Origin of the sequence: Novosphingobium sp. AAP83, from assembly GCF_001295795.1 — a bacterium.
Lineage (GTDB): Bacteria > Pseudomonadota > Alphaproteobacteria > Sphingomonadales > Sphingomonadaceae > Novosphingobium.
In genome coordinates this window covers 55,982-169,883 of record NZ_LJHY01000010.1, presented here as the reverse complement: position 1 = coordinate 169,883, position 113,902 = coordinate 55,982, and the positions used below count along the sequence as shown (strand labels likewise).

Sequence of the window (113,902 nt, the reverse complement as noted above, 5' to 3'; positions counted from 1 at the left end):
CGAGCGAAGTCGAGACACTCACGAGCTGTGTCTCGACTTCGCTCGACACGAACGGGAGCAGGTAATAGTCAGATATCATGAGGTGAACACAGCCTCTGCTGGGTGCCCTTATAGTTTGAAGCAATGCTCGCGATGCCACGCTAAGAATGCGGGATGCGGTCGTTCCAACGGACGTTGCGGCGGGATTGCGAAGCCCGTCTTGTTAATCATCGCGCGGATGCTGTCGGAGTCATTGGCTTGCCGGCTGATCAGGATCTCCAGATTGTCGCTCAGGCCTATCAGGCCTCTGTCGAACATCCAATGAACAGTTCCAGATAGGGCGATCCCGTTGGTGACGATATCAGGTCCTCCACGGTCTACTGATCGGATGTGTGCGGCCTCGACTTCGGCGCGACCTCCTCCGTTGATGAGCTTCAGCCCAGTTACTGCACATCGAGCTCCATAGGCAGCAACGACACGGCGGCGGAATAATCGGTCGCGGACAAGCCGTGAACCCAAGTTGGCAACGCGGTCCCGTTCGATTTCAAACTGAAACTGCGAACGCTCCTCACGTAGAACGTCGTCAGACACTTCATCGATTCTCGGCAGGAAGCTGCCATCTTCCGCAAGGCCAAGGTCGATGATCCGATTGAAGTCTTCAATCGATAGAGGTCGGACAGCGGATTGAGCGCGACCAGAAATCTTACCGTGGTCGTTAAGAACGCCACGCTCAACCAGTCCCAGCGCACCGTTAAACGGTACCGGATTGGGGAAATCTAAGTACGTACCGGGCTCAATGAGTGCGAAATACATACCTTTTGCTGTAGGGTCAGGTACCACATGCGCTACTTTAGCGACCGCAAAGTATCCACGCGTGTCGCGTATTTTGCTTGGCTCGTAGTAAATGATCCAATCGCCAATACAGGCGCTCACCCGACTGAGATATTGCCTCGGGAACTGGTATTGCTCCGCCGGACTATCGTCATAGATAGAGTCAGTCCGATGAACGAATATGCCTTTAGCCATGCCGCATGTCTATGAGGCGGCACCATTCGGGTCAATTGACTAAGCAGGGTTGGAGCCTACCCCGCAGCCTCAGATCACGCCCTGTTCTGCCATCGCTGCCAGTTCCGCCTCGCCTAACCCCAGCAATTCGCCGTAAATCTCGGCGTTGTGTTGGCCGACGATGGAGGGGGCGGGGCGGCGGACGGAGCCGGGGGTGGCGGACATGCGCGGGAAGCTGGATTGCATCTTGAGCGGGCCGAAGCGTTCGGTTTCCACCTCTATGATCGCTTCGCGCGCTTGGAAGTGCGGGTCTTCGAGCATGTCGGGCGCGCGGTAGACGCGGCCTGCGGGGATCGAGTGTTCGATCATCAGCGCGTCGACCTGATCCATCGTCAGGGTGCGGGTCCAGGCGTTGATCAGATTGTCGAGCTCGTCCTGATTTTCACCGCGCGCAATATGCGTGGCATAGCGCGGATCATCGCCCAGTTCAGCGCGGTCCATCGCGGTGGCAAGGCGCTTCCACAGCGAATCCTTGTTTGCGCCGATCATGAATTCACCGTCTTTGCACGAATAGACGTTCGACGGCGCGATGCCTTTGAGCACCGAACCCGAGCGTTCGCGGATCAAGCCCATCCGGTCATATTCGGGCACGAGGCCTTCCATCACTTGCAGCACCGATTCATAGAGCGCGGCGTCGATCACCTGGCCCCGGCCCGAACGGTCGCGTTCGTGCAGCGCGGCTAATACGCCCATGCAGCCGTAAGTGGCCGTCAGCGTATCACCGATGGAAATGCCCATACGGCTGGGCGCGCGGTCGGGTTCGCCGACGATATAGCGCCAGCCGCCCATCGCCTCGCCAATCCCGCCAAAGCCTGCGCGGTCGGAATAGGGGCCGGTCTGGCCATAGCCCGACATGCGCGCAATGATCAGGCCGGGGTGTTCGGCGAGCAATAGGTCAGGCCCAAGGCCCCACTTTTCCATCGTGCCGGGTTTGAAGTTTTCAATCACCACATCGGCATGCGCGATCAACTTGCGCACCAGGGCTTGACCTTCAGGCACGCGCAAGTTGGCGCTGACCGAGCGTTTGTTGCGCGCGATCACTTCCCATTGCACTTTTTCGAAGCCTTGGCCCCATTCGCGCATGGGATCACCCGTCACGGGTGGTTCCACCTTGATCACGTCGGCACCCATATCGCCCAGCAACTGGCCGCAGAACGGGCCTGCGAGAAGCTGGCCGAGTTCGACGACGCGGATGTCGCGCAGGGCTCCGGGATTGTGGGCAGTCATGACAATTACTCCGCCGCTTCCAGAAGCGGCCATTCGGGCTGGATCGGCGCGGGAAGGCCGGTTTCTGCCTGACAATTGGCCCGCAGCGCGTCGATCCCCGGCCCGTAGTTGAACAGCGGCAGTTCGCCGCGATTGTTGCGCAGTTCGGTACGCAAGGCCTCGGTGGCCTCTGCATTGACCGTACCGTGATCATCGGCGACCACGCCATAGGCCTTTGCGCCTTCAGCAGTGATCAAGCCTTGGCGGATTTCCAAGCCTACAAGCGCGGGATCGCGGGCCAGAGCATCGCCCCAGCCGCCGCCGCCCCATGTGATGAAGTGCAACTGGTCGCCCGCTTCCACGTCGACGTCTTCCACCTTGTTGGCGATGATGATCTGCGTGCCATCGGCCTTTTCAAGGATCTTGCGCGCGCGCGCTCCCGGCTCACCGCCGTTGACGCCCCATGGGGGCACGAACCAGCGGTCATCGTGGATCGCAATCGTGCCCTTGGAGAGGAAGCGATAAGTCATGCGGATGCCATTGCCGCCGCGATGCAGGCCTGCGCCGCCCGAATCGGGTTCGCATTCGTAGCGTTCGATCACCATCGGGAAATAGCGTTCGAGGAATTCGTTGGGCACGTTGGTAAAGCCAGGCCAGAGCGAGTGGCCGTCCGGGCCATCGCCCATGGGCCTTCCGGGCACGCCGCCAAAGCCGATCTGGAACAGCTGGAACCATTCGGCCTTCTTGCCGGGGCGTTCATCGTTGCCCGAATAGAACAAGTGCGGGCTTGACGAGAATCCGGCCGCGTTGAGGAATTCCGGGGTCTTTTGCCCCAGCAATCCGCCCAGGATATCGAAAATGCGGCCCAGCGCATGGGTTCTGCCCGAGAGTGCTGCAGGGAATTTGGGCTTGAGCAGTGATCCTTCGGGGATGCGCACATCGATCAGATCATAGAACCCGTCGTTGAACAGGATCTGCGGATCGAACACCATGATCATGTAAATGCCGAAGAACATCTTGAACATGTTCTCGTTCAGCAGGAAGTTGATCGAGGCGACCGATTGCGGATCAGTGCCCGCAAAATCGAGCACGACGCGGCCATCTTCGCGCCACATCGTACATTTGATCTTGTAGGGGCCAAAGCCCATGCCATCGTCGCAGATATAGTCTTCGAAGCTGACCGGCTCTTCGGCAATCGCCATGCCGATCAGGGATTTCATCGCGCGGTGATTGCGCGCGAGCAGTTCCTGCGTTGCCGAAACATAGACATCATCGCCGAACCGCTCTGCCATTTCGATCACGCGGCGCGCGGCCACGCGGCACGCTGCGATCAGCGCGTTAAGGTCTGCTGCGCACCAATCGGGCTTGCGCGTCTGGTGCATGACAAGGCGGACGAGGTCTTCGTTGTATTCGCCCTTTTTCCAGATTTTGACCGGCGGGATGCGTACGCCTTCTTCAAAGATCGAATGGGCGTTGATCGGCATCGAGCCGACGACTTTACCGCCGATGTCGGACTGGTGGCCGAACATCGAGGTGTAGGCGATCAGGCGTCCGTCCTTGAACACCGGCAGCAGGACAAGCCAATCGTTAGAGTGGCTAACCGCGCCGCCGACCGAATAGGGATCGGACAGGAAGATCATGTCGCCGTCTTCCAGCGTTCCGGCATAGTTATCGAGGAAGCCGCCGATGAAGCTGCCGAACTGGCCGACGATCATCTTGCCGGTGTGATCGGCGATCAGCGGGAAGGCATCTCCCTGTTCACGGATGCCCGGAGACATCGCGGTGCGCACCAAGGTTGCGTCCATTTCGATCCGCGCATTACGCAGCGCGTTCTCCATGATGTCGAGCGTGACCGGATCGATGGGCACACGGTTGAACGGGGTCTCGTTGGTCTGGATGATGGTTGCAGGCATGATTCGTCCTCCCCCGGTTTTAAGCTTCTTGGCCCAGATGGATCAGGATGTTGCCGACGGTGTCGACAGTGCCGGTGCAGCCGGGTTCGATCAGCGTGGTCGAATCCATTTCACATACGATGGCCGGGCCGGGGATAATGTCTCCGGCGCGCAATTTGGCGCGGTCATAGATCACGGCGGGCTGTTCGCGCCCGTCCATCCATAGGGTGTGATCGCGCATCTTGGCGGCAATCGGGTTGCCATCGCCCTGTTCCAGCGGCGCGGCTGGCAGATCGAGCGCGCGGCCCATGGCCACAGCGCGCAAGTTCACGATCTCGTGCGGGGTGTCCATGTTGAAGGTGAACAAGCGTTTGTGTTCGGCATCAAAGCGCGCAAGGATGCCGGCGATGCCATCGCTGGTGAGCACATCGGCGGTGATCGTCAGCGGCACTTCGAAGGCTTGTCCGGCATAGCGCACGTCGACTTCGAAAGCGGTCGAGATTTCGTCCTCGGGTACGCCATCGGAGAGCAGTTCAGCGCGGGTTTGCGCGGCCATTTCATCAAGGATGGTGATGAGGTCTGCCGCTTGCGTTTGCGTGGCAAGGCGGCTGAACGAGCGCGCGGTTTCGGTGCGCATGCGCGTGGTGGCATCGCCGAGGGCACAGAGCACACCGGGGCTAACGGGCGAGATCGCGGGCCACGATCCCATCAGGCGGGCGACGGCATTGACGTGGAGCGGACCTGCTCCGCCAAAGCCCATCAGCGCGAAGTCACGCGGGTCATAGCCTTGCTGGACAGAGATCATGCGCAGCGCGCCGAACATGTTTTCATTGACGATATCGATGATCCCGCGCGCAGCGGCCATCAGATCGATGCCAAGCGCATCGGCAATGGTCTGCACCGCCTTTTTCGCGCCTTCACGATCCAGATTGAATGTGCCGCCGAGAAGATTCTCGGGCAGATAACCCAATACCACATTGGCATCGGTAACCGTGGGCAGCGTGCCGCCTTTCCCATAGGCGACCGGCCCTGGCACTGCTCCTGCGCTCTGCGGGCCTACACGCAAAGCCTTTGTCAGCTCGGGAACATAAGCAATCGATCCGCCGCCCGCGCCAACAGTCTTCACATCCAGCGCCGAGGCGCGGACGGAAAGATGGCCGACTTCGGTGGTGCGCTGGCGGCGCGCTTCGAGATTTTCGATCAGGGCAACGTCGGTGGAGGTGCCGCCGACATCGAGCGTGAGGATGTTCTTGATACCCGCATTGCGGCCCACCCAGATCGCGCCGGTAACACCGCCCGCAGGCCCCGACATCAGGATGTTGACCGGATGCTCCTCGGCCTTGTGCGCGCTCATCAAGCCGCCATCAGAGCGCAGCAGCGAGAGCTTGCCGTTCATCCCCGCATCGGCAAGGCGCGAGCGCAGGTTCGACACGTACTTGCCGACAATCGGGCGCACCGCAGCATTGGCAACCGTGGTCAGCGTGCGCTCGTATTCCTGCATTTCTGGCAGGACTTCGTGGGACAGCGATACCGGAACACCCGGCATGATCTCGCCCGCCAACTGGCCGACGCGCTTTTCGTGCGCGCCGTTGGTATAGGCATTGATCAGGCTGACAGTGATGGCCTCAACGCCATTGGCCTTGAGCGTGGACAATTGCGTGGCGATATCCGCATCATCAATCGGGCGCAGTTCGTTGCCTTCGGCATCCATACGGCCTTTGATCGTGACGGTATCTTCCAGCGCGGCCAATGGTTGCGGCTTGGGCCAGATGATCCATCCTGCAAGCCCGCCCGGCACAAAACTGCGCGCGATCTGCATGATATGGCGATAGCCCTCGGTCGCTACGAGGCCGACCTTTGCGCCCTTGCCTTCCAGCACCGCATTGGTGGCCACGGTGGTGCCATGCAGGAAGTAATCGATATCCCCCGCACCGATCCCGGCCTTGGCGCAGATCGCCGTCACCCCGTTAAGGATGCCCTCAGAACTGTCATGCGGGGTCGATGGCGTCTTGTGACGCCACACCGCGCTGCTCAACGTATCGAACAGCAGCAGATCGGTGAAAGTGCCGCCGACATCGACGCCAAGGCGATAGCCCATCGGGTGTTACTCCTGCTCTGATTTCGGGAAAGCCAGTTTCGGAAAGGGCGGCGCATGGGCCACCATTCCGGGAAGTTTGCGGCCCATCACGCCGGTAAGCCAGCGGTTGGTCTCGATCATTTTGCCAAGGTTCATGCCGGTGTGAACGCCCGCGCGGTCCAGCATGTAAACCACGTCCTCGCTCGACACATTGCCCGCAGCGCCGGGCGCAAACGGACAACCGCCAAGGCCGCCCAAAGCGGCATCAATCACGCTTGCACCCGCCTCGATCGCCGCCCAGACATTGGCGATGCCGGTCCCGCGCGTGTTGTGGAAATGGACGCGCACCGGGATCGGCGCGATGGCTTCGACCACGCGGCGGACAAGGCGCGAAACGTGCGCCGGATCTGCCACGCCAATGGTATCGGCAAGGGTAATTTCGATGGGATTGGCTTTCGCCAACGATAGCGCCATGGCCACAACGCGGTCTTCGCTCACCTCGCCCTCAAACGGGCAACCAAAAGCAGCCGCGATGGTCACCTGGCCTTTTAAACCGGCCTGCTGTGCCATGCCGATGATGGTCTTTGCGGCATCTACCGAGTCATCGCTGGTCTGGCCCTGGTTGGCGATCGCAAATGTATCGGTTGAAACACACACCGCGCCCAGTTCGTGCAGTGCGCCTGTGGCGATGGCGCGTTCAGCACCGCGCGCATTCAGGACAAGGCCGATGTAGCTGACGCCATCGACCTTGGGCAGGCCAGCGCAGACCGCTTCGGCATCGGCCATTTGCGGAACGCGCTTGGGATTGACGAAGCTTGTCACCTCGATCCGGCGCGCGCCTGAATCGATGCTGCGGCGGACCAGTTCCAGCTTGTCAGCGGTGGCGACAAGCGCTTTTTCGTTCTGCAAGCCGTCACGCGGCCCCACCTCTAAAAAAGTGATTGCGCGGTTCATCGCCGGTGCCCTGCCGAACCGGATGATGCCAAATAGGGGGACTGTCGCAAGATCATCGCTCTCACCAAATCGTATGCAATTTCGTTGTGCCGCCATTTCGGATGTGCCCGAAACCTGCACGTTGGTGCATGTTTTCTAGGAGCTTGACCGCTAGGCTTTGTATACAATAAGATATGCATCTCGCAAGGGTGCGTGTTGTGGGGAGGGTGCCCACGCGCACTTTTAAAAAATTTCAACGTAATCGAACCAACAGGGAGGTTTGAGAATGCGTGCTAGCCGTCTTCTACTTAATGCATCGGCGCTTGGGCTTTTGCTCGCCGCCAGCCCGGCCTTTGCGCAAGAAGCGCCGCAGGACACTGCCGCTGCCGAAGAGGGCGCAGACACGATCATCGTCACCGCCCGCCGCCAGAATGAGCGCTTGCAGGACGTTCCGGCATCGGTCGCGGTTCTGACTGCTGCGGCGCTGCAAAACACCGGCGCGAACAAGGCGGATGATTTCGCACAGCTTACGCCGGGCGTCACCATCGTGACAGGCACCGCAGAAGCGGGCGATACGCAGATCAATATTCGCGGCATCAACGGTGCGCGCGATGCGGAAAGCTCGGTCGCGCTGGTGGTCGATGGCATTTTGAAGACCAACACCGCGCAGTTGAACCAGCCGCAAGGCACGCTGACGCAAGTCGAAATCCTCAAAGGCCCGCAAGGCGCGCTTTATGGCCGCAACGCTGCGGCTGGCGCGATTGTGCTGCAAACGCAGAAGCCGACCGACACGCTGACCGGTGGCCTGCGTGCATCTTATGCCAACGAAGCCACGGTTGAAGCCACCGCGCACATCGCCGGACCACTGGGCGAAAACGTCGGCTTCGTGCTGTCGGGCTATTATTTCACCACCGATGGCTGGTGGCGCAATTCGTTCCTTGGCAATTCCAAGACCGTGGACGACAAGGAAAGCTGGGCGGTTGATGGCCGCGTGATGCTGGGCCAAGGTACGCCTACGCAGCTTGACGTAAAGGCGCGCTATTCGAAGTTCAGCGGTGCATCACTGCCGTTCAACGCCGCGTTCCACCTGCCGCTGTTTGGCGCGGTGAACCCTGCGTTTTACGAGGATATCAACAAGCACCCGTTCGCGTTTTCGAACAACATTCGCGCCACGAATGACCAGAAAAGCTTTGACGTTTCAGCCAAGCTTGATCACGAATTCGGCAACGGCATGAAGCTGGTCGCTTGGGGCCTCTATTCGGACGTCAAGCAAGACCTCGTTGCTGATGGCACCTCGGCAGACTTTGCGCGCTATATCAGCAATGCCAATCCGGCGGTGAACAGCTCGGTTGCTAGCTGCTTTGCCAGCACCGCAGCGCTCACCGGTTTCCCGGTCAACCAGCCCGGCGCAATTGGCGCAATCCCCGTGCCGTTCATCTTCGCACCGGCCAACGGTTCCACGTTCGGGCCCTACAGCCCGACAACTTGCGACGGCACGCAGTACCAGTTGCGTGAACAGACCGATTATAGCGCCGAAGTGCGTTTGCTGTCGAACGATGATGGTCCGCTGACATGGCAGCTGGGTGCCTATTATCTGCACATCGATCGCAAGACCGGCGTCAGCCTTGGCGCAGACACGGGCCGTGGCGTGATCAAGCAGCTGTATAATGCGCCAAACAGCGCCAACCCGACCTCGCTGCTGCTGGCTGATGAATTCAGCACGAATGTCTATGCTGCATTCGGTGCGACCGAATGGAAGCCTTCGGATGTGTTCACCGCAGGCCTCGCGCTGCGTTATGACATTGAAGACCGCGCTGCCAATTCACTGGTGCCCAACGTGCTTGATCCGTTCACCGGTGGGCCGATCAATCCGGGCTTGGCATTTGGTGCATTCACGCCGCAAAACGCCACGTTCAAGCAGCTTCAGCCCAAGATCACGGCAAGTTTCCACCCGACGCCTGCACTGAACATCTATGCCAACTGGGGCATTGGCTTCAAATCGGGCGGTTTCAACAACCAGGGTTCAGCAGCCGTGGTCAACGCCAACTTCAACCAGTTCATCAATGCTGGCGTCACGATCAACGACCTGTACCGCAAGGAAAAGTCCAGCGCGTTTGAAGCGGGCATCAAGGGCGAAGTGTTCGATGGCCGGATCACCTATGATCTTGCCGGGTACTACACGCAGGTCAACGACATGCAGTTCTTCGAATTCTTCGTCGGCAGCTTCGGCCTGCTGCGCGTGGTTTCGAACATTGATCGTGTCGATGTGAAGGGTGCGGAACTGAACCTCAACGCCAAGGTCGTCGATGGCTGGAAGGTGTTCGGTTCGTTCAACGTGACTGATAGCGAGATCAAGCGCAACGCTTCGCGTCCCTACACGGTGGGCAACAAGTCGCCTTACACCGCCGATTGGACGATCAACCTTGGTAGCGAAATCACCGCGCCGCTGACAGACAGCGCCAAGCTGCTGTTCCGCGCCGATTACCGCATCACCGGGCCAACGTGGTTCCATTCGGTACAGGATCAGGAACGGCCAACGCTGTTCTCGGGCCTGTTGCCGATCTCGGCACTGGCCTTGCCCGGCGTAGTCGGCAATGCGCGCTATGACGTGGCCAAGCGTGATGCGTTCGGCGTGATGAACGTGCGCGCTGGCATCACCACCGACCGTTACCGGATTGCGGTATTTGCCGAAAACCTGTTTGATCGCAAGTTCGTTGCCGAAGCGATCCCGGCGATTGAATTTGGCGGATCGTTCATCACTCCGGGCGCGCGTCGCCTGATCGGGGTGGAAGTAGGCGCCTCGTTCTGACATAAAGGTGATGGGAAGAGTGGCGTTTGGGCCGCTCTTCCCAAGGCTTCAGGAGGTTACGTGTCAAAAGCCTCGCAGGAAGCGTATCGCAAGATCAGGGCCGGGGTTCTGTCCGGCCATTTCCCGCCCGGGCAATTCGTGCCGGAAGATGAATTTGCCCAGTTCTGCGGGCTTTCGCGCACACCCGTGCGTGAGGCAATTGCCGAATTGGTAGCAGAAATGCTGCTTCAGCGATCCGATACCAACCGCGTCTTCGTTCCCGTCTGGTCTGACGAGGATGAGGAGGAAATGTTCACTCTGCGTGCGATGCTGGAAAGCCGCTGCGCGCGGCGCGCGGCGCGGCTGATTACGGATGAACAGATCGCCGCGCTCAAATCCCATTGCGACCTTATCGACGCGGCGATCCAGCGGGTAGACCAAGGGGCGGGCCAAGGAGCAGGAGAGCCTGACGTATCGGGCTTTGTCGAAGGCAATCGCCGGTTCCACGCGGTGATTCTGGCTGCGGCGCAGTCGGAACGGTTGGGGCAATTGCTGCGCTTTGTCGTGAGCCAGGTCGTGGTTCACCGCACGGCCGAGCAATATACCCGTGCCGACATGGAGCAAAGCCAGCGCGACCACCGCGATTTGGTCAGCGCTTTCATGGTGCGGGACGAGGAGTGGGCGAGTGCCATAACCAACACCCATATCCGCCGCGCCGCCCATGCCTATAAGGCCAGCCGCGGCACCTGATTCTAGAGCGCGTCCATGTGCAAAGGCGCGTTGAGGCGGAATTCCTCGACAGGCACGCCGCCGATCAGATGTTCCTGTATGATCCGTTCCAGCACCGTCGGCGTGCAGGAATGATACCAGACATTATCCGGATGGACGACTGCGACCGGCCCGACAAGACACACGCGCAAGCAGCCCACCTTGTTGCGTAAAATCCCCTTGTCACCGCCAAGACCCAATTGGGACAGGCGCTTTTTCAGGTAATTCCACGACTCTTCGGTTTCCGTCGCAGGCGCGCATTTGTGTTTGTCGGCCCCTGCACAAATCAGGATATGGCGCTTTAGCCCGAAGCCGCCCAGCTTTTCGAGGACATCTTCGGCCAAAGCCAATTTCTGGGCCTGATCTTGTGGCGCGGTATTCATGGAATGGGGTGCAAAATCAGCCGCGTTTGCCAGCAATGCGGGAAATTTCGGCGGACACCATCTTTTCGACCATTGCGGGAAGGTTCACTTCAAGCCAGTTGGCCAGCATCGGGCGCAGCATTTCGCGCACCATCCCTTCAAGCGAGGTTTCACCCGACCGTACGATCTGCGGGGCGACCCCGGGCTGCGAGAGCATCGACAGGGCGGCAAGTGATTCGCGCATCGAAGCGGTGGCCGCGCCTGCAATCAGGCCTTCGGTGTCAGCAAAATCATCCGGTTCGTCAGCAGCCTCGGTCAGTTCAAGCACTTCGGCCAGACGCGGTGGGACGCGTTGCGCGCTATCGGCGCGGGCGCGGGTCTGCCCAGCGTCAGCACGGGATATGGCTGCGTCAGCACGATGTTGCGCTTCGGCACGGTTATCCCGCGCGATTACTTTTTTGATCGATGCGAGGATTTCCTCGACGGATGGCTCGCCCACTTGGCCCATTGAAGATTATTCCCTGGAAGTCCCTGTTCCCGATTCTTTTTACGGAATCGGCGTGGGGGCAATTGTCGCATTCTGGGCGGGTGTGTCAACGGTACGTGTCGATACGGCCACAGGATCGGGATCACGGTCCCAATCGAACACGCGCCGCCGGACCCGGTCATAATTGGTTTGCGGATCATAGAGCGCGCCGCCATCAAGACCGAGGTCTTGCGCCTGCGCGCGGCCCATGGCAGCCAGCAGGTTGAAGCCCGCCACATAAGCATTGCGGCGTGCGGTTACGAGTTGCACTTGCGCGCGCAGCAGTTCCTGTTCTGCATCCAGAATGTTGAGGATCGTGCGGTTCCCGACGGTGTTTTCCGCGCGCACGCCTTCAAGGCTGAGCGCGGCGGCATCAACCGCAGTCTGGTTCATCGCGATGATTTCGTTGGCTGCGCTCCACGAGGCGAAGGATGAGCGGACAGATGCGATAACTTCGCGCTCCACCCCGATTTCCTGTTCCAGCGTGGCGCTTTCACGCGCTTGCGCCTGACGGGTTTGCGCTGCCGGAGCGCCGCCTTGGAACAGCGGGATCGATACGCTGACGCCGGCTTGTGCGGTGGTCACGCGCTGGGCAAAGCTTTGCCCGCCAGCAACAGCCAATATGCCAGTGGTGTCCTGATAACTGCCCTGCGTGCTTAGCGACACGGTTGGCAGTTTCGCTGCATTGGCGATTTTTACGTCATAGCCCGCGGCTTTGCTGCGCTCACGCGCGGCAAGCAGATCGGGGTTGTTTTCCAACGCAAAGTTTACGGCATCATCCGCAGTGGCGGGAAGGCCGGGCAAGGGCGGTGGTGGCGCAAGATCAACCGGCGCTTTGCCAACGATCTGGATATAGCGTTCGCGGCTGTTGATAAGGTTGACCTCGGCATTGCGAAGATCACCTCGCGCCAAAGCCAGACGCGAATCCGACTGGGCGACGTCGGTGCGGGTCACATCGCCAATCTCGAAACGGTCACCGGTGGCCTTGAAATTGACTTCCAGAACGTCGACGTTGTTTCGGCTGAGGCCTACAACCGCGCTATCACGGATCACGTCCATATAGGCCGCAACAACCTGGCTGAACACGCCTGTTTCGGTGGCGCGCAAGTCTTCCTGCCCGGCTTCGACGCGGGTCTTGGCAGCGCGAATCGCATTCTTGACCGAACCGCCGGAATAAACAGGCACGCCAACGTTGAGATCGGCGCTCATGGCGCGATCAAGGATGACGAACGACAAGGGGTTTTGTCTCAAGAACTTGGTAAGGTTCACTTGTCCCGACAAGCTGGGCAACGCCCGTGCCCGCGCCAGTGGCACCCCTTCATCGGTGGCGCGTTGCGTTGCCCGCGCGCCCTGCAAGGTCGGGTTGGTATTATATGCGTTTACCAGCGCCTCCCGCAGATCATCAGCCAAGGCGGGCGTTGATAGAGCAAGGGCGGCGCTGGTTGTCAGCAAAAGGCGCAGGGCCTTTATGGGAGGCATAAGCCTTAGAAACTCCAGCTTTTGGTCGCTGCAAATTCGGGCAGAACGGCAAAATCGGCTTCGCCAAGCGCCGTAGGGACGACATGCCCCAAGGCTTTGCGCGCCAAAGCCAGCCGCGTGACGTTGCGATCTACCAGACCCGTCACCACGCGGCCATCATCGGCCAGCAGGCCAGCCAGCGAATCGGGCAGGACTTCGGCAGCGCCATCGATGAGGATTGCCGAAAACGGCCCGCCTTGTGCAGCAGCCAGCGATTCTGCGCGGGCAACGGTGCCTGCCAGTTCTGCGGCAAGGGCCGCAAGATAGCCATTGGCCGAAATCACCAGCACACTGTCAGCCTGGGCGAGTTCGGCGGCTTCCAGCATCTGGCCATAAGTCAGCGCAGGCGACAGCACGGTGCCATCGCCCAGCGGCACAGCGCGATCGGCATAGGCCACCACGCGGCGTTCTGCGGGCACAAAGTCTTCGCGCGCTACTTTTGCAAAAGCGGCAAGAATCGCGGGCGAGTTCACCCCTGTAACGCGCAGTTGGCTATCGATCATTGCGCGGCGGGCAGTCAGCATCTCAGCCGATGCCGGGCGGTCTTCAACCACGGTCATTTAAACCTCATATTTCGCTAAACTGGCACGGCTTGTAGGCGCGGCCATCAACATCGCCAACGCCTTAGAATATCGACTTGTGCTTTCCAAGGGATTTGCATGTTGATTGTCGAAGCGTAAGGGGCGTTGGCAGTTTCTCAAGCACTTGGAGCGAAGACCGATGGCGGAAATGGTGACGATCAGGCAAGAAGATCTGATTGAAAGCGTGGCAGATGCTCTTCAGTACATCAGCTATTTCCATCCGATGGATTATATCCGCGCGCTGGGCGATGCCTATGAGGCCGAACAAGGCCCCGCCGCCAAGGACGCGATTGCGCAAATCCTGACCAACAGCCGGATGTGCGCCGAAGGCCACCGGCCGATCTGTCAGGACACCGGCATCGTCAATGTGTTCATCGAATGGGGCCAGAATTGCCGCCTCGAATCAGACCTTTCCTTGCAGGACGTGGTCGATGAAGGCGTGCGCCGGGCCTATCTGAATGCGGACAACAAGCTGCGCGCCTCGGTTCTGGCCGATCCCGCCTTCACCCGCCGCAACACCCGCGACAACACGCCCTGCGTGCTTCACGTGGATATGGTCAAAGGCAGCAAGGTTTCGGTCGATGTCGCGGCCAAAGGCGGCGGGTCGGAAAACAAGTCCAAGTTCAAGATGATGAATCCCAGCGATTCGATTGTTGATTGGGTGGTAGAAATGCTCCCGCAAATGGGCGCTGGCTGGTGCCCGCCGGGTATGCTCGGCATCGGCATTGGCGGGACGGCGGAACATTGCGTGCTGCTGGCCAAAAAGGCCCTGATGGAGCCGATCGACATGGCGCAGTTGAAGCTGCGCGGGCCCCAGACCGATATTGAGCGCATGCGCATCGAAATCTTCGACAAAGTCAACGCGCTCGGCATCGGCGCGCAAGGGTTGGGCGGGCTTTCGACCATCCTCGATGTCAAGATCATGGATGCGCCATGCCACGCTGCGGGCAAGCCTGTGGCAATGATCCCGAACTGCGCCGCCACGCGCCACGCGCACTTCACGCTTGATGGTTCCGGCCCCGCCTATCTCGAACGGCCCAAGCTGGATGAATGGCCGCAAGTGCACTGGGCACCCGATTCGGCAGCCAAGCGCGTAAACCTTGATACGCTGACAGCGGAAGAGGTGCAGGGCTGGAAGCAGGGTGACCGCTTGCTGCTTAACGGCAAGATGCTGACGGGCCGCGATGCCGCGCACAAGCGCATCAAGGATATGCTCGCCAAGGGCGAGGAACTGCCCGTCGATTTCAAGGGCCGCGTGATTTATTACGTCGGCCCGGTCGATCCGGTGCGCGAAGAAGTGGTTGGCCCTGCCGGCCCCACCACCGCCACGCGCATGGACAGCTTCTCGGACCTCATGCTCGATCTCGGCCTGCTGGCCAGCGTTGGCAAGGCAGAGCGCGGTCCTGCCGCCACGCAGTCCATCGCCAAGCACAAGTCGGCCTACCTCATGGCGGTTGGCGGCGCGGCCTATCTGGTGGCGCGCGCGATCAAGCAATCCAAGGTCGTCGGCTTTGAAGACCTTGGCATGGAAGCGATCTACGAATTCACGGTCGAGGACATGCCGGTGACGGTTGCTGTCGATAGCGAAGGCAACAACGTCCACCAGCTTGCGCCATTGGTGTGGAAGAAGAAGATCGCCGACGGGGGTCTGCTGCCGGTTTAAGCGCCATCAGGGGAGTTCGACCAACGACAGACATAGATCGACTGCCCGACTGGCATAATGGCGGATGTCCGGGGTAGATCACAGTCAATGGCTACTTCCCCCCAAGACTTGACCAAGCCGCAGCCGCGCTTGCATGTGCCAGCGCGGCAAGTGCTGCTTTCAGCCGCCGCGCTGTGGCTGACATACTTTGTGCTGATCACGCTACGCGGCTTGGTGGTTGATTTCGGGGAGTTTTATGAACTTCTGTGGCGGCGCGCGCTGGTCACCCTTGCCGGGATCTTGATCACATTACTCGTTTGGCCAGTGCTGCGCCGGTTCGACGGGCGCAGCGGCGCCGTCCGAATAGCTGCGGCGTTGGTCATCATGTTGCCGGCTGCCATGACGCTTGCTGTGATTAACCAGCGGTGCTTTGCGCCCTTGCAGACAAAGCAAATCGAACAGCAGGTGCGGAAGGTTCAGCAAGCAGCAGAGGCCGCGGCCACGGCACGAGAAACGGCAGCAAGAGCCGGGCAAGTAGATACCAAGGCCGGCCAGCTAGAAGAAGATGCCGAGTCCAATGCTACCAAGCTGTCCGATAAACGGGCTGGCATCCGCATTCGTCATGATATCTCGGGCAATGTCTTGGTTGAAGTATCGGATCTGCAAGCTCCGGTTGCGCCCCCGGAGCCGCCACGTCGGCCCGAAACCGCAGCTTCAATGAACTCGGTTGGCACACCGGGCCTTACCAACAAGCAAATGTCCAACGCACAGATTCTGGGCTGGACGGTCGACGAGGGACTCTGGTTACAGTTAACAGATATCGCGCTGGGCCGCTATTTTCTGCTGATTGCCTGGGCTGCGCTTTATGTCGCGCTGGGGAATGCCGAAGTGGCGCGCGCGTCCGAGCGGCGCGAGGGTGAATACAAGCGCGCGGCCAAGGCGGCGGAGTTGCGCAGCTTGCGCTATCAGGTAAACCCGCATTTCCTGTTCAACACCCTGAATTCGCTGTCCGCGCTGGTCATGGTCGGGCGGGCCGAGCAGGCCGAGCGCATGATCCAGTCAATCTCGCGGTTCTATCGCCACAGTCTGGCCGGTGACCCCACGCAGGACATGCCGCTGGCCGATGAGATCGCGTTGCAGCGCCATTACCTCGATATCGAAGCGGTGCGCTTTCCAGAACGGTTGAAGTGCGAATTTGATGTGCCTGATGATCTGATGAGTGCGTGTGTGCCGGGGATGATCCTGCAACCGCTGGTCGAAAACTCGATCAAATATGCGGTTTCCGCCACGATCCGCCCGGTCACCGTGCGCATTTCGGCGCGCGAGGCAGGCGGGTTCCTGATCCTGACCGTGGCCGATGATGGGCCGGGCGAAGGCTTTGTAGGCGGCGGCACCGGCATCGGGCTTGGCAATGTGCGCAGCCGTCTGGCCGCGCGCTTTGGCGAAAGCGAGGCCAAAGTCGAAAGCGGTTCCTTACCAGCAGGTGGCTACGCCACGGTGCTGACTATGCCTCTGGTTCGGAAAGAGTGTTGAGGGAAAGGCCATGCGCACGCTGATCGTTGATGATGAACCTTTGGCGGTAGAGCGCATGCAGATCCTGTGTTCGCGCATTCCCGCGCTGCAAGTGGTCGGCACGGCCAGCGATGGCGCGGCGGCGTTGCGGTTGATCGAGGCGCTATCGCCCGATCTGGTATTGCTCGATATGACGATGCCCGAAGTCGATGGCCTTGGCGTGGCGCGCGCAATGGCTGGACAGGCGAGCCGCCCGGCGGTGGTGTTTGTCACCGCACACGATGATTTTGCGGTCGAGGCGTTTGATTGCGATGCGGTCGACTATGTCCTGAAGCCCGTCGCGCAAGAGCGACTGGAGCGCGCGGTCGAGCGGGCGCAGGCGCGGAGAAATGCGCCGGTAGAAACGCCTCTCGTGCCGGAAAAGTCCGCGACCGACTGGATCGACGAATTCTGGGTGCCGCACCGTTCGGAACTGATCCGCGTTGCCGCCGCAGACCTTGAGCGGATTGATGCCGAACGCGATTACGTCCGGCTCCACACCGGCCAGCGCAGCTATATGATGCTGCACACCATCGCAGGGCTTGAGGCGCGGCTTGATCCTGACCACTTCATCCGCCTGCACCGCTCCACCATCGTCCGCAAAGACCGCATTGCGGGCCTCAAGCATGACGGGCTGGGCGTGTGGTCGGTGGAACTGGTCGATGGTTCGGTGCAGCGTATCGGCCGCACCTATCTGGCGCGCGTTAAGGCGATGGCGGGACGATAGTAACCCCGCTCGCCCTATGGCGGGCCAAGCGGGGTGTATCTCAGTATATCAGCCGACGATCCCTGCTGCTGCCAGCACGGCCAGCGTCAGGATATCGGGCGCGATCGATGTCATCGCGGCGATCTGGACGGGCTTTTCCATGCCGATCAGCATCGGGCCGATCACCGCATTGCCCGCCAGTTCGCGCAACAGCTTGGCCGAAATATTGGCCGATTGCAGACCCGGCATGATCAGCACATTGGCAGGCCCGGACAAGCGGCTGAACGGATAGTTGGCCATGACTTTGGGATTCAGCGCAGCATCGGGCGCCATTTCGCCTTCGTACTCGAAGCCGGGGTTTTCCTCGTCCAGAATAGCAACCGCGCCGCGAATGCTATCAAGCCAGCGCCCATAAGGATTGCCGAAGGTCGAGTATGACAGGAACGCAACGCGCGGCTCATGACCCATGCGGCGGGCAACGGCTGCGGTTTCCTTGGCAATATGCGCCAGCTCTTCGGCAGATGGACGCTCGTTCACGGTCGTATCAGCCATGAACACGGTGTAGTTCTTGGCGACCATCAGATGGATGCCGAAGGGCAAGTGTCCGGGCTTTGGCCCGAGCACGCGGCGCACATCCTTCATCGATTGCGCAAAGGTGCGGGTCATGCCGGTGATCAGTGCATCGCCATGGCCCAGCGCCACCAGCAGTGAAGCAAAGACGTTGCGATCATGATTGACCATGCGTTTCACGTCACGCTCCATATAGCCGCGACGCTTGAGCTGCTCGTAAAGGTAAGTGACCATTTCGGGCACAAGCGGCGAAACCGAGGAATTGTGGATCTCGTAGGACTCTGTATTGCTCACGCCCAGTTCGGTCAGCAGATCGAGCACGGCTTGCGTGCGCCCCACCAGCACCGGCGTGCCATAGCCGAAATCCTTGAACTGGATCGCGGCGCGCAGCACCACTTCGTTTTCGGCCTCGGCAAAGACAACGCGCTTGGGGTTGTTCTTGGCCGTGGCAAAGACGTTGGTCAGCACTGAGGTGGTGGGGTTGAGCCTGGCCTTTAGGCTGTTGCGATAGGCGTCAAAGTCTTCGATCGGCTTTTGCGCCACGCCTGAATCCATCGCCGCTTTGGCCACGGCAGACGACACGACTTCCATCAAGCGCGGATCGAATGGCGCAGGGATGATGTAATCAAGCCCGAAGGTGTGGTTGATGCCATAAGCGGCGGCAACTTCTTCGGGCACCGGTTCGCGCGCCAGTTCCGCGATGGCGCGGGCGGCAGCGATCTTCATTTCCTCGTTGATCGCGGTGGCGCGCACATCAAGCGCCCCCCGGAAAATGAACGGGAAGCCCAGCACGTTGTTGACCTGGTTGGGATAATCCGACCGGCCTGTGGCGACGATACAATCGGGACGCACAGCCTTGGCTTCGGGCGGGGTGATTTCCGGATCGGGATTGGCCATCGCAAAGATGATCGGCTGCGGGGCCATCTTGGTTACCCATTCGGGCTTCAGCGCCCCTGCCGCAGATAGGCCGAGGAAGATATCCGCACCATCAAGCGCATCTTCAAGGCTGCGCGCGCTGGTATCAATCGCATGCGCGCTTTTCCATTGGTCCATGCCCCCTTCGCGGCCGCGATAGATCACGCCCGAACGGTCACACATCGTCACATTATCATGGCGCACACCCATCGCTTTCATCAGCGCGGTGCAGGCAATCGCCGCAGCGCCCGCGCCATTGACCACGATCTTGACCTCGCTCAGCTTGCGGCCGGTCAGGAAACAGGCGTTGAGCAATCCGGCAGCAGAGATGATCGCGGTGCCATGCTGGTCATCGTGCATGATCGGAATTTTGAGGCGTTCTTTGAGCGCCTGTTCGATGATGAAGCATTCGGGCGCCTTGATGTCTTCAAGGTTGATCCCGCCAAAGCTGGGTTCCATCAGCGCAACCGCTTCGATGAACTTGTCCGCGTCTTCGGTGTCCAGTTCGATGTCGATCGAATCGACATCGGCAAAGCGCTTGAACAGCACCGCCTTGCCTTCCATCACCGGCTTGGATGCCAGCGCCCCAAGATTGCCAAGGCCGAGGATCGCAGTACCGTTGGAAATGACCGCCACCAGGTTGCCCTTGGCGGTATACTCATAGGCATCGGACGGATTTTCCGCGATGGCGCGGACGGGGACCGCAACGCCCGGCGAATAGGCAAGCGAAAGGTCGCGCTGGGTCGCCATCGGTTTGGAGGCGATGATCTCGATCTTACCGGGGCGAATTGTGTTGTGATAGAAAAGCGCCTCGCGCTCGGTGAAGCGGACGTTGCTTTCCTCGGACATCATATTCCCCGTCTATCTTGAAATCGGAAGTATGCCACTGTCGAACCTTGGACGCTACGTCAAGGCTCGCAACACCCCTCGGTCAAACTCGAATCCGCAAGGCTGGCAATAGCTGCGGATTGCCGGTCTTGTTACAAATCTTTGGGCGGCCGTGCGGGCATGGCAAGGCGACGCACTTTGAACAGCAGGCTGCGGTTTTCCTGCCACACCAATTGCAGGCGCGGATCGCCTTTGCGCGGCAGGCCGGTATCGATTAACCAGACATAATCGACGCGTTCAATCGGTGCGAACTTCAGCGCGCTATCGACCGTGCGCCGCCAGCCACCTGCGCAGCGGCGCGACCACACGAATTCCGATGGATCGGCGGTGAAATTGCGCCCCGGACGGAAGCGCGGCACCACCATGTGCAGGCCGGGCACGGCCCAGTTATCATTCACCCACGCCTGCCGGTACAGGCTGGCAAGGCTGGCAAGGTGATCGCGGCGGGTATTGCGCCATGATTCGTTAAGGCAGGTGTGTTCGACAAAGGCCAGAACGCGGCTGCCGGGTTCCACATGGGTCAGCGCCGAGAGCTGCTTCTTGTAATCATCGGCATATCCGGCAAAGCTCCACGCGGTGACTGACAGGCGCACCGCCAGCAGTGCCATGCCGCTATAGGCTACCCACTTGGCCCAATCGGGCTTGCGCGCGCGGCTCCAGTCCTGAAGACCAAGGCCCAGCATTGCGGCAACCGGCAGCAGGCGGATATCGACGAACGATGATCCGTTGATGTCGCTGGGGATCGCAAGGAACAGCAAAAACACCGTCAGCGCGGGCAGGCCCTGCCGCCAGCGCCAACGCGCGCCAAGGAACGGCCCGACCAGCACCAGCAGGCCTGCGATGATCGAGGTGCCGAAATCGAGCAGCTTGGATTGATCGCGCAATGTCAGCACGAAGGACCAAGCCTTCTGGTCCCAACGCCAGATGTTGACCGATTTGGCTTCGGGGGAAAAGATTTTCCACAGTGCAATGGTGATGACCGTGGCGAGCAGCGGCCAGCAGGCCCCCCACAGCCGCAGCCCGATGGCTTTCCAATCGAGCTTCTTCAGCCATTCACGGTTTGTAACATCGCGCCAGCGCCAGCCTTCAGGCAATTCGTCCATCGCACGGCCAAAGGCATATGCGCCAACCAGCAAGGCCAGCAGCAAGCCGCCTATGGCGTGGCACAGCATAGCCACCGGTTGCGCCACGATCAACATGATGGCGCGCGCGCGCGGATTGCGCTTTTCGAGCCAGAGCGAAGCGCCGAACGCGGTCAGGGCAAAGCCGGTGGCAAGGATATAGTTGAGGAAGCCCGTCAGCAGCGGGAAGCTGAACACAAACATCAACGACCACGCCGCCGCATGTCCGCCCTTGGGGTTCAGCATGCGGATGGTCCACAAGCAACCGCCCGCGAACAGGCCCGTAGCAAGCACTGTGCTCCACCAGCCCGCAGCCAGAATGCCGAACTGTGCGCCCAGCACTTTCATCAGCACGCCGCCGCCAATGTTCAGCGTGAACACCCACTTCCACGTGAAATACTTTTCCAACGGATTGCCGGGGCCAGCCGCTTCGATGGCGGCGGCTCCCATGTGGCCGGGAATATCGATCAGGGGCGGCACTTCCACCAGCGCGAAAGGCAGGCAAATGAGCAGCACGCCGATGGCAATACCGGGGCCTGAAAGCCACGGCAGCGCTCCGGCGCGTGCCAGCAAGTGTTTGATACTTGCCAACCAATCTTTTTCGCGGACTTGCGTCAAACCCTGATTACTCCAGACCCATAACCCGCAAGACCGGAACCGGCTCTTGCCTGTTTGGCGCAGAGTTGCGGATATCCGGCGTTGATGGTTTGAGAAACACGCGCGGCTGGTCTAGCCACCACCGCGTGACCCCTAATGCCCCAACTCCGATGATGGCGCAATATCTTGCTCTTAAAGAGCAGGCGAGCGACTGCCTGTTGTTCTACCGGATGGGCGACTTTTTCGAGCTGTTCTTCGATGATGCCAGAACAGCGGCCCAAGTGCTCGACATCGCGCTGACCAGCCGGGGTGAACACGGCGGCGCACCAATCCCGATGTGCGGCGTACCGGTCCATGCCGCAGAAGGCTACCTTGCCCGCCTGATCCGCGCAGGGTGTCGCGTGGCGATTGCCGAACAAGTCGAAACGCCCGAAGAAGCCAAGAAACGCGGAGGTTCCAAGGCATTGGTCGCACGCGATATCGTGCGCTTTGTCACCGCCGGAACGCTGACCGAGGAAGCCTTGCTCGAACCGCGCCGCGCCAATATGCTGGCGGCGGTGTGCGATCTGCGCGGGGTGATCGGCATTGCGGCTTGCGATATTTCGACCGGCCGGATGGAGCTGGAAGAATGCAGCGCCGACCAGATGGGCGCAGCCCTGGCGCGGCTCGGAGCGACCGAAATCGTCGCGCCCGAAGGCTGGGCTGAAGCGCCATCCGGATGCGTATCCCGCCCGAATCGGTCTTTCGGTAGCGATGAAGGCGAGGCACAGCTCAAGGCGGTGCATGGGGTGACCACACTCGACGGCTTTGGCCAGTTCAGCCGCGCGATGCTGGCGGCGGCAGGCGGGTTGATCGGTTATCTTGACCATGTCGGGCGCGGCACATTGCCGCTACTCTTGCCGCCGGTGGCGCGCGAGGCGGGCACACACATGGCGATGGATGAAGCCACGCGGGCCAGCCTCGAAATTTTGAGCAGCACCGGCGGCGGGCGCAAGGGCAGTCTGGTAGAAGCGATTGACCGTTGCGTGACGGGCGCGGGCGCGCGTTTGCTGGCTGAGGACTTGTCGGCGCCGCTGACCAATTCGCGCGCCATTTACCGGCGGCTGGAATTGGTAAGCTGGCTGCACGATGATCCGCTGCTGCGCGTCGATCTTCGTTCGGTTTTGCGCGCCTTGCCCGATGTGGGCCGCGCGCTGGGGCGGGTTGTGGCGGGGCGCGGCTCTCCGCGTGATCTGGGCCAATTGCGCGATGGCTTGGCCGAGGCGCGGCGGCTGCACGATATGCTGCGCGCAAGGGCAGACCGGCCAGCGCCATTGGACGATCTTTTGCCATCGCTGGCAGGGCATGGCGCGCTGGTTGATCTCTATGCCCGCGCGTTGGTGTCTGCACCCCCGACCGAACGATCACAGGGCGGTTTCATTGCCGAGGGTTATGATGCCGCGCTCGACGAATTGCGCCGCGTTTCGGGCAATTCGCGCCGCGCGATTGCCGCGCTTGAGGCCAAGTACCGCGATGATACCGGCGTTGCCGCGCTGAAAATCCGCCACAACGGGGTGCTGGGCTATTTCATCGAAGTGCCCGCGCGCCATGCTGACAGGCTGATGGCGCCCGAATCCGGCTTCACCCATCGCCAGACGATGGCCGGCGCGGTGCGCTTCAATGCGCTGGCGCTGCACGAAGAGGCCAGCCGCATTGCCGAAAGCGGGGGCCATTCGCTGGCCGCCGAAGAAGCGCATTTCGAGGAACTGGTGGCACAAGCCGTCAGCGCCAAGGCCGCCATTGCGAACACTGCCGCCGCACTGGCGCGGATCGATGTTGCCGCAGGACAGGCCGAACGCGCAGCAGAGGGCGGCTGGTCCTTGCCCCGCGTGGTAGACGAACCATGCCTTGAAATCGTGGGCGGACGGCATCCGGTGGTGGAAGCGGCGCTGGCGGTCAAGGGTGAGCGGTTTGTCGCCAATGATTGCCGCTTGGCCCCAAAAGACCGTCTCTGGCTGATCGGTGGCCCGAATATGGGCGGTAAATCCACCTTCCTGCGTCAGAACGCACTGATCGTGCTGCTGGCGCAAGCGGGCGGGTTCGTGCCCGCACAGGCCGCGACCATCGGCATGGTGGACCGCCTGTTCAGCCGCGTGGGCGCATCGGACAATCTGGCGCGCGGGCGATCCACTTTCATGGTCGAAATGGTTGAAACCGCCGCAATCCTGTCGCAGGCGACCGAACGCAGCTTTGTCATCCTCGACGAAGTCGGGCGCGGCACATCGACTTATGACGGTCTTGCATTGGCGTGGGCGGTGGTCGAAGCGGTGCATTCGATCAACCGCAGCCGCTGCCTGTTTGCCACGCATTACCACGAACTCGCGCGGCTTGCCGAAAGTTGCGATTCGCTCTCGCTTCACCACGTTCGCGCGCGCGAATGGAAGGGCGATCTCGTGCTGCTGCACGAACTGGCCGAAGGTCCGGCGGACAAGTCCTATGGCCTTGCCGTGGCGCGCCTGGCAGGCGTGCCTGCACCTGTGGTCAAACGCGCCAAATCAGTGCTGGAAAAGCTGGAAAAAGGCCGCGCGGCTACCGGGGGTCTTGCCGCAGGGCTCGATGATCTGCCGCTTTTTGCGGCCGCGATTGAAGCCGCCGAGGAAAAAGTCGATGCCCTGCGCGAACGGCTGAACAGCCTCGATATCGATGCGCTTTCGCCACGCGAGGCGCTCGATCTGCTCTATCAGTTAAAGGCCCAAGCCAACGGGTAGGGCTCCTATCGGTTGCAACCATCATTCGTCATTGCGAGCCCCGCTCGCAATGATGAAGATGAGGGGGAGAGGCTCCCGCAGGCGGTAGTGGATTAGGGCGGCCCTTCTTCCCCCCTCCCGTTTACGGGAGGGGCCGGGGGTGGGCCTGCTCACTCACGCCTTATAAAGCGCGTCCACCCTTGCCCCGTAGCGTTCTTTGATCTTGTGCCGCCGTATTTTCAGGCTCGGCGTCATTTCCTCGTTGTCGATGGAAAACGCCTCGTCGGCGAAAGTGAACTGGCGGACCTTTTCGGTCACCGACACGTCCTTGTTCACGCGGTCCACCGCATTGCGGATGGCGGTGCGGAACGCGGGCAGGTTTTGCAGTTCCTTGAAATCGAAGTGTTCGCCTTGGGCGCGCGCCCATTCCATCACCCATTCGGGATCGGGCACGATCAGCCCGACGATATAGGGCCGCCTGTCACCGCTCACCATGGCCTGGGCGATTTCGGGCTGGAGCGTCAGCATACCCTCGATCTTCTGGGGGGATACATTGTCGCCCTTGTCGTTGACGATCATGTCTTTCTTGCGATCGGTAATGACGATCCGGCCCTTGGTGTCGATGTGGCCGATGTCGCCGGTGTGCAGCCAGCCCGCGTTGGGGCCGGTTTGCGGGATCGCGCGCGCGGTTTCAGCATCGTTTTGCCAATAGCCGTGCATCACCAGTTCGCCACGCACAAGGATTTCGCCGTCCTGTGCGATCTTTACCTCAACGCCCTTCATCGGCGGGCCAACCGTGTTCATGCCGATGCCCGCACGCGGGCGGTTGCACGAGATCACCGGCCCGGATTCGGTCTGGCCATAGCCTTGCAGCATGGTGAGGCCCATCGCTTCAAAAAACACGCCGACATCCGGGTTCAGCGGTGCACCGCCCGAAACCATCGCCTTTAGTCGCCCGCCAAACTTTGCGCGGATTTTGGGGCGCAGCGTGCGTTCCAGAACGGCGCTCATCGGCAGGTCGAGCAATCGGCGTTTGCCTGCCGCCTTGCGCATGCCGATGTTCAGCGCGCGGTCCATCAGATAATTGGCGACTTTGCCCTGCTTTTCCACCTGCTTCATGATGCGCGCGCGCAGCACTTCGAACAGGCGCGGCACCACCACCATCATCGTCGGGCGCACTTCTTCGATATTGGACGCGAGCTTTTCGAGGCCCTCGGAATAGTAAATCTGCGCGCCCATACCGATGGGCAGATACTGGCCGCCGGTATGTTCATAAGCGTGGGACAGCGGCAGGAACGAAAGGAACACTTCGTCACCCCAGCCGAAATCCTGCGCCAGAATATGCGCCGCGCCATCCACATTGCACAGAATCGAGCCGTGATGCAGCCGCACCCCGCGCGGGGAACCGCCGGTACCGCTGGTATAGATCAGGCAGGCCAGATCGTTGCGGCCCACCGCGATAAGGCGCGCATCCACTGCCCGCCGTGCCGCTGCTGCATCGCCTGATGTCATCGCCGCCCAGTCATGGAATGCCAGCTTCCCCGCCTGCATCTGGCGCAGCGGCTCCATGCCGATCACATGTTCGACGCAAGGGGCGGCAAGGGCGGCGGGTAGCACTGCGTTCGAAAGCTTGGACGTGGAGACGATCACCGCCCTTGCGCCCGAATTCTCCAGAATATGCAGGTGATCGCGTTCGGTATTGGTGATGTAGGTCGGCACGGTCACCAGCCCCGCCGCCATGATCGCCAGATCGGCAATCGCCCATTCCGGCCGGTTTTCCGATACCAGCGCTACCCTGTCACCCGCATCAAGGCCCAGCGCCCGCAGGCTTTCGGCCAGCAGGCACACTTGGCGCGCAGCATCTGCCCAGCTTTGCGAATGCCATTGCCCACCGTGCTTGGCCCACAGGAACGGGCTTTCGCCACGCGCCTGCGCCCGATCCAGAAACATCGCAACAAGATTGGGATAGCTTGCAAAATCGGTAAGCTGCACGTCAACATTCCTCGCCCCGGAGCCGGTTAGACCTCCGGCTTCCTGTTTGTCGGATGTTAACCTAGTGCCGCAGTTTCATTACGGCAACTGTTCAAGGAGCCACAGCAGCGCCTTCGCTGCGTGGATCGGCGGCCCCGCGCCACACGCCGTCCAGATGTTCGATGGCATTGGCTTTGAAAGAGGGGCTGCGGGCCGTGATCTTGGCATGACCCAAGGCCTGAAGCGCCGGGATCATCGCCTCCAGTGCCGTGCCCTTTTCCACAAACACCGTTTCACCGCCCGGTGCAAAGACCGTGGGCAGGGCAATGGCATCACGCGCCGAAAGGTTCCAGTCGAGCACGCCGATAATCGCTTTGGCCACTTGCGCCGGAATAGTCGTGCCGCCCGCTGCACCCACCGCCAGCCGCAGCTTTCCATCGGGGCCATAGACCAGCGTCGGGGCCATCGAACTGCGCGGGCGTTTGCCCCCTTCCACGCGGTTGGCGGTGGGTTTGCCATTCTTGTCGGGTATGATGTTGAAATCGGTCAGCTCATTGTTGAGGTAATAGCCGCCCACCATCAGGCCCGATCCGAAGGGGCCTTCGACGGTCGAGGTATAGCTGGTCGAATTGCCCCAGCGGTCCACTGTGACAAAGTGCGTGGTGCCATGCTCTTCCTGACGGGTGGGCTGCGCAAAGGCCAGCGTCGCTCCGGGCGGAGTGCCGGGCAGTGCTGTGGGCATCGTCGCGCTTGGCGAGATTAGCGCCGAACGTGCTGCAAGGTAGGCCGGATCAACCAATCCTTTGACCGGAACCGCCACGAAATCGGAGTCGGCAGCATATTGTTCACGGTCGGCATAGGCGAGGCGCTGGGATTCGGCGATCAGATGCCAGGCTTCGGGGCTCGCCGGACCGAGCGCCTTCATGTCAAAGCGTTCAAGCTGCTTGAGAATGGCGTAAACCGTGGTCGCCCCCGATGATGGCGGACCCATGCCGCAGATGCGGTACTGGCGGTATTGCCCGCATACAGCCGGACGCTCTACCGCCTTATAAGCGGCAAGGTCTGCCGTGGTCATCGGCGCAGGATTGCGGGCTGCGGTACCCACTTTGGCGGCGATCAGGGTGGCGTTGTCGCCTTTGTAGAAACTGTCCGCCCCGCGCGCGGCAATCGTTTCAAACGTGGCGGCCAAGGCGGGATTGCGCACCAGTGTGCCCACCGGCAGCGGTTGGCCATCCGCGCCATAGAACAGCGCGCGGGCATCAGGATCCAGCGCGCCTGTGCGGATCGCATTGGTCAGCGAGGCATGCATGCGCGGGGTGATCTGATAGCCCTCCCGCGCCAGCCTGATCGCTGGTTGGAACAGGGTGCGCCATGCCAGCTTGCCATGCTTGTTGTGCGCCAGTGCCGCCAGCCGCACATTGCCCGGCACGCCCACACTGCGCCCGCCGGGAATAGCCTCGCCATAAGACAGCGGCTTGCCATCGACAAAGAACCATTGCGGCGTGGCGGCTTTTGGTGCGGTTTCCCGCCCGTCGATTGTCTCGACCTTGCCGCTGGCATCGCCCAGCACCAGAAAGCCGCCCCCGCCAATGCCAGAGCTTTGTGGTTCGACCACGGTCAGCGCCAGCATCGTGGCGATAGAGGCGTCCACCGCGCTGCCGCCAAGCCGGAGCATTTGCGCCCCCGCTTCTGCTGCACGCGGATCGGCGGCGGAAACGAGACCCGCGCTATCGTCGCGTACGCCATCCCGGGCAGCGGCAAGCGGCGTACGGGCCGGGACAGCAGCGCTTGGCGGCGGCACACAAGCGCCCGCCGAAAGAGCTGCAACGAGTGGGAGAAAGCGAAGCGCGCGAATGATTATCATGCAGTCCAAGCTATTCGCTGCCGACCGCCTCTGCAATGGACGATAGGCCCGCCTCGCGCACCTTTGTTTCAAGCCCTTTGACAAGGCGGCTGGCAAGGCCCGGCCCTTCATAGACCAGCGCGCTATAAAGCTGGATAAGGCTCGCACCGGCGCGGATGCGGTCCCACGCATCGTCCACCGTCGAAATGCCGCCCACGCCCACCAGCGGGATCGCCCCGCCGCTGGCCTTGCGGAAATCGCGCAAGCGTTGCAGCGCCAGTTCGCGCAAAGGTTCACCCGAAAGCCCGCCTGCCTCGCCCGCATGGGCCGAACGCAGCGCCGGACGCGTGACCGTGGTGTTCGAAATAATCAGCGCCGCCAGCTTCTTTTCCAATGCGATGCGGCAAATGCTGTCAATATCGGCAGGTTCAAGATCGGGCGCGAGCTTGAGAAACACCGGCACATGCGTGTGGCCGCGTGCTTCCAATACGCCATCGAGCAAGGCCGATAGCGCGCCTTCATCCTGCAAAGCGCGCAGCCCCGGCGTGTTGGGCGACGAGATATTGACTGTAAGATAAGATGCCAGCGGGGCCATGATCCGGGTCATCTGCGCATAATCGGCAATGCGATCGGGCGATTCCTTGTTGGCCCCGATATTGACGCCAACAACGCCGGGAAGCCCGTGCGCGCCCGTTTCACGCCGCCGCATCAACCGGTTTGTAACCGCCTGTGCGCCTTCGTTGTTGAACCCCATGCGGTTGATCACCGCGCGGTCTTCTACCAGCCGGAACAGGCGTGGCTGGGGATTGCCTTCCTGCGGCAGCGGGGTGACCGTGCCCACCTCGACCGAGCCGAAACCCAAACCCAGCATCGCATCGGGCACTTGTGCATTCTTGTCAAAGCCGGGCGCCATGCCGACCGGGTTTGGAAAAACAATGCCGCCGATCCGTTGCGCCAGCGTCGCTGTTGGCGCTGCGTGGGTTCCGCTTTGCATCAAACGTAACGCTTCGATGGTGAGCCGATGGGCAGGTTCTGCCGGGATGCGGAAAAGCAATGGGCGCAAAAAGGAATAAGGCGTCACAGGGATCGGTCCAGATAAGCATCAGTCAACAAACGACGGAAACGAGTTGGCCCCCGGCGCAAAGTTCTGTGGCTCATTGCGCCCGCTTATAACAATGGCCAAGTCCCAACTTCGCGAAAATGACAGCAATCGTCATCGAATTATTGTTTTATGTTGCCGTGATGCAACCGATTTTGTCGAATTCATACAATTCATCATCGACCGGACTGCGTAGCTAGGGGACGCGACCCGAAGGGCTCGGTGCACTTATGTGCTGAGTTCTCGACTTTAGGGCGGCCGAGCACCTTTAAAGATCTCGGCCGCCTTTTTTTGCGCAATTCAGGTGCGTTGCAAACCCCGTGTTTTCGGGCCGTCTGCCTCCTGCCGAAACTTAAACATCTTTCACGTTATCTTCATGCGTCCAGGCTGCGTACCTGTCCATTGGGCCGTTCTCGATCCTGTCGGCATTTCGGGCAAATGCACGGCACCTTGTATCTTGCGAATCACGCGCCTAGATAACCGGAGTGATTCGGTCTGATTTACTTTCAGGCCGCCCGGGACCAGCCAGACGATGCGCCTTTCCAGTATGGCCGATTATGCCGTCGTAACGATGAGCGCCGCTGCACGCCATTGCGGGCATGCGCGTGTTTCGGCCCAGCAACTGGCCGATGAAACCGGCTTGCCCGCGCCCACGGTGCAAAAACTGGTCAGCAAACTATCAGCGGCAGGCCTGCTCAAATCGGTGCGCGGCGCAGGTGGCGGGCTAAAATTGGCACGCCCTGCCGCCGCGATCACGCTTGCCGATATTGTCGAGGCGGTCGAAGGCCCTATTGCGCTGACGCCGTGCAGCGAACATGGCCGCCATGATTGCACGCTGGAAGCCGCCTGCTCAATCCGTCCGCACTGGCCCGCCGTTGATGCAGCATTGCGCGGCGCGCTGGCCGGAATTTCGCTCACCCAATTGTCCCGTCCTGCCGCGTTTGCGGCCCCGGTGGCGGAGGTTATGGCATGACAGACGACGTATACATCAAAGATCAGGCAGCCCACGATGCCGCCGCCAAAGTGGCCGATTACGAACACGGCTGGTCGTCTGATATCGAACAGGAATACGGCCCCAAAGGCCTGTCCGAAGATACCGTCCGCTATATCTCGGCCAAAAAGGACGAGCCGGAGTGGATGCTCGAATGGCGGCTTAAGGCCTATCGCCATTGGTTGACGATGCCCACGCCCGATTGGGCCAAGCTGAACGTGCCGCCGATTGATTATCAGGACGCCTATTATTGGGCCGCGCCCAAAACCAAGCCTAAGCTTGGCAGCCTTGATGAGGTCGATCCCGAAATCCTGCGCATTTACGAAAAGCTGGGCATTCCGCTGGCCGAGCAGGAAGTGCTTGCGGGCGTTGAAGGCGCACGCCGCGTTGCGGTGGATGCGGTGTTTGATTCTGTTTCGGTCGCGACCACCTTCCGCAAGGAGCTGGAATCGGCTGGCGTCATCTTCCGCTCGATCTCCGAAGCGATCCGCGAATATCCTGAGCATGTGAAGAAGTGGCTCGGCAAAGTCGTGCCGATGCATGACAATTACTTTGCGGCCTTGAACTGCGCGGTCTTTTCCGATGGCACCTTCGTTTACATTCCCGAAGGTGTGCGCTGCCCGATGGAGCTTTCCACCTATTTCCGCATCAATGCCGAAAACACCGGACAGTTCGAACGCACGCTGATCGTGGCCGACAAGGGCTCTTACGTCTCGTACCTCGAAGGCTGCACCGCGCCGATGCGCGATGAAAACCAGCTTCACGCCGCCGTGGTCGAATTGGTCGCGATGGACGATGCTGAGATCAAGTATTCCACCGTGCAGAACTGGTATCCCGGCAATGCCGAGGGTCTTGGCGGCATCTACAACTTCGTCACCAAGCGCGCGCTGTGCCAGGGCAAGCGCTCAAAGGTTTCGTGGACGCAGGTCGAAACCGGAAGCGCCATCACGTGGAAGTATCCATCGTGCGTGCTGAACGGTGATGATTCGGTGGGCGAGTTCTACTCGGTCGCCGTCACTAACAATTACCAGCAGGCCGATACCGGTACCAAGATGATCCACAACGGCAAGCGCACCCGCTCAACCATCGTGTCCAAGGGCATCAGCGCGGGCAAGTCGAATAACACCTATCGCGGCCTCGTCCGCGTGGCGCCGGGTGCCGATGGCGTGCGCAACTTCACCCAGTGCGACAGCCTGCTGCTGGGCGCTGATTGCGGCGCGCACACCGTGCCCTACATCGAAGTGCGCAACCCCACCGCCACGATCGAACACGAAGCCACAACGTCGAAGATCAGCGACGATCAACTCTACTACGCCATGCAGCGCGGCCTCGATCAGGAAAGCGCCGTCGCGCTGATCGTCAACGGCTTCGCGCGCGAAGTGCTCAAGCAATTGCCGATGGAATTCGCGGTCGAGGCACAAAAGCTGCTCGGCATAAGCCTTGAAGGATCAGTCGGTTGAAAAAAACCCTTACCCTGCGCCCCGCCAGTGAACGCGAAGATGCGCCCAAGCTTCAGCGCAAGGGGCGCGGCTGGAACATTGCGGAATCGCGGCTTGATGCGATCCACGAACTGGCGCGCGAACGCAAACGCAACCCGAGCGCTGCCCAAGTGGCGCTGGCTGATGAACTGGCGAAGGAAGACCTGGGCCAGTACAAGCCCAAAAGCTTCACCGTCATCGGCTCGGCCATCGCCAACTTCGCCTGCCTGCCGCTGAAGCTGGTCGTTCTGATCGATGAAGGCGATGTGCCCGCCGAAATCGAACACCGCCGCGACAAGAGCCTGACCGAAGTCGGCATCAAAGTGGTGCGCTACACCGCCGAGGAAGTGCTGGCCGATCCCGAAGGCATCTCGCGCGACACGGTTGCCGCGATGAAAGCCCGCTACGAAGAACTCCGCGCCAATTCGCGCCCTGCCAACCGCTCCTACGGTGCGCCCCGGCGCTAAGCGAGAAAACCCATGCTCAAAATCGAAAACCTTTCCGCCATTGTTGCTGACAAGCCGATCCTCAAGGGCCTGTCGCTCACCATCAATCCTGGCGAAATCCATGCGATCATGGGGCCGAACGGTGCGGGCAAATCGACGCTGGGCTATACGCTGGGCGGACGGCCCGGCTATGACGTGACCGGCGGCAGCGTCAGCTTTGCAGGCGAAGACCTGTTCGCGCTGGAACCGCATGAGCGTGCGGCGGCGGGCCTGTTCCTTGGCTTCCAGTATCCGGTCGAGATTCCCGGCGTTTCCTTTGTGCAGTTCCTGCGTGAAGCTGCCAATGCCCAGCGCAAGGTGCGCGGGGAAGCACCACTTTCGGGTGGCGAATTCCTCAAGCTGGCCAAGGAAAAGGCAGGCCTCTTGCGCATGGAGATGGACATGCTCAAGCGTCCGGTAAACGTCGGCTTTTCGGGCGGCGAAAAGAAGCGCGCCGAGATGGTGCAAATGGGCATCCTCGATCCCAAGCTGGCGATCCTCGATGAAACCGATTCGGGCCTCGATATCGATGCGCTGCGCATCTGCGGTGAAGGCATCAATGCGATCATGCGCAAGCCCGATAAAGCCGTGCTGCTGATCACGCACTACCAGCGCCTGCTCGATTACGTGAAGCCCGATTTCGTCCACGTGCTGGCCGGTGGCCGCATCGTGCGCACCGGCGGCCCCGAACTGGCGCTCGAACTCGAAGAGCAAGGCTACGAGGCGGTGGCAGCGTGAGCGATACGCTGACCCTTCCTACCCGCCGCGACGAGGCCTTCCGCTATGCGGATCTCGCTGCGCTGGAACCGCTGTGGCCGCTGGCGACACAGGAAATCCGTGTGGCCGCTGGCGAAGCAGGCGCACTCGCGCTGGTCCTTGATGGCACCAATGCCGATGCGCGTGATCTTTCGATCGTGCTGGAAGACGGCGCTTCATTCGATCTGCGCTTGCTTAATGCAGGCTCTGCCTATGGCCGGATCGCGGTGTCTGTGACGCTGGGTAAAGCCGCCAAGTTCCACCTTGGCGCGGCGCAAATCGCGGGCGGCGATCAGACCGCCGAGATCGTGACGCAAGTCACCCATGCCGAGCCTGATGCGCTATCCACGCAGATCGTGCGTTCGGTGCTGGCGGGCCACGCCACCGGCACCTACCTTGGCAAAGTGGCTGTCGCGCGCGGCGCGATTGGCACCGATGGCTCGCAATCGATCCGCGCCATGCTGCTTGATCGCACTGCCACCGCCAATGCGCGGCCCGAACTTGAAATCTATGCCGATGATGTGAAGTGCGCACATGGCTGCGCCGTGGGTGAACTTGATCCGCAAAGCCTGTTCTACCTTGCCCAGCGCGGCCTTCCGCCAGCGCAGGCCAAGAAGCTGATGTTGCAGGCATTTATCGCCGAAGCCTTTGTCGGCGCTGCCGATGAAGAGACGCTGACGCAAGCCGCGCTCGATGCGCTGGAGGCGATCTTGTGACCACCGCAACGCTCACCCGCGATGCAATCTGGCCCGGCCTCGTCAACCCGGACGGCAGCCGCTGGCACTATCTCGATACCGCCGCCACCGCGCAAAAGCCGCAAGTGGTGATTGATGCGATGGTGCGTGCACTGGGCAGCGATTACGCCACGGTCCATCGCGGCGTCTATGCGCGTTCGGCTGATATGACGCTGGCCTTTGAAGCTGCACGCCGCAAGGTTGCCGCGCTGATCGGTGCCAATGAAGGCGAACTGGTGTTCACGCGCGGCGCAACCGAGGCGATCAACCTCGTCGCGCAGACATGGGGCGTGGCCAATCTCAAGGCCGGTGACCGCATCCTGCTCTCGCAGCTTGAGCATCATTCCAACATCGTGCCCTGGCAATTGCTGCGCGACCGGACCGGCGTGGAAATCGACGTCTGCCCGATCACCGAAGACGGCCAGATCGACCTTGCCGCCGCCGAACGGATGCTAACGACTGCGCACAAGCTGGTTTCGTTCGCGCATGTTTCCAACGTGCTCGGCTCAGTGCTTCACGTGGAACATGCGGTGAAGCTGGCGCGCAATGTCGGCGCGAAGATCCTGCTCGATGGCTGCCAATCGGTCGCACGCATTGCGGTGGATGTTCACGCGATTGATGCCGATTTCTATGTGTTCTCGGGCCACAAACTCTATGGTCCCACCGGCATCGGCGCGCTTTGGGCCAAGCCCGAAATCCTCGATGCCATGCCGCCATGGCAGGGCGGAGGCGCGATGATTGATCGCGTGACGTTTGAAAAGACGACATATGCGCCCGCGCCCCAGCGGTTTGAAGCGGGAACGCCCGCAATTGTCGAGGCTATCGGTTTTGGCACGGCGGCGGATTACGTCACTGGTGTCGGGCTCGATGTGATCCATGCCCATGAAACCGCGATGGTCGCCAAGGCGCGCGAAGCCCTGCAAGCGATGAACTCGATCCGCCTGTTCGGGCCTGAGGAAAGCGCCGGGATCGTCAGCTTTGCGATGGAGGGCGTACACCCCCATGATCTGGGCACGATCCTTGATGAAGCAGGCGTGGCCATCCGCGCAGGCCATCATTGCGCGCAGCCACTGATGGATCACCTTGGCGTTCCCGCCACGGCCCGCGCCAGTTTTGGCATTTACAGCGATGAAAGTGATATCGCCGCACTGGTGCGCGGTATCGAAAGGACCAAGAGGATTTTCGGATGAGCGTTGAGGATCCCAAATTCGCCGTCGAGGAAGTTGAAGCGGTAAGCATGCCGCGCCGCGCACGCGTTGATGACATTCCCGAACCGGCAGAAACGCCCGCTGAAAAGCTGGAGCGCAAACGCGATTACCTCGAAGGCTTCCTTGCGGCCACGCCTGAAGGCGTCAGCCCGAGCGAACCCGGCGGTGACATCTACGAAGGCGTGATCAGCGCGCTGAAAGAGATTTTCGATCCCGAAATCCCGGTCAACATCTACGATCTCGGCCTGATCTATGGCGTGGAAGTCGATGACGAAGCGCATGTGATCGTCAACATGACGCTGACCACGCCGCATTGCCCGGTGGCCGAATCGATGCCCGCTGAAGTGGAACTGCGCGTCTGCGCGGTCCCCGGCGTGCGTGATGCAGAAGTCAATCTGGTGTGGGACCCCGCGTGGGACCCGCAAAAGATGAGTGATGATGCCAAGCTTGAGCTTGGGATGTTATGAGTTTCCCCCCTCCCGGCCTGAATCGGATTTTGGCGGGAGGGATTGGGGGTGGGCAGAGGCCACGCGCATCCCTATGTTAAGAAGGCCCACCCCCGTCCCCTCCCGCCAAAATTCGTTTTTGCTTGGGAGGGGGGAGATAGTGCGATGACCGAAGTGACGACCAAAGTCCGCCAGCGCCCCGCCGCTGTGATCCTGACGCCATCTGCGCAAGCGCGGATTGCGCATCTGATGGAAACCGCGCCCGAAGGCGCAATTGGCGTAAAGCTGTCCACCCCGCGCCGGGGCTGTTCGGGCCTTGCTTACTCGGTGGACTATGTCACCGAAGCAAACCCGATGGATGAGCGGATCGAGACGCCCGGCGGGCTGTTTTTCATCGACGGCGGATCTGTGCTCTACCTGATCGGCAGCACGATGGAGTGGCAGGAGGACGATTTCACCGCTGGATTCGTGTTCCAGAACCCCAACGCCAAGGGCAGTTGCGGCTGCGGTGAAAGCTTTACCGTCTAGTCTTCGTCAAGAAACCGCAGCAGCGCTTCTTCCAGCGCATCAACCTGATTGTCGGCATCGATCCGCGCGCTCAGCCACAAGCTTTCGACATCCGTAACCGCGTGTTCACGCGCAGCCTCTGCGGCAAAATCCCGTTCGGGCTGGCGGCGGCCAAAACCTATTGCGCGAACGGCTTGAGTAAATCCGCTGGCATTGGTCGTGGCCATCCGCCCGAAGAACCGGCCAAGGTTGCTCGTGCGATCATTCATGAACGCTTCCAGCTCGCCCGCGCGCTCGCGCGTCAGACCCTTGGCCCCTTGCCAGCCTTGCAGATAATTGCCCACGCCCTGGACGAACAGACGCTCCCATTCGGGCGCATTGGCCGCGCCCAGTGTCGCGTCTTTCAGGCGAAACAGCAATTCGGCCTCGCGCTGGCTGACAGCGGCGGGGCGGTCACTGCCCGAAGCAAAGATCGCGCGACGTATCAGCGCGCATTCCATCGCATTGATACAGCCCGGATCAAGGTGGCCGCCCGCGCGCGTTGGCCCTGCGCCGGTCAAAACGGCCTGTTCCAGCATTTCCAGCGCGAAAACGCGCAGACTTTCAGGCGTTGACTGCGCTTTGCCCAGCACGCTGACCACCAGTTCCAGTTCGGTCAGGCTGCACACTTTTGAATCGTGCTCGATCCGCTCGATCAACCAGCGCGCGTTCTCTTCCGAAACATAGCCCCTGGGCTCTGTCGTATTGACGATGAATTCCACCAGCGCTTCAACGAAGAAGTCGCTCCATTCCAGCGTCGGCGCGGTAATCTGGTCGTTGAGGATGAAGATCGCCTCGGCTTCTTCGGGATCAATCTTGCCATCGGGCCACGCCGCACGGCGCAGGGCCAGAATTTCATCGGCGGAAATGGCACTGTCTTCAGCGGCTTGCGCAGCGATAGCGCGGAAATGCAGGGTCATCGGTTCGGGTCCCTCGGGCGTGCTTGTCAGAGCGACATAGGGGAAACCGCTTAATTAGCCGTTATCGTGGGCGATCCTCCGACAAGCTCAGGATGAGCGGGCTTCGACATACTCAGCATGGGCGGGGTTGGCGCTTCAGGTTTCACGCAGAGACGCAGAGAAGAAGACGAGACGCAAAGAGGTCGGGTTTGACGGTGGGGCCGATTTTCAAAGCAGACAAGGCCATATTGTGCATGGCCGGATTTTCCGGACGGCCTCGCGTCCAGCCCCCTCCTCCGCGCCTCCACTTCTTCTCTGCGCCTCTGCGCGAAACCTCTTCATTCACGGCTCAGGGACCATCCACGCGACCGCAGCAGCCTCAGCGCAAATCAGGCGCAGTCGCCTCGCTCACCAGCATCGCGATGGCCTCGTCCAGCGGCATGACCTTCTGGTGCTGTTCGCCCAAGATGCGGATCGCCACGGTGCCTTCTTCGGCCTCGCGCTTGCCCACCACCAGCAGATAGGGGACTTTCGCCACCGAATGCTCGCGCACCTTGTAATTGATCTTCTCGTTGCGCAGATCGCTTTCGGCGCGGATGCCCGCAGCCTTCAGTTTGGCCAGCGCTTCGGTGGCGTAATCGTCGGATTCCGAAACGATGGTCGCCACCACGGCTTGCACCGGCGCCAACCACACCGGCAGGCGGCCCGCAAAATGCTCGATCAGAATGCCGATGAAGCGTTCGTATGATCCGAAGATCGCGCGGTGCAGCATGACCGGGCGGTGCTTGTCGCCATCTTCGGCCACATAGCTGGCATCAAGCCGTTCGGGCAGGACGCGGTCAGACTGGATCGTGCCAACCTGCCAGGTGCGGCCAATCGCGTCGGTCAGGTGCCATTCCAGCTTGGGCGCATAAAACGCGCCTTCGCCGGGCAATTCTTCCCAGCCGTACTGTTCGGTGGCAAGGCCTGCGCGGACCACGGCGGCGCGCAGCTCGCTTTCGGCCATGTCCCACATCTCTTCGGTGCCGAAACGCTTTTCAGGGCGCAGCGCCAGCTTGATCGAATAGGTAAAGCCGAAGTGTTTATAGACGCGGTCGGCCAGTTCGCAGAACGCCTGCACTTCATCCACGATCTGGTCTTCGCGGCAAAAGATATGCGCATCGTCTTGCGTAAACTGGCGCACGCGCATCAGCCCGTGCAGCGCGCCGTGCGGCTCGTTGCGGTGGCAGCAGCCGTTTTCATAAAGGCGCAGCGGCAGATCACGGTACGATTTCAGGCCCTGCCGGAAGATCAGAACGTGCGCCGGGCAGTTCATCGGCTTGAGCGCCATCCAGTCGGCCTCGCCCGAAATCACCGGGCCTTCATCATCCACGTTCGGCACTTCGTCGGGGATGACGAACATGTTTTCGCGGTATTTGCCCCAGTGGCCCGATTGCTCCCACTGGCGCGCGTCCATCACTTGCGGGGTCTTGACCTCGCGATAGCCCGCGCCATCAATCGCGCGGCGCATATAGGCCTCCAGCTCGCGCCAGATCATGTAACCCTTGGGATGCCAGAACACGCTGCCGTGAGCTTCGGCTTGAAGATGGAACAAGTCCATCTCGTTGCCCAGCTTGCGGTGATCGCGCTTGGCGGCTTCTTCCAGCCGCGTCATGTGTGCATCAAGCTGCTTCTTGTTCAGCCAGCCGGTGCCATAAATGCGGCTCAGCATCGCGTTGTTCTGGTCACCGCGCCAATAGGCCCCCGAAACGCGCGTTAGTTTGAACGCGGTTGGGTCCAGCTTGCCGGTGGATGGCAAATGCGGCCCACGGCACATATCCAGCCAATCATCACCCGACCAATAGACCGTCAGCGGCTCATCGCCCGGAAGCTCGGCGGCCCATTCGGCCTTGAAGCTCTCGCCCTGCCGCTTCCACCGGCTGATAAGCTGTTCGCGGCTCCATTCTTCACGGCGCAGCGGCTTGTTCGCGCCGATGATCTTGCGCATCTGCGCCTCGATGGCGGGCAGGTCCTCATCGGTGAACGGGCGCTCGGCCGGCGCGAAATCGTAATAGAAGCCATCGTCGGTGCTCGGGCCAAAGGTGATCTGCGTGCCCGGAAACAGCGCCTGCACCGCTTCGGCAAGGATGTGCGCAAAGTCATGGCGGGCAAGATCGAGCGCGTCGGCCTCGTCCTTGGCGGTCACCAGCGCCAATTGCGCATCGGCGGTAAAGGGGCGCGAAAGATCGACCAGTTCGCCATCCACCCGCGCCGCCAGCGCCGCTTTGGCAAGGCCGGGGCCGATGGCGGCGGCGATATCCGCAGGCGTGCTGCCGCGCGCTACCTCGCGCACGGAACCATCTGGTAGGGTGATTTTCAGCAACTCGGACATCGGGTTCTCTCAAGCCTTAAAGCGTTGACCCGCGCTTTGGCACAGGAGCGCCGCCGCCGCAATTCCTGCCCTGCCGATCACTTTGCCATGCGGCTTCATGACGGGCTTGCCCACGGCAAAAGGGAGGGCCATGATTGTGCGATGACCGATCTTTCCCGCTTCACCCTGCCATCGGGCCAACAGATGGCCTATCGCTTTTTGGCCGGACGCCTTCCCGCCATCGTGTTCCTGCCCGGCTACATGTCGGACATGAGCGGGAGCAAGGCGCAGGCAGTGCTGCAATGGGCGCAGGAACGGGGTCGCGCCTGCCTGTTGCTTGATTATACCGGTTGCGGGCAAAGCGATGGAGATTTCGCCGATGGCAGCTTGTCGCGCTGGCGTGATGAGGTGCTGGCGCTGGTCGATCACCTCGGACTGGGCGCTGTCCTGGTCATCGGATCGAGCATGGGTGGCTGGCTGATGCTGCTGCTGGCCGAAGCGTTGGGCGACCGGACAAAGGCGCTGGTCGGCATCGCGCCCGCGCCCGATTTCACCGAATGGGGCTATTCGCAAAGCCACCGGATCGCGCTGGCGGCGGGGCAGACGATCTTCGAGGACAATCCTTACGGGCCCGAGCCCACCCCCACGCACGCGCTGTTCTGGTCCGATGGCGAACGCAGCAAGCGGCTCAAAACCGGCGTGGCGTTTGATGGCCCCGTCCGGTTGCTGCACGGGCAGAACGATGCCGATGTGCCGTGGGACATATCGCTGCGGTTGGCCTCGGCTTTGCGTTCATCCGATGTGCAGGTGCATCTGATCAAGGACGGCGATCACCGGCTTTCGCGGGATAGCGATATCGCTTTGCTGTTGCGCGAGCTTGCCAATCTTGAAGCCGATGCGCCTTGAAGGATAAAGCGATGATCGATTTGCCCGCGCCGACGTTCTCTGTCGAATTGGCGCAAGAGGCGCACCTGATGCAGGTCGGGCCAAACCAGTCGCGCGGCGGACAGCTCTCGCCGCTCCCCATCCCGCGTCGTCGCCCGCCAGCAGAGGTTGAGCCACAGCCTGAGATGATAAAGCCCGATAGTCCCAAACCGGACCGGCTCGCCACCTGCATCGCCAAAGCCGCGCGTGATCCGCAAGCCGCTTTGGCCGATGCGCGAAACTGGGTAAGCGAAGGCCGCGATGATGGGCAGAATGTACGGGCGAACCAGTGCCTCGGCCTGATCCTGTCCAATGCAGGCGATTTCGATGGCGCGCTGGCGGCTTTTGCCCAAGGCGTGGCGGGTGTTCCCAAACAGCAGGAAGTGGCCGCCGTTCCGCTCATGGCGATGGCGGGCAACGCGGCCTTGGCAGGCGGAAAGCCAGACGTCGCGCTCGGTTGGTTTGACCGCGCCGTGGCGGTGAAGGATTACGCCGATAACGCCGCGCTTGGCGCAATCCAGGCGGACCGGTCGCGCGCCCTTGTCGCCCTGGGGCGCTTGGCCGAAGCAGGCGGCGCGCTCGACGAGGTCCACCGTCTTGCGCCTGAAGACGCCGAGGGTTGGCTGCTTTCGGCCACATTGGCCCGGCGCAATGGCGATCTGCCGCGCGCCCAGCGCGATATTGAAATCGCCGTGCAATATGCCCCGCGCGATCCCGGAATCGGCCTTGAAGCAGGCGTGATCGCGGTTCTCGATGGCCGCGATGAGGCCGCGCGCAAATCGTGGGCATCCGTTCTGGCCGCCGATCCCGATGGCGAGGCCGGAAAGGTTGCAAAGGGCTACCTTGAACAGTTAGGGTCTGTGCCTACATCGGTAACGCCCCTCGCTACAGAAAAGCCTGCAACCCCATGAAGTTATCCGTCCTCGATCTGGTCAGCGTGGTTGAGGGCGGAACGGTCCGCCAGGCGCTCGATAATGCCGCCGCCGCCGCCAAAGTCGCGGAAGACTGCGGCTACCAGCGCTATTGGGTGGCCGAACATCACGGCCTGGAGGGTATTGCCAGCGCGGCGGTCTCGGTGGCGCTCGCCCATATCGGGCAGGCCACATCCACCATCCGCATCGGGTCGGGCGGGATCATGCTGCCCAATCACAACCCGCTGGTGATCGCGGAACAGTTTGGCACGCTGGATGCGCTGTTTCCGGGGCGGATCGACCTTGGCCTTGGCCGCGCGCCGGGGGCGGATCAACGCATCGTGCGCGCCTTGCGCAAGGATACCAACCGTGCGGCAGAGGATTTCCCCGCCGATGTGGTCGAATTGCAAGCCCAGTTCGCAGGCGATCCGCGCGTTCCTTTACAGGCCACACCGGGCAAAGGCGCCAAACCGCAAATCTGGATTCTGGGTTCCAGCCTGTTCGGCGCGCAATTGGCGGCGATGCTCGGCCTGCCCTATGCCTTCGCCTCGCACTTCGCGCCCGATCATCTCGATGCCGCGCTGAAGCTTTACCGCGAACGCTTCGAACCGTCCGACACTTTGCCTGCGCCCTATTGCGCCGCCGCGATCAACATTGTTGCCGCCGATACTGACGAGGAAGCAGAACTGCTCGCCTCGTCGATGGATCAGGCCTTCGTGGCCTTGCGCACGGGCAATCCCGGCAAGCTCAAACCACCGGTTCCCGGTTACCGCGATTCCCTGCCGCCCCAGGCCCTGGCCATGCTCGCCCATGTCCGGCAAGTCAGCGCCACCGGCAGCGTTGCCACCGTGCGCAAAGGCCTTGCCGCCTTTGCCGAACGCACCGGCGTCGATGAAGTGGTCGTTGCCGCATCGATCTTTGATCAAGCCGCGCGTCGGCGTTCGCTGCAATTGACGATGGAAGCCGCCCACGGGCTGGTTCCTGCCTGACTCGAACTTCGTCTGCTTCACCTCCTCGCCATAACGGAATGTTTTGCGCAACGGGCATAATCCCCAAAGCGATCCCGTTTTGGCCACCAAAATTCACAATTCCGAGATGGTTCGGCACATATAGTCGGCCAAGGCATTGCCAACCGCAAAGTTAACCGGCCCGCGTCAATGAACCGGACTTGCCCGCTTGCAATGGCTGGATTAACTTCAGCATAATTGATACAAAACCGAGTCACATAATTACAAAAGGGGGAAATATTCCCTCACGAGAGAGCCGGGAACCCACGCATGGCGTCGAAGTCCGCAATTCCATCATCGTCCACCGCTGCCCCAGATACCAGCACACCGGACCTTGCCCATCCGCACGCACAGGCCCTGATCACCCGTTTCATGGCCGCGCTCCTGCCCGATGAAGCGCGCGATTTTGATGCGGCGCGTCTGGCCGAAGCCGCGCTTTTCACCGCCAACGCGGCCACCCTGCGCAAGGGCAGCGAACCTGCCATCGCCATCGAAAGCGTCAGCGGTTCAACCAGCGGCACGCGCCATTTGCGCATCGCGGTGATCAACGATGACATGCCGTTTCTGGTTGATTCGATTGCCTCGACCATCACCGCGCAGGGCTTGGCGATTGATCGCATGGTCCACCCCGTCGTCGCCGTCCGCCGCGATGGCGATGGCACGCTGATCGATTTTCCCGAGGGCGATGCCGCTGGCGAACGCCGCGAATCCATCGTCTATCTTGAAACCGTGCGCGCCGATGCCCGCCAGCGCCGCGCGCTGATCGGGGCCTTGGAAGCAACGCTGGGCGATGTGCGCGCCGCCGTTGCCGATTGGCCGCTAATGCAGGCCGCGATGCGCGATGATGCCACCAATCTGGCCGATCCCGAAGGCGCGGCGCTGCTGCGCTGGTTGGCCGATGGCATGCTCACCCAACTGGGCAGCGTCACGCGGCTGCGCAACGGAGCCCAGGAAAACCCGCGCGGCATCTGCCGGGCAAGCGCAGACGAATTGCTCGCCGCTGCCTCCTATGACCGCGCCTTCCGCTGGTTTGATGAAGCCGGGATTGACGGGCAGGGCCGCGTGCCGCTGATCGTCAAGGCCAACCGCATCGCCAACGTCCATCGCCGCGTGCCGCTCGATCTGTTCATCGTGCCGCGTCTGGAACAGGGCCAAGTCACCGCGCTATCGGTCCACGCTGGCGTGTGGACCAGCGCTGCTCTGGCCGCCGCACCGGATCGTATTCCCCGCCTGCGCAGCCAGTTGACCGGGCTGATGGAAAAGTTCGGCTTTTCGCCCAACGGCCACGCCGGAAAGGCGTTGGTCCACGCGATGACCGCGCTTCCGCACGATCTGCTCGCCAGCTTTGCCGATGCCGATCTTGAACGCGTCGCCACCGCGATGATGAGTCTGGTCGATAGGCCACGCCCCCGGCTGGCGCTGGTGCAAGCCCCGCTGGCGCGGCACTTGTTCGCGTTCGTGTGGCTGCCGCGCGATGCCTTGTCGACAGACGTGCGCCTTGCGATCCAGCACATGCTGGAGGCGAGCGCTGCGGCCCAAGTGCTTGATTGGGCCTTGCAAGTGGAAGGTAGCACGCTGGCAATGCTCCGGTTTGTGCTCGATGTGCGCGAACAGGCCGCCCAACCCGACGAAGCCGCGCTCGATGCCCAATTGCAGGCCATGGTGCGCGGCTGGGCAGGCGCGGTTGAAACCGAATTGGCCACTACCGAAGAACCATCGCGCGCCGCTGCCATCGCCGCGCGCTATGCCGATGCCTTCCCGCTATCCTACCGCAATTCCTACGGTCCGGCAGAGGCCGCGCGCGACATTCGCGTGTTGCGCACGCTCTCGGGCAGCAAAGCGCCTCGCCGCGCCGCAAGGCTGCACCAGAACGCAAGCGAAACAGCGCTGCGGCTGAAGCTCTATCAGCGTGAAGGAGCCATCGTCCTGTCTGATGCGGTGCCGGTGCTGGAAAACTTCGGCTTCCGTGTGCTGGAAGAAATGCCAACGCCATTGGATGGCGGCAAACTCGGTTATGTCCATGATTTCCTTGTGGCGCACCCTGCCGATAGCAGCGTTAGCGATTTGTTGAGCCGCGCCAGCACAATCGAAGGCTCGCTCGCCGCCGTGCTCAATGGCGCGGCAGAGGACGATGCGTTCAACCGCCTGATCGTGGCAACGGGCCTTTCTGCCCTCGAGGCCAATTGGCTGCGCGCATTCTACCGCTATCTGCGCCAGGCGGGCATGACCTTCGGCATCCCGACGGTGGTAGAGGCCCTGAAGAACGCGCCCGCCGTAACGCGCGGATTGATCGATGCCTTTGTCGCGCGCCATTATCCGGCCTTTTCAGGCGACCGTGAAGCGGCCTTCAGCGCGGCGGAAGAGCATATCCGTGCAGGGCTGGCAGGCGTTGCCGCAATCAACGATGACCGCCTGCTGCGCCAGTTCCGCGCGCTGGTTATGGCGATCTTGCGCACCAATGCCTTTGCCCCCGCAGCGGCAGAGGCGATGGCCTTCAAGATCGATTCCGCATTGGTCCACGGCCTGCCGCGTCCGGTGCCATGGCGCGAAATTTTCGTCTATTCGCCGCGTGTCGAAGGCATCCATTTGCGCGCCGGGCCTGTCGCGCGCGGCGGCTTGCGCTGGTCTGACCGGCGCGATGACTTCCGCACGGAAATCCTCGGATTGATGAAGGCGCAGCGCGTGAAAAATGCGGTGATCGTGCCCACCGGCGCCAAGGGTGGCTTCTATCCCAAGCACTTGCCCGATCCGTCGCGCGATCGCGAAGGCTGGCTGGCCGAGGGCAAGGCGAGCTATCAGGTATTCATCCGCACGCTGCTGTCGATCACCGACAATATCGTGGAGGGCAAAGTGGTCCATCCCGCAGCCGTGGTCGTGCGCGATGGCGAAGACCCCTATTTCGTCGTTGCCGCCGATAAAGGCACCGCCACCTTCTCCGACGTTGCCAATGCTATCGCCGAATCCAGCGACTTCTGGCTCGACGATGCTTTCGCCAGTGGCGGATCAAAAGGCTATGATCACAAGGCGATGGGCATCACCGCGCGCGGGGCATGGCTGTCGGTGCGCCGCCACTTCCTCGAACTGGGTGTCGACGTGCAGGCAGAGCCGGTGCGCGTGGCGGGTTGCGGCGATATGTCGGGCGATGTGTTCGGCAACGGCATGTTGCTATCCAAGGCGCTCAAAGTGGTCGCCGCATTCGATCACCGCCACATCTTCCTTGATCCCGATCCCGATCCGGCGGCAAGCTGGGCCGAACGCGCGCGGATGTTTGCCTTGCCGCGTTCAAGCTGGGACGATTATGACAAGAGCCTGATTTCGCAAGGCGGCGGGGTCTATCCGCGCTCGATGAAGGCTATCCCGTTAACCCCGCAAGTGCAGACCATGCTGGGTGTCGCCGAAACCGAACTTGATCCTGAATCACTGATATCAGCCATCCTGCGCGCGCAAGTCGATCTGCTTTGGTTCGGCGGCATCGGTACTTATGTAAAGAGCAGCCAGCAGAACAACGCCGATGTGGGCGATCCCTCCAACGATTCCCTGCGCGTATCGGCCAATGAAGTGCGCGCACGGGTGATCGGCGAAGGTGCGAACCTTGGCACTACGCAGGCCGCACGCATCGAATTTGCGCTGCTCGGTGGCCGTATCAACACCGATTTCATCGACAATTCGGCAGGCGTCGATTGCTCGGATAACGAAGTCAACATCAAGATCGCGCTGGCCGCCGCCAAACGCTCGGGCAAATTGACCGAGGATGCCCGCGTCGAGCTGCTGGTGTCGATGACCGACGACGTCGCGCATCTGGTGCTTGAGGACAACCGCTTGCAGGCACTCGCGCTGTCCATCGCCGAACGGGGCGGTGCGGCCACGATGCCGTCGTGGTCCCGCCTGATCGATGTGCTCGAAGAAGGCGGCGATCTGGATCGCAAGACCGAAGGCCTTGCCGGACCCGAAGACCTCGCCCGGCGCGCGGTATCGGGGCAGGGGCTGACCCGTCCCGAACTCGCGGTTCTGCTTTCCAGCAGCAAGCTGGTGCTGCAACGCGCGCTTGAGGAAAGCCCCGTCGTCGATGATCCGGTGCTCGAAGAAGAGCTGATCGCCGCCTTCCCGCCGCAAATGCGCGAGGTGTTTGAAACCGAGATTGTCCATCACCGCCTGCGCCGCGAAATCATCGCGACCAAGCTGGCCAACCGCATCATCAACCGGCTCGGCCCGGTCCATCCGTTTGAACTGTGCGAGGAGGAAGGTTGCACGCTGGCGCAAGTGGCCTCGGCCTTCGTCGCGGCAGAGCGCCTGCTCGATCTGCGCACCACCTGGGACATGCTCGATACCGCCGATATCCCCGAAGTGCTGCGGCTTTCCCTGTTCGAAAAGGCCGCCCTCGGCTTGCGCGGCCACATCGCCGATGTGCTGCGCGCCGGGCGCGGTACCATGCGTCCTGATGATCTGATGGAAGACCTGTTCGGCGGCGTTGCCCTGCTCTCGCACACCGCCGCGCAATTGCTGCGCGGCGAGGCGCAGGCACAGGCGCGGCTTATGGCGCAGGAGCTGGCCGCCTCCGGAACTCCGCCCGCCATCGCCGAGCGGCTGGTCCACTTGTACGATATGGACGGCGCCATCGGCCTTGCCCATCTCGCGGGCGAATTGAACGTCGATGCAGGCGCGCTGACCGGAGCCTTTGCCGATCTGGGCGCGGCGCTTGGGCTGGACTGGGCGCAACAGGCGGCGCGTCGGATGAACCCGTCCGATCCGTGGGAGCGTCTGCTTATCGCAGGTCTCGCCCGCGATTTCGAACAGATGCGGCTCGATTTCCTCAAGCGCTCGCAAGGCAAATCGCCCGATGCTTTCGTGGCCGATTGGCTGGCGGTCAATGCCGTTCCGGTGCGCCAGTTCCGCTCGCTGGTGGACCGCGCCCAGGCCGCGCAAACGGTCGGCCCGGCCATGCTGGCGCAAGTCGCCAGTCAGGCACGAACCTTGATGGGGCGGTAAGAAGGGTTTGTCCGGGCGTAGCCTGTCTGTATACCAACGGATATAGCTTGTCCCCGGAGTCGCTTTGATCGCTTTCGTCCGTTTTGCACTGGCGCTGTCCTTGGCAGTGCTTTTGCCCGCAACGCCTGCCCACGCGCAGGCGCGCGGGCCATTAGTGCTGGCCGCTGCCAGCATGCAGGAAGCGCTGAGCGACGCCGCCAACCGCTGGGCCGCGCTGCGCCATCCCCGCCCGGTGCTCTCGTTCGCCTCCTCCTCCGCGCTCGCCCGCCAGATCGAGGCTGGCGCGAAAGCCGATCTGTTCATCTCGGCCGACGAGGAGTGGATGGACTATGCGCAGGCCAAAACCCTGCTCCGCCCCGGCACCCGCGCACGGCTGACGGAAAACCGGCTGGTCCTGATCGCGCCGGTGCAAAGCAAAGCGCAACTCTCCATCGCACCGGGTTTTCCCCTTGCCCGCGCGATGGGCAGCGGACGCTTGGCAATGGCTGATCCTGCGGCGGTTCCGGCGGGCCGCTATGGCAAAGCCGCGCTGGAAAAGCTGGGCGTCTGGCGCGCGGTGGCCTCCCGCATCGCCCCTGCCGAAAACGTGCGCGCGGCGCTGGCATTGGTAGAGCGCGGCGCGGCCCCCTTGGGCGTGGTCTATGCCACAGACGCCCGCGCCTCGGCAAAAGTGCGCGTGATCGGCGTGTTCCCGGCCAACAGCCATCCGCCGATCACGTATCCCATCGCCCTGCTCAAAACATCCACGCACCCTGATTCCGAAGCCTTCCGCCGCTTCCTCCTCTCGCGCGAAGGCCGGGCGATCTTGGCGCGACGCGGCTTTGGTGCGCGCTAAGCGATGCCGGGGCCAGAGGAATGGGAGGTTATCCGCCTCTCGCTGAAAGTCAGCGCGATGGCGGTGGGCCTCTCGCTGCCCTTGGCCTTTGCGATGGCATGGGCTCTGGCGCGCGGGCGCTTTCCCGGCAAAGTCCTGCTCGATGCGCTGGTCCATTTGCCGCTTGTCCTGCCACCCGTCGTCACCGGCTGGTTCCTGCTGATCGCGTTCGGGCCGCAAGGGCCTGCGGGGCATCTGCTTGAGGCAACACTCGGCCTCACGTTCCTGTTCCGCTGGACCGGCGCGGCGCTGGCTGCTGCGGTCATGGCTTTGCCGCTGATGGTGCGCGCGATCCGGCTTTCGCTTGAAGCAGTAGACCCGAAACTGGAACAAGCCGCGATGACGCTGGGCGCATCGCGCTGGCGCACGTTCCGCACGATTACCCTGCCGCTGGCGCTGCCCGGCGTGATCGCAGGCGCGGTGCTCGGCTTTGCGCGCTCGCTGGGCGAATTCGGCGCGACGATTACTTTCGTCTCCAACATTCCGGGCGAGACGCAAACCCTGCCGCTCGCCATCTACAGCGCGCTCCAGATTCCGGGGGCTGAACCCCAGGTCGTCCGGCTCGTCGCCGTCTCGGTGCTGCTCTCGCTCGGCGCGCTGGTGGCATCCGAAGCCCTGGCGCGGCGCACGGGAAGGGGCGGTCATGTCCTTTGAAGTCCGCGCCGAACGCCAATTGGGCGAGGCCAAAGTCACCGCAAACTTCACCAGCGACAGCAGCGTGACCGCGCTGTTCGGACCATCGGGCGCGGGCAAGACCTCGCTGCTCAACATGGTCGCAGGCCTGCTCCGCCCTGATCGCGGGCGCATTGCGCTTACAGGCCAAGTGCTGTTCGATAGCGACCTTGGCATCGATCTGCCCGTGCAGCAACGCCGCGCAGGCTATGTGTTTCAGGATAGCCGTCTGTTCCCGCACCTGCGCGTGCGCCAAAACCTTGAATATGGCGCAGCGCGGGCCGAGGGGCGCAGCCTGATGACGCTGGAGGACGCCGCCGCATTCCTTGGCATCGCGCACCTGCTCGACCGCTGGCCGCGCACGCTATCGGGCGGCGAGGCGCAGCGCGTAGCCATTGGCCGCGCCTTGCTCAGCGGCCCGCGCTTCCTGCTGATGGACGAACCGCTCGCCTCGCTGGACCGCGCCCGGCGCGAGGAAGTGATGCTGGTGATCGAACGCCTGCGCGACGAAGTGCGTCTGCCCATCCTTTACGTCAGCCATGACCGCGCCGAAGTGGAGCGATTGGCGGGACTGATTGTAGAACTCTAAGGCACAATCACCGTATCGACTGCAACATCATCGGTTTGCAGGTAGTCCAGCGTGTAATGCAGGCCCCGGCTTTCATGCCGTGCCCGCGCCGAACGCACGATTAATTCCGCGCTTTGCAGCAAGTTGCGCAGCTCGATCAGGTCGGTCGTCACGCGGAAGTGGCCATAGTAATCGTTGACCTCGCCGCTGAGCATCCGGATGCGGTGTGCGGCGCGCTCCAGCCGCTTGTTGGTGCGCACGATGCCCACGTAATTCCACATGAACCGGCGGATTTCGGTCCAGTTCTGTTTGATCACCACTTCTTCGTCCGAATCGGTCACGCGGCTTTCGTCCCACGCGCGCACCGGCGGCGGGGCATCGAAGCTGTCCCAGCGGCGCAAGATATCGCGCGCGGCCACATCGCCGAACACAAAGCATTCGAGCAGCGAATTCGACGCCAACCGGTTTGCCCCGTGCAACCCGCTTTCGGTGCATTCGCCAGCGGCATAAAGCCCCGGCAGATCGGTGCGTCCGTCCAGATCAATCAACACGCCGCCGCAGGTATAATGCTGCGCCGGAACCACCGGGATCGGTTGCGTGGTCATATCGATGCCAAGACCGATCAGCTTTTCGTAAATGTTGGGGAAGTGCCCCTTCACGAAATCGGCGGGCATATGGCTAATATCCAGATGCACGTAATCGAGGCCGAACTTCTTGATTTCCGAATCGATCGCGCGCGCCACAATATCGCGCGGCGCCAGTTCAAGCCGTTCAGCGTCATAGAATTCCATGAACCGCTTGCCCGTGCGCGGATTGATCAACCGGCCGCCTTCACCGCGCACCGCCTCGGTGATCAGGAAGTTTTTGACGTCCAGATTGTACAGGCAGGTCGGGTGAAACTGCATCATCTCCATGTTGGAAACGCGTGCGCCCGCCCGCCACGCCATGGCTATGCCATCACCGGTTGCGCCGCGCGGCGCTGTGCTGAACTGGTAAACGCGGCCCGCGCCGCCCGTGGCAAGGATCGTCGCGCGCGCGGTGTGCGCTTCCACGCGGCCCGTCGCCTCATCCAGCGCATAGACGCCCCACACCCGGCCAGAGCCAGAATAGCGTGCCGCCTCATGCCGTCCGGTGATCAGATCGATGCAGGTTCGGCCCGGCAGGAGCGTAATGTTGGGGTGTTCGCTTGCCGCCTTTTGCAGCGCCTTCTGCACCGCTGCACCCGTCGCATCATCCACATGCACGATGCGGCGGTGCGAATGGCCACCCTCGCGCGTCAGATGCAATGATCCCGCCTCGGCATTGAACGGCACGCCAAGGTCGCTCAACCGGTGAATTGCGGCGGGCGCATTCTCGATCACGAACTCCACCGTTTCGCGCCGGTTCAGGCCAGCGCCTGCAATCATGGTATCGCGGATATGATCATCAAATGTATCGCCCGCATCCAGCACGGCGGCGATGCCGCCTTGCGCCCAATTGGTCGATCCGCCATCCAACGCGCCCTTGGCCAGCACCAGCACGCGACACTTCTCGGCCAGCACCAGCGCGGCGGTAAGCCCCGCTGCACCCGATCCGATGATCAGAACATCGTGTGCTTCCAGTTCCTTGGGCATCGATTGCGCGCCGCTCATGGGCGGTTCTCCATCCTCATTCCCGGCCAGGTGGGCGCGGGAGCTTGCCCTAGCTGTTGACTATCCCTCTGGATAGACCTGCCTGTGGGTATTGGTACAATTCGAAATATTGTGACGAAAGCCACAAGGGGCTTGCTTCGCACCCGCAGCAGATTAAGTAATTATCCGTAGTTTTTGCCATAAGCGCAACGGGTTAAATATCATGAAGCGCCTCCTTTGCCTATTCAACAGACATCGACCGATCCGCGAGGAGGTTGAGTGGACCGGCTTCTATCATGAAGGCACGTGCAAGACTTGTGGTGCCCTAATCCGTCGCCTCGAACACGGCGGCTGGCGTAAACGCAAGCTCAGAAGGCCTTGATTTTCGAGCACAAAACTGCCGAAAAAGGGTTAATTCCGGGGGCGGCTTGTCAGGCTTACGAAGACGTCTTCCAGATCGGCCTCGCGGGTTGAAACATCCACGATGGCATAGCCTTGGCCCTGCACCAATGACATCACTTCGCCTGCGGTAACGCGGTCTTTGTCATACGTTATTTCAACCTGCCTGGGGCCAGTGCTGATGCATTTTGCAAACGATTCGTGTTGCGGTGCAGCAGCGACATCGCGATCCAGCGTCAGCACGACAATTTTCTCGCGCGCCATGTCCACCAGTTCTCGCGTCGGCTTGTTGGCAATCAGCTTGCCGTGATTGATGATCGCAATGCGGTCACACAATTCCTCGGCTTCTTCCAGATAGTGCGTGGTCAGCACCACGGTCACACCGTCTGCGTTCATTTCGCTGACCAGTTCCCACAATTGACGCCGCAATTCCACGTCCACACCGGCGGTCGGCTCGTCCAGCACCAACACGGGAGGGCGATGGACCATCGCCTTGGCAATCAGCAAACGCCGCTTCATCCCGCCCGAAAGCGAGCGGGCATAAGCATTGGCCTTGTCTTCCAGATGAACCGCGCGCAGCAATTCCATCGTGCGGCGCATCGATTTGGGCACGCCATAAAGCCCCGCCTGATTGTCCAGCACTTCGGCGGGCGTGAAAAACGGATCGAACACGATTTCCTGCGGCACGATGCCGATCGACGCTTTGGCATTGCGCACATCGCGATCAATATCGTGGCCCCAAATCTCTACCGAGCCGGATGTTTTCATCACCAATCCGGCCAATGTATTGATCAGCGTCGATTTTCCCGCACCATTGGGGCCAAGCAACCCGAAAATCTGTCCTTGCGGCACGTCAAAGCTCACCCCGTCGAGCGCCAGCTTGCCCGCCGATTTGCCGGTGGCGGCATAGCGTTTGACCAGATCTTTGATGCGGATGGCGGGGGCGAGTGCGGGGCTGGTGTCCATGGTGTTGCTGCCTGCCCCAAGCCGCATCAAAACGCAATTGTCTGCGCCCGCTGCATTTGCTAGCGCTGCCGCCATGCAACAGGCTCCTGAAACCGTCTTTACCAACACCGCCCGCGTCAAATGCGATGGTGCCACCGATATTCGCGGCGGCGCAGCACTTGGCCACCCGCGCGTCTGGCTTGAAATCGATGAACGCGGCTATGTCGAATGCGGCTATTGCGACAAGCGCTTCATCCTCAAGGGCGGCCCCGCCGACAGCGCGCAAGCAGCCTGATCAAAAACCAATCCAATAAATAGGGACAGTCCCCCTTTTTGCAAAAAAGGGGGACTGTCCCTATTTATTGTTCTTCTTCCGCTAACGCATGCCTGCATTGGCCTTTGCGGATTGAGCGCCTATATCAGCGGGGATGACTATGACAGACCCCCGCTCGCTGCTCTACCGCTCCGGCCTGCTCACCCCTGATGACGCCCAGCGCATCACGCGTGAGGCGCTGCAAAACTGCGACGATGGCGAGCTTTATCTGCAATTCATCGCCAGCGAGAGCTTTGGCTTTGACGATGGCCGGTTGAAAACGGCGGACTATTCGCGGGATGCCGGATTCGGCCTGCGCGGCGTTTCGGGCGAGATGACCGGCTTTGCCCATGCCAACGAAATTTCCGCCGCCGCCATCGCGCGGGCGGGTGAAACGCTCAAGCTGCTCGATCCGGCCAAGGGCCAGCCCGCTCCGCCGCCGCGCAACAACAATCGCCACCTCTATACCGATGCCTCGCCGCTTGATGCCGTGCCGTTCGAAGCCAAGGTCAAGCTGCTCGAAACCATCGATGCCGCCGCGCGCGGGCGGGATTCGCGGGTGGCGCAAGTCTCCGCTTCGCTTTCGGGTTCGTGGTCGGTGGTCGAAATCGTGCGCGCCGATGGCTTCATCGGCCATGATGTGCGCCCGCTGGTCCGGCTTAACGTCTCCATCGTGGCCGAACAGGACGGACGCCGCGAAACCGGCTCGTTCGGCATCGGCGGCAGGCGGCTTTATGACGATCTGTTCTCGCCCGAAACGTGGAACCGCGCGATTGACGAGGCGCTGGCGCAAGCGCTGGTCAATCTCGAATCGGTTGCCGCTCCAGCCGGTGAGATGACCGTGCTGCTCGGCCCTGGCTGGCCCGGTGTGCTGCTGCACGAAGCGGTCGGACACGGGCTTGAGGGCGATTTCAACCGCAAGGGCACCAGCGCGTTTTCGGGCCGTATCGGGCAACGTGTGGCCGCGCCCGGCGTTACCGTGGTCGATGATGGCTCGATCCCCGGACGGCGCGGGTCGCTCACCATCGATGATGAAGGCACGCCCACACAGGAAAACGTGCTGATCGAGGACGGCATCCTCAAGGGCTATATCCAGGACCGCCTGAACGCCCGCCTGATGGGCGTGGCTCCCACCGGCAATGGCCGCCGCGAATCATTCGCCCATGCCCCGATGCCGCGCATGACCAACACCTTCATGCGCGCAGGGAACGACGATCCGTCCGAACTGCTCTCGCGCATGAAGAACGGCATTTTCGCCAAGTCGTTTGGCGGCGGGCAGGTCGATATCACCAGTGGCAAGTTCGTGTTCTCCTGCACCGAGGCCTATCTGGTGGAAAACGGCAAGCTGGGCGCGCCGATCAAGGGCGCGACGCTGATCGGCGACGGCCCCACCGTGCTCACCCGCGTCACCGGCATCGGCAATGATCTGGCGCTTGATGAGGGCGTCGGCGTATGCGGCAAGGGCGGGCAAAGCGTGCCCGCAGGCGTTGGCCAGCCCACTTTGCTGGTTGAAGGCCTGACCGTTGGCGGCACCGGCTAAAGCGCACTGGTCAGTCAAGGTTCAGGCAGTGGTTGGCATCCTTGAGGGAACGACTCGAAAAGGAATTCTCGCCATGATCAGAGTTGCCCGCACCTTCGCTGCCTGTCTCACAGCCGGATCGCTGCTTCTCGCAGGCGTTGCCGCTGATGCAAAATCGCGCGTCACTCCCGAAGAGGCCTTGGCCAAAAAGCTTGAAGGCCGCGTTGCGGGCGCGCCGGTGAACTGCATTTACCTGCCCCGCGTTACGCAGACGCGGGTCTATGATGATACTGCGATTGCCTATGAATCGGGCGGCACGATCTGGGTTAACCGCCCCCAATCGGGTGCCAGCCTGCTGGATGATGACGATATCATGCTGACGACGCCCTAGGGCGCGCAATTGTGCAACGTCGATATTGTCCGCATGATCGATCGCAACGTCGGATTCTGGCGCGGTACGGTCGGCTTGGGGCAGTTCGTGCCTTACACCAAAGTTAAGGCCGAAAAGGAAGGCTGATCCCGTAGCGCAACGCAGAACGTGGCGTTAAAGCGGACCCCATGACACTCCGCCTCGCCACACCCGCCGATGCCGCCGCGCTTGCCAATCTTGGACGCCGCGCCTTCGTCGTCAAATTCGGCCATCTGTATAGCGCGGAAAACTTAGGCCAGTTTCTTGAAAAGGTTTACGCCGTCACCAGCGTTCTGGCAGACTTGGCCAACCCCGATTTGTGCATCGCCGTGATTGAACAAGGTGGCGCGCTGGCCTCGTTCTGCAAAATTGCGCGCACTAGCGGTTTGCCCACACACACGGCCGCCCAATCACCGATGGAGCTGAAACAGCTCTACACCGATCCCGATCTGATCGGGCGCGGGCACGGTGCGCGACTGATGGAATGGGCACAGGCAGAGGCGCAAGGCTGGTCTGCCGATGAAATGCAGCTCTCGGTCTATGCCGATAATCCCCAGGCACAGGCATTTTATCGGCGTTTCGGCTTCGAAAAAGTGGCTGACATCGAATTCTGGGTGGGCGATCATTGCGATCCCGAATTCATGTTCGCCAAAAAGCTATAGCGCCTTCCCGTCGTCACAGCTTGGCTCTATAGAGAGCCTCATGTCATCTATTCGTCCTTGGCGCGATATCGCGCGTCGCAAGAGCCGCCAGATCATGGTCGGCGCGGTCCCCGTCGGCGGCGATGCTCCGATCACCGTGCAAACGATGACCAACACGCTCACCTCCGATGCAGTCGCCACGATCAACCAGATCCGCCGCTGCGAAGATGCAGGCGCCGATCTTATCCGCGTATCGTGCCCCGATGTGGAAAGCACCGCTGCCTTCCGCCAGATCGCCCGCGCCGCCCGCGTCCCGCTCGTCGCCGACATCCATTTCCACTACCAGCGCGCATTGGAAGCCGCTGATGCGGGCGCGGCGTGCTTGCGCATCAATCCCGGCAACATCGGCAGCAACCAGCGCGTTGCCGAAGTCGTCCGCGCCGCCAAGGCCAACGGTTGCGCCATCCGCATTGGCGTGAACGCCGGCAGCCTCGAAAAAGACCTGCTCGAAAAATACGGCGAACCCTGCCCCGAAGCACTGGTCGAATCCGCGCTCGATCATATCAAGCTGCTGCAAGACCATGATTTCCATGAATTCAAGGTCGCAGTCAAAGCCTCCGACGTGTTCCTCGCGGTCGCAGCCTATATGGGCCTTGCCGAAGCGGTCGATTGCCCGCTGCATTTGGGCATCACCGAAGCAGGCGGCTTGATCGGGGGCACGGTAAAATCCTCCATCGGCATCGGCAACCTGCTCTGGGCGGGCATCGGCGATACCGTGCGCGTCTCGCTCTCGGCTGAACCCGAAGAAGAAGTGCGCGTCGGCTTTGAAATCCTCAAATCGCTGGGCCTGCGCACGCGCGGCGTTCGCGTTGTCTCGTGCCCCAGTTGTGCGCGGCAGGGCTTTGATGTGATCCGCACGGTCGAAGCGCTCGAAAGCCGCCTGTCACACATCAAGACGCCGCTCTCGCTTTCTGTGCTGGGCTGCGTGGTCAACGGCCCCGGCGAAGCGCGCGAAACCGATATCGGCCTCACCGGCGGCGGCAACGGCAAACACATGGTCTACCTCTCGGGCGTGACCGACCACACTGTGCAATCCGAAGATATGCTCGAACACATCGTGTCGCTGGTCGAAGCCAAAGCCGCGGAATTGGAAAACGCGACGACCGACGCCGGAAATACGACCGAGGCGGCGGAGTAGGAACTGCTCGCCTACCCAGAAACTTGGCAGCCTCACCCCATGACCATCGCCATCCGCCCAGCCATTGCCGAAGACCTGCCGCTGATCGCCAGCTTGATCCGCGCACTGGCGGACTATGAAAAGCTCTCCCACGAAGTCCGCTTCGATGAAGCCGTCCTTGGGCAAAAGCTCTTCGGTCCCCGCCCTTATGCCGAAGTCGTTATCGGCGAACTTGATGGCACGCCCCAAGGCTTCGCCTTGTTCTTTCACAACTTCTCCACCTTCGAAGGCAAGCCGGGGATCTATCTCGAAGACTTGTTCGTCAAGCCTGAAGCGCGCGGCAGCGGCCTTGGCAAGGCGCTGCTCTCGCACCTTGCCGCTTTGGCGATAGAGCGCGATTGCGCGCGGCTGGAATGGTGGGTGCTCGATTGGAACGAACCTTCCATCGGCTTTTACAAGTCGCTCGGTGCCAAGTTCATGGACGAATGGACGGTGATGCGGGTGGACGGCAAGGCGCTCCTGCGCCTTGGCGGAAACGCTTAGACACAGATACTGGAAATCCTGTTGCAATCCGCTAGAATAGCCCTCGTTCACGCTGGATAAGGATGCCGCGTGATAGGGACCGGGCATGAGCATCGTGGTTGACAGACGGACGGTACTGGCAGGCGCAGTGGCAAGCGCTGCTGCTGTGGTGTTCCCGCCGCGCGTGGCTGCAGCGGTCTATTATCCCAATGAACAGCACCGCCGCATTCTGGAAGTGGCCAAAGAACAAGTTGAGCGGCATCGCGCATCCTTGTGGAGTACCGATATTGCCGCCATCGCCGATTTCGCCATGCCATCGTCGCTGCCGCGCTTCCACTTTGCCAATCTGGAACGCGGCGAAGTGCGCTCGTTCCTCGTCTCGCACGGGCGCGGCTCCGATCCGGAACATGACGGTTTTCTCAAGACCTTCTCGAACGAAGTCGGCAGCCTTGCCACCTCACGCGGGGCCTATGTCACCTACGAATGGTACAAGGGCAAATACGGCACATCGGTAAGGCTGGGTGGCCTCTCGCCTGACAATTCCAACGTGCTGGATCGGGCCGTGGTGCTGCACCCGGCAAAATATGCCAACGCCGATATGCTGGAACGCTTCGGCAAACTCGGCCGTTCGGACGGCTGCTTTGCGATGGCCGAGGCTGATTTCAATTACGCCCTGTGGCAATTGTCCGGCGGCCGCCTGATCTATGCCGACAGGCTGGGCCTCGGCTGAAGCTGCGCACGACAAAGGGTTCACGCAGAGGCGCAGAGAAGAAGTCGAGACGCAGAGGCGTCGGGCGTGACGGCAAAGCCGCTTTTAATGGATGACAAAGCCGGATTGCGCGCGGCCTGATCGGGAATAAGGCGTTGCAGCTAAACGTGCCCTCTCCGCGTCTCCCCTTCTGCCCTGCGTCTCTGCGTGAAACCCTCCAAAGTTTGAACGCAGGGATGACCCCTGAAACAAGTGCGACCTGACAGGTCTTGTCACAGCAAATCAGCTCCCCGACACCACTGGCCGTGGCTGACGCCGCCCCTTGGTGCGGCTGGTCAGGTGATAGCGAAAACACCGGTCACACTTGTAGGGATACAGGACGAGGCCGCTTGCCCTTGCGGCCTCTATCGCTTCTTCCGATGATGTATAGCGCGCCTTGCGCGCACAAACGCTTTGCCGTGTCCTCACTTTACAACAAGCAATTCTAAAGCGGATTATCCAGCTTGATCACTTCCTCGGTGCTCTTGCGCTGGGTGGTGTGTTCCTTGCGCGGCTGGGCAAAGCTGGCGAGCACCGGCGCATCGCGGCCATAGATGTCGGCGAACGAGCGCAGCATCCCGGTCACGTCGCGCGCCACCGTGAAATACGTCAGATAGACCGGAAAGGTCTTGGTCATCGGGACTTTGGTATATTCCTTCGACGAATGGACCGCGACGGCTTCGTCCGGCGTCATCCCGGCGCCCAGAATCGCCATTGTCATCGCCAGTTCGGTCGCGCCTTGAACGCGCACGCAGCCGTGGCTTAGCGCGCGGGCGGGCAGGTTGAACGCGGCTTTGCTCGGGGTATCGTGCAGGAAGATCGCATGCTCATTGGGCATGTCGAGCTTCATCCGGCCCAGCGAATTGTTATCGCCGGGCTGCTGCACCACCACGATCATCCCGTCGGAAAGCTTGGTCACCTTGTAACCCTCGCGCTCGGCCTGCTTGGGATTGCTCACCAGCCGCGCGCCAAGCCCTTCGCCCACCACGATCGATTGCGGCACGGTCCATGTCGGGTTGAAGATCACGCCCTCAACCGTTTCGGCCAGTTGCGGCGTTGCAGTGCGGCCGGGCTTGCCGACCACCACCTTGTAGGTCTTGATGATCTTGTTGCGCACGGTGATCCGCAGCATCTGTTCGGGCACGTTGGTCAGCAGATATTGCCGTCCCAGATCGCGGGCCAGCCAGCGCCAGCGGTCCATGTTGGCGCGAATCAGCGCGGCCTGCTTGGGCGTTTGCGCTTTGGGCAGCGCCTCTTTCAATGCGGCATAATCGGGCACGGTTGGCGCAAGCGCCATCAGCGCGCCCTTCACATCGCGGCGCACCAGCGCATCAGCCAGAATCAGCGAGGTCGGGTTTACGTCCTGATCGGGATCGACCGCGAACCACTGCACCCGCGCAGACATCGGCGTGCGTCCGTCGCGCAAGTCTTCGGCCAGCCAGGTAAACAGGCGCGTGGCAATCGCGTCCAGTTCCGGGCTTTCGCCTTTGGCGATGGCCGCAGACAGCAGATCCGGCTGGTAATCCTTGGCAAACAGACCTTCTGCGCCAATACCCTTGATCGTGGCGAGCAGGGTTTGTGCATCTGTCTGGGACCAATGCGGTATCGGCGCGGGCGGCTGCGGCGCTGCAACGGCGGCGGGCGTTGGCATATCTTGCGCGGTCAGGTCAACAGGGGCTGCGCCGGGTTTGGCCTGAACAGCAAGAGGTTGCGCAGCAAGCGGTTGGGCAACAAGCATCAGGCCCAACATTGCGACGCCAAGTTTCCCGGAAAGGCCGGTCCCGTCGATCACACGCTTCACGTTCGTATCCCTGTCATTCCGCGCAACGGCTGTCGCCATATGCAAATCCGGTGCTGTCACAGCGTTCCTGCCCCATGCCGGAAGCGCGATCAAGCATTGCGCCTTGCCACAGCCTGAATTCTGTCATGCCTGACACACAAGATGGTTCCTATCGCCGCCGACTTTGCCTAAGCCGCCCACATGCAGGCGCCCCGCACCCTTTTGATGCCAATCCTCGCGACGATGCTGGGCTTGGGCCTGTTCTCGATCATGGATGGCGTGATGAAAGCCGCTTCGATTATGGTCGGCGCTTATGCCGCCATGTTCTGGCGGGGCTTGGCCGGTTCGGTTATTATGGCACCACTCTGGCTGCGCTCGCGTCAGGGCTGGCCTGCGCGCGCCACGATGAAAGTCCATATCCTGCGCGGGGTGGTGGCGGCCTGCATGGCCACACTGTTTTTCTACGGGCTGGTCCACACGCCGCTGGCCGAAGGTATCGCGCTCTCGTTTATCGCGCCGCTGATCGCGCTCTATCTGGCCGCCGTCATGCTGGGCGAGAAGATTGAAGCCGCCGCGATTGCCGGCTCGGTGCTCGCGCTCATTGGTGTGGCGGTGATCGGTTTGGGCAAGTTTGAAGGCCAGATCGATGCGAATGCTGTCAAAGGGTTGATCGCGATTCTCGTGTCCGCCGTGCTCTATGCGTGGAATCTGGTGTTGCAGCGCCAGCAAGCGCAATTGGCAGGGCCTGAAGAAGTCGCCTTTTTTCAAACGCTCGTATCGTTCCTGTTCCTCGGCATCGGCGCATGGTGGTGGGCGCCTTGGCCCAGCGCGGCGGCATGGGGGTTGATTGTGATATCGGCCGCGATGTCCACTGTGTCGCTGATGCTGCTCAGCTGGGCCTATGCCCGGGCCGAGGCGCAAGTGCTGGTTCCGCTGGAATATACCGCGTTCCTCTGGGCTGCGGTGGTGGGCTGGATCGCTTTTGCCGAACCGGTCACCTTGCAGACCGTCTGCGGCGTCGTGCTGATCGTGGCGGGCTGCCTTTATGCTACGTGGCGCAAAACTGATGCGCCACGGCCCGAACTGCCGAATTGAGCCATTTTCGAGCAAGATCGCTGCAACTTATGCTAATGATAATCATTACGCGTTAATTAGTTTTTACGCGCATGTGTTTCATCAACTAGCGCCTTGACGGGGGCCATGTTTGCGCGCATCGGGCAGTCGCTTTCAGGCCGTTACCCGCCGCGCTGCGTGGACAAAATCCATCGCATTTCCCCGCGCGGCACTTTGCCAGCAACGGCCACGACAGGAGGGAAGACTCAACGCCATGACCCAGGTCGGACAAGATACACTCGGCACCCGCAGCACGATGACCGTCGGCGGCCAAGAGTTCGCTTACTATTCATTGAAGAAGGCCTCGGCAAAGTTCGGCGACGTTTCGCGCCTGCCTTTCTCGATGAAGGTGCTTCTCGAAAACCTCCTCCGCTTCGAAGATGGCGGTTTCACCGTCTCGACCGATGACGTGAAGGCCGTTGTCGATTGGCAGAAGGACCCTTCGGCCTCGAACAACGAAATCCAGTACCGCCCCGCGCGCGTGCTGCTTCAGGATTTCACCGGCGTTCCTTGCGTGGTCGATCTGGCCGCGATGCGCGATGCCATTGCCACGCTTGGCGGTGATACCAGCAAGATCAACCCGCTGGTGCCGGTCAACCTCGTGATCGACCACTCGGTCATGGTGGACGAATTCGGCCACCCCAAGGCCTTCGAACAGAACATGGAAATCGAATATCAGCGCAACATGGAGCGCTACGATTTCCTCAAGTGGGGTTCGAAAAGCCTCAACAACTTCTACGCCGTCCCTCCCGGCACCGGCATCTGCCATCAGGTGAACCTTGAAAACATCGCGCAAACGGTGTGGACCAGCGTTGACCAGAACGGCCAGACTGTCGCCTATCCCGATACCTGCGTTGGCACCGACAGCCACACCACCATGATCAATGGTCTTGGCGTGCTCGGCTGGGGCGTTGGCGGGATCGAAGCCGAAGCCGCAATGCTCGGCCAGCCCGTATCGATGCTCATCCCCGAAGTCGTCGGCTTCAAGATGGTGGGCGAACTGCAGGAAGGTGTCACCGCCACCGATCTCGTGCTGACCGCCACCAACATGCTGCGCAAGCATGGCGTGGTGGGCCGTTTCGTTGAATACTTCGGCCCCGGCCTTGCCTCGCTCTCGCTGGCAGACCGTGCGACCCTCGCCAACATGGCACCCGAATATGGCGCAACTTGCGGCTTCTTCGGCATTGACGAAAAGACGCTCGATTACTTGCGCCTTACGGGCCGTGAAGAAGCGCAGATCGCGCTGGTCGAAGCCTATGCCAAGGAGCAGGGTTTCTGGATCGACCCGTCGGTTGAGCCGATCTTCTCCTCGACGCTCGAACTCGATCTTGCCACTGTCGTGCCATCGCTTGCAGGCCCCAAGCGCCCGCAAGACCGCGTCTCGCTTCCCGAAGTCGATGACGTGTTCAACGCCGATATGGCCAACACCTACAAGAAGGCGCAGCAGCGCGTTCCCGTGGCTGGCACCGATTACGATATCGGCGATGGTGATGTGACGATTGCGGCCATCACCTCCTGCACCAACACTTCGAACCCCGGCGTGCTGGTGGCGGCGGGCCTCGTCGCCAAGAAGGCGAACGAACTTGGCCTCAAGCCCAAGCCTTGGGTCAAGACCTCGCTGGCTCCCGGATCGCAGGTCGTCACCGATTACCTCGTCCGCGCAGGCCTGCAAGAACACCTCGATGCGGTCGGCTTCAACCTTGTCGGTTATGGCTGCACCACCTGCATCGGCAACTCCGGCCCGTTGTCGGAACCGATCAGCAAGGCGATCAACGACAACGGCCTCGTCGCCGCCGCCGTGATCTCGGGCAACCGCAACTTCGAAGGCCGCGTCTCGCCAGACGTGCGCGCCAACTTCCTCGCCTCGCCACCGCTCGTGGTCGCCTATGCGCTCAAGGGGACGGTGATCGAGGACTTCACCACCACGCCGATCGGCGTCAGCAAGGATGGTGTTGACGTCTATCTGAAGGACATCTGGCCTTCGAACTCTGAAGTCGCCACCACGATGGCCGGTTGCATGGACCGCGCGATGTTCCAGGCCCGCTATGCTGACGTCTACAAGGGCGACGCGCATTGGCAGGCGATCAACGTCACGGGCTCTGAAACCTATTCGTGGCGCGCCGGGTCGACCTATGTCGCCAACCCGCCGTACTTCGATGGCATGACGATGACGCCTGCTCCGGTGAACGACATCATCGAAGCCAAGCCTCTGCTCATTCTCGGCGATTCGATCACCACCGACCACATCAGCCCCGCAGGTTCGATCAAGGCCGATAGCCCCGCGGGCAAGTGGCTGATGGAGCATCAGGTCGCCAAGGCAGACTTCAACTCCTACGGCGCGCGCCGCGGCCACCATGACGTGATGATGCGCGGCACTTTTGCCAACATCCGCATCAAGAACGAAATGGTCCCCGGCACCGAAGGCGGCTTCTCGCGCTATGGCGAGGAGGTCGGCTCGGTTTACGATGTGGCGATGAAGCACAAGGACGCTGGCACGCCAACGGTCGTGATCGCAGGCAAGGAATACGGCACCGGTTCCAGCCGTGACTGGGCAGCCAAGGGCACCAACCTGCTCGGTGTGCGCGCGGTCATCGTCGAAAGCTTCGAGCGTATCCACCGCTCGAACCTCGTCGGCATGGGCGTGCTGCCATTGCAGTTCCGCGAAGGCGAAAGCCGAACCTCGCTGGGCCTGACCGGTGATGATACCTTCACGATTCTGGGCGTTGCAGGCCTGCAACCGCGCCAGGACGTGGAAGTGGAAGTCACCCGCACCGATGGCACGAAGTTCACCTTCACCGCGCTGTGCCGCATCGATACCGCCAATGAAGTCGAATACTTCATGAACGGTGGCATCCTGCACTATGTGCTGCGCAAGCTCGCTTCGTAAGCGGCAAGGCATAGCCCAGACAAAGGCCCGCCGGGATCATCCCCGGCGGGCTTTTTGCTGTGCGCTTGCGCTGATCGCGGGCGTACCATAAGTCCGGCGCATGGAATTTGATGACCAGATGCGCCGGTATTTCGGCACGGACGACCTTGCCGCCGCCACCCCTGCCGCACTGGAGGCAGGCGTTGAACATATGCTGGTCGATTTCGGGCTCGAGAAAGACCGCGCGCGCCGGTTTGGCATGTGGTCGCTGCTCTATATGCTCGGCGCTGCACCCGATCTGGACGTCGCGTTCAAGGATCCGGACGACCGTGAGGCCGCGCGCAACTTCATGGACATGATCGCCCGCGCAGCGCCGGAAGAGTGAGTTTCGGCCTCGGGCTTGCGCAGAGCCCCAGCGCAGTGCATAAGAACAAACCATGATCGCCAAGCTTACCGGCATTCTTGATGATACAGGCCCCGATTGGGCCGTGATTGACGTGAACGGCGTCGGCTACCTCGTGCAATGCTCGGCCAAGACGCTCACCCATCTTGGCATTCGCGGCGATAAAGTCGTCGTCCACACCGAAATGCAGGTGAGCGAGACCGACCAGCGCCTGATCGGCTTTACCAGCGCGGGCGAACGCGCATGGTTCCGCCTGCTCACAGCGGTGCAAGGCGTGGGGTCCAAAGTCGCGCTCGCCATCCTCTCGGCGCTGGCCATCGAAGAATTGCAGCGCGCCTGCGCCAACGGCGATGCCGCGATGGTCGCGCGCGCCAACGGCGTCGGCCCCAAACTCGCCAGCCGCATCGTCAACGAGTTGAAAGACAAGGCAGGCGGTCTCGCAGGCTACGTCTCACCCGCAGGCACGGGCGCAGACATCGGCTATACCCCGCCAGGCTCGGCCAGCGCCGACGCTCTCTCGGCCTTGCAAAACCTTGGCTTCAAACCTGCGGTCGCCAGCACCGCCGTCGCCAAAGCGGTCGAGGAACTGGGCGAGGATGCGGGGCTGAACGACCTTGTGCGCGTGGCGCTGAAGAGGGCGGCGGGGTGAGCATTACTGATCGGCTCCAATGCGGAATTCCGCGAGATTGGATCAATGATTTTAGCCAGTGCTTATTTGAGTGGCAGACTCTAGTTGGCGGCATCTTGGCAATTCTAGCGGCCGTTATCGGAACATTGTTACTCCATTCTCAAATCAGACAATCAGAAAGGCATGAAACAGAGCGCCGAGGTCGCAAATTCCTTGCTGCTCGAGCTACGTTGCCACTCGCTTTGAGTGAGATAACCGGCTTTTCAAGAACTATGATCGTTGAGTTGATCAGCCTCCACAATCAGCTCACTCATCCCTCTTCAATGGCACCTGTCTTTGAACCGCCTACAATACCAAATGGACTGATCGCAGCGCTTCAAGCCTTCATAGAGGCTACATTCGATACCGCTCTTGTCGATTGTGTGTGTGAATTGATTAACGAAATACAGGTTTTGGTTGCCAGAACTGAAAGCCTTCAACGCGAAGAGCAACTACTTGGTGTTACTCAAAATATTGAGGAGTACGTCGTTCAAAGTGCGCGACTGCATGTGATTGCAGGAAGTCTGTTTCCATTTTCTCGTGGACGAGAATCTTCGATTCCATCAACAGTTCCATGGAGCGACGCTTACTCCTACCTATCCATGCAACACGACCTCTATGAAAGTGATTTTCCGGGAGTGTTCGCTATCCTTGAACGACGGTCTAATGCGTGGGAATCAATTTGGCCGCGAGTGAGACGCTCTTCTCAATGACCGACATCCCGATTCTTTCCCCTGAACAGCAGCACGAAGACATTGATCTTGTGATTTCGCAAAGAGGTTTACAACTTTGCCATCCCGCCCCGAAAACGGTATGATCCAGCCATGACCGACCTCAGCTTTTCCATCCCCGAATCCATGCTTCACTGGCTTGAGCAGCGCGCAGCTGCAGGGGATTACGTCGATGTCGCTGACTTGCTGCGCGATCTCGTCCGGCGCGAGCAAGACCGGGCCGAGCGCATTCATTGGCTCCGCGAACAGATTGCAGAAGGGCTTGCCTCTGGAATTGTGGATGGCGAACCCGAGGATCTGATCGAAGAGATCATCGCTGCCCGCAGGGCGCGGCATGGTTGATATCCGGCTGGCTGCAGCCGCGTTTGCAGACCTTGATCAAATTGACGAATACGGCGCAACAATCTTTGGAAAAGACAGAGCTGATCAATACTCGCGGGGCTTTTCCAACGTTTTTGACCGGCTCCGGCGCTATCCGCGCTCGGGTCCTGCTCGCCCAGAACTTGGAGATGGCATTCGCAGTGTCTCATATGGACAGCACCAAGTGTACTATTTGGTCGAAGAACGGTGGGTGCAGATTCTGCGCATAATTCATCACTCGCGTGAAGTGCAGGATTCCGATCTTCCATGACAGACAACCCCCTCCTTTCCCCTGACCGGCAGCACGAAGACGTCGATGCCGCGCTGCGCCCCAAAACGCTGCATGAATTCGTGGGGCAGGAAGCCGCGCGCGATAACCTTCGCGTGTTTATCGAATCGGCCAAGATGCGGCGCGAGGCGATGGATCATGTGCTGTTCTTCGGCCCGCCGGGATTGGGCAAGACCACGCTGGCGCAGATCATCGCGCGCGAACTGGGCGTCAATTTCCGCGCCACGTCCGGCCCGGTCATCGCCAAGGCAGGCGATCTGGCGGCGCTGCTCACCAATCTTGAATCGGGCGATGTTCTGTTCATTGACGAGATTCACCGCCTCAATCCCGTGGTCGAAGAAGTGCTCTATCCGGCGATGGAGGACCGCGCGCTCGATCTTATCATAGGCGAGGGGCCATCGGCGCGCTCGGTGCGGATCGATCTGCCGCCCTTCACGCTGATCGGTGCGACGACGCGGCAAGGCTTGTTGCAAACCCCGCTGCGTGACCGCTTTGGCATTCCGGTGCGCTTGCAGTTCTATTCGGTGGCCGAACTCGAACGCGTGGTGGCGCGCGGTGCATCGCTGATGGGCGTGGGCATTGATAAAGGCGGGGCGACCGAAATTGCCCGCCGTGCGCGCGGCACACCGCGCGTTGCAGGCCGCTTGCTGCGCCGCGTGCGCGATTTTGCGCAAGTTGATGGCGTTGAAACCATCACCCAAGGCGTGGCCGATAGCGCGCTGACCCGGCTCGAAGTCGACAAGATCGGCCTTGATCTGCAAGACCGGCGTTACCTGATGATGATCGCCGATATCTACAAAGGCGGGCCGGTTGGCGTTGAAACGCTCGCGGCCGGCCTTTCCGAACCGCGTGACACGATCGAGGAAGTGATCGAGCCCTATTTGATCCAGCTTGGCCTTGTCGCTCGCACCGCGCGCGGGCGCTGCTTGAATGACCGTGGGTGGCTGCATTTGGGAATCACCCCGCCTACCGGATCGGCCCCATCGCTCTTCGATGATGAGTGATTGCATAAGGACTATCTGCGGATTCGGTTCCATAATGGGACATTGTTGCTGGCCACACCATCGCGGTCCCATTTTCGGGCAGATTCCACCCCTCCAACACGGTTAACGGCATTGCTCTGCCCTTATCGTTCTGCGCTTTTGGATTTGTCAGGAAAGGCAAGCAGAGCGTTAACCCCTCTTTGCTAAAGCGCTTTCCCAGGGAAGAACGAGAGCACAGATCATGTCGGTTCGGATGGCTTTGGCAAAACTGGCGGCAGCAGCAGCAGGCGGAGCAATGCTCGGCGGCGGCGCAGTCCACGTATCAGAGGCCCCTTCGCGAGGGGAAATTCATCGCGTGAAGCCGGTCAAGGTCAAGCAGGCCCAACCGGCCAAGCGCAAGATCGCACGCCGCGCCGCCCCACGCGAAGTGCACCGCGCCCGCCGTATCGTGACCACAACCACTACCAAGACCTGTGAACCCGCACAGCAAATGGCGATGGTTCCAGTGCCCTATATGCCGCCGATGCCGCCGCAGCCAATGGGTGGCGGCGCAGGCGGTGTGCCTGTGGTGATCGGGGGCGGCGGCATCGGCGGTTTCGGTGGAGGCTTCTTCGGCGGCTTCTTCGGCGGTGGCGGCGGCGGTAGCGGTGGGGGCGGCGGCAGCGTCGTCATCTCGTCCACCAGCACCGGCTCCACCTCCACCTCGGGCGGGTCCACATCCAGCTCGGGCGGATCAACCTCGGGCGGGTCAACCTCCACATCCGGAGGATCAACCAGCACCGGCGGTAGTTCCAGCACAACCGGCGGTGTGTCGACATCGACCGGCGGGATTTCGTCGTCCACCGGCGGCGTCTCCACCTCCACCTCGACGGGCGGTGTTTCGACCTCCACGGGCGGCGTCTCCACCTCATCGTCGACCTCGTCGGGCAATGTCACATCCAGCTCGGGCAACGTCTCTTCGTCAAGCGGCAACGTCTCCAGCTCCAGCGGTAACGTGTCGTCATCGAGCGGCAACGTCTCCAGCTCCAGCGGCAACGTAAGCACGTCCTCGGGCAATGTCACGTCAAGCTCGTCGTCCTCGACCTCGTCGGGCAACGTCAGCACGTCGTCGTCAACGTCCTCGTCGTCGGGTAATGTCAGCACCAGCACGTCGTCATCGACGTCCTCGGGCAACGTGACATCCAGTTCCTCGACATCGAGCAGCACCAGCAGCTCGACCTCGTCATCAACGTCGTCGTCAACCTCATCGTCGACCTCCACGTCCAGCGGCAACACGACGAGTGGCAACACCACCAGCGGGAACACGACCACGACGACCAGCACCGGCACCAGCAGTGGCACGGAGGTTCCCGAACCCTCGATGATCATCTTGTTCGGCGCAGCCGCTGCAGGCCTCGTCGCCCGCCGCCGCTTTGCCAAGGCCAAAGCAGCTTAAGGCTAACACAGTCAAAGCCCCCGCTCACCGCGGGGCAAAAAGAAGGGCGGTCTCCGGGGGGAGCCGCCCTTTTCGCTGAAGTCCCCTTCCCGCTTGCGGGAAGGGCTAGGGATGGGCCTTTCTTCCCTTCTTATAGAAAATCCCGCCAATCCCGCAGCAACCCGGATTGCGCACACTCCGCCAAGGCGCAACAAATCCCCATGCCCGCGTTCAAACCCCGCAACACGCAGCGCGCCCGCACGCTCCGCCGCGCGGCCACCCCCACCGAACGCCTGCTCTGGCGCTCCATCACCGGCGGAGCCGTCGGCGCAAAGTTCAGCCGCCAGATGCCCATCGGCCCCTACTTCGCCGATTTCCTCTGCCGCGAATGGAAGATCGTGGTTGAACTCGATGGCCACAGCCACGACCTGCGCCCGGAATACGACGCCGCGCGCGATCACTTCATGACGCAAGCCGGATATCAAGTCCTGCGCTTTACCAACGCCGATGTGCGCGAGAATCTTGAAGGCGTCGTTGCCGCAATTGCCCTGGCGGTAAAGGCGCGCAAACTTCGGCTATCGCCGAATGCCCATCCCTAACCCTTCCCGCCTGCGGGAAGGGGACAAGAAAGCAAAAAAGAGCAACAAAGTCCCCTTCCCGCTTGCGGGAAGGGCTAGGGATGGGTCCTTCCTTCTTCTTTCCTTCTTGAACCTTCCCTTCAAACCCACGCAAAACGCCAAACCCAAACACCCCACAATCCCCCTACCGCTTGCGGGAGGGGTTAGGGGTGGGCTTCAACGGTTGCGTCGAGGTGGGACGGTGAGAGTGGTATGCGGGGAAGTTGAATACACTCGCCTTGGAAATCAGCATCCAAATCAAGCTGAGTACTGATCGCGGATATAGGCATTAAAATAACTGCCTGCAGAACTCGCGGTCAGCAATCCTTGATATACCCGCCTTGGGACACCGAAGTAATCGTAGGGGTGCCCTCCATCCTTAAACCATAAGGTCAATCTCAGCGAGATGGGGTCGTGCTTTGCTGCCCAGATAGCAGATGATCGTATGTAACCCATGATTCTGCCTCCGCAGAGACGGAGGGTGGTCGTTTGACCACCCTCCTTGCAACTCAGTTATCGTTATCAGGGCGATCGACCGACACCGGCTTCTTGCTGATCGGAATGCGGAAGGCCTGCCCCTTGGGCTTGCAGATCCGTTGTCCGTTGCGCAGCGTGATGCACTGGCGGAAGATATAGCCATCCTCACTAGGCATAGACGCCTCCTGTGAATTTGGTTGACGGTGGCATCACGAGTTGCGACAATCATGCTTGCTAAGGGCGTGAATTGTGCATCTCGTGATGCCGGTTTTCGAACGGAAAGGTCGGCTGAAAGGTCGGCCTTTTTCCGTTCTAAAGGGCAAGTTCTATGGGGGTTCCATCATTACTCCTTTCTTGCTCATCAAATATGCCGGACTGGCCATGCTCAAGAGGTGAAGCCTCAAGCGCTAGAGCATAATCATGCGGCAACGGTTGCCCAATGATCCACCAGTGGGGAACGCCGCCAATTCGCAAACTGTAAACCTCATCGCTGCGCGATAACGATGATGTCATATTGATAATGGGCTTTGTGCCGCCGATGTCCGCACCTTGAGCTCTCGCAGCATTGAGCAATTCAGGCGATTGCATGGGGCGGCCAGCAAGTGTCAGCGCTCGATAAGCAGCTGCTGCGTGAGAAATGCGTTTTGCGCTTTTGTTGTAAACCGCGTTGATTGTCACATTGCCGGATGACGGGCGGAAGGTGCCTGCAGACGGCGCAGCGCTAGGCTTTTCTGCAGCAAGCCCAAGAATGGATGCGCCACCCATTGCAACAACGGCATCATCAAGGGCGCATACTTGAGCAAATGCGGGAGATGATCTCAATGCGTCCCATGCCTGATCGCGCAATGCTTGCGTCGCTTGCAAAATGTCATTCATGGCGCCGTTCCTTTCAAGGAAAACAGTACACCACCGGCTTGATTGCGGCAACAACCAATCGATCAATTATCGTCATTGTCCCCTTAATGCGGCGTTTTTGACAAGAAAAAGGCGGCGCATCACTGCGCCGCCCATTGCGTAACTAACAAAATGACAGAATCACTCCGCCGCGATCCCAGCCCCAGCAAACATATCCACCTCAACCTCAACCGGCGCGGCCTCATTCGCCGCCGATTTCGCGTTGCGGCGCTTGTCGAAGCTGCTCCATACCGTGTTCCAGTCGCCCTTGGTGGCGGCCTTCGAATATTCCGTGGCGCGGGTTTCGAAGAAGTTGGCGTGTTCTACGCCGTTGAGCAGCGGGGCGAGCCAGGGGAGGGGGTGATCTTCGATCATGTAGACCGCGGGCAGGCCAAGCTGGGACAGGCGCCAGTCGGCGATGTAGCGGATGTAGCGCTTGATTTCCTTGGCGCTCATGCCGGGGACCGGGCCTTGTTCAAAGGCCAGATCGATGAACGCGTCTTCAAGGCGCACCGTTTTCTGGCAGCAATCGATGATGTCTTCCTTCACCGCCTTGGTCAGGCAGCCGCGCTCGGCCACGAAGGCGTGGAACAGCTTGGTGATGCCTTCGCAGTGCAGCGATTCATCGCGGATCGACCATGTGACGATCTGGCCCATGCCCTTCATCTTGTTAAAGCGCGGGAAGTTCATCAGCATGGCAAAGCTGGCAAACAATTGCAGGCCTTCGGTAAAGCCGCCGAACATGGCGAGCGTGCGCGCGATGTCCTCGTCATTGTCCACGCCGAAGGTTTGCAGGTAATCGTGCTTGGCCTTCAGCTCCTCGTACTCAAGGAACATGCCATATTCGCTTTCGGGCATGCCGATGGTGTCAAGCAGGTGGCTATATGCGGCGATGTGCACGGTTTCCATGTTGGAAAACGCGGCTAGCATCATCTTCACTTCGGTCGGCTTGAACACGCGGCCATATTGTTCGTGGTAGCAGTTCTGCACTTCCACGTCGGCCTGCGTGAAGAAGCGGAAGATCTGCGTGAGCAGGTTGCGCTCATGCTCGGAAATCTTCTGCGCCCAATCGCGGCAATCTTCGCCCAATGGCACTTCTTCGGGCATCCAGTGAATCTGTTGCTGGCGCTTCCAGAATTCATAGGCCCAGGGATATTCGAAGGGCTTATATGTCTTGCGGGCTTCAAGAAGTGACATGATCGGGCGTCCTGTGCTGATTCTGGTAATGTAGGGATGGGGCGGGGGCGGGCAAAGCGCGGGCGCGCGTTTGGCCGGGGATAGCGGGGCAGTTTTCCCCAGCCACGAAGGGCAGGGTGGGCGGCTTGCGGGCAGCCCTCAGGAATGGTGCGGAACGGGCGGGGCTGCTGGCCGTTCCTGACGCAAGGCCGCCGGATGCTCCGGGAAGGCCAGACGTTCCCGATACCGCAGGAGATTTGCCATGGGCGAACACGAACACGCGAACAACAATAACGCCGATTGGTCGGCGCACATCCGCGAACACATGGAAGTGATCGGCGCGGACGGCACGCACGTGGGCACCGTCGACGGCATTGTCGGCAACCGCATCAAGCTGACCAAAGCGGAAAATGACGCGGGGCATGAAGGCAGCAGCCATTCGGGCCACCATCATTACCTGTCGTGCGGGCTGGTGGCCGAAGTGGAAGGCGACAAGGTGCGGCTTTCGGCCAATGGTGCCGTGGCGCACGATTTGTTCGAAGAGGAATAGGCTTGCGGGTGAGGGGGGAGGGCTTAAGTCAGGCCCACCCCCGACCCCTCCCGCATGCGAGAGGGGGGAAGAAGAGCGCTGCTTTTGCCCTCCCGCATGCGGGAGGGCCGCGAGACTTAGCGAGCCGTAGGCGAGGTTAGTCGCAGCGGGGTGGGCACCCCCGCGCGTGCCTACTTCCAGAACCAGCCGGGCTTCAAACTGCGATCGCTGCGGTTCTTCCACATCGTGAAATACATCCACAGACCCGAAATGCTGAAGAACAGCAGCGCTAAACCGGTCATCAGCGAGATGGCCGTGCCGACGGGGCCAAACTCCTCGCCCGAATGCAGGTGATGGAACCAGCCGACCAGCGACTTTACCCCGCCCGGAGGCGCTTTGGGGCGGCACAACATGGTTTCGGGACAGACGAAGCCCGCAGGTACGGGCGGTGGTCCTGCCTGCTCGCCAGCTGGCCATAACGCGGTGACGTGGCTGGCGACTCCGGTGAAGGCCATCCACAGCATGAAAACGCCGAAAAATACCGTGATCCAGCGATGCCACTTGCGCATGATACGAATCCTTTTGATAATGCGAATTGATCGCAAAAACAGAAAAAGCCGCCTTAGCGGGCTTGACTGGGATTGTGCAAGCACAAGTGTTATCGCGGATAGCTATGCCCTCCGGCAAGCCGCGAAGTGTCGCCATGTGTAACAGGGCGCTGACGCCCCCCGGCAGCCGGTCGGACGTCTTGGGACGTGCTGTGACTGCCGGGGTGGGCATGACATTACCTCAACAAAGGGCGATTACTGACAGGCGAGGCATTCCTCGTAGTCGGTTTCGGCGGCGGCGAGTTCCATCACGGGCGCGGTGGCGGTGTTGTCGGCCTCAACCCCGCCGGCAAAGCCTGCGCGCTGCACCGACTTCGAGCGGAGGTAATAGAGGCTCTTGATACCGCGTTCCCATGCCTGGAAGTGGAGCATCATCAGATCCCACTTATCAACGTCTGCCGGGATATAGAGGTTCAGCGACTGCGCCTGATCGATATAGGGCGTGCGGTCTGCCGCGAATTCAAGCAGCCAGCGCTGGTCGATTTCGAAGCTGGTCTTGTAAACCGCCTTTTCCTCTGGCGAGAGGAAATCGAGGTGCTGGATTGACCCGCCGTTTTCGAGGATCGTGTTCCACACATTGGTGGAATCCTTGCTCTTTTCGGCCAGCAGCTTTTGCAGGTACGGGTTCTTTACCACGAACGAGCCCGACAGCGTCTTGTGCGTGTAGATATTGGCCGGGATCGGTTCGATACAGGCCGATGTGCCGCCGCAAATGATGCTGATCGAGGCAGTCGGCGCAATCGCCATCTTGCACGAAAAGCGCTGCATCACGCCCATATCGGCAGCATCAGGGCAAGGCCCGCGTTCTTGCGCCAGCATCAGCGAGGCTTCATCCGCCTTGGCCGCGATGTGCTTGAACATCTTGAGGTTCCACGCCTTGGCCATGGCCGATTCAAAGCCGATGCCCTTCATTTGCAAGAACGAATGGAAGCCCATCACGCCCATGCCGACCGAGCGTTCGCGCATCGCGGAATACTTGGCGCGGTCCATCACGCTGGGCGCGCGGTCAATGTAGTCTTGCAGCACGTTATCCAGGAAGCGCAGCACGTCTTCGATAAACAGCTTGTCTGCGTTCCATTCGTCCCACGTTTCAAGGTTCAGCGACGAGAGGCAGCACACCGCCGTACGGTCATTGCCGAGGTGATCGCGGCCCGTGGGCAGGGTGATTTCCGAGCACAGGTTCGAAGTGGACACCTTCAGTCCCAGATCGCGATGATGCTTGGGCATCATGCGGTTCACGGTATCGGCAAAGACGATGTACGGCTCACCCGTGGCAAGGCGGGTTTCCACCAGCTTCTGGAACAGCGAACGCGCATCCACCGTGGCGCGGATTGAACCGTCCTTGGGTGAACGCAGGTGATGTTCGCGGCCATCACGCACGGCTTCCATGAAATCATCGGTCAGCAACACGCCGTGGTGCAGGTTCAACGCCTTGCGGTTGAAATCGCCCGAGGGTTTGCGGATTTCGAGGAATTCTTCGATTTCAGGATGGCTGACATCGAGATAGCACGCCGCTGAACCACGGCGCAGCGAACCCTGGCTGATTGCAAGGGTCAGCGAATCCATCACGCGCACAAACGGGATGATGCCGCTGGTCTTGCCGTTCAGGCCAACCGCTTCACCAATGCCGCGCACCTGGCCCCAATAGGTGCCGATGCCGCCGCCGCGCGAGGCGAGCCAGACGTTTTCGTTCCACGTGGCGACGATGCCTTCAAGGCTATCGTCAACCGAGTTGAGATAGCACGAGATCGGCAAGCCGCGTCCCGTCCCGCCGTTCGACAGCACGGGCGTTGCCGGCATGAACCACAGCTTCGAGATGTAGTCATACAGCCGCTGGGCGTGTTCCTGATCATCGGCATAGGCATCGGCCACGCGCGCGAACAGGTCCTGATACTTCTCACCGGGCAGGAGATAGCGGTCGTCGAGCGTGTCCTTGCCGAAATCGGTGAGGCGCGCATCACGCGCATGATCGGTGACGATGGTGAAGCGGCGCGGATTGACCTTCTTGGAATCGCTTTCCGGTTCAGCTGCAGCAGCCATCACAGCCGCAGCGGCGCTTGCGGCCATTCCGGCGACCAGCGCATCGCTGCCTTCGTCTTGGGTGCTCATATCAATCGCCTTTGCGTCTTCGGCAGATGCCTGTTCAGCAAGGGCCAGTTCGTCCTGTGCGGCCACCGCGCTATCTGCCGTTCTGAAATCCACGTCATAACCCCTGTATGAATGCCCGCGCAGAGCGATCGGGCATATCGTTCCATCGAATCAGGGCTGATGCCCCGACATAGCGGATTTGGAACACATCGGGAACATATTTCCCAGTAACCGCACCGCAGCAAACACAAATCACAACCCGAAACGCTTCCCCAGCGGCAAACCATTGCCAACATGCGAAAAATGCGGATCAAAGTTCTAAAACAAGGTCTAGAGGTTCCCCCGAAGTCTGACCACAACCCATAGTGCCCTAACCGGTTCCAGACACAAGAGGGTAAAGGTGCTGATGGGGACTCGCTTCGTCGCATGTCCGATTCGTTTCGTCGCTTCATGCCTTATGTTGCAGTGCAGCGACGCGCCGAGAAAGCGGTAGTTCAAGTGCCAATTGACGCTCATCGGAATTTATTTGGTGCCGGTCATCAAATTGTGGACAAGAACCGGTCAACCGTCCCCATATCAAGTGTCCACAGAAATGGAGCGCGACCGTGCTGAATATTATATCCATCGTATTTACCGGGTTGGTGATCGGCGTGCTGGCACGGTTTTTCTATCCCGGTGCTGTCGATATTGGCCTGCTCAAGACCATCTTGCTCGGCGTGGGTGGTGCACTGGTGGCGGGGGTGTTCGCCAGTTGGCGTAGCGGCGGCACCTTTGGCGACGGGGTGAACCGCGCGGGCTGTCTCGCCTCGGTTGTGGGGGCAATGGTGCTGATCTTTATCGGGCGTAGTCTCTGATTCTTGTTTCGCGCAAAGGCGCAAAGGGCGCGAAGCGTCTAAGCCCTTGGCGCAACCCTGCGGTAGCTGAGCGCTTCGGCGATGTGGATGCGGCCCACGGTGTCTGCGCCGCCCAAATCGGCGATGGTGCGCGCGACGCGCAGCATGCGGGTGTAGCCGCGCGCTGAAAGGCGCATCGCTTCGGCGGCCTGGGCGAGCAGGCGGCGGCCTGCCTCATCGGGCGTGGCATAAGTGTCGAGCAGTTCGGCATCGAGTTCGGCATTGGTGCGGCGGCCCGTGCCCTCCAGCCGCGCGGTCTGGATTGCGCGGGCCTGTGCCACGCGCGCGGCGACCTGATCCGATCCTTCAGCGGGCGGCGGCAGCGCAAGATCGGCGGCGGAGACCGGATCAACCTCGACGTGCAGATCGATCCGGTCGAGCAGCGGGCCGGAGACTTTGGATTGATAATCGGCGGCACAGCGCGGCGCGCGGCTGCACCCCAGCGCCGGATCGCCAAGATGGCCGCAGCGGCAGGGGTTCATCGCTGCGATCAATTGTACGCGCGCGGGGAAGGTAACGTGGGCATTGGCGCGCGCGACGGTAACTTCGCCAGTTTCGAGCGGTTGGCGCAGCGAATCGAGCACAGCACGCTGGAATTCGGGCAATTCATCAAGGAACAGCACGCCCAGATGCGCGAGGGAGACCTCACCGGGGCGCACTTTCAATCCGCCGCCTGTCAGCGCCGCCATCGAAGCGGAATGATGGGGTGCACGAAACGGGCGGGCGCGGCTGATCCGGCCATCCTCCAGCGTTCCGGCGACTGAGGCGACCATAGAAACTTCGAGCGCTTCGGCGGGCGTCAATTCGGGCAGGATACCGGGCAGGCATGATGCCATCAGCGATTTACCAGCGCCGGGAGGCCCGCTCATCAGCAGGTTGTGCGCACCGGCCGCCGCGATTTCGAGCGCGCGCTTGGCGGTTTCCTGCCCCTTCACCTGCTTCAGATCGGCGCGGCGGCGCGGGGGTTCGGCCTCGCCCTGTTTCGGCGCGGGCAGGCGGTGCGTACCTTTGAGGTGATTGAGCAGGCCGACCAGATCGGGCGCGGCGATCACATCGATCCCGCTGGCCCAGCGCGCCTCCGGCCCTTGCGCGGCGGGGCAGATCAGGCCCTTGTCCTGCCCGCTGGCGTGCAATGCCGCCAGCAATACGCCCGGCGATGGCAAGACGCGGCCATCCAGCGCCAGTTCTCCCACCGCCACATAATCGGCAATCTGTTCCAAATCGACCACACCCATTGCCGCCAGCAGCGCCAGCGCCACGGGCAGATCATAATGCGAGCCTTCCTTGGGCAGATCAGCGGGCGACAGGTTCACCGTTATCCGTTTGGGCGGCAAGGCAAGGCCAAGCGCCGAGAGCGCGGATGATACCCGCTCCCGGCTTTCGCCCACGGCCTTATCAGGCAGGCCCACCAGCTTGAACGCGGGCATCCCCGGCGCCACCTGACACTGCACTTCAACGCTGCGCGCCTCAAGCCCGAGATAGGCAACCGTCGATACCAGTGCGACCATGAACTCTCCTGTCCAATGCGGGACAATGCTTAGTGAATCGCGCGGGGGGAAGCGAAAGCGACAGGATTACGCCATTTTCGAGGCACTTGGAGGGTTCACGCAGAGATGCGGAGCAGAAAGGGAGACGCGGGGACGGTGGCTTTTGCGGCAGAGCCGCTCTCCGCACTCCCACAATGCCCTTGCCGCAAGGTTGGCAAGACACCATTGGCCTTGCGGCCATCCGCAGCATCTCAGCGCCTCCCTTTCTTCTCCGCGTCTCTGCGTGAACCCCTCTGCCGTTGCAAATATCAAAGTAAACGCAGTTTAACCGCCTTCCTTCGCAATTCGGCAAGATGCCCGGGCCGATTAACACTTCATGTTCCGCCGCCTGATCCTTCCTGCCCTCGCCGCGCTTTTGGCCTGCCAGCCTGCTGCGGCGCGTGAGGTCTATACCCGCACATGGGTGGAAAACGGCGTCAAATGGACCGAGACGACCGTCGTCGAGGTAGAAGAGGCCGGGTCCGAACGTCTGGTCGGGCTGCACCAGCCGCAGGCACGTAGGGGATTGGCCAGTTTCGGGCCGTTCACGGTGCTGGATGATACGCGCGCCGCGCTGGTGGCCGAGACGGACAGCTATTCACCCGCAGACTTCCAGAAGATGCTGCGCGCCTATCCCGGCATTGCCGTGCTGGAAATGGCCGATTGCCCGGGCACGGTCGATGATTACGCCAACTTGCGTCTGGGCCGGATGATCCGCGCGCGCGGCATCGCCACCCATGTGCCCGATCACGGTTCTGTGCGGTCGGGCGCGGTGGAGCTTTTCCTTGCAGGCGCCACCCGTAGCGCCGCGCCGGACGCGGCCTTTGTTGTCCATTCGTGGATTGATGAAAACGGGCGCGAACCCGATGACTTTGCTGCCAATGATCCCGTCAACAAGGCCTACGTCAATTACTACCGCGAAATGGGCCTCACCGGCGAGAATGCCGCAGCCTTCTATGCGCTGACCAACTCGGTGCCGCATGAGGATGTGCTGATGCTGGGCAGGGCGGATCTGGCGAAGTTCGCGGCGTTGGAGCCCACCCCGCTACGATCAAACCCGCCGGTGGCGCGTTAAGTTTCGCAACCATCCTGTTTAGGGGACGCTTTTTCTTTCGTTTCACGCAGAGACGCGGAGAAGAAGGGGAGGCGCAGAGATAAAAAAGGGGCCGGACGGCCCTATGTCTCATTCTCCACTCCACTGTTTCGCAAGGTCTGACTGAGAGGGCGACATCGCCGCAAATGCAGCCTCTCCGCGCCTCCCTTTCTTCTCTGCGTCTCTGCGCGAACCCCTTGTCTTCTATTCCCCGGCAATCCCCGCTACACCGCTGGAATGCTTCTCCACATCATCGCCCGTGGCAAGATCGGCCGCTCGCCCGAAGCGGAATTGGTGGATCGTTATGCCAAGCGCATTTCGTGGGGCTGGAAAGTTACCGAACTGCCTGATCGTGGCGGGCAAATTCCGCCGCCTGCACAAAGCCCGTCGCGCACCGTGGCAATGGACGAGCGCGGCAAGCAGCTTACCTCCAGCGAATTTGCCGCCATTCTTGGCCGGTGGCGCGATGATGGGGTGCGCGAAACGCGGTTCCTGATCGGCGCAGCAGATGGCCACGATGATTCCTCACGTGATTCGGCAGACCTTCTGATCGCGTTTGGTAAAGCCACGTGGCCGCATATGCTGGCCCGCGCGATGCTGGCCGAACAGTTGTGGCGCGCTACCAGCATTCTTGCTGGCCATCCTTATCACCGCGAGGGATAAGCACTGCCATGATGTCACGCTGCGCCTTTGTTCTTGCGATGCTGGTGCTGGCCGGTCTTGCGGGCTGGCAAGCTACGGCGCAGCAGGCCAGCGTCTATGCCGATGCCGGTGAGGCGGGGGAGGCTTTGCGCCTTGCCGGACAAGCGCTGGCACAAACCCGCGCCCGGGCCGAAAAGCTCGAACAATCCGCCCGCGCCGCCAGCGCCGAAGCAGACCGCACCGCCCGCGAAACTGCTGCTGTGGCGGCGCGCATCCAGCAGTCAGAGGCCGAGATCGAGCTGGCAGGGGCCAGAATCGCTTGGATTGATCGCCAGCGCGAGAAGTTGCGCGGGCGCATGGCCGAACGACAAGAGCCGGTGGTGCGGTTGACGGCGGCCTTGCAGATGATGGCGCGCCGCCCGCTGGTGTTCAGCCTCGTCCGCTCCGAATCCTTGCGCGATACGGTCTATTTGCGCGCTGTCATGGAAACCATGCTGCCCGAAGTGCAGCGCCGCACCGCCGGTTTGCGCGCTGAAATCCAGCGCGGCCGCAAGCTGCAAGAAGACGCCCGTCTTGCCACGGCGGAGCGGCAGGCCAGTGAAACAGTGCTCAAACAACGCCAGACCGAGCTCGCCGCGCTGGAAAGCCGCCAGCGGCTTGAGAGCCGCGCGGCACAAGGCGTCGCCAGCCGGGAAGCAGACCGGGCGATGGCTTTGGCCGAACAGGCGCGCGATTTGTCCGCGCTGATGGGGCAGCTTGAAACCGATGGCACGATGCGCGCGCGCCTAGCAGCGCTGCCGGGGCCTGTCCTTCCACCAAGCCGCCCCGGCGAAGTGCTGTTGGTGGTCGATTCGCCCGCCAACGCCACCCCGGCACCACCTTCAGGCCTTGGCTGGATACTGCCCGTCTCAGGCCGCCTCGTTTCCGGCTTTGGCGAGCGCGCCGAAGTGGGCCTTACCACCGGGATCACGCTGGTCGCCAGCGGCGGGGCGCAAGTTGTTTCCCCTGCCGATGGTCGCGTCGCTTTTGCCGGGGCCTATCGCGGCTATGGCCGCATCGTGATTGTCGAGCATTCCGGCGGCTGGACCACGCTGGTCACCAACCTTGGCCGAATTAGCGCAACCGTGGGCGAAAAAGTCGTCCAAGGCTCTCCGCTCGGCGGTGCCGGGCCGGGGCGACCGGTGCTGACGGTGGAACTGCGCCGCGATGGCACACCGGTGAACCCGCTGGAGCATGTTGGCGGATAAACTTGATAACGCTGCCCCAAAACCTCATCTGGCGTTAATTCACGGGCGGTTATACAACTGTCATATGCATGCACCTTCGCGAAAGGCCCCAAGGGCAATGAAGCTGGCTCCTCTCCTGCGCGCCACCGCGCTTGTAACCGCTGTTGCTCTGCTGCCGGTCACCACGGCTGGCCTTGCCGCAGTTGACGCGCGCTCGGGCCCCGAATTCGGCAAACTGGTTGCGGTATATGAGCGGGTTAAGGCCAATTATGTCGAGCCGGTGGACGATGAAAAACTGCTCAAGGGCGCGATTTCGGGCATGCTCGCAACGCTTGATCCGCACAGTTCCTATTTGGATGCACGCGATTTCGAAAATCTGCGCACCCAGACCGAAGGCTCCTACGGCGGGCTTGGCCTGTCGGTTACGCTTGATGATGGTGCAGTCAAAGTCATCGCGCCAACCAAGGGCAGCCCGGCGGATTTGGGCGGCATAAAGGCCGGCGATTACATCACGCACCTTGATGGCAAGCTGATCTACGGCGGATCGCTCGATGAAGCGGTGGATCAGATGCGCGGCGTTCCGGGCACGCAAATCCGCCTCAGCGTATTCCGCCCGGGCCGCGATGAGCCGTTCGACGTCACGATCACGCGCAAGATCATCGAACTCAAGCCTGTCGAATGGGAGGTTCAGGGCAACGTCGCGGTCATTTCCGTCTCCAGCTTCAGCGCCGATGTGGGCGCTTCGGTGCAAAAGGCGTGGAACGAAGCGAAGGCCAAGACGGGCGGCAAAGTCACTGGCCTCGTGCTCGATCTGCGCAGCAATCCCGGCGGCTTGCTGGATGAGGCTGTGGCCTTGTCCGACCTGTTCCTTGATAAGGGCACCATTGTTTCGCAACGTGGCCGCTACGCCCGCGATAACGAGGTCTATCCGGCTGAAATGATGACCCGGGGCGATATTGCCAAGGGCGTGCCGATGATCGTGCTGATCGATGAAGGCTCGGCCTCGGCCTCGGAAATTGTGGCGGGCGCCTTGCAAGACCAGCACCGCGCTGTGGTGATGGGCCAGCGCAGCTTCGGCAAGGGCAGCGTGCAGACGCTGATCCCGCTCGACCGCGATACTGCGATTAAGCTGACGACCGCGCGCTATTATACGCCGTCGGGCAAATCGGTGCAGGAAGGCGGCATCGATCCCGATATTGCCGTGCCGCAGATTTCCGATCCGGATTTGCGCAAGCGCGCGATGCGGTCTTATCGTGAAAGCGATCTGCGCGGCCATTTGATCAATGAAATCAAGCTGGACGACAAGGATCTTGAAAAGGACAAGATCGACGATCCGCGCTTCAAGATGACACCGGAAGAGTTGAAGGCCAAAAATATCAAGGACTTCCAGCTTTATTATGCGGTGCAAACGCTAAACCGTACTGCGCCCCGTAGTGCACTTGTGGCCAAGCTGAAGCGGTAATAAGGCGCGGGGGCCATGACATCGGTCCAGTCCAGAAACGCCGCCTATGCGCTCGCGTTGATCGTGCCCGCCGCGCTGATGGCGGGCGCGCTGATTTCGCAATATGGCTTTGGGCTCTATCCGTGTGAAATGTGCTGGTGGCAACGCTATCCGCACGTCGCCGCCATTGTGCTGGCGGTTCTGGCGCTGACTATTCGCGGGAAAGGCGCAGGCGATCTGGCGGTGATTCTTGCGGCCATTTGCATCGGCGCATCGGGCCTGATCGGCGGGTTTCACGCTGGCGTTGAATATGGCTGGTGGGAAGGGATCACCTCTTGTGCCACAATGGCGAGCGGCGGCAATCCGCTCGACGCGATTATGAACGCGCCGATTGTCCGTTGCGATGTCGCCCCTTGGTCTCTCTTGGGGATTAGTCTGGCCGGGTATAACTTCTTGCTATCAATCGGTGGCGCTGTGCTAATATTCGCGTTGCTCGGCAAAGGCCGAAAGGGAGCCTGATCGTGGTCAAGAACGCCTCAATGCTGCGCGTCAATCAAGCCGGAGAATTCGGCGCGACATGCATTTATGCAGGCCAGTTGGCCGTAATGGGCAACCGCGCGCCGCATTCGGCAGAAATCGCCGCGATGGCCGAACAAGAAGCGGTGCACCGCGAAAAGTTTGATGCGCTGATTGCCAAACGCGGCGTGCGTCCCACGTTGCTGCAACCGGTGTGGTCTGCCGCTGGCTTTGCGCTTGGTGCCGCCACCGCGCTGCTCGGCCCCGAAGCGGCTATGGCCTGCACCGCCGCGATTGAGACGGAAATTGACAAGCACTATACCGAACAGCTCGAAGAACTGGGCGATGAAGACCCTGAATTGGCCACGATGATCCGCGAATTTCGTGACGATGAGCGTGAGCATCGTGACGCCGCTTTTGCCGCAGGTGCGGAAAAAGCGCCTGCCTATCCGGTGCTGTTCCAAGCCATCCGTTTGGGCTGCCGCGTGGCGATTGCGGCCAGCAAACGGATTTGATGCGCATTTGATTGCAGGCAATTTCCCAAGCTTCATCTACCATTCACAGCACGGCGGGCCTATATTGGGGCAAAGCTGACCGGAGATTCCATGATGAAGCGCCTGATCCCTGCCGCCCTTTTTGCCGCTGGCGCTTTTGCTCTCCCGGCTCACGGGCAGAATTCGGCGCTAACTGATCCCGCCGGAGAGCGGGTCAACCAGATTATCGTCTATGGTGATGATCCGTGCCCGGCATCGCCTGATGGCACGATCACGGTCTGCGCGCGCAAAGACGAGCAGGAGCGCTTCCGCATTCCCGAACCATTCCGTGATAATCCCAATGCGCCTGTAAACCAGGCCTGGAGTCAACGCGTGCGCGCTTATGAGACGGTTGGCGCGTTCGGGGTCAACTCTTGCTCTGCGGTGGGCCCTGGCGGTGCAACCGGTTGTGTCCTGAACTTGGTTAACCGCGCTTACGCCGAAAAGAAAAGTTCGCCGGACGTCCAGTTTGGCAAGCTGATCGAAGAAGAGCGCGCCAAGCGTCTTGAGACGATTGACGCCGAAGCCGCCGCCGAACAAGCGCGCGTTGAGCAGATTGAAAAAGAATACGAAGCGCGTTTGAAGCGCGAACGCGATGGCGAGCCTGCGCCGGCGACTCCTGCGCAGCCTTAACCGTGTAGCGATTTAAAAAGTTTCGCGCTGAGGCGCAGAGGAGGCAAAGAGCGCAGAGAAGTTGCGCAACGCCTCTGCGGCCCCTGCTTCCTCTGCGCCTCTGCGCGAAACAACTTCGCTTCGCGAATTCAGCAGAAAGCTCGCCTCAGCTCAGCGCGATATCCGGCGCGTCTTCCTGCTTCATGCCGATAGTGTGATAGCCTGCATCCACATGGTGCGTTTCACCTGTCACGCCCGAAGCCAGGTCTGACAGCAGATAGAGCCCTGCGCCGCCGACATCGTCGATGGTCACGTTGCGGCGCAGCGGGCTGTTCAGCTCGTTCCATTTCAGGATGTAGCGGAAATCGCCGATGCCGCTGGCGGCCAGTGTCTTGATTGGGCCAGCCGAAATCGCGTTCACGCGGATGCCCATCGGGCCGCAATCGTTGGCAAGGTATTTGACGCTGGCTTCGAGCGCGGCTTTGGCCACGCCCATCACGTTGTAATGCGGAACAACTTTTTCCGCGCCATAATAGGTCAACGTGACGATGGAGCCGCCATTTGGCATCATTTCAACGGCACGCTTGGTTACGGCAACCAAGCTATAGGCCGAAATGTTCATCGTCATCAAAAAGTTGTCGAGCGTGGTATCGTAAAACTTGCCACGCAGTTGCGTCTTGTCGGAATAACCGATGGCGTGGACGATGAAATCAATCGTCGGCCAGCGCGCCTTTAGCGTTTGAAACGTGGTGTCGAGCGCGTCCATATCCGACACGTCGCATTCGATCAGGAAATCGCTCCCAAGGCTTTCAGCCAGTGGACGCACACGCTTGGCCAGCGCCTCACCCTGATAAGAAAACGCGAGTTCCGCGCCTTGTTCACGCAGCTTCTGGGCAATACCCCATGCTAGCGATTTGTCGTTGGCCAAGCCCATGATCAGGCCCCGCTTTCCCTGCATCAATCCGGTCATGCGCTCTCGTTCTCGCTTCTTATCGTCTCTCGCACCACACGGGTGCGCTCATCAGCCTGTCCCAGCATGTCACGCTCTTCCGGTGTTTCGGCAAGCGCGGCGTTGAGTTCGGCCCCAACCACCATCCCTAAGCCGACAAGATAGAAAAAGAAAAGAGCGATCATCATTCCGGCAAGGCTGCCATAGGTTAAATCATAGGAAAAGAACGTGCGCAGAACGGTGGGCAGCATTGTCGTTACGCCTATCCACCAGAGGGTTACGAACAAAGCGCCCGGCCATTTCGGGTAGCGTCGGCCCCGGTAAGCGCCGGGGGTGAGCGAGGCGAACAGCAGCCATAATGCGCCGTAGAGAATGAACGCGGGCGCGATCCGGCTTAGCGACAGCATGCCGATCAAGGCATTGAACTGCGGCAGAAATGCCCCGATCACCTCTTGCACGGTGCCGATGATAACTTGCGCGATGATCGAGAGCAGGATCAGCACGACCGAGGCCAGGGTGATGCCGGTCGATGCCAGACGATAGCGCCAGAAGGCGTGCTCCCACTGCGTGCCATAAGCGCGGCGCAAGATATCGCGCATTGTTTCCACAAGACTGCCAACTGTCCACAGCCCGAAAAATCCGCTCGCCCACAGCAACCATCCGCTGCGCGCATCGATCACACTGCGCGCAACCGGTTCGATCACTTCGGCCACCACTGGTGGCAAGGCGATCAGCGCGGTGTTGATCGCCGCTGCCCGCTGGTCGGGCTCGCCAATGGCGGAAAAAACGGCGGCGGCAGTGATGAAAAAGGGGAACAGCGCGATGATCATCATATAGGCAAGGTTGCCCGCATGGATCGAACCATCATTCCATGCGCCAACGAACACGCGTTTGGCCACGTCCCAAGCCCTGTTGCCCGGCCCAAGGCGTTCGCGCGCTTCGGCTAGGCCTTCACGCCAGCGCAAGGCCTCGCGCCGCCGCGCTTCGGGCGATAAGTCCGGTGCGCCGCCAAGCGGCGGCGGCATCTTTGCCGGTTCAGGCACCCAGCTTGCTTCGGATGTCTCTTGCGTCCAGCCAACCATCGAGACGCGCCTTCAGATCGGCATCATCGGCGGGCAGATCGATTTGCAGCGTCACCAGTTGATCGCCGCGCGTGGCGTCCTTGCGCGAAAAGCCCCGGCCCTTCAGCCGCAACGTGCGTCCGCTTGATGTGCCGGGGGCAACTGTCAACATCACCGGGCCATCAACGGTTGGTACTTTCACTTTTGCGCCATGCACGGCTTCTGTCAGGCTGATCGGCAGGTCCATGCGGAGATTGTCGCCATCGCGTTCATAAAACGGGTGCGCGCCGATTTCGATGGTGACGATGGCATCGCCGTTGCCGCCGGGGCCGGGCTCTCCCCTGCCGCCCAGCCGCATTTGTTGGCCCTGCTCCAATCCTGAAGGGAGCTTTAGGTCTATCGTTTTGCCATCGGACAAGGTGATCCGCTGATCCGCCCGCGTGGCGGCATCGACGAAGGACACTTGCAGCCGGTAATTGACGTTTGCGCCCTTGGGCGGCGGGCCGCGCCTTGCCCCGCCCATTCCGGCACCCATTCCGGCACCCATTCCACCGGCACGACCTCCGAACAGGCCTTCGAAGATATCACCAATGTCGATGCCTTCGGGTGAAGCACCGAAACCGCCTTGGTGCCCGCGCGGATTGCCGCCGAAGCCGCCCCCGCTAAAGCCGCCGCCGCCAAAACCCCCCGCCGGATTGCCATCAGCATCAATCTCGCCGCGATCGAACTTCGCACGCTTGTCGCGGTCAGACAGCAAGTCATAGGCATTGGTCACTTCGGAAAAGCGCTCGGTTGCCTTGGGATTGTCTTTGTTGGTGTCGGGATGCAATTCCTTGGCAAGCTTGCGATATGCGGACTTGATGTCCTTCTCGGTTGCGCTGCGGGGAACACCCAGAGTGGAATAAGGATCTGCCATGGGCCTTAGCTAGGGTTAAGCTGGCTTGCCCGCAAGGTTACCTTTCCTACTTCATGTTCGAGGAGTAGGCCCTTGGGCTATGCAATTGATCCCGATCATGGAAACGCCGCCGGAAAGTGCGGATCAAACGCTTAAATGGGTGCAAGATGAAGGCGCGGCGAGAAGGCCTGCGTTTGTCTCTCTGGACAGTGTAAACTGTGTAAACTTATTCAGGAAACGCGCATGAATTCTGAACAAACGTCTGACGCGATCCCGCACGCCGATCCCCATGCGATCTTCGAATCATGGTTCGCGCAGGCGCAGCAAAGCGAACCCAACGATCCCAACGCCATGGCGTTGGCGACCGCCACAGCGGATGGTTTGCCTTCGGGCCGCATGGTCCTGCTCAAAGGTCACGGGCCGGACGGCTTTGTGTTTTATACCAACTTCCACAGCCGCAAGGGTGGCGAGCTGGCAGCCAACCCCCATGTCGCGCTGCTGTTCCACTGGAAATCGCTGCGCCGCCAGATCCGTATCGAAGGCCCGATAACAGAAGTCACCGCCGCCGAAGCTGACGCTTATTTCGCCAGCCGCCATCCCGAATCGCGGCTGGGGTCGGCAGCATCCGATCAATCGCGGCCCTTGCCCGGTCGCCAGACCTATCTTGACCGGGTGGAAGAACTGCGCGCGCAGTATCCCGATGGAAACATTGCGCGGCCTGCGCATTGGTCAGGATACCGTGTCAGCCCCAAAGCCATAGAATTCTGGCAAGATCGCGATTACCGTCTGCACGAACGCCGCCGTTTTGTTGCCGATGGCGCGGGCGGCTGGACCAGTACCCTGCTTTACCCTTAAGGCGCGTCTCATGGACATGACCACCACCCAAACGCACAATGATCTCAACCGAAAGGCCGCATTGGCGAGCATTACGGTGGCTGTGCTGCTGGTGGGGATGAAGGTGTGGGCGGTCCTATCGACTGGATCGACCGCCATGCTGGGCTCTTTGGCTGACACCGCGCTCGATCTGATCGCAAGCCTTGCCACGCTGCTGGGCGTGTGGGTGGCAGCCCAGCCCGATGACCAGAACCACCGCTTCGGCCACGGCAAGGCCGAGGCGCTCGCCGCGATGTTTCAGGTCGTGCTGATATCGATCTCGGCGATTGGCCTTGCCTTCCGCGCCATCGGGCAGTTTTTTGGTGGCGCGCAAGTGGCTGAGGCCGAATCAGGCGTGATCGTATCAACCATCGCGCTGGCCGCCACTTTCGCGCTGCTCGCCTATCAACGCTATGTTATCCGCAAAACAGGCAGCCTCGCGATCAGCACCGACAATGTGCACTACAAGTCGGACTTGTTCCTCAACGTCGCGGTGATCGCCGCGCTGCTGCTCGATACATATGCCGGAATCGCGGGCGCCGATGCGCTATTTGCGTTTGGCATTGCGATCTGGCTGGCATGGGGCGCATGGGGCGCATCGCAAGCCGCAATCGAACAGTTGATGGATCACGAATGGCCGATCGAAAAGCGTGAGCGGTTTCTGGCGGTCGTCGCGCAGCATCCCGAATTGCGGGGGCTGCATGATCTGCGCACCCGCACGAGCGGCAATCGCGACTTCGTGCAGTTCCACGTCTGGATTGATGGGCGGATGACGGTAACGCAAGCACATCATGTGATGGACGAGATCGAGGAAAAGCTGACAGCTGAATTTCCCGGCGTCGAAATCCTGATCCATCCCGATCCCGAAGGGCTGGTGGATGAAGAAGCGATGGGCGCGGAAAACCTGCTTGCTCCGGGAGCAGACGGCACCAGCCCGGCCATCCTTGCGCAAGGATCACCCAATACGGGAGCGCCCACCCTGTGACCGATAGCAAAGTTCCCTATTTCCACGTCGATGCCTTCACCACCACGCCGATGAAGGGCAATCAGGCGGCGGTGATGATGCTCGAAGCATGGCTTGATGATGCAACGCTTCAGGCCATCGGCGCGGAAAACATGTTTGCCGAAACCGCGTTCCTCGTGCCCGATCATACCGGCGCTGCGGATTTCGAACTGCGCTGGTTCACCCCTGCGGTGGAAGTGGCAATGTGTGGCCACGCCACGCTGGCATCAGGCCATGTCGTATTGGCAAAAGACCCGATGCGCGGTCGGGTGACCTTTGCCACACGTCAGGCGGGTATCCTTGAAGTGGTGCGCGATGGTGAGAGATATGTCCTGTCGCTCCCCGCGATGGAAACCGCGCCCGCACCTTTTGATGAAGCGTTGCCATTGCTGGGCTCTGCCGTCGCGCACGAAGTCTGGCGGGGCGGGGAATACAATATCTTCTTCTATGATAGCGCCGCCGACGTGTTGTCGCTCACCCCTGATTTCAAAGCCCTGGCATCCTATGGCGACGTGCAGTTCATCGCGACGGCAGCGGGCACAGGCCACGCTTCGGGCGCAGACGTGGTCAGCCGCGTGTTCGTGCCGGGTGCAGGGATCGATGAGGACGCCTCCACCGGCTCGGCCCATGCCGCGTTGACCGCGTTCTGGGCAAAGCGGCTGGGGCGTGCAGCTTTTTCGGCGCATCAGGCATCGGCCCGCGGGGCAGACTTCGCCTGCCGTCTTGAAGGGGACCGCGTGCTGCTCGGCGGGGCATGCGTGACCGTGGTCGAAGGCCTGTTCCGGCTGCCGTGAATTAACGATAAAGCGCGACGATATCGGCCAGCCGGTCCGTCACCGGCCAGCGTTTCTCCTGCGGCGTATTGCCAAGGCGCACGACGACAAGGCCACTGCTCGGGCTGATGAGCACATATTGGCCAAGGTGGCCAAGGCAGGCGTAAAGATCCTTGGGGCCGCGATCCGGGAAGAGGGACGGCTCGCCTGTCGTCGGCTTGCGGTTCAGCCACACTTGCGCGCCGTATTGCGCCTCGCGCGGGCTGGGCGTGACCATGAAATCGATCCATTGGCGCGGCATCATTTGCGCGCCCCTGACCGATCCCTTGGTCCGCAGGAAATCTCCAAAGCGCGCCCAATCGCGCGCAGTGCCATGGATCAGCGAACCGCCGACCAGCGTGCCCGCGCGGTCAAATTCGGGCATCATCGACTTCATCCGCGCCGGTTCGAACAACCGCGTGCGCAGATATTCCGACACCGCGCGGCGGCGGCTTTCAGGATCGGGCGCAGGCGAAAGCACACGCGCAGCAAGATCGGCAAGGATCACGCTGGTGGCGCTGGAATATTCAAACTTGCGACCGGGTTCGGCTTCAAGCGGCTGATCCTCGGCATAGCGCGCCATATCATCGCGCCCGTCCAGGAACAGCATGCGCACTTCGTCCGATTCGTACACCGGCTCGATCGCTTCGGAATGGCGCAGGCCCGAACGCATTTGCAAAAGCTGGCGCAGCGTGATCTCGCCGCGCGGATCGCCGGGGCGCTGCCATGCTGGGACGGGCGCGGATTCATCAAGGCGCAGGCGGCCATCGGACACCAGCATCCCGATCATCACGCTCGTGACCGTCTTGGCCATCGACCAACTGACCAGCCGCGTATTTTCGTGAACGCCCTCGCCATAACGCTCGGCCACGATCCGTCCGTTATGCATGACGATCAGCGCGCGGGTTTCCGCAGCTTCGGGCGCAAACAGCGCATCAACGGCACGGGCAAGGCTTCCGCGGTTAACCCCGGGATCCTTGACCACTGCCTTTAGGGCCTGATCTGATATAGCCGAAGGCGCGTCGGGTTCACTCGACCCTTGCGAACATGCAGCCAAGGCTGGCAGCATGGCGAGTGAGAGGATAAGAGAGAGCGTGTGGCGGGCCATCAGGTCTGTCCTTCCACCAGAACGTGTATCGATGGCAACCGGCAACAACAGTTCCCCCACAATTCCGTCTTTGACCATCGCGCCACGCCGCAGGCGCTGGTTGCGCTGGTTGCTGTTCGTGTTGGCGTTGTTCGCGGTGCTGCTTGTGGTTTTTCTCTCGCCTTTGCGCAGCTTTGCGCTGACCGGTGCCAGCTATGGCGCGCGCGTGGCCTGTTCTTGCCGGTTCGTGGGTGGGCGCGAATTGTCAGCCTGCCGACAGGACTTCGAGCCCGGAATGGAATTCGTCAGCCTGAGCGAAGATGCGCAAGAGCGCAGCGTTACCGCCCGATTCGCCTGGATCGTTAGCGACAAGGCGACGTATCGAGAAGGCTGGGGCTGCATGCTCGATTCGTGGAAGTGATGGCGCTTCAGGCGGCCCACGGCGCTGTGGTATCGATCCAGCCGCCGCCAACCACGCGCTCTTCGGCATAAATCACCGCAGCTTGCCCGGGCGCAACGCCATATTCGGGCTGATGAAAGCGGATTATGGCCGTGGCATTTTCCCCGAAGGCGCCCTCTAGCGTGACTGGCACGGGCTTGGCCATCGAACGCACTTTGGCGGTGAGCGGCCCTTGCGGCATCGGGCCAATCCGGTTCGTTTCGATGATCGTGGCGTGGCCCACCGCCAAAAGCTGGCGCGGCCCGGCCAGAACGCGGCGATTCGCGGCATCAAGCCCGACCACGTAAAGCGGCTCGGGCTGTCCACCAATTTCAAGCCCGCGCCGCTGGCCGACCGTATAATGGATAATCCCGCGATGCTGCCCCAGCACTTCACCGGTCGCGGCGTGGACAATCTCGCCCGGCGCATCGCCTTCAGGCCGGACGGAGCGCACCACTTTGGCATAATCGCCATCAGGCACGAAACAAATGTCCTGGCTATCGGGCTTACCCGCCACGGTCAGGCCCAGTTCCTGCGCGATTCGGCGGGTTTCGGTCTTGGGCAATCCGCCCAAGGGAAAGCGCAGAAAATCCAGCTGGGCTTCGGTTGTGCCATAAAGGAAATAGGATTGATCGCGCGCAGGATCAGCTGCGCGGTGCAATTCGGGGCCGGCCGATCCCATCACGCGCTGCACATAATGCCCGGTGGCGAGGCAATCTGCGCCAAGATCGCGCGCCATCGCGAACAGATCGGTAAATTTCGGCCCCATATTGCAGCGTACGCAAGGGATGGGGGTGCGCCCGGCCAGATAATCGTCGGCGAATCGCTCAACCACTTCGGCGCGGAAGCTTGATTCGTGATCGAAAACATAGTGCGCAATGCCAAGTTTATCGGCCACATTGCGGGCATCGCGGATATCGTCGCCTGCGCAACACGCGCCTTTGCGCCCGGTAGCTGCCCCATAATCGTACAACTGGAGCGTGACGCCGATCACTTCGGCACCGCTTGAGGCAGCAATTCCGGCCACAACCGAGCTATCGACACCGCCAGACATCGCCACAACAATGCGTTTTGCACGTAGTGGTTGCGCTAAGTCAAACAGGCCGGACACATCGGGAAGTGCGGAAATCAGAGACATTTGGAGCCCATAGTCCTTTTTCGGATGAGGGCAAAGCACGGTTTCGCGCGCCTCATGGGGCAGGTCTGAACTACCGGTAAGGATCATCAACAAAAGTTAAATGGCCTCTTTACCGGACCTTAGCGGTATCGGTTCTAAAGCATTCAGCGATGGACATGAGCCTTAACCAACCCAGCGCCTTCGCTCTACCCGTTACAGGGGACGGACTGCGTCCCATGAACTGGCATGAGCTCTGCTCGCGCATAGCCGCAGCGCAGGATCTGCGCCGGATTATAGCGTCAGCAAGTGCGGGAGAAGAAACAATTTCTGCCGGGAGTTTTCACGGACGGGCGGCACGAATCATCGCAACGGGATTTTCGGGCGTTTCAGCGCAATCAGCAGAAGGTGAAGGCCGTGTTAACCCAGTCTCTTCAGCGAATTGCAAAGCGCAATTGGGCACAACTGTTCGGACGGAAGGTCGCTTTGCGACCGGGCCTCGCTGAAGAACGAGACTGACATGATCGAGAACCAGAAGATACGCCCCGCTCAAGTCATCGGCCCGCTCGGGGAGCCGCTTACGGTGGACAGCCTGCCGCCGCCCAGCACTACGCGTTGGGTTGTGCGCCGCAAGGCTGAAGTCGTTGCGGCCGTCAACGGCGGCCTCCTTACGATCGACGAGGTGTGCGAGCGCTACAGCCTCACGCTTGAGGAATTTGCCTCGTGGCAGCGCGCGGTTGACCGGTCAGGCATGCAAGGCCTCCGTGTGACGCGCATCCAGCATTACCGCGATCTGTACGAGCGCCAGCTCAAGTACTGACGCATTCAGACCGGCTCCATCCACGGCGGCCGCCTTCCCTCGGGAAGGCGGCCGTTGTTTTGTGCGTCATTGCCGGGGCCGTCGATGGCCAAAGTCTTTGGGTCATATTTTCCGATCATATGCGGATCTGTATGGAGTTCGATCGATCACGCTGCTGGTATTCAGCGTTACAAAAAAATACAGGTGCAAGAAAGACACGTTCTCCATTTCGGCATAAGTCCTTCGTCGAGACGTAATTGCCACTTGTCGGAAGCGGGTCTATTACGGGGTCTTGGAGCGCCACTGTGGTGACGCCGCTTTGCTTGCGGCGAGTGCGTTATAAATGTAACTCACCTACTCAAGCATGAAGGGGCCAGCCTTCGCACCGGTACGGGACGAAGGCAGTGAAAAGCATGAATTACGAAACGACCATTGACGCAAACCACGCCCAGCAACTGAACATCCTCTCTCCTGAGGATGAAACCCCGCCTTCGCGGCGTAGATGGGCCATCGGTGCGGTTGTCGTGCTGCTGGTGGTTGGTGCGTGGTGGGCTATGCACCGGGGCAGCACTGCAAGTGAAGGCGCAGATGTCGCAGGACAAGCCCAAGTCGTTTCGGTTGTTATTCCGGGCCAGACCACCATTACCGCCGCGATCAACGTCAGCGGTACGATCGCTGCGCGTCGCCAGATGCCCGTGGGCGTAGCCGGTGAAGGCGGACAGGTTACGCAAGTGCTGGTCGATGCCGGTGATTGGGTGCGCGCAGGCCAAGTGCTGGCGGTGATTGACCGCGAAGTGCAGACCCAGCAGATCGCTAGCCAATCGGCCAATGTGGCCGTTGCCGATGCCGATGCACGGCTGGCGCAGGCCAACCTTGACCGCGCTTTGAAACTGGTGGCCAAGGGATTCATCTCCAAGGCAGATATTGATCGGTTAACCGCCACCCGCGATGCAGCGTCAGCGCGCGTTCGTGTTGCGCGTGCCGGACTTGGCGAATTGGGTGCACGCGCAGCGCGGCTCAACATTGTTGCTCCTGCCGCTGGCCTTGTGCTGACCCGCGCAGTCGAACCGGGGCAAGTGGTAAGCTCGGGAAGCGGTGTGCTGTTCTCGTTGGCGCGCGATGGTGAAATGGAATTGCAGGCGCGGCTTTCCGAAGCGGATATGGGCCGCGTTGCGGTTGGCAGTGCGGCAGACGTAACACCTGTTGGCACAACCCGTGTCCTCACCGGTCAGGTCTGGCAGCTTGCGCCAACGATTGATCAGCAATCGCGCCAGGGCATCGCGCGCATTGCGTTGGGCTATGATGCTGCTTTGCGTCCGGGTGGTTTTGCCAACGCCGCACTGCGTTCGGGCACCGTTGTCGCCCCGCTCTTGCCCGAATCGGCGATCCTCAGCGACGAGAAGGGCACTTATGTCTTCGTCGTGGGCTCCGATAACAAGGTGCAACGCCGCGATGTGAAGACAGGCGAGGTGAGCGAAAAGGGCATTTCGGTTATTCAGGGCATTTCAGGTACAGAAAAGATAGTGTTGCGCGCTGGTGGCTTCCTCAATGCCGGTGATCTTGTGCAGCCGGTCCCGACGCAGCGCGAACTGGCTCCAAACCCGGCGGCTCAAAAACCAGTGGTTCAGGCAAAGTAACCGGCATGAATTTCCAGAACATCTCGGCCTGGTGCATCCGCAACCCGGTCGTGCCGATTGTCCTGTTCATCGGGCTGACGCTGGCCGGGCTTGTCTCGTTCATGCAGATGAAAGTGCAGGACAACCCGGATATCGAATTTCCTGTGGTGATCGTATCGATTGCCCAGCCGGGCGCCGCGCCATCGGAAATCGAAAACCAGATTACCCAACGGGTTGAATCCGCCGTGCGTTCGATCGCGGGCGTCGATACGCTGACTTCGACCGCGTCGGAGGGCAACAGCCAGACGATGGTCCAGTTCAAGATCGGCGAGGACATCAACGCGGCGGTCAACGAGGTCAAGAACCAGGTTGACCAGATCCGCAGCGATCTTCCTGAAGGCATTCTTGAACCGCAAGTATTCAAGGTGGAAACCTCGTCAGAGCCGATTGCCTACTTTGCTGTCGCTGCCGATGACATGACACTTGAGCAATTATCGTGGTATATCGATGATACGGTGGCCAAGCGGTTGTTGACCGTTGCCGGCATGGCAGAAGTAAGCCGGTCAGGCGGTGTCAGCCGCGAAATCGCTGTCACGCTCGATCCGGCGCGGATGAATTCGCTCGGTGTCACAGCGCCCCAGATCAACGCTGCTTTGCGGCAGGTGAATATCAACGCCGCTGGTGGCCGCACCGAAATTGCCGGTTCGCGCCAGTCGGTCCGCGTGTTGGGCAATGCTACATCGGCTTATGATCTGTCGCAGACCGAGATTAGCTTGTCCAACGGACGCACAATACGTTTGGCCGAAGTCGCCGAAGTCCGCGACGGTTTCAGCGAGTTAACCTCGATCGCAAAGTTCAACGGCAAACCGGTTGTGACGTTTGCGGTTTCGCGCGCGCGCGGCGAATCCGACGTCTCGGTTTATGATGGTGCGGTCGTTCAATTGCGCAAACTTGAGGCGGAGCAGGGCGGAAAAGTTCACTTCGTCGAACTGTTCACCTCGGTAAAATATACCAAGGACCAGTACCGCTCCTCGATGAACGCGATGGTTGAAGGCGCGATTCTGGCTGTGATCGTGGTGTTCTTCTTCCTGCGCGACTGGCGGGCGACGATTGTCTCGGCTGTGGCCATTCCGCTTTCATCAATCCCCACGTTCTGGGTTCTTGATCTGATGGGCTTTACGCTCAACCAGCTGTCGTTGCTGGCGCTGGGCCTTGTGGCCGGGGTGTTGGTCGACGATGCCATCGTCGAGATCGAGAATATTGTGCGCCACATGCGGATGGGCAAATCGGCCTATCAGGCATCGATTGATGCGGCAGACGAGATCGGCCTTGCGGTTGTCGCCACCACGTTCTCGATTGTCGCCGTGTTCTTCCCGGTTGCGCTGATGCCCGGTGTTTCGGGCCAGTTCTTCAAGAACTTCGGCATGACCGTGGTGATCGCGGTGCTGTTCTCGCTGCTGGTCGCGCGTATGATCACGCCAATGATCGCGGCCTATTTCCTCAAAGCCCATGGCGAGGCCGAGCATGGTGGCGGGGTCTGGATGGACCGCTATATGAAAGTATTGAGCTGGTCGCTCGATACATCGAAAGCCAGGGCCTATCGGGAAAAGAACCCGCGCCGTCGTATCCTAGCGCGGTTCTTCGATCATCGCGTTTGGATGATGGGAATCGGTCTGGTTGCGCTTGTTCTGACCGTGCTGTTGGGGACTTCGATTCCCAGCCAGTTCTTCCCGACAAGTGATAGCGATTCCAGCCAGGTCAGTATCGAAATGGTGCCCGGCACGACTTTGGCGCAGACTGATCGCAAAGTGTCCGAGATCGTTAACGTCGTGAACCGTGAACAGGAATTTGAATCGGCGCTTGAATCGGTGCGTGAGGGCAGGGCCACGGTATACCTGAACTTGCGCAAGGATCGGGAGCGGTCGAGCATCGATTTCGAGCGGGAAATGACCCCGCGTTTGCAGCAAGTTGCCGATGTGCGGACCAACTTCGTGGCCAATGGTCCAAGCGGCCCCGGCGGCGGTTCGGGCAGGCCGATCAGCGTTATGCTGACCGGGTCCGATCCCGAAGTGCTGCAAAAAACGGCGCAGACGCTTATCGAACAGATGAGCAAACTCCCGCAGGTTGTCTCGCCCCGCGTCGGCGCTGATTTGCGCCGGCCCGAAGTGATCATCAAACCCCGGCTCAACCTTGCCGCCGATCTTGGCGTCACCACGCAAGCGCTCAGCCAGGTGATCCGTATCGCCACGCAGGGTGAGATTGACCAGAACAGCGCGAAGTTCTCGCTGTCTGATCGTCAGGTGCCTATCCGTGTGAAGTTGCCGGTGGAATCACGCCGCGATTTGTCGACGCTGGAAAACCTGCCGGTGCCGACCATTTCGGGCGGTTCCGTGCCGCTTTCGCGCGTTGCCGAAATCACCTTTGGTTCCGGACCTACGCAAATCCAGCGCTACAACCAGAACCGCCGCGTCTATGTCGGCGCAGATTTGCCGCCCGGGGTGATCAAGGGCGAAGCGATGACGGAAATCCTGAAGTTGCCGATCATGAAGAACCTGCCGCAAGGCGTTTCGAACACGGCGGCAGGCGAAGACAAGTTTGAAGCTGAAATGCTGAGTAACTTTGGCATCGCTCTGGGCGCCGGTATCTTGCTCGTGTTTTCCGTGCTGGTCCTGCTGTATCACCGCTTTATCTCGCCATTGGTGAACATGGGCTCGCTGTTCCTCGCGCCACTCGGCGGTCTGATCGCCATCGCCGCAACCGGACAATCGCTATCCATGCCGGTGTTCATCGGCATCCTCATGCTGTTCGGGATTGTCGCCAAAAACTCGATCCTGCTGATCGATTTTGCGATTGAGGAAATGGCTGCGGGCAAGGACAAGCTTGCCGCAATTACCGAGGCGGGTCACAAACGCGCGCAGCCTATCGTGATGACAACAGTGGCGATGGTGGCGGGCATGATTCCCACGGCTGTGACACTGGGTTCGGATTCCGGATGGCGCGCGCCTATGGGCATCGTGGTGATCGGCGGGTTGACGCTCTCGACGCTTTTGACGCTACTGATCGTTCCTGCGGGCTTCAGCTTGGCCGATGGCCTTGAAAAGCGCATCGGACCTTGGCTGTCACGCAATGTTTTGGGCCAAGAGCCGGGTGCATGGAACGAAAAGACGCCCGAGGCATTCCCGGCGGAGTGACCGCACCTCTATCAACTGCCTCCGATGGCATCGTATCAACAGCGCCCCGCATTGCGCGCCGCACTTTCGGGTTGCGCCCGGCTGGCCCCATAGACCGCGCTCGGCGCATGCGGATTGTGGCAACGTGCTTACTGGTCGTGATGGCGGCGATCTATTTCGGCATGCGACAGGTGGAGCATATCCATCCGGCATTCGGCTATATGCGCGCTTTCGCCGAGGCAGCGATGGTTGGCGGGTTGGCCGATTGGTTTGCCGTCACCGCATTGTTCCGCCATCCGCTGGGCCTGCCGATCCCGCATACCGCGATCATCCCTGAAAACAAGGACCGCATTGCCGATACGATGGCGGCGTTCCTGCAAAGCAATTTTCTCACCCCGCAAGTCGTCGCGCGGCGGATGGGGGCGGTTAACGCTGCTGCTGCGCTCGGTGGTTTTCTGGCAGACCCGCGCACCGGCGAAAGCCGTCTGCGCGATGGCGCGGCGGGGTTGGTGGCTGATATCCTCGAATCGCTTGATCCCGAAGAACTTGGCGGTCTGGCCAAAGGCGCACTGCGCCGCCAGTTGGAGAAGATCGACCTTGCCCCGCTGCTGGGCCAGTTGATCGGCGCCGCGATTGCAGATGGGCGGCACATGGCGGTGATCGAAAGCCTGATCCGCAAAACGGCTGAGACAATCGAAGCCAACGAGCCCCTGATCAAGACGATGATCCACGAACGCGCCAACACCATCCTGCGCTGGACCGGGCTGGACGGGAAGCTCGCCAATGCGGTGCTTGACGGAATTTACAAGTTGCTGGCCGAAACGCTGGTGGTGCCCGATCACCCTGTGCGCGTCAAAATTGAAGAGGGATTGCAAGCGCTTGCACACGATCTGGTCAATGATCCGGCGATGCGCGATAAAGTGGAGCAGATGAAGCGCGAAGTGCTTGCCAACCCGGCCTTTGCGCGTTGGCTTGATGGTCTGTGGGAGCGTGGACGCGCGCGCATGCTGGAACTTGTGCGCCATCCGCAAGGCGCGCTTGGCGGCCAGTTTGGCGCAAGCCTTGCCGAATTGGGCCACGCCTTGCAGCGCGATACCGGGTTGCAGCGCGTCGTCAATCGCTTTGCCCGGCGCACCATGGTGGGCGTCGCCACACGCTATGGCGCGCAGATTGTGCGGCTGGTGTCCGAAACCGTGAAGCGTTGGGATGCGCGCACGGTAACCGATAGGATCGAGGGTGCGGTTGGCCGTGATCTCCAATTCATCCGCATCAATGGCACACTGGTGGGCGGACTGGTCGGCCTTTCGCTCCATGCTCTGGATAGGGCATTATGAACGCGCCAATACGGCTGGAAAGCGAACGCCTCGTTCTCAGCCTTGCCGGGCGCGACGATTATATCCGGCTGCGCGATCTGGTCGCCGATCCGCAAGTGCAGCGTTTTCTGGGGCCTGCGCCTGAAAACCCGACGGCCGACATGTTCTCCCGAACCTTGCGTGCGGCAGGCTCATGGCAGCTTTATGGCTATGGCATGTTCCTGATCCGGGAAAAGGCAGGCGGCGAATTGATCGGCCAGGCAGGCGTTTTCCAATCCCTGCGCGGATTTGGCAAAGGTCTGGATGATGTGCCCGAAGCGGGCTGGATGTTCGCGCAAAAGCATTGGGGCAAAGGTTATGCTATTGAAGCGATGACCGCCGCGCTGGAATGGTTTGATGGAACACAGCAAGAAACCCGTGTCGCCTGCATGATTGACCCTGAAAACACCGCCTCCATCCGGTTGGCCGGGCGGTTGGGATTTTCGCAATATGATGCCCACGCCTTTTCCGACGGGGCCACGGTGAACCTTTACGAACGGACCCGTCCAGCCTCCTGATGAGGCCATAGAAAAAGGGCCGGAAGGTTTCCCCTCCAGCCCCTGATCTTGTTTGGCGTAAGTGTGTTTGGACTTAGAAGTCCATGCCACCCATACCGCCCATGCCGCCGCCCATTGGTGGCATCGAAGGCTTGTCTTCTGGACGATCGCTGATCGCAGCTTCCGTGGTGATCAGCAGGCCTGAGACCGATGCCGCATCCTGAAGCGCAGTACGCACGACCTTGGTAGGATCGATCACGCCAGCAGCCTTGAGGTTTTCATAGACGTCAGTCGCGGCGTTAAAGCCTTGATTTTCGTCGTTGATGCGCAGCAGGTTGCCGGCAACAACCGCACCGTCATGGCCCGCGTTCTGTGCGATCTGGCGCAAAGGAGCCTGAATGGCACGGCGAACGATGTCGATGCCCTTGGTCTGGTCGTCGTTTGCACCCTTGAGGCCTTCGAGAGCCTTGGTTGCATAGAGCAGAGCGGTACCGCCACCGGGGACGATGCCTTCTTCGACAGCAGCGCGGGTAGCGTGAAGCGCGTCATCAACGCGATCCTTGCGCTCTTTCACTTCAACTTCGGTAGCACCACCGACCTTGATCACGGCAACGCCGCCAGCAAGCTTGGCAAGACGCTCTTGCAGCTTTTCACGGTCGTAGTCCGAAGTCGTAACTTCGATCTGCGCACGGATCTGCTCGACGCGGCCCTTGATTTCGTCAGCCGAACCGGCACCGTCGACGATCGTGGTGTTGTCCTTGTCGATCGTAACCTTCTTGGCCTGACCGAGCATGCCAAGGGTCACGGTTTCAAGCTTGATGCCGAGGTCTTCGGAGATCATTTCGCCAGCACACAGCGTGGCGATATCGCCCAGCATCGCCTTGCGACGGTCACCAAAACCAGGTGCCTTGACGGCAGCAATCTTGAGACCACCGCGCAGCTTGTTGACGACGAGGGTCGCAAGCGCTTCGCCTTCGATGTCTTCTGCGATGATCAGCAGAGGACGGCCCGACTGCACAACCGCTTCGAGGATCGGCAGCATCGCTTGCAGCGAGGACAGCTTCTTCTCGTGGATCAGAATGTACGGGTTTTCGAGTTCGACCGTCATCTTTTCAGGGTTGGTGATGAAGTATGGCGACAAGTAACCGCGATCGAACTGCATGCCTTCAACGACATCGAGTTCGAATTCGAGACCTTTGGCCTCTTCAACGGTAATCACGCCTTCCTTGCCGACCTTTTCCATGGCCTGAGCGATCTTTTCGCCCACTTCCACGTCGCCATTGGCCGAAATGATGCCAACCTGTGCGATTTCAGCCGAACCGGTAACCGGGGTCGAACGCGACTTGAGGTTTTCGACGACCTTGAGGACGGCGATATCGATGCCGCGCTTCAGGTCCATCGGGTTCATGCCGGCAGCAACCGAGGTCATGCCTTCGCGCACGATGGCTTGTGCCAGAACGGTTGCGGTGGTGGTGCCGTCACCGGCTGCGTCATTGGCCTTCGAAGCCACTTCGCGCAGCATCTGGGCACCCATGTTTTCGAACTTGTCCTTGAGTTCGATTTCCTTGGCGACGGTTACGCCGTCCTTGGTGATGCGTGGTGCGCCGAAGCTCTTGTCGATAACCACGTTGCGACCCTTGGGGCCGAGCGTGACCTTCACTGCGTCAGCGAGAATGTCGACGCCGCGCAGAATGCGTTCGCGAGCGTCACGGCCGAACTTTACGTCCTTGGCTGCCATGTTGATTTCCTTTGAAAATTTGAATTGGTCAGGCGGAAAATCCGGATGATCAGCCGATCACGCCAAGAATGTCCGATTCCTTCATGATCAGCAGGTCTTCGCCGCCAACCTTGACTTCGGTGCCCGACCACTTGCCGAACAGAACGCGGTCACCGACCTTGACGTCCATCGGAGTGATCGTGCCGTTTTCGGCGCGAGCACCGGTACCGACAGCGACGATTTCGCCCTCGGCTGGCTTTTCCTTGGCGCTGTCAGGAATGATGATCCCGCCAGCAGTCTTTTCCTCGGCTTCGACGCGGCGTACCAGCACACGGTCGTGCAACGGACGGAATGACATGGGTTTCTCCCTCTTCCATACTAAAAAATGAGGCTTGGCACTCTCAAGGGGAGAGTGCCAGCGGGTGGGATATGGGTGCGTGCGCAGTGGTCGTCAATGGGTTTGCACGAGATTCTTTTCATGCCGACGAAGAAATGCCCTTACGCGGGTAATAGCCCCATCTGCTCGCGATTTTTCCAACGCCAGAGCATGAGCGTAGCCACGACGACCAGCCCGACCATCAAGCCTATCCATACGCCCAGCCCGCCAAGTGGTGAATAGAGGCCGAGGCCCAACGCCGTGCCAATGCCGGGCACCCAGTAGCCAAACAACGCAAAACCCATTGGCACACGCGTATCTTGTAACCCGCGCAGCAACGAAGCGCCGACGGCTTGCGCGCCATCGAATAACTGGAAGGCAGCGGCAATCACCATATACTGGATCGCAAGACGCACCATCTCTGCGTTTTGGGGCGCATCGGGGTCAATATAGATGCGTAGCACAAGGCGCGGGGCAAATAGCATCACACTGGCGGTGAGCACCATAAAGCCCATGCCGAGTACGACCGCGACACGGCCAACCAGCGCAATCGCAGCCCGGTCAGCGGCCCCAAACGCAAGGCCCACACGGATCGTGGCAGCTTGAGCGACGCCGAACGGCACTTGAAACGCGATAGCGGCAAATTGCAGCGCCACGGTGTGTGCAGCAAGTTCAACTTCGCCAATCCGGCCCATCAGGAACGCCGCGCCGTTGAACATTCCGGCTTCGGCTATAATCGTAGCGGTAATTGGCAGGCCAATGCGCAGGACATCGGCAAAGCGTTTGCGTTCGATCTTCCACCATCTGCCCATCAGGCGGTAGCGGCGCAAGCGGCGGTCGGTGCGGATTACCACGATATAAGCTAGCAGCATCGCGCAAGTGGTCACCACGCTGGAAACCGCAGATCCGGTTAGCCCCATTTCGGGCATGCCCAGATTGCCAAACACAAACAGCCAGTTGCCCAAGGCATTGACCACCACCGCCATGCCGGTGATCGCGGTGCCAATCGCGGGACGGCCCATCGTCGCCACGAATGTGCGCAGCAGCGCGGCGAATGTCGCCGGGATGGCGGCCCACATCAGCACGCCAAGGAACGGGACGGCCAGGGCGATGACATTCTCTTGCTGGCCGGTTGCGCGCATCAGCGGTTCGCCCAGCAGGCACACACCCATCGCCACAATCGCGCCGAGCAAACCCGCCCATGCGGTCATCCGCACGGTGCGGCGCACCTCGCGTACGGCATGGCGGCGCTGGCCAAGTTCGGCCGCGACCAAGGGAGCCGCCGCGCCAACGAGGCCTGAAAGGCTCCAGATGAGCAAGCCGAACAGTGATACCGATAACGATGCGGCGGCCAATGCAACCGGCCCGAGCCGCGCCACAAAAACCACATCAACTGCAAACACGGCCATTTGCAGCAGGTTCGCACCCACCAGCGGTGCAGCAAGGTGGAGCATCGCGCGCAGTTCTTCGATGTAACGCAAGGGTGGTTTTTCAAACATCAGATGTCGCGCCATAGGGCCGGAGGTGGCTTGTGGAAAGCAGAGTCAGCATCGGGTTGGATTCATGCGTGCGCCTTGCATCATTGATCACAAAATATGTCCAGGCCGTCACACAGGTTGACCAAGAGGCAAACCGGTGCAAGCGTCGGGTGATGGAGAGCATGCCCGAACCGGCGTTGCGTAAGCGCAAAACAACCACGCTTCGCCATAGGCCGAATCTGTCGCGGCTGGCGGTGCGTGCCGCCACGTTGCTGTTGTTGCTCGCGGCCGTGCAGGCGCTGGCCAGTTTGTTGTTTTACAATGCGATAGACAAAGAGACTTTGCGCGAAGATCATGCACGGCGGGTGGCAGAACTGCTGGTGGTCAGTCAGCGCATGTATGATGTCGCCCCCGAAGCGTTGGCGCAAACGATGTCCACCGGCCACCTTGAGGTGGCGCTCGCGACGCAACCTCACATTACCCAAGGCCCGCCGGACGAGGTTGTTGGTGAAATCCGGGGCCACATCCTGCATTGGGAGCCGGCGCTTGGCGCAAAAGCGCTGATGCTGGGGATCGAACCTTCGCACGGCGGCTATCGCGATCTGGTGGGAGCGATGCGCCTGCCCGATGGCCGCTGGCTTAACTTCCGGTCGCGCGATATCAGCTCAAGCTGGCCTATCGCTTTGCGCGCTGCCGTGCTCACACTGGCAACCGCAGGGCTCTGTCTTGCGCTTGCGTTGTGGTCGCTCCGGGTCATGACGCGGCCATTGCGCGAATTGACCGATGCCGCCGATGCGATCGGGCAGGGCCAATTTGTACCTGTGCGTGAAAGTGGCCCGGATGACTTGCGCAGCCTTGCCCGCTCAATGAACGCTATGCAGGCCCGAATTGCCGCCATGCTTGAAGATCAGGCACGCTCGTTCGAAGCGATCAGCCATGATCTGCGCACGCCCCTGTCACGCGTGACGATCGCCGCCGATTTGATCGATGACGCTGAAATTGGCGGACTGGTGCGCGATAGCACTTCGGAAATGGAAGCGATGCTGATGTCGCTCCAGCAGTATTTGCGTGCACAGCATCTCACCGCTGCGCCCGAGACTGTTGATCTGGGCGCGGCAATCTCGGATTTGCTGGGCGGCACATTCCCGGGGCAGGCGCGGCTGGAGGTTGCACCCGGTGCCATCCTAAAGACCTATCGTGAGCCGCTATTGCTGGTGCTGCGCGCACTGGTTGAGAATGCGATCCATTATGGCGGGTTCGCCGAGGTGCATGTACTGCCCGAAGGCGACGGGCGTTGGTCGATCACAGTCGAAGACAACGGTCCCGGCATTCCCGAAGACCAGTTCGAACGCATCCTCGCGCCGTTCTATCGCATTGATGAAGCGCGCGCGCGCGATACCGCAGGCTTCGGCCTCGGCATCCCGACCGCGCATCGCCTGTTGCAGCGCTTTGGCGGCACACTGGCCTTTGGCCGGGCCGATACCGGGGGCCTGTCAGTGCGCGTAATGGTGCCGGTTGCGCCTGAAGGGGATGTGTCTGGCGCTTGACTCCCGCCCACGAAAAAGGGCGGAGCCGAGGCCCCGCCCTTTCCATCCACGGGCGCTTCAAGACACCCGCGAAACTGGTAGAGAAGATTACTTGATTTCCACCGTGCCGCCGGCTTCTTCGATCTTCTTCTTGATGTCTTCGGCTTCAGCCTTCGAAACGCCTTCCTTGATAGCCTTAGGAGCGGCTTCAACGAGCGACTTGGCTTCGGTCAGGCCGAGCGAGGTGATTGCGCGGACTTCCTTGATGACCTGGATCTTCTTGCCACCGTCACCGGTGAGGATCACGTCAAATTCGGTCTTTTCTTCGACTGCTTCGGCAGGAGCTGCAGCAGGTCCGGCAACAGCAACAGCAGCAGCGGCGCTAACGCCCCATGCTTCTTCAAGAGCCTTGGCAAGGTCAGCGGCTTCAAGAACGGTCAGCTTCGACAGTTCGGCGACGAGATTGGCGATGTCAGCCATGATAATTCACTCCTGATTTGTTTTGGTCCGACGGCAAAGCCATCGGCGAGAAATCGAACAGTCTTATGCGGCTTCTTTTTCGGCGTAGGCACCAAAGACGCGGGCCAGCTTGGCTGCCGGAGCAGTCGTGAGCTGGGCGATCTTCGTGGCCGGAGCCTGAATGAGGCCGATGAGCGTGCCGCGCAGTTCGTCGAGGCTTGGCATCGTGGCAAGTGCCTTGATCCCTGCTTCGTTGAGAACCTGCGAACCCATTGCACCGCCGACAATTTCAATCTTGTCGGTGGTCTTGGCGAACTCGACCACTGCCTTGGCGGCAGCAACCGGATCGGCGGATGCCGCGATTGCGGTAGGACCGGTGAACAAGTCACTCAGACCTTCGTAATCGGTGCCCGCGACGGCAAGCTTGGCAAGACTGTTCTTCGCAACCTTGTAGGTAGCACCCGCTTCACGGATCTTGTTACGCAGGACGGTGGACTGGGCCACTGTCATGCCGAGGTTGCGGGTGATGACCACCGCGCCGGCCTCGGAAAAGACGCCGTTAAGGAATGCGACCGATTCGGCTTTCTGCGAACGATCCATGCCTAACTCCTTCACTATGGCCGTGCAGGGATGATCCCTAGACGGCCGGCTACGTTTGACGGTGCCCATACGAGCACCGGCGAGTCCGTTGACAAGGGAAGGAGGCGCGCCGCTTGAAAAAGCAGACGCTGGCGGCACAGGCTCGTTCCCGTTCAGGAGCGATGTGGGCCGTGAAAACTCTTTTCCCCGCCTTGGCTGGACATTAAGCGCAGGCAAACCCTGCACACCAACTGTCTCGGACGGATGATCGGCGGACCCCGAAAGGACTGCCGGTCGGCGCCCCTTTGGCGGCCAAGCCACGCAGAGTCAAGCATTGTAGGTAGCCGACCTGCGCAATCGGCTTTGACTTAAGCCCGCACGCCCCCTATATGCCGCCACTGTCCTCGCTTCGAGCAAGGCCGTCCCATGCGCAGGGGAAGGCCACGGAAGGAAGCGGCCGGGCAATCTATCTGACGCAAAAGGCTGCGGGCCATGGCTTCCGTTTTCGGAAAATCATGCGCCGTGCGGCCTTTAGGTGTTTGGTGGCGCCACACGCTGCGCGTGGCAGATTTCCGCTGGTTTTCCAGCATAGTACTTGAAAGAGGCTCGTAACCTTCATGGCTACAAAAGCTCCCGGTCGTCCCGGTGTGAAACGGCGTATCCGCAAGATCTTCGGTGATATTCACGAAGTTGTGCAGATGCCCAACCTGATCGAAGTTCAACGCGAATCATACGAGCAGTTCCTGCGGTCTGATCCTTCGACGGGTTATGTCTCGGGCCTCGAAAAGACGCTGCGTTCGGTTTTCCCGATCGGCGATTTTGCCGGCACCGCGAGCCTCGATATCAAGGAAAAGGACGGTTACGTCCTTGAATCGCCAAAATTTGACGTGAACGAATGCCGCCAGCGCGGCATCACGTATGCGGCACCGATGAAGGTCACGCTCAAGCTCGCCACATTTGAAGTGGACTCCGAGACCGAGACGAAGAGCCTCATCGATATCAAAGAGCAGGACGTTTACATGGGCGATATCCCGCTCATGACCGAAAACGGCACCTTCTTCATCAACGGCACCGAGCGCGTGATCGTCAGCCAGATGCACCGTTCGCCGGGCGTTCTGTTCGATCACGATCGCGGCAAGACGCACTCGTCGGGCAAGTATCTGTTTGCTGCCCGCGTAATCCCGTATCGCGGATCGTGGCTCGATTTCGAATTCGACGCCAAGGACATCGTCAACGTCCGTATCGACCGTAAGCGCAAGCTGCCGGTCACTGCGCTGCTGCATGCGCTGGGCTTGGCTGATGACCAGATCCTCGATCACTTCTATGAAACCGTCACTTGGACCCGCGCCGAATCCGGCTGGAAGGTTCCGTTCGTGCTCGAACAGTGGCGCGGTACGAAGCCGACCTTCGACATCGTTGATGGCCGCTCGGGCGAAATCATCTTTGCCGCAGGCCAGAAGATTTCCCCACGCGCCGCCAACAAGGCGCTGAAGGATGGCCTTGCCGAACTGCTGATCCCGACCGAGGAAATCTTTGGCCGCTATGCCGCCAAGGACCTGATCGACGACGCAACCGGCCGAATCTGGATCGAAGCAGGCGACGAAGTCGGCCCTGAAAACCTCGAAGTGCTTGACCGCGTCGGCATCGACCAGCTCGAATTGCTCGATATCGATCACGTCACGACAGGGCCTTGGATTCGCAATACGCTGAAGGCCGACAAGTCGCCTGACCGCGATCATGCGCTTTCGGATATCTACCGCGTCATGCGCCCGGGTGAGCCGCCAACGCGCGAAACCGCCGAAGCGCTGTTCGAAGGCCTGTTCTTCGATCCTGACCGCTACGACCTTTCGGCCGTGGGCCGCGTCAAGCTCAACATGCGTCTGAGCCTCGACTGCGAAGACACCGTCACCACCTTGCGCACCGACGATATTCTCGCCGTGGTCAAGGAACTGGTGAACCTCAAGGACGGCAAGGGCGAAGTCGATGACATCGACAACCTTGGCAACCGTCGCGTACGTTCGGTGGGCGAACTGCTGGAAAACCAGTACCGCGTCGGCCTGCTGCGCATGGAACGTGCGGTTAAAGAGCGCATGTCGTCGGTTGACGTTTCAACCGTTATGCCGAACGACCTGATCAACGCCAAGCCAGCCGTGGCTGCGGTGCGTGAATTCTTCGGTTCCTCGCAGCTCTCGCAGTTCATGGACCAGACCAACCCGTTGTCCGAAGTGACGCACAAGCGCCGTGTTTCGGCCTTGGGCCCAGGTGGCTTGACGCGTGAACGCGCAGGCTTCGAAGTCCGCGACGTTCACCCCACACACTATGGCCGTATCTGCCCGATTGAAACGCCGGAAGGCCCGAACATCGGTCTGATCAACTCGCTGTCCACCTTCGCCCGCGTCAACAAGTATGGCTTTATCGAAACGCCATACCGCAAGGTTGCCGACGGCAAGGTGACCAAGGATGTGGTCTATCTTTCCGCAATGGAAGAGCAGAAGCACACCGTGGCGCAGGCTTCGGCTGAACTGACGGCTGATGGCTCCTTCGTTGAAGAACTGGTTTCGGCACGGCAGAACGGCGAATTCGTGATGGCTCCGCGTGATACCGTCACGCTGATGGACGTTTCGCCAAAGCAGCTCGTTTCGGTCGCCGCATCGCTCATTCCGTTCCTGGAAAACGATGACGCCAACCGCGCACTCATGGGCTCGAACATGCAGCGTCAGGCTGTGCCGCTGGTCAAGGCCGACGCACCGTTTGTCGGCACCGGCATGGAAGAAACCGTGGCGCGCGATTCGGGCGCTGCCATTGGCGCACTGCGCGGCGGGATCGTCGATCAGGTTGACGCCACGCGAATCGTGATCCGTGCATCGGGCGATATCGAAGCCGGCCAATCGGGTGTGGACATTTACACCCTGCAAAAGTTCCAGCGTTCGAACCAGAACACCTGCATCAACCAGCGTCCGTTGGTGAAGGTAGGCGATGTCGTCGAAAAGGGCGACGTTTTGGCCGACGGTCCTTCGACCGAGCTGGGCGAACTGGCGCTGGGTCGCAACACCCTCGTCGCGTTCATGCCGTGGAATGGCTACAACTACGAAGACTCGATCCTGATCAGCGAACGCATCGTGAAAGACGACGTGTTCACCTCGATCCACATCGAAGAATTCGAAGTGATGGCCCGCGATACCAAGCTTGGGCCGGAAGACATCACGCGCGACATTCCGAACGTCGGCGAGGAAGCCCTGCGCAACCTCGACGAAGCGGGCATCGTTTACATCGGCGCAGAAGTTCACCCCGGTGATATTCTCGTTGGCAAGATCACCCCCAAGGGTGAATCGCCAATGACGCCGGAAGAAAAGCTGCTCCGCGCGATCTTCGGTGAAAAGGCTTCGGACGTGCGCGATACCTCGCTGCGTCTTCCGCCGGGCGTTGCCGGCACCATCGTTGAAGTGCGCGTGTTCAACCGCCACGGTATCGAAATCGATGACCGTACGCGTGCGATCCAGAACGAGGAAATCGAACGCCTCGCCAAGGACCGTGAAGACGAACGCGGCATTCTTAATCGTGCCACCTTCAACCGTTTGCGTGACATGCTGATGGGTCAAACCATCGCTGCTGCGCCAAAGGGCATCAAGAAGGGCATCGAAATCGACGAGCAGGTACTTGCCGATGTCGAGCGCTACGAATGGTGGAAGTTTGCCGTTGCCGACGATGCGCGCCAGCAGCAGCTTGAAGCGGTCAAGGCGCAGTACGACGCTACCGTGAAGTCGATCCAGGAGAAGTTCGAAGATCGCAAGGAAAAGCTGGAGCGCGGTGACGAGCTGGCTCCGGGCGTGTTGAAGATGGTCAAGGTCTTCGTGGCGGTGAAGCGCAAGCTGCAACCGGGCGACAAAATGGCTGGCCGTCACGGCAACAAGGGTGTTATCTCGCGCATCCTGCCGGTCGAAGACATGCCGTTCCTTGAAGATGGCACGCATGTTGATATCGTGCTTAATCCGCTGGGCGTGCCTTCGCGCATGAACGTCGGGCAGATCTTCGAAACGCACCTTGGTTGGGCTGCACGCGGTCTTGGCCAGCAAATCACGCATCAGCTGGAAGAATGGCGTCATGCCAATCCGAACCCGGAAGTGGCCCCCCCACCAACCGCGCTGATCGACAAGCTCAAGGACATCTACGGCGAGAACTATCACGCCGAGATTGATGACCGCACAACGCAGGAAATCGTTGAGCTGGCCGAAACCCTCAAGGCAGGCGTTCCAATGGGTACGCCAGTGTTCGATGGCGCGCGTGAAAGCGACGTGACGGCGATGCTGGTTAAGGCAGGTCTCGATACCTCGGGCCAGTCGACCCTCTATGACGGGCGCACCGGTGAAGCGTTTGACCGCAAGGTGACTGTGGGCATCATTTACATGCTCAAGCTGCATCACCTTGTTGACGACAAGATCCACGCCCGTTCGATCGGTCCGTACTCCCTCGTTACCCAGCAGCCGCTGGGTGGTAAGGCGCAGTTCGGTGGTCAGCGCTTCGGGGAAATGGAAGTCTGGGCGCTTCAGGCCTATGGCGCGGCATACACGCTGCAGGAAATGCTCACTGTGAAGTCGGACGATGTTGTCGGACGCACCAAGGTTTACGAAGCCATCGTCAAGGGCGACGATACCTTCGAGGCCGGCATTCCCGAAAGCTTCAACGTGCTCGTCAAGGAAATGCGCTCGCTCGGCCTCAACGTCGAATTGTCATCGCTGGATAACACCGACGACGACGATTTCGCGCAGGCTGCTGAGTAAGGATAAGGGGCGGCGGTTCATCCGTCGCCCGCTCCTTCGACCAGAAATTCACGTCCAGCGCCTCTCAATGGGGCAAGGGAACGGCACAAAATGAACGAACTTTCTAAATTCACGAACCAGATTGCCAAGCCTGAGACGTTCGACCAGATCCAGATCGGTCTGGCGTCGCCTGAGCGTATCCGCAGCTGGTCCTTCGGCGAAATCAAGAAGCCGGAAACCATCAACTATCGCACGTTCAAGCCTGAGCGTGACGGCTTGTTCTGCGCCCGCATCTTCGGTCCGGTGAAGGACTACGAATGCCTGTGCGGCAAGTACAAGCGCATGAAGTACAAGGGCGTCGTCTGCGAAAAGTGCGGCGTTGAAGTCACCGTCACCAAGGTGCGCCGCGAGCGCATGGGTCACATCGAGCTGGCCGCACCGGTCGCGCACATCTGGTTCCTAAAGTCGCTGCCTTCGCGCATCGGTCTGCTGCTCGACATGCAGCTCAAGATTCTTGAGCGCATCCTCTACTTTGAAAGCTATGTCGTCACCGAGCCGGGACTGACCCCGCTCGAAAAGTACCAGACGATGACCGAAGACGAGCTGCTCGACGCGCAGGACGAGTATGGCGAAGACGCCTTCTCGGCCGGTATCGGTGCAGAAGCGGTCAAGCACATGCTGATGAACCTCGATCTGGTTCAAGAGCGCGACGATCTGATGGAAGAGCTGCGGACCACGAAGTCCGAACTCAAGCCCAAGAAGATCATCAAGCGCCTTAAGGTCGTGGAGTCGTTCATCGATTCAGGCAACCGTCCTGAATGGATGATCCTTGAAGTCGTGCCGGTCATCCCGCCAGAACTGCGCCCGCTGGTGCCGCTGGATGGTGGCCGTTTCGCGACTTCGGATCTCAACGATCTCTATCGCCGCGTGATCAACCGCAACAACCGCCTGAAGCGCCTGATCGAACTGCGCGCTCCAGACATCATCGTACGCAACGAAAAGCGGATGTTGCAAGAAGCGGTCGATGCGCTGTTCGACAACGGTCGCCGTGGCCGCGTCATCACCGGTGCCAACAAGCGTCCGCTGAAGTCACTGTCGGACATGCTCAAGGGCAAGCAGGGCCGTTTCCGCCAGAACCTTCTGGGCAAGCGCGTCGACTATTCGGGTCGTTCGGTTATCGTGACCGGTCCCGAACTGAAGCTGCACCAGTGCGGGTTGCCCAAGAAGATGGCGCTCGAACTGTTCAAGCCGTTCATCTACGCGCGTCTTGATGCCAAGGGTCTTTCGATGACCCTGAAGCAGGCCAAAAAATGGGTCGAAAAGGAACGCAAGGAAGTCTGGGACATCCTTGACGAAGTGATCCGCGAACACCCGGTCATGCTGAACCGTGCACCTACCTTGCACCGTCTTGGCATCCAGGCGTTCGAACCTGTGCTGATCGAAGGCAAGGCAATCCAGCTTCACCCGCTCGTCTGCTCGGCCTTCAACGCCGACTTCGACGGTGACCAGATGGCCGTCCACGTTCCGCTCTCGCTGGAAGCCCAGCTTGAAGCGCGCGTGCTGATGATGTCGACCAACAACATCCTGTCGCCAGCCAACGGCAAGCCGATCATTGTGCCTTCGCAGGACATGGTCCTGGGCATCTATTACCTTTCGATGGACCGCGCAGGCGAGCCGGGCGAAGGCATGATGCTGGCCGATATGGCCGAAGTGCATCAGGCGCTGGAAGTGAAGGCGGTAACGCTCCACTCCAAGATCATCGCCCGCGTTCCGCAGACCGATGAAAACGGCAAGCAGTACCTCAAGCGCTTCGAAACGACGCCGGGCCGCATGCTGATTGGCGAATGCCTGCCCAAGAACTTCAAGGTGCCGTTCGACGTCGTCAACCGTCTGTTGACGAAGAAGGACGTTGGCGACGTTATCGACGAAGTGTACCGTCACACCGGCCAGAAGGACACTGTCCTGTTCGCCGATGCGATCATGAGCCTTGGCTTCCGCCATGCGTTCAAGGCCGGCATCTCGTTCGGCAAGGATGACATGATCATCCCTGACAGCAAGGACGCTCTGGTCGATGAAACCAAGGAACTGGTTGCTGACTATGAACAGCAGTATCAGGACGGTCTGATCACCCAGCAGGAAAAGTACAACAAGGTGATCGACGCTTGGAGCCGTTGCGGTGACCAAGTGGCCAACGCCATGATGGAAGAGTTGAAGGCTTCGCCAATCGATCCCGAAACGGGTCGTCAGAAGCCGATCAACGCGATCTACATGATGAGCCACTCGGGCGCGCGCGGTTCGCCAGCGCAGATGAAGCAGCTTGCCGGTATGCGCGGTCTGATGGCCAAGCCTTCGGGCGAGATCATCGAAACGCCGATCATCTCGAACTTCAAGGAAGGTCTGACCGTTCTTGAATACTTCAACTCGACTCACGGCGCGCGTAAGGGCCTTGCTGATACCGCGCTCAAGACGGCAAACTCGGGTTACTTGACCCGCCGTCTGGTCGACGTGTCGCAAGACTGCGTTGTGATCGAGGAAGACTGCGGAACCGAACGTGCGCTGGAAATGCGCTCGATCGTTCAGGGCGGCGCGACCATCGCCTCGCTTGGCGAACGCATTCTTGGCCGCACGCTGGCCGATGATCTGGTCGAAGCCAAGACCGGCGAAATCGTGGCGTTCAAGGGCGATCTGCTCGACGAACCTGCGATTACCCGCATCGAAGCTGCGGGCTTCCAGTCGGCGCGTATTCGCTCGCCGCTGGTTTGCGAAGCAACGCAAGGTGTGTGCGGCAAGTGCTACGGACGCGATCTGGCGCGTGGTACGCCGGTGAACATCGGTGAAGCTGTCGGGGTTATCGCCGCGCAGTCGATCGGTGAGCCGGGCACGCAGCTGACCATGCGTACGTTCCACATCGGTGGTGCAGCGCAGGTAAACGAACAGTCGCACTTGGAAGCGATCAGCGATGGTACCGTGATTTATCGCGATATTCCGACGATCACTGACAAGCGCAACCGTCGTCTGTCGCTGGCGCGCAACGGTGAAATCGTGCTGATGGATACCGATGGCCGCGAACGCGCGATCCACCGTGTTCCTTACGGTACGCACCTGATCAACGAGAACGGAGCAACCGTGTCTCAGGGCGATCGTCTGGCCGAGTGGGATCCGTTCACCACGCCGGTTATCACCGAAAAGCCCGGTATCGTGCGCTATCAGGATCTTGTCGATGGCAAGACCCTGACCGAGCAGACCGACGAAGCCACGGGTATGACCAGCCGCGTCATCACCGAAAACCGTTCGATCAACCGCAGCAAGAAGGAGGATCTGCGTCCTCGTCTGACCCTGCTTGATGACGATTCAGGTGAAGCCGCACGCTACCTTCTCGCCGTGGGCACCACGCTCTCGGTCGAAGATGGCCAGCGTGTTGAAGCGGGTGAAATCCTCGCCCGTGCATCGCGCGAAGCTGCGAAAACCCGCGACATCACCGGCGGTCTGCCGCGCGTTGCCGAACTGTTCGAAGCGCGTAAGCCCAAGGACAATTCGATCATCGCCAAGATTGCCGGGCGCATCGAATTCGTGCGTGACTACAAGGCCAAGCGCAAGATTGCGATTATCCCGGAAGAGGGTGAACCGGTCGAGTATCTGGTGCCAAAGAGCCGCGTGATCGATGTGCAAGAGGGCGACTATGTCAAGAAGGGCGATAACCTGATCTCGGGTTCGCCTGATCCGCATGACATTCTGGAAGTCATGGGTGTTGAGGCTCTGGCCGAATACCTCGTGGCGGAAATCCAGGAAGTTTACCGTCTGCAGGGCGTGAAGATCAACGACAAGCACATCGAGGTGATCGTTCGCCAGATGCTGCAAAAGGTTGAAATCACCAACGGTGGTGACACCACCCTGCTTGCCGGTGAACAAGTCGACCTTGAAGAAATGCTCGAAGTGAACGCCAAGCTTGAGGAAGGCTTTGCGCCAGCCGAAGGCAAGCCCGTGCTGCTCGGCATTACCAAGGCATCGCTCCAGACACGTTCGTTCATCTCGGCTGCGTCGTTCCAGGAAACCACCCGCGTGCTTACGCAGGCGGCGGTTGAAGGAAAGACGGACTCGTTGATCGGTCTGAAGGAAAACGTGATCGTTGGCCGCCTGATCCCTGCCGGGACCGGCGCGGGCATGAACCGTATGCGCGTTGCGGCAACGTCGCGCGATGCGGCCTTGCGCGCTTCGTATCGTAAGCTGCAGGAATCGCTGATCGCACCAAAGACTGCAGCGCAAGAGCGTGCTGCCGAACTGGCGCAAGGCCCTGAAGCGGCTATCGGCGATGATCCGCTGGCCGCTGTTGAAGGTGAAACCCACGGTCTCGACGCCGATGCGGGTGATTACCTGATCAAGGGTGACGACGAGGCCTGAGCCTTTTCGCTAGTATAGTTCACTAG

96 protein-coding genes are annotated in these 113,902 nt (G+C 60.8%); 59 read left to right on the top strand and 37 right to left on the bottom strand.

Annotated elements, in window-relative coordinates; all coding sequences use genetic code 11:
* Positions 1 to 108: 108 nt before the first annotated feature.
* The 5 genes from IP81_RS05980 to IP81_RS05960 form a co-directional block, all read right to left on the bottom strand.
* On the bottom strand, positions 109 to 1,005 hold the full coding sequence (locus tag IP81_RS05980; RefSeq protein WP_054107065.1) for an HNH endonuclease: 897 nt from the start codon (positions 1,003 to 1,005) through the stop codon (positions 109 to 111).
* A gap of 69 nt (positions 1,006 to 1,074) precedes the next feature.
* Positions 1,075 to 2,271, bottom strand: coding sequence for a CaiB/BaiF CoA-transferase family protein (locus tag IP81_RS05975; protein ID WP_054107064.1), 1,197 nt, complete (start codon positions 2,269 to 2,271; stop codon positions 1,075 to 1,077).
* A gap of 5 nt (positions 2,272 to 2,276) precedes the next feature.
* Entirely contained in the window at positions 2,277 to 4,163 is a 1,887-nt protein-coding gene (locus IP81_RS05970; protein ID WP_054107063.1) for a hydantoinase B/oxoprolinase family protein, read from the bottom strand.
* 19 nt (positions 4,164 to 4,182) lie between these two features.
* A complete protein-coding gene (locus IP81_RS05965; protein ID WP_054107062.1) occupies positions 4,183 to 6,240 on the bottom strand; it encodes a hydantoinase/oxoprolinase family protein in 2,058 nt (685 codons plus the stop codon).
* A gap of 6 nt (positions 6,241 to 6,246) precedes the next feature.
* Positions 6,247 to 7,173, bottom strand: coding sequence for a hydroxymethylglutaryl-CoA lyase (locus tag IP81_RS05960; RefSeq protein ID WP_054107061.1), 927 nt, complete (start codon positions 7,171 to 7,173; stop codon positions 6,247 to 6,249).
* 265 nt (positions 7,174 to 7,438) lie between these two features.
* On the opposite strand from IP81_RS05960, the gene IP81_RS05955 reads away from it, so the two are divergent.
* The gene (locus IP81_RS05955; protein ID WP_054107060.1) at positions 7,439 to 9,961 is read left to right on the top strand and encodes a TonB-dependent receptor; all 2,523 of its coding nucleotides are present in this window, start codon (positions 7,439 to 7,441) and stop codon (positions 9,959 to 9,961) included.
* Between the two features lie 60 nt (positions 9,962 to 10,021).
* A complete protein-coding gene (locus tag IP81_RS05950) occupies positions 10,022 to 10,690 on the top strand; it encodes a GntR family transcriptional regulator (RefSeq protein ID WP_054107059.1) in 669 nt (222 codons plus the stop codon).
* Positions 10,691 to 10,692: 2 nt separating this feature from the next.
* Here the strand turns inward: IP81_RS05950 and IP81_RS05945 are convergent, their stop codons facing one another.
* Genes IP81_RS05945 through IP81_RS05930 form a run of 4 tightly spaced genes read right to left on the bottom strand, consistent with a single transcriptional unit; the run spans position 10,693 to position 13,674 of the window.
* Positions 10,693 to 11,091 (bottom strand): ferredoxin, encoded by a 399-nt coding sequence (locus IP81_RS05945; protein ID WP_054107058.1) that lies wholly within the window; start codon positions 11,089 to 11,091, stop codon positions 10,693 to 10,695.
* A 16-nt stretch (positions 11,092 to 11,107) separates the two neighbouring features.
* Positions 11,108 to 11,578, bottom strand: a complete 471-nt coding sequence (locus tag IP81_RS05940; protein ID WP_054107057.1) for a DUF2497 domain-containing protein — start codon at positions 11,576 to 11,578, stop codon at positions 11,108 to 11,110.
* Between the two features lie 39 nt (positions 11,579 to 11,617).
* A complete protein-coding gene (locus IP81_RS05935; protein WP_054107056.1) occupies positions 11,618 to 13,075 on the bottom strand; it encodes a TolC family outer membrane protein in 1,458 nt (485 codons plus the stop codon).
* Positions 13,076 to 13,080: 5 nt separating this feature from the next.
* On the bottom strand, positions 13,081 to 13,674 hold the full coding sequence (locus IP81_RS05930) for a protein-L-isoaspartate O-methyltransferase (RefSeq protein ID WP_054107055.1): 594 nt from the start codon (positions 13,672 to 13,674) through the stop codon (positions 13,081 to 13,083).
* A 160-nt stretch (positions 13,675 to 13,834) separates the two neighbouring features.
* Between IP81_RS05930 and IP81_RS05925 the strand changes: the two genes are divergently transcribed.
* The 3 genes from IP81_RS05925 to IP81_RS05915 all read left to right on the top strand — a co-directional run bounded on the left by IP81_RS05925 (position 13,835) and on the right by IP81_RS05915 (position 17,615).
* Positions 13,835 to 15,358: a fumarate hydratase gene (locus IP81_RS05925; protein WP_054107054.1), complete on the top strand. Its 1,524-nt coding sequence runs from the start codon at positions 13,835 to 13,837 to the stop codon at positions 15,356 to 15,358.
* An 87-nt stretch (positions 15,359 to 15,445) separates the two neighbouring features.
* The gene (locus IP81_RS05920; RefSeq protein ID WP_054107053.1) at positions 15,446 to 16,870 is read left to right on the top strand and encodes a histidine kinase; all 1,425 of its coding nucleotides are present in this window, start codon (positions 15,446 to 15,448) and stop codon (positions 16,868 to 16,870) included.
* Between the two features lie 10 nt (positions 16,871 to 16,880).
* Positions 16,881 to 17,615 carry a LytTR family DNA-binding domain-containing protein gene (locus IP81_RS05915; protein ID WP_054107052.1) on the top strand — a complete coding sequence of 245 codons (735 nt, stop codon included), beginning with the start codon at positions 16,881 to 16,883 and terminating at the stop codon, positions 17,613 to 17,615.
* A gap of 48 nt (positions 17,616 to 17,663) precedes the next feature.
* Here IP81_RS05915 and IP81_RS05910 read toward each other — a convergent pair whose 3' ends face one another.
* Together IP81_RS05910 and IP81_RS05905 are read right to left on the bottom strand one after the other, a co-directional pair.
* Positions 17,664 to 19,928 (bottom strand): NADP-dependent malic enzyme, encoded by a 2,265-nt coding sequence (locus IP81_RS05910; protein ID WP_054107088.1) that lies wholly within the window; start codon positions 19,926 to 19,928, stop codon positions 17,664 to 17,666.
* 131 nt (positions 19,929 to 20,059) lie between these two features.
* Positions 20,060 to 21,679 carry a hypothetical protein gene (locus IP81_RS05905; protein ID WP_054107087.1) on the bottom strand — a complete coding sequence of 540 codons (1,620 nt, stop codon included), beginning with the start codon at positions 21,677 to 21,679 and terminating at the stop codon, positions 20,060 to 20,062.
* A 176-nt stretch (positions 21,680 to 21,855) separates the two neighbouring features.
* Here IP81_RS05905 and mutS point away from each other — a divergent pair, with 176 nt between their 5' ends.
* Positions 21,856 to 24,432: a DNA mismatch repair protein MutS gene (gene mutS, locus IP81_RS05900; RefSeq protein ID WP_054107051.1), complete on the top strand. Its 2,577-nt coding sequence runs from the start codon at positions 21,856 to 21,858 to the stop codon at positions 24,430 to 24,432.
* A 153-nt stretch (positions 24,433 to 24,585) separates the two neighbouring features.
* On the opposite strand, the gene IP81_RS05895 is transcribed toward mutS, so the two are convergent.
* The 3 genes from IP81_RS05895 to IP81_RS05885 form a co-directional block, all read right to left on the bottom strand.
* Positions 24,586 to 26,403, bottom strand: coding sequence for a long-chain fatty acid--CoA ligase (locus IP81_RS05895; RefSeq protein WP_054107050.1), 1,818 nt, complete (start codon positions 26,401 to 26,403; stop codon positions 24,586 to 24,588).
* Positions 26,404 to 26,494: 91 nt separating this feature from the next.
* A complete protein-coding gene (gene ggt, locus IP81_RS05890; RefSeq protein ID WP_054107049.1) occupies positions 26,495 to 28,246 on the bottom strand; it encodes a gamma-glutamyltransferase in 1,752 nt (583 codons plus the stop codon).
* A 10-nt stretch (positions 28,247 to 28,256) separates the two neighbouring features.
* A complete protein-coding gene (locus IP81_RS05885; protein ID WP_054107048.1) occupies positions 28,257 to 29,306 on the bottom strand; it encodes a quinone-dependent dihydroorotate dehydrogenase in 1,050 nt (349 codons plus the stop codon).
* A gap of 550 nt (positions 29,307 to 29,856) precedes the next feature.
* On the opposite strand from IP81_RS05885, the gene IP81_RS05880 reads away from it, so the two are divergent.
* From IP81_RS05880 to IP81_RS05845, 8 genes are all read left to right on the top strand, one after another.
* Complete coding sequence (locus IP81_RS05880) at positions 29,857 to 30,297, top strand: SUF system Fe-S cluster assembly regulator (RefSeq protein WP_054107047.1); 441 nt, start codon at positions 29,857 to 29,859, stop codon at positions 30,295 to 30,297.
* Positions 30,294 to 31,775, top strand: a complete 1,482-nt coding sequence (sufB, locus tag IP81_RS05875) for a Fe-S cluster assembly protein SufB (RefSeq protein ID WP_054107046.1) — start codon at positions 30,294 to 30,296, stop codon at positions 31,773 to 31,775. The genes IP81_RS05880 and sufB overlap by 4 nt, the downstream gene beginning before the upstream one ends.
* Entirely contained in the window at positions 31,772 to 32,260 is a 489-nt protein-coding gene (locus tag IP81_RS05870; protein WP_054107045.1) for a DUF559 domain-containing protein, read from the top strand. Before sufB ends, IP81_RS05870 begins: the two co-directional genes overlap by 4 nt.
* A gap of 12 nt (positions 32,261 to 32,272) precedes the next feature.
* Complete coding sequence (sufC, locus tag IP81_RS05865) at positions 32,273 to 33,016, top strand: Fe-S cluster assembly ATPase SufC (protein ID WP_054107044.1); 744 nt, start codon at positions 32,273 to 32,275, stop codon at positions 33,014 to 33,016.
* Positions 33,013 to 33,750, top strand: coding sequence for a SufD family Fe-S cluster assembly protein (locus IP81_RS05860; protein ID WP_054107043.1), 738 nt, complete (start codon positions 33,013 to 33,015; stop codon positions 33,748 to 33,750). The genes sufC and IP81_RS05860 overlap by 4 nt, the downstream gene beginning before the upstream one ends.
* Positions 33,747 to 34,958: a cysteine desulfurase gene (locus IP81_RS05855; RefSeq protein ID WP_054107042.1), complete on the top strand. Its 1,212-nt coding sequence runs from the start codon at positions 33,747 to 33,749 to the stop codon at positions 34,956 to 34,958. Before IP81_RS05860 ends, IP81_RS05855 begins: the two co-directional genes overlap by 4 nt.
* Positions 34,955 to 35,443 carry an SUF system Fe-S cluster assembly protein gene (locus IP81_RS05850; protein ID WP_054107041.1) on the top strand — a complete coding sequence of 163 codons (489 nt, stop codon included), beginning with the start codon at positions 34,955 to 34,957 and terminating at the stop codon, positions 35,441 to 35,443. The genes IP81_RS05855 and IP81_RS05850 overlap by 4 nt, the downstream gene beginning before the upstream one ends.
* Before the next feature lie 144 nt (positions 35,444 to 35,587).
* A complete protein-coding gene (locus IP81_RS05845) occupies positions 35,588 to 35,950 on the top strand; it encodes an iron-sulfur cluster assembly accessory protein (protein WP_054107040.1) in 363 nt (120 codons plus the stop codon).
* Here IP81_RS05845 and IP81_RS05840 read toward each other — a convergent pair.
* Together IP81_RS05840 and thrS are read right to left on the bottom strand one after the other, a co-directional pair.
* Complete coding sequence (locus IP81_RS05840; protein ID WP_054107039.1) at positions 35,947 to 36,888, bottom strand: hypothetical protein; 942 nt, start codon at positions 36,886 to 36,888, stop codon at positions 35,947 to 35,949. The genes IP81_RS05845 and IP81_RS05840 overlap by 4 nt on opposite strands.
* Positions 36,889 to 37,246: 358 nt before the next feature.
* Positions 37,247 to 39,238 (bottom strand): threonine--tRNA ligase, encoded by a 1,992-nt coding sequence (thrS, locus tag IP81_RS05835; protein WP_054107038.1) that lies wholly within the window; start codon positions 39,236 to 39,238, stop codon positions 37,247 to 37,249.
* A 141-nt stretch (positions 39,239 to 39,379) separates the two neighbouring features.
* Between thrS and IP81_RS05830 the strand changes: the two genes are divergently transcribed.
* The 7 genes from IP81_RS05830 (at position 39,380) to IP81_RS05800 (ending at position 49,180) form a co-directional block, all read left to right on the top strand.
* Positions 39,380 to 40,123: an alpha/beta fold hydrolase gene (locus tag IP81_RS05830; RefSeq protein WP_054107037.1), complete on the top strand. Its 744-nt coding sequence runs from the start codon at positions 39,380 to 39,382 to the stop codon at positions 40,121 to 40,123.
* Positions 40,124 to 40,134: 11 nt separating this feature from the next.
* A complete protein-coding gene (locus IP81_RS05825) occupies positions 40,135 to 41,052 on the top strand; it encodes a tetratricopeptide repeat protein (RefSeq protein ID WP_197274534.1) in 918 nt (305 codons plus the stop codon).
* Positions 41,049 to 42,041 carry an LLM class flavin-dependent oxidoreductase gene (locus IP81_RS05820; protein WP_054107035.1) on the top strand — a complete coding sequence of 331 codons (993 nt, stop codon included), beginning with the start codon at positions 41,049 to 41,051 and terminating at the stop codon, positions 42,039 to 42,041. The genes IP81_RS05825 and IP81_RS05820 overlap by 4 nt, the downstream gene beginning before the upstream one ends.
* A gap of 288 nt (positions 42,042 to 42,329) precedes the next feature.
* Positions 42,330 to 47,045 (top strand): NAD-glutamate dehydrogenase domain-containing protein, encoded by a 4,716-nt coding sequence (locus IP81_RS05815; protein WP_054107034.1) that lies wholly within the window; start codon positions 42,330 to 42,332, stop codon positions 47,043 to 47,045.
* 64 nt (positions 47,046 to 47,109) lie between these two features.
* Positions 47,110 to 47,880: a molybdate ABC transporter substrate-binding protein gene (gene modA, locus IP81_RS05810; RefSeq protein WP_054107033.1), complete on the top strand. Its 771-nt coding sequence runs from the start codon at positions 47,110 to 47,112 to the stop codon at positions 47,878 to 47,880.
* A 3-nt stretch (positions 47,881 to 47,883) separates the two neighbouring features.
* The gene (gene modB / locus IP81_RS05805) at positions 47,884 to 48,573 is read left to right on the top strand and encodes a molybdate ABC transporter permease subunit (protein ID WP_054107032.1); all 690 of its coding nucleotides are present in this window, start codon (positions 47,884 to 47,886) and stop codon (positions 48,571 to 48,573) included.
* Positions 48,563 to 49,180 carry an ATP-binding cassette domain-containing protein gene (locus IP81_RS05800; RefSeq protein ID WP_054107031.1) on the top strand — a complete coding sequence of 206 codons (618 nt, stop codon included), beginning with the start codon at positions 48,563 to 48,565 and terminating at the stop codon, positions 49,178 to 49,180. The genes modB and IP81_RS05800 overlap by 11 nt, the downstream gene beginning before the upstream one ends.
* On the opposite strand, the gene nadB is transcribed toward IP81_RS05800, so the two are convergent.
* Positions 49,177 to 50,790 carry an L-aspartate oxidase gene (gene nadB / locus IP81_RS05795; RefSeq protein ID WP_054107030.1) on the bottom strand — a complete coding sequence of 538 codons (1,614 nt, stop codon included), beginning with the start codon at positions 50,788 to 50,790 and terminating at the stop codon, positions 49,177 to 49,179. The genes IP81_RS05800 and nadB overlap by 4 nt on opposite strands.
* A gap of 390 nt (positions 50,791 to 51,180) precedes the next feature.
* Positions 51,181 to 52,134: an ABC transporter ATP-binding protein gene (locus IP81_RS05790; RefSeq protein WP_054107029.1), complete on the bottom strand. Its 954-nt coding sequence runs from the start codon at positions 52,132 to 52,134 to the stop codon at positions 51,181 to 51,183.
* A gap of 73 nt (positions 52,135 to 52,207) precedes the next feature.
* Here IP81_RS05790 and IP81_RS05785 point away from each other — a divergent pair, with 73 nt between their 5' ends.
* The 7 genes from IP81_RS05785 to IP81_RS05755 all read left to right on the top strand — a co-directional run bounded on the left by IP81_RS05785 (position 52,208) and on the right by IP81_RS05755 (position 57,424).
* The gene (locus tag IP81_RS05785; protein WP_054107086.1) at positions 52,208 to 52,408 is read left to right on the top strand and encodes a zinc-finger domain-containing protein; all 201 of its coding nucleotides are present in this window, start codon (positions 52,208 to 52,210) and stop codon (positions 52,406 to 52,408) included.
* Positions 52,409 to 52,541: 133 nt separating this feature from the next.
* Positions 52,542 to 53,966 (top strand): metalloprotease TldD, encoded by a 1,425-nt coding sequence (gene tldD / locus IP81_RS05780; protein WP_054107028.1) that lies wholly within the window; start codon positions 52,542 to 52,544, stop codon positions 53,964 to 53,966.
* 73 nt (positions 53,967 to 54,039) lie between these two features.
* A complete protein-coding gene (locus tag IP81_RS05775; RefSeq protein WP_369800710.1) occupies positions 54,040 to 54,336 on the top strand; it encodes a hypothetical protein in 297 nt (98 codons plus the stop codon).
* Positions 54,337 to 54,503: 167 nt separating this feature from the next.
* A complete protein-coding gene (locus tag IP81_RS05770) occupies positions 54,504 to 55,016 on the top strand; it encodes a GNAT family N-acetyltransferase (RefSeq protein ID WP_054107027.1) in 513 nt (170 codons plus the stop codon).
* A gap of 40 nt (positions 55,017 to 55,056) precedes the next feature.
* A complete protein-coding gene (gene ispG, locus IP81_RS05765) occupies positions 55,057 to 56,193 on the top strand; it encodes a flavodoxin-dependent (E)-4-hydroxy-3-methylbut-2-enyl-diphosphate synthase (protein ID WP_054107026.1) in 1,137 nt (378 codons plus the stop codon).
* Between the two features lie 39 nt (positions 56,194 to 56,232).
* Entirely contained in the window at positions 56,233 to 56,715 is a 483-nt protein-coding gene (locus tag IP81_RS05760; RefSeq protein ID WP_054107025.1) for a GNAT family N-acetyltransferase, read from the top strand.
* Positions 56,716 to 56,800: 85 nt separating this feature from the next.
* A complete protein-coding gene (locus IP81_RS05755) occupies positions 56,801 to 57,424 on the top strand; it encodes a murein L,D-transpeptidase catalytic domain-containing protein (RefSeq protein WP_054107024.1) in 624 nt (207 codons plus the stop codon).
* 463 nt (positions 57,425 to 57,887) lie between these two features.
* On the opposite strand, the gene IP81_RS05750 is transcribed toward IP81_RS05755, so the two are convergent.
* A complete protein-coding gene (locus tag IP81_RS05750; protein WP_054107023.1) occupies positions 57,888 to 59,282 on the bottom strand; it encodes a L,D-transpeptidase family protein in 1,395 nt (464 codons plus the stop codon).
* Between the two features lie 141 nt (positions 59,283 to 59,423).
* Here IP81_RS05750 and IP81_RS05745 point away from each other — a divergent pair, with 141 nt between their 5' ends.
* The 8 genes from IP81_RS05745 to ruvB all read left to right on the top strand — a co-directional run bounded on the left by IP81_RS05745 (position 59,424) and on the right by ruvB (position 66,655).
* The gene (locus IP81_RS05745; protein WP_054107022.1) at positions 59,424 to 60,317 is read left to right on the top strand and encodes a DMT family transporter; all 894 of its coding nucleotides are present in this window, start codon (positions 59,424 to 59,426) and stop codon (positions 60,315 to 60,317) included.
* A gap of 232 nt (positions 60,318 to 60,549) precedes the next feature.
* Positions 60,550 to 63,222 carry an aconitate hydratase AcnA gene (acnA, locus tag IP81_RS05740; RefSeq protein WP_054107021.1) on the top strand — a complete coding sequence of 891 codons (2,673 nt, stop codon included), beginning with the start codon at positions 60,550 to 60,552 and terminating at the stop codon, positions 63,220 to 63,222.
* Between the two features lie 100 nt (positions 63,223 to 63,322).
* Positions 63,323 to 63,586: a hypothetical protein gene (locus tag IP81_RS05735; RefSeq protein WP_054107020.1), complete on the top strand. Its 264-nt coding sequence runs from the start codon at positions 63,323 to 63,325 to the stop codon at positions 63,584 to 63,586.
* A gap of 52 nt (positions 63,587 to 63,638) precedes the next feature.
* A complete protein-coding gene (ruvA, locus tag IP81_RS05730) occupies positions 63,639 to 64,253 on the top strand; it encodes a Holliday junction branch migration protein RuvA (RefSeq protein ID WP_054107019.1) in 615 nt (204 codons plus the stop codon).
* On the top strand, positions 64,250 to 64,984 hold the full coding sequence (locus IP81_RS20080) for a hypothetical protein (RefSeq protein WP_157573097.1): 735 nt from the start codon (positions 64,250 to 64,252) through the stop codon (positions 64,982 to 64,984). The genes ruvA and IP81_RS20080 overlap by 4 nt, the downstream gene beginning before the upstream one ends.
* A gap of 111 nt (positions 64,985 to 65,095) precedes the next feature.
* Positions 65,096 to 65,344 (top strand): hypothetical protein, encoded by a 249-nt coding sequence (locus tag IP81_RS05725; protein WP_054107018.1) that lies wholly within the window; start codon positions 65,096 to 65,098, stop codon positions 65,342 to 65,344.
* A complete protein-coding gene (locus tag IP81_RS05720; RefSeq protein WP_054107017.1) occupies positions 65,337 to 65,633 on the top strand; it encodes a type II toxin-antitoxin system RelE/ParE family toxin in 297 nt (98 codons plus the stop codon). Before IP81_RS05725 ends, IP81_RS05720 begins: the two co-directional genes overlap by 8 nt.
* A complete protein-coding gene (ruvB, locus tag IP81_RS05715; RefSeq protein WP_054107016.1) occupies positions 65,630 to 66,655 on the top strand; it encodes a Holliday junction branch migration DNA helicase RuvB in 1,026 nt (341 codons plus the stop codon). Before IP81_RS05720 ends, ruvB begins: the two co-directional genes overlap by 4 nt.
* Before the next feature lie 489 nt (positions 66,656 to 67,144).
* On the opposite strand, the gene IP81_RS21235 is transcribed toward ruvB, so the two are convergent.
* On the bottom strand, positions 67,145 to 68,002 hold the full coding sequence (locus IP81_RS21235; RefSeq protein WP_231626239.1) for a hypothetical protein: 858 nt from the start codon (positions 68,000 to 68,002) through the stop codon (positions 67,145 to 67,147).
* On the opposite strand from IP81_RS21235, the gene IP81_RS21230 reads away from it, so the two are divergent.
* Complete coding sequence (locus tag IP81_RS21230) at positions 67,995 to 68,069, top strand: hypothetical protein (RefSeq protein WP_231626243.1); 75 nt, start codon at positions 67,995 to 67,997, stop codon at positions 68,067 to 68,069. The two genes, IP81_RS21235 and IP81_RS21230, sit on opposite strands and share 8 nt — an antisense overlap.
* Positions 68,070 to 68,269: 200 nt before the next feature.
* Positions 68,270 to 68,647: an endonuclease domain-containing protein gene (locus IP81_RS05705; RefSeq protein WP_054107014.1), complete on the top strand. Its 378-nt coding sequence runs from the start codon at positions 68,270 to 68,272 to the stop codon at positions 68,645 to 68,647.
* A 276-nt stretch (positions 68,648 to 68,923) separates the two neighbouring features.
* Here IP81_RS05705 and IP81_RS21630 read toward each other — a convergent pair whose 3' ends face one another.
* The 4 genes from IP81_RS21630 to IP81_RS05695 all read right to left on the bottom strand — a co-directional run bounded on the left by IP81_RS21630 (position 68,924) and on the right by IP81_RS05695 (position 71,233).
* Positions 68,924 to 69,121, bottom strand: a complete 198-nt coding sequence (locus tag IP81_RS21630; protein ID WP_082356008.1) for a KTSC domain-containing protein — start codon at positions 69,119 to 69,121, stop codon at positions 68,924 to 68,926.
* 53 nt (positions 69,122 to 69,174) lie between these two features.
* Positions 69,175 to 69,318 (bottom strand): hypothetical protein, encoded by a 144-nt coding sequence (locus IP81_RS20075; protein WP_157573096.1) that lies wholly within the window; start codon positions 69,316 to 69,318, stop codon positions 69,175 to 69,177.
* Between the two features lie 136 nt (positions 69,319 to 69,454).
* Positions 69,455 to 70,018, bottom strand: coding sequence for a hypothetical protein (locus IP81_RS05700; protein ID WP_054107013.1), 564 nt, complete (start codon positions 70,016 to 70,018; stop codon positions 69,455 to 69,457).
* Between the two features lie 159 nt (positions 70,019 to 70,177).
* Positions 70,178 to 71,233: a ribonucleotide-diphosphate reductase subunit beta gene (locus IP81_RS05695; protein WP_054107012.1), complete on the bottom strand. Its 1,056-nt coding sequence runs from the start codon at positions 71,231 to 71,233 to the stop codon at positions 70,178 to 70,180.
* Between the two features lie 241 nt (positions 71,234 to 71,474).
* On the opposite strand from IP81_RS05695, the gene IP81_RS05690 reads away from it, so the two are divergent.
* Positions 71,475 to 71,762, top strand: coding sequence for a DUF2171 domain-containing protein (locus IP81_RS05690; protein WP_054107011.1), 288 nt, complete (start codon positions 71,475 to 71,477; stop codon positions 71,760 to 71,762).
* Positions 71,763 to 71,932: 170 nt separating this feature from the next.
* Here IP81_RS05690 and IP81_RS05685 read toward each other — a convergent pair whose 3' ends face one another.
* Positions 71,933 to 72,310, bottom strand: a complete 378-nt coding sequence (locus IP81_RS05685) for a PepSY domain-containing protein (protein WP_054107010.1) — start codon at positions 72,308 to 72,310, stop codon at positions 71,933 to 71,935.
* A 234-nt stretch (positions 72,311 to 72,544) separates the two neighbouring features.
* Positions 72,545 to 74,551: a ribonucleoside-diphosphate reductase subunit alpha gene (locus IP81_RS05680; protein WP_054107009.1), complete on the bottom strand. Its 2,007-nt coding sequence runs from the start codon at positions 74,549 to 74,551 to the stop codon at positions 72,545 to 72,547.
* Between the two features lie 491 nt (positions 74,552 to 75,042).
* On the opposite strand from IP81_RS05680, the gene IP81_RS05675 reads away from it, so the two are divergent.
* Positions 75,043 to 75,291, top strand: coding sequence for a GlsB/YeaQ/YmgE family stress response membrane protein (locus IP81_RS05675; protein WP_054107008.1), 249 nt, complete (start codon positions 75,043 to 75,045; stop codon positions 75,289 to 75,291).
* Between the two features lie 38 nt (positions 75,292 to 75,329).
* Here IP81_RS05675 and IP81_RS05670 read toward each other — a convergent pair whose 3' ends face one another.
* Positions 75,330 to 76,838, bottom strand: a complete 1,509-nt coding sequence (locus tag IP81_RS05670) for a YifB family Mg chelatase-like AAA ATPase (RefSeq protein ID WP_054107007.1) — start codon at positions 76,836 to 76,838, stop codon at positions 75,330 to 75,332.
* A gap of 355 nt (positions 76,839 to 77,193) precedes the next feature.
* Between IP81_RS05670 and IP81_RS05665 the strand changes: the two genes are divergently transcribed.
* From IP81_RS05665 to IP81_RS05635, 7 genes are all read left to right on the top strand, one after another.
* Positions 77,194 to 77,931, top strand: coding sequence for a hypothetical protein (locus tag IP81_RS05665; RefSeq protein WP_054107006.1), 738 nt, complete (start codon positions 77,194 to 77,196; stop codon positions 77,929 to 77,931).
* A gap of 255 nt (positions 77,932 to 78,186) precedes the next feature.
* The gene (locus tag IP81_RS05660; protein WP_054107005.1) at positions 78,187 to 78,612 is read left to right on the top strand and encodes a 23S rRNA (pseudouridine(1915)-N(3))-methyltransferase RlmH; all 426 of its coding nucleotides are present in this window, start codon (positions 78,187 to 78,189) and stop codon (positions 78,610 to 78,612) included.
* An 8-nt stretch (positions 78,613 to 78,620) separates the two neighbouring features.
* The gene (locus tag IP81_RS05655) at positions 78,621 to 79,838 is read left to right on the top strand and encodes a murein hydrolase activator EnvC (RefSeq protein ID WP_054107004.1); all 1,218 of its coding nucleotides are present in this window, start codon (positions 78,621 to 78,623) and stop codon (positions 79,836 to 79,838) included.
* A gap of 97 nt (positions 79,839 to 79,935) precedes the next feature.
* Positions 79,936 to 81,279 carry a S41 family peptidase gene (locus tag IP81_RS05650; RefSeq protein ID WP_054107003.1) on the top strand — a complete coding sequence of 448 codons (1,344 nt, stop codon included), beginning with the start codon at positions 79,936 to 79,938 and terminating at the stop codon, positions 81,277 to 81,279.
* 15 nt (positions 81,280 to 81,294) lie between these two features.
* On the top strand, positions 81,295 to 81,777 hold the full coding sequence (locus tag IP81_RS05645) for a disulfide bond formation protein B (protein ID WP_054107002.1): 483 nt from the start codon (positions 81,295 to 81,297) through the stop codon (positions 81,775 to 81,777).
* A 20-nt stretch (positions 81,778 to 81,797) separates the two neighbouring features.
* Entirely contained in the window at positions 81,798 to 82,289 is a 492-nt protein-coding gene (locus IP81_RS05640) for a demethoxyubiquinone hydroxylase family protein (protein ID WP_054107085.1), read from the top strand.
* A 93-nt stretch (positions 82,290 to 82,382) separates the two neighbouring features.
* Positions 82,383 to 82,940 (top strand): hypothetical protein, encoded by a 558-nt coding sequence (locus IP81_RS05635; RefSeq protein WP_369800709.1) that lies wholly within the window; start codon positions 82,383 to 82,385, stop codon positions 82,938 to 82,940.
* Between the two features lie 145 nt (positions 82,941 to 83,085).
* On the opposite strand, the gene fabI is transcribed toward IP81_RS05635, so the two are convergent.
* Genes fabI through IP81_RS05620 form a run of 3 tightly spaced genes read right to left on the bottom strand, consistent with a single transcriptional unit; the run spans position 83,086 to position 85,845 of the window.
* Positions 83,086 to 83,889 carry an enoyl-ACP reductase FabI gene (fabI, locus tag IP81_RS05630; protein WP_054107000.1) on the bottom strand — a complete coding sequence of 268 codons (804 nt, stop codon included), beginning with the start codon at positions 83,887 to 83,889 and terminating at the stop codon, positions 83,086 to 83,088.
* Positions 83,886 to 84,950 (bottom strand): YihY/virulence factor BrkB family protein, encoded by a 1,065-nt coding sequence (locus tag IP81_RS05625; RefSeq protein WP_369800708.1) that lies wholly within the window; start codon positions 84,948 to 84,950, stop codon positions 83,886 to 83,888. The genes fabI and IP81_RS05625 overlap by 4 nt, the downstream gene beginning before the upstream one ends.
* Positions 84,904 to 85,845 (bottom strand): DnaJ C-terminal domain-containing protein, encoded by a 942-nt coding sequence (locus IP81_RS05620; protein WP_054106999.1) that lies wholly within the window; start codon positions 85,843 to 85,845, stop codon positions 84,904 to 84,906. Before IP81_RS05620 ends, IP81_RS05625 begins: the two co-directional genes overlap by 47 nt.
* A 222-nt stretch (positions 85,846 to 86,067) precedes the next feature.
* Here IP81_RS05620 and pdxH point away from each other — a divergent pair, with 222 nt between their 5' ends.
* The 3 genes from pdxH to IP81_RS05605 are packed head-to-tail and all read left to right on the top strand — an operon-like array spanning position 86,068 to position 88,494.
* Positions 86,068 to 86,679: a pyridoxamine 5'-phosphate oxidase gene (pdxH, locus tag IP81_RS05615; RefSeq protein ID WP_054106998.1), complete on the top strand. Its 612-nt coding sequence runs from the start codon at positions 86,068 to 86,070 to the stop codon at positions 86,677 to 86,679.
* A 10-nt stretch (positions 86,680 to 86,689) separates the two neighbouring features.
* A complete protein-coding gene (locus IP81_RS05610; protein WP_054106997.1) occupies positions 86,690 to 87,682 on the top strand; it encodes a cation diffusion facilitator family transporter in 993 nt (330 codons plus the stop codon).
* Positions 87,679 to 88,494 (top strand): PhzF family phenazine biosynthesis protein, encoded by an 816-nt coding sequence (locus IP81_RS05605; protein WP_082356006.1) that lies wholly within the window; start codon positions 87,679 to 87,681, stop codon positions 88,492 to 88,494. Before IP81_RS05610 ends, IP81_RS05605 begins: the two co-directional genes overlap by 4 nt.
* A 1-nt stretch (position 88,495) precedes the next feature.
* Here IP81_RS05605 and IP81_RS05600 read toward each other — a convergent pair whose 3' ends face one another.
* Positions 88,496 to 89,620 (bottom strand): serine hydrolase, encoded by a 1,125-nt coding sequence (locus tag IP81_RS05600; RefSeq protein WP_054106996.1) that lies wholly within the window; start codon positions 89,618 to 89,620, stop codon positions 88,496 to 88,498.
* A 31-nt stretch (positions 89,621 to 89,651) separates the two neighbouring features.
* Between IP81_RS05600 and IP81_RS05595 the strand changes: the two genes are divergently transcribed.
* A complete protein-coding gene (locus IP81_RS05595; RefSeq protein ID WP_231626238.1) occupies positions 89,652 to 90,020 on the top strand; it encodes a hypothetical protein in 369 nt (122 codons plus the stop codon).
* A gap of 7 nt (positions 90,021 to 90,027) precedes the next feature.
* Here the strand turns inward: IP81_RS05595 and mnmA are convergent, their stop codons facing one another.
* Positions 90,028 to 91,176, bottom strand: a complete 1,149-nt coding sequence (gene mnmA, locus IP81_RS05590; protein ID WP_054106995.1) for a tRNA 2-thiouridine(34) synthase MnmA — start codon at positions 91,174 to 91,176, stop codon at positions 90,028 to 90,030.
* Positions 91,177 to 91,672: 496 nt separating this feature from the next.
* Here mnmA and IP81_RS05585 point away from each other — a divergent pair, with 496 nt between their 5' ends.
* The 5 genes from IP81_RS05585 to IP81_RS05565 all read left to right on the top strand — a co-directional run bounded on the left by IP81_RS05585 (position 91,673) and on the right by IP81_RS05565 (position 98,607).
* Complete coding sequence (locus IP81_RS05585) at positions 91,673 to 91,972, top strand: DUF1153 domain-containing protein (protein WP_054106994.1); 300 nt, start codon at positions 91,673 to 91,675, stop codon at positions 91,970 to 91,972.
* A gap of 392 nt (positions 91,973 to 92,364) precedes the next feature.
* On the top strand, positions 92,365 to 93,588 hold the full coding sequence (locus tag IP81_RS05580) for an efflux RND transporter periplasmic adaptor subunit (protein WP_054106993.1): 1,224 nt from the start codon (positions 92,365 to 92,367) through the stop codon (positions 93,586 to 93,588).
* Between the two features lie 5 nt (positions 93,589 to 93,593).
* A complete protein-coding gene (locus IP81_RS05575) occupies positions 93,594 to 96,758 on the top strand; it encodes an efflux RND transporter permease subunit (RefSeq protein ID WP_054106992.1) in 3,165 nt (1,054 codons plus the stop codon).
* 107 nt (positions 96,759 to 96,865) lie between these two features.
* Entirely contained in the window at positions 96,866 to 98,071 is a 1,206-nt protein-coding gene (locus tag IP81_RS05570) for a DUF445 domain-containing protein (RefSeq protein ID WP_197274535.1), read from the top strand.
* Entirely contained in the window at positions 98,068 to 98,607 is a 540-nt protein-coding gene (locus IP81_RS05565; protein WP_054106991.1) for a GNAT family N-acetyltransferase, read from the top strand. The genes IP81_RS05570 and IP81_RS05565 overlap by 4 nt, the downstream gene beginning before the upstream one ends.
* Before the next feature lie 73 nt (positions 98,608 to 98,680).
* Here the strand turns inward: IP81_RS05565 and groL are convergent, their stop codons facing one another.
* The 3 genes from groL to IP81_RS05550 form a co-directional block, all read right to left on the bottom strand.
* On the bottom strand, positions 98,681 to 100,324 hold the full coding sequence (groL, locus tag IP81_RS05560; RefSeq protein ID WP_054106990.1) for a chaperonin GroEL: 1,644 nt from the start codon (positions 100,322 to 100,324) through the stop codon (positions 98,681 to 98,683).
* A 49-nt stretch (positions 100,325 to 100,373) separates the two neighbouring features.
* Positions 100,374 to 100,661, bottom strand: coding sequence for a co-chaperone GroES (gene groES, locus IP81_RS05555; RefSeq protein ID WP_054106989.1), 288 nt, complete (start codon positions 100,659 to 100,661; stop codon positions 100,374 to 100,376).
* A 140-nt stretch (positions 100,662 to 100,801) separates the two neighbouring features.
* Complete coding sequence (locus IP81_RS05550; RefSeq protein WP_054107080.1) at positions 100,802 to 102,178, bottom strand: MATE family efflux transporter; 1,377 nt, start codon at positions 102,176 to 102,178, stop codon at positions 100,802 to 100,804.
* A gap of 161 nt (positions 102,179 to 102,339) precedes the next feature.
* Between IP81_RS05550 and IP81_RS05545 the strand changes: the two genes are divergently transcribed.
* Positions 102,340 to 103,704, top strand: coding sequence for an ATP-binding protein (locus IP81_RS05545; RefSeq protein WP_157573095.1), 1,365 nt, complete (start codon positions 102,340 to 102,342; stop codon positions 103,702 to 103,704).
* 87 nt (positions 103,705 to 103,791) lie between these two features.
* Here the strand turns inward: IP81_RS05545 and rplL are convergent, their stop codons facing one another.
* Together rplL and rplJ are read right to left on the bottom strand one after the other, a co-directional pair.
* Positions 103,792 to 104,163: a 50S ribosomal protein L7/L12 gene (gene rplL, locus IP81_RS05540; protein ID WP_054106988.1), complete on the bottom strand. Its 372-nt coding sequence runs from the start codon at positions 104,161 to 104,163 to the stop codon at positions 103,792 to 103,794.
* Positions 104,164 to 104,226: 63 nt separating this feature from the next.
* Positions 104,227 to 104,742, bottom strand: coding sequence for a 50S ribosomal protein L10 (gene rplJ, locus IP81_RS05535; RefSeq protein WP_054106987.1), 516 nt, complete (start codon positions 104,740 to 104,742; stop codon positions 104,227 to 104,229).
* A gap of 596 nt (positions 104,743 to 105,338) precedes the next feature.
* Here rplJ and rpoB point away from each other — a divergent pair.
* Together rpoB and rpoC are read left to right on the top strand one after the other, a co-directional pair.
* Positions 105,339 to 109,499: a DNA-directed RNA polymerase subunit beta gene (gene rpoB, locus IP81_RS05530; protein ID WP_054106986.1), complete on the top strand. Its 4,161-nt coding sequence runs from the start codon at positions 105,339 to 105,341 to the stop codon at positions 109,497 to 109,499.
* 90 nt (positions 109,500 to 109,589) lie between these two features.
* The gene (gene rpoC / locus IP81_RS05525) at positions 109,590 to 113,876 is read left to right on the top strand and encodes a DNA-directed RNA polymerase subunit beta' (protein WP_054106985.1); all 4,287 of its coding nucleotides are present in this window, start codon (positions 109,590 to 109,592) and stop codon (positions 113,874 to 113,876) included.
* Positions 113,877 to 113,902: the final 26 nt, after the last annotated feature.

Bases quoted from the DNA above. Each gene is read 5' to 3' on its own strand.
- IP81_RS05775 (WP_369800710.1), top strand. From the start codon at position 54,040: ATGATCAGAGTTGCCCGCACCTTCGCTGCCTGTCTCACAGCCGGATCG.
- IP81_RS05850 (WP_054107041.1), top strand. From the start codon at position 34,955: ATGAGCGTTGAGGATCCCAAATTCGCCGTCGAGGAAGTTGAAGCGGTA.
- IP81_RS05745 (WP_054107022.1), top strand. From the start codon at position 59,424: ATGCAGGCGCCCCGCACCCTTTTGATGCCAATCCTCGCGACGATGCTG.
- IP81_RS05925 (WP_054107054.1), top strand. From the start codon at position 13,835: ATGGCGGAAATGGTGACGATCAGGCAAGAAGATCTGATTGAAAGCGTG.
- IP81_RS05750 (WP_054107023.1), bottom strand. From the start codon at position 59,282: ATGGCGACAGCCGTTGCGCGGAATGACAGGGATACGAACGTGAAGCGT.
- IP81_RS05580 (WP_054106993.1), top strand. From the start codon at position 92,365: ATGAATTACGAAACGACCATTGACGCAAACCACGCCCAGCAACTGAAC.
- IP81_RS05670 (WP_054107007.1), bottom strand. From the start codon at position 76,838: ATGGTCGCACTGGTATCGACGGTTGCCTATCTCGGGCTTGAGGCGCGC.
- IP81_RS05800 (WP_054107031.1), top strand. From the start codon at position 48,563: ATGTCCTTTGAAGTCCGCGCCGAACGCCAATTGGGCGAGGCCAAAGTC.
- modB (WP_054107032.1), top strand. From the start codon at position 47,884: ATGCCGGGGCCAGAGGAATGGGAGGTTATCCGCCTCTCGCTGAAAGTC.
- mutS (WP_054107051.1), top strand. From the start codon at position 21,856: ATGATGGCGCAATATCTTGCTCTTAAAGAGCAGGCGAGCGACTGCCTG.
- ruvB (WP_054107016.1), top strand. From the start codon at position 65,630: ATGACAGACAACCCCCTCCTTTCCCCTGACCGGCAGCACGAAGACGTC.
- nadB (WP_054107030.1), bottom strand. From the start codon at position 50,790: ATGAGCGGCGCGCAATCGATGCCCAAGGAACTGGAAGCACACGATGTT.
- IP81_RS05725 (WP_054107018.1), top strand. From the start codon at position 65,096: ATGACCGACCTCAGCTTTTCCATCCCCGAATCCATGCTTCACTGGCTT.
- sufC (WP_054107044.1), top strand. From the start codon at position 32,273: ATGCTCAAAATCGAAAACCTTTCCGCCATTGTTGCTGACAAGCCGATC.
- IP81_RS21630 (WP_082356008.1), bottom strand. From the start codon at position 69,121: ATGGGTTACATACGATCATCTGCTATCTGGGCAGCAAAGCACGACCCC.
- IP81_RS05695 (WP_054107012.1), bottom strand. From the start codon at position 71,233: ATGTCACTTCTTGAAGCCCGCAAGACATATAAGCCCTTCGAATATCCC.
- IP81_RS05685 (WP_054107010.1), bottom strand. From the start codon at position 72,310: ATGCGCAAGTGGCATCGCTGGATCACGGTATTTTTCGGCGTTTTCATG.
- pdxH (WP_054106998.1), top strand. From the start codon at position 86,068: ATGAATTCTGAACAAACGTCTGACGCGATCCCGCACGCCGATCCCCAT.
- IP81_RS05955 (WP_054107060.1), top strand. From the start codon at position 7,439: ATGCGTGCTAGCCGTCTTCTACTTAATGCATCGGCGCTTGGGCTTTTG.
- IP81_RS21235 (WP_231626239.1), bottom strand. From the start codon at position 68,002: ATGATCATCGAGGGTTCGGGAACCTCCGTGCCACTGCTGGTGCCGGTG.
- mnmA (WP_054106995.1), bottom strand. From the start codon at position 91,176: ATGTCTCTGATTTCCGCACTTCCCGATGTGTCCGGCCTGTTTGACTTA.
- IP81_RS05600 (WP_054106996.1), bottom strand. From the start codon at position 89,620: ATGGCCCGCCACACGCTCTCTCTTATCCTCTCACTCGCCATGCTGCCA.
- rpoB (WP_054106986.1), top strand. From the start codon at position 105,339: ATGGCTACAAAAGCTCCCGGTCGTCCCGGTGTGAAACGGCGTATCCGC.
- rplJ (WP_054106987.1), bottom strand. From the start codon at position 104,742: ATGGATCGTTCGCAGAAAGCCGAATCGGTCGCATTCCTTAACGGCGTC.
- IP81_RS05565 (WP_054106991.1), top strand. From the start codon at position 98,068: ATGAACGCGCCAATACGGCTGGAAAGCGAACGCCTCGTTCTCAGCCTT.
- tldD (WP_054107028.1), top strand. From the start codon at position 52,542: ATGACTATGACAGACCCCCGCTCGCTGCTCTACCGCTCCGGCCTGCTC.
- IP81_RS05620 (WP_054106999.1), bottom strand. From the start codon at position 85,845: ATGGCAGATCCTTATTCCACTCTGGGTGTTCCCCGCAGCGCAACCGAG.
- IP81_RS05570 (WP_197274535.1), top strand. From the start codon at position 96,866: ATGCGGATTGTGGCAACGTGCTTACTGGTCGTGATGGCGGCGATCTAT.
- IP81_RS05935 (WP_054107056.1), bottom strand. From the start codon at position 13,075: ATGCCTCCCATAAAGGCCCTGCGCCTTTTGCTGACAACCAGCGCCGCC.
- ispG (WP_054107026.1), top strand. From the start codon at position 55,057: ATGTCATCTATTCGTCCTTGGCGCGATATCGCGCGTCGCAAGAGCCGC.
- IP81_RS05970 (WP_054107063.1), bottom strand. From the start codon at position 4,163: ATGCCTGCAACCATCATCCAGACCAACGAGACCCCGTTCAACCGTGTG.
- IP81_RS05790 (WP_054107029.1), bottom strand. From the start codon at position 52,134: ATGGACACCAGCCCCGCACTCGCCCCCGCCATCCGCATCAAAGATCTG.
- IP81_RS05705 (WP_054107014.1), top strand. From the start codon at position 68,270: ATGCCCGCGTTCAAACCCCGCAACACGCAGCGCGCCCGCACGCTCCGC.
- IP81_RS05945 (WP_054107058.1), bottom strand. From the start codon at position 11,091: ATGAATACCGCGCCACAAGATCAGGCCCAGAAATTGGCTTTGGCCGAA.
- IP81_RS05830 (WP_054107037.1), top strand. From the start codon at position 39,380: ATGACCGATCTTTCCCGCTTCACCCTGCCATCGGGCCAACAGATGGCC.
- IP81_RS05760 (WP_054107025.1), top strand. From the start codon at position 56,233: ATGACCATCGCCATCCGCCCAGCCATTGCCGAAGACCTGCCGCTGATC.
- IP81_RS05660 (WP_054107005.1), top strand. From the start codon at position 78,187: ATGCTTCTCCACATCATCGCCCGTGGCAAGATCGGCCGCTCGCCCGAA.
- IP81_RS05645 (WP_054107002.1), top strand. From the start codon at position 81,295: ATGACATCGGTCCAGTCCAGAAACGCCGCCTATGCGCTCGCGTTGATC.
- IP81_RS05940 (WP_054107057.1), bottom strand. From the start codon at position 11,578: ATGGGCCAAGTGGGCGAGCCATCCGTCGAGGAAATCCTCGCATCGATC.
- IP81_RS05910 (WP_054107088.1), bottom strand. From the start codon at position 19,928: ATGTCCGAGGAAAGCAACGTCCGCTTCACCGAGCGCGAGGCGCTTTTC.
- IP81_RS05545 (WP_157573095.1), top strand. From the start codon at position 102,340: ATGCCCGAACCGGCGTTGCGTAAGCGCAAAACAACCACGCTTCGCCAT.
- IP81_RS05755 (WP_054107024.1), top strand. From the start codon at position 56,801: ATGAGCATCGTGGTTGACAGACGGACGGTACTGGCAGGCGCAGTGGCA.
- IP81_RS05880 (WP_054107047.1), top strand. From the start codon at position 29,857: ATGCGCCTTTCCAGTATGGCCGATTATGCCGTCGTAACGATGAGCGCC.
- IP81_RS05690 (WP_054107011.1), top strand. From the start codon at position 71,475: ATGGGCGAACACGAACACGCGAACAACAATAACGCCGATTGGTCGGCG.
- groL (WP_054106990.1), bottom strand. From the start codon at position 100,324: ATGGCAGCCAAGGACGTAAAGTTCGGCCGTGACGCTCGCGAACGCATT.
- thrS (WP_054107038.1), bottom strand. From the start codon at position 39,238: ATGTCCGAGTTGCTGAAAATCACCCTACCAGATGGTTCCGTGCGCGAG.
- IP81_RS05960 (WP_054107061.1), bottom strand. From the start codon at position 7,173: ATGAACCGCGCAATCACTTTTTTAGAGGTGGGGCCGCGTGACGGCTTG.
- IP81_RS05640 (WP_054107085.1), top strand. From the start codon at position 81,798: ATGCTGCGCGTCAATCAAGCCGGAGAATTCGGCGCGACATGCATTTAT.
- IP81_RS05595 (WP_231626238.1), top strand. From the start codon at position 89,652: ATGGCAACCGGCAACAACAGTTCCCCCACAATTCCGTCTTTGACCATC.
- IP81_RS05735 (WP_054107020.1), top strand. From the start codon at position 63,323: ATGGAATTTGATGACCAGATGCGCCGGTATTTCGGCACGGACGACCTT.
- IP81_RS05635 (WP_369800709.1), top strand. From the start codon at position 82,383: ATGAAGCGCCTGATCCCTGCCGCCCTTTTTGCCGCTGGCGCTTTTGCT.
- IP81_RS05575 (WP_054106992.1), top strand. From the start codon at position 93,594: ATGAATTTCCAGAACATCTCGGCCTGGTGCATCCGCAACCCGGTCGTG.
- ruvA (WP_054107019.1), top strand. From the start codon at position 63,639: ATGATCGCCAAGCTTACCGGCATTCTTGATGATACAGGCCCCGATTGG.
- IP81_RS05610 (WP_054106997.1), top strand. From the start codon at position 86,690: ATGGACATGACCACCACCCAAACGCACAATGATCTCAACCGAAAGGCC.
- IP81_RS05815 (WP_054107034.1), top strand. From the start codon at position 42,330: ATGGCGTCGAAGTCCGCAATTCCATCATCGTCCACCGCTGCCCCAGAT.
- ggt (WP_054107049.1), bottom strand. From the start codon at position 28,246: ATGATAATCATTCGCGCGCTTCGCTTTCTCCCACTCGTTGCAGCTCTT.
- IP81_RS05700 (WP_054107013.1), bottom strand. From the start codon at position 70,018: ATGAATGACATTTTGCAAGCGACGCAAGCATTGCGCGATCAGGCATGG.
- IP81_RS05650 (WP_054107003.1), top strand. From the start codon at position 79,936: ATGAAGCTGGCTCCTCTCCTGCGCGCCACCGCGCTTGTAACCGCTGTT.
- sufB (WP_054107046.1), top strand. From the start codon at position 30,294: ATGACAGACGACGTATACATCAAAGATCAGGCAGCCCACGATGCCGCC.
- IP81_RS05965 (WP_054107062.1), bottom strand. From the start codon at position 6,240: ATGGGCTATCGCCTTGGCGTCGATGTCGGCGGCACTTTCACCGATCTG.
- IP81_RS05980 (WP_054107065.1), bottom strand. From the start codon at position 1,005: ATGGCTAAAGGCATATTCGTTCATCGGACTGACTCTATCTATGACGAT.
- IP81_RS05915 (WP_054107052.1), top strand. From the start codon at position 16,881: ATGCGCACGCTGATCGTTGATGATGAACCTTTGGCGGTAGAGCGCATG.
- IP81_RS05655 (WP_054107004.1), top strand. From the start codon at position 78,621: ATGATGTCACGCTGCGCCTTTGTTCTTGCGATGCTGGTGCTGGCCGGT.
- IP81_RS05665 (WP_054107006.1), top strand. From the start codon at position 77,194: ATGTTCCGCCGCCTGATCCTTCCTGCCCTCGCCGCGCTTTTGGCCTGC.
- IP81_RS05720 (WP_054107017.1), top strand. From the start codon at position 65,337: ATGGTTGATATCCGGCTGGCTGCAGCCGCGTTTGCAGACCTTGATCAA.
- acnA (WP_054107021.1), top strand. From the start codon at position 60,550: ATGACCCAGGTCGGACAAGATACACTCGGCACCCGCAGCACGATGACC.
- groES (WP_054106989.1), bottom strand. From the start codon at position 100,661: ATGTCATTCCGTCCGTTGCACGACCGTGTGCTGGTACGCCGCGTCGAA.
- IP81_RS20075 (WP_157573096.1), bottom strand. From the start codon at position 69,318: ATGCCTAGTGAGGATGGCTATATCTTCCGCCAGTGCATCACGCTGCGC.
- IP81_RS05845 (WP_054107040.1), top strand. From the start codon at position 35,588: ATGACCGAAGTGACGACCAAAGTCCGCCAGCGCCCCGCCGCTGTGATC.
- IP81_RS05820 (WP_054107035.1), top strand. From the start codon at position 41,049: ATGAAGTTATCCGTCCTCGATCTGGTCAGCGTGGTTGAGGGCGGAACG.
- IP81_RS05550 (WP_054107080.1), bottom strand. From the start codon at position 102,178: ATGTTTGAAAAACCACCCTTGCGTTACATCGAAGAACTGCGCGCGATG.
- IP81_RS05770 (WP_054107027.1), top strand. From the start codon at position 54,504: ATGACACTCCGCCTCGCCACACCCGCCGATGCCGCCGCGCTTGCCAAT.
- IP81_RS05585 (WP_054106994.1), top strand. From the start codon at position 91,673: ATGATCGAGAACCAGAAGATACGCCCCGCTCAAGTCATCGGCCCGCTC.
- IP81_RS05625 (WP_369800708.1), bottom strand. From the start codon at position 84,950: ATGGTTGGCTGGACGCAAGAGACATCCGAAGCAAGCTGGGTGCCTGAA.
- IP81_RS05840 (WP_054107039.1), bottom strand. From the start codon at position 36,888: ATGACCCTGCATTTCCGCGCTATCGCTGCGCAAGCCGCTGAAGACAGT.
- IP81_RS05920 (WP_054107053.1), top strand. From the start codon at position 15,446: ATGGCTACTTCCCCCCAAGACTTGACCAAGCCGCAGCCGCGCTTGCAT.
- fabI (WP_054107000.1), bottom strand. From the start codon at position 83,889: ATGACCGGATTGATGCAGGGAAAGCGGGGCCTGATCATGGGCTTGGCC.
- rplL (WP_054106988.1), bottom strand. From the start codon at position 104,163: ATGGCTGACATCGCCAATCTCGTCGCCGAACTGTCGAAGCTGACCGTT.
- IP81_RS05930 (WP_054107055.1), bottom strand. From the start codon at position 13,674: ATGACCGTGGTTGAAGACCGCCCGGCATCGGCTGAGATGCTGACTGCC.
- IP81_RS05825 (WP_197274534.1), top strand. From the start codon at position 40,135: ATGATCGATTTGCCCGCGCCGACGTTCTCTGTCGAATTGGCGCAAGAG.
- IP81_RS05785 (WP_054107086.1), top strand. From the start codon at position 52,208: ATGCAACAGGCTCCTGAAACCGTCTTTACCAACACCGCCCGCGTCAAA.
- IP81_RS05975 (WP_054107064.1), bottom strand. From the start codon at position 2,271: ATGACTGCCCACAATCCCGGAGCCCTGCGCGACATCCGCGTCGTCGAA.
- rpoC (WP_054106985.1), top strand. From the start codon at position 109,590: ATGAACGAACTTTCTAAATTCACGAACCAGATTGCCAAGCCTGAGACG.